A 115,343-nucleotide genomic window follows, 5' to 3' on the forward strand; every position below is an offset into this window, starting at 1 on the left:
ACGGTTCATGAAATGGCTGGTTCTGCAAGACATTTCTAATCCATTCATTTGGTGAAAGCTCTGGAGCCAGTTCTCCGTTTGCGAAATTAATGAACGGTTCCCCACTTTGAACGCCTTCTCTTATTTTTCTTAAAAAGGGGAGGCTAGGCAGAAGTGTCCCTCCCTCTACATAACGATTCCAATTCGGTGTTTGAAGCTGAGCCATCCCCATCCTTGATTTAGTGACGCGGGTACCGCTTCCTGTTGTGCTATCAATAATTCCAGAAGCACGAAGATTCTCATAAGCTTGTACAACTGTGCTTCGATTTACACCTAATTGTTCAGCAAGCTTACGTTCAGAAGGCAGCATACTTCCAGGTGGCATTTCACCTAATGTAATACGCTGCTCGATATACTCTGCGATTTGTTGGTACAATGCTGTTTTACTGGTTCGGTCTGGTTTCCACATCTTTATTACACCTTTCCAATGACACGATACCTGAATTGTCTTTTCCTTTAGTGTATCAACAAGATGAGGTTATTGTAGCAAAGCTTATTTCAATTTCGTGAAAACAGCCAAAGGAGCCTTGATATAACAAGGTTCTTTGGCTGTTCATTTAATATCGCCCAGCAGAAAGATTACCATTCAATAAAATAACAGGAACAAGCATGACGGTATGGTGAGTTCAATGACGAGCCTGTTCTGGAAAGAAGGGACTTTCTCCATCATTACTTCAAAAACAGCCTCCCACTGCCTGCCGCTGTTTGTACCTATATAGTCGCCTGTTGAACATGCTTGACTTGGAGTGAACTCCAGATGTAATAATATCTTTGATGTATGAACTTTTGGAGAGCGAGGCGTATCTAATGGAATATGTGAAGCTTGGCCATACAGGCTTGGATGTATCGAGGTTGTGTCTTGGATGTATGGGCTTTGGGAACGCAGAGCGTTCCTTTCACCAATGGGTTCTCAATGAAGAAGGCAGTCGTCCGGTTATAAAAAAAGCACTGGAGCTTGGAATCAATTTCTTTGATACGGCTAACGTCTATGCGGATGGAACAAGTGAGGAAATTGTTGGACTTGCACTCAAAGAATATGCCAATCGAGATGAGATCGTCCTCGCAACAAAGATTCATGGGCGCATGCATGAAGGTCCTAATGGCGCCGGACTTTCACGGAAAGCGATTATGAGCGAGATAGATAAGAGCTTGAAACGTCTAAAAACCGATTATGTAGATCTGTACCAGATTCATCGCTGGGATTACCATACGCCAATCGAAGAGACGATGGAAGCCTTGCATGATGTGGTGAAAGCCGGAAAGGCAAGATACATCGGTGCTTCCGCTATGTATGCGTGGCAGTTCCAGAAGGCCCTTCATGTTGCAGAGCGGAATGGATGGACTAGGTTCGTATCGATGCAAAATCACTTAAACCTCATCTACCGTGAAGAAGAACGAGAGATGCTGCCGCTCTGCCGGGAAGAAAAAATCGGCGTTATTCCGTACAGTCCGCTTGCTGGAGGACGATTAACAAGAGATCCGAAGGATACGACGCATCGTTCTGAAACAGATCAGATTGCGAAACAGAAATACGATGCAACAGCAGAGACTGATCGATTAATCATAGATCAAGTTGCAGCGATCGCGGAACAACGCGGCGTTTCCCGTGTTCAGATTGCACTTGCCTGGCTGCTGCAGAAAGAACCGGTGACTGCGCCTATTGTTGGTGCGACGAAACTCTCTCATCTTGAGGACGCAGCAGCAGCGCTGGATATTAAGTTAACACATGAGGAAATTACTTCACTTGAAGCACCATATGTCCCTCACAGAGTTGTCGGTCATCAATAAGATAGCGTTTTCCTCACTTCTTCTACTAAAAGGATTCTATTATAATAGAATAAATATGGTAAATAGAAGTGGGGGCAACATACAAATGGCAAGTGAGAAGGTCAGCTACTCAAATCCCTGGATTGTAAATCGCGCAGATCCCTATGTGCTTAAGCACACGGATGGATTCTACTATTTCACAGCTTCCGTACCTGAGTATGACCGAATTGTTTTGCGGAAGGCAGCTACGCTTGAAGGGCTTGTTGAGGCGGAGGAAGCAGTGATCTGGCGTAAGCATGAAGTCGGAGAGATGGGAAACCATATCTGGGCGCCGGAGATTCATCACATCGGTGGCAAATGGTATATCTATTTCGCGGCGGGGACGGCTGAGGATCAATGGGCGATTCGGCCTTATGTTCTGGAGTGTGCTGATGAAGATCCGATATCAGGCACGTGGGTTGAAAAAGGCAAAATCGCACTCGACTTCGAGAGCTTCTCGCTTGATGCTACGACTTTCAATCATCGTGGGGAGCAGTATCTGATCTGGGCACAATATAAAGAATCAGACAGCAATTTATACATAGCCAAACTGGTCAACCCATGGACGATTGCCGGTCCTCAAGTTCTGATAGCAACGCCTCAATATGATTGGGAGATTCAGGGTCATCGGGTAAATGAAGGGCCAGCTGTATTGATGCGTAATGGCCGGATTTTTGTTGCTTTTTCAGCAAGTGCGACCGATCACCGGTATTGTAAGGGTTTGCTGGAAGCTGCTGCTGATGCTGACTTGCTTGATCCGAATTCGTGGACAAAGCATCCTCAGCCTGTATTTGAGACTAATGAGGAGACCTCTAACTATGGTCCAGGACATAACTGCTTTACGGTGAGTGAAGATGGCTCTACCGACCTGATCGTCTATCACGCCCGTCCTTATAAAGAACTTATAGGAAGTGCTCTGTCGGATCCAAACCGTCATGCTCGTGTGCAAGCATTCACATGGAATGAAGATGGAACGCCTTATTTTGGGACTCCGGGAAAAGTATAATACTATTAAAAAGCGGACTATACTATCGTTGCAGCTAGTTAGTCCGCTGTTCTTTCTGATATTGCAGATAACTAAGATTGTCAAAAAGATAGCTTAGACGTATTATTTAAAATGGAGCTACGGATGAAACCTCCCATAGGAGATACCCTACTACCCCGGTACTCCCATCCGATGCTAATCACAAATTCCCCGATTAAAGGAGACCTCTCTATGTCCACACGTCTATTTCCTCATGTTTACCATGAAGCCATCTCGGCAACCCAGCATTTTGTTGAAGCCTCTAATGATTTTCTTCGCTATTGGATCCATGATTTTCGGTATGATATTACTTCTTTCTTCTCCCTTGCTTCAGCAATTCGAACCCTACCTTATATTATTAATAACAGCTTCTATGCTCAAATATCGGACGGAAAGAAGGAGGAGGTTGATTCTCATCAAGAGGAAGTTGAAAATGTTATGTTTGAGATTGAAGAGCAAATGGTGAGAGTCTCGTTCAGCCTCCCAATTGTTGACCGAAGATGGGAATATGAATTGGAACGAATGTGGCGTTTATTTGATCGCGTTTATAATGAGCTCCGCAATGTCCTTGGAGGGTTCCGTCGTTATCCGTTTGATCTTGACGAGAAATTAGTTTGGAGAGCTACCAGCGATTAAAATGAATAAATCCCCCTGCTGCAAGCACAGGGGGATTTATATGGTATTTAGCCTTTATAATCGATATTAATGTCGTATGTATTCATCTCTAAGGAGATCTCGTTTCTAGTCTCGAAGTTAATGCTTTTCAGCCATGTTGTATCGAATTTATCAATCGTCTCATTCCTAAGCGTTTCATACTTTTTCTTCGCTTTATCGATTTCCTTGGCCAGTACATACAAATAAACAAAGCTGACAATGAATACGGCGATCAGGAAGATGAGGAAGGAACTATTCATGATACCTTCAAACAGGCTGGCGAAGCTGCCGTTACTCGTGCCAATAAATTTATAGTAGGCAACGGCAAATAGTAAAAAACAAAATAAGCAAAGTAATGCACATGCAGCAGCTCTTGATTTGTTAGTATCGAGTTTTTTCTTACGATCAATTAACTTATCGAATGTTATCTTCGCATCGCTCGGAACCTGTTCACGCCAAGCCATGTCAGCCCTCTCCCTTCACTTACCTGTCCAATACATGTTATGCCTGTACGCATAAAGCAATGTCTATCCGCACACAACTAATAAGAAAAAGTTGGATGCTGGAAGGGGCAGTTCGTGATGATCGTACCAATCAAAGTAAAAGACGTGAAAGATATTGAACAAATCAACCATATCGTATCGAGATATGACTTTGATATTTGGATTCATGGCAAAAGCGGAATGGCTGATGCGAAGTCAATTCTCGGTTTGTTCGTGCTTAAGCTGAGTGAACCGTTGACACTTGTTGTGCCGGATGATGTGAACTACAAAAAGCTTTTCAAAGAATTGGAGCCATTTCTCGTAATTGGCTAATTTCTTGTACCCGAATACATTTTGGCAAAGCAGCATCTTTCCGCCAACAATTTAATACAACCCCATAAAGTTTTGTTTTACCCCCGTGCAATCCAAAATAGAGTCGTTTAGTATGGAGGTAGGCTAACATAACAAGACAGGTTATGATTTGTATAATGGGGATGGTGAGTGGATGCTGCGAGCTTTAATTGTGGATGATGAATTCGAGATCCGCGAAGGTTTACGTAACCGCTTTCCTTGGGCTTCTTTTGGCATTGATGAGGTACTGGTTGCTGATGACGGCGATACTGCACTTATGCTTGCGCAGGATGTACGTCCGGATTTAATTGTAACGGATATTAAGATGAACCGGATGTCCGGGCTTGAGTTTCTAAGTGCCTTGCAGCAGCTCATGGATTATCATCCGGAGGCGATTGTAGTAAGTGGATACGATGATTTCGAACTCGTGAAGCAGGCAATGAAGACCGGTGCCCTCGATTATATTCTTAAACCAATCAATATCAGTGAACTGGAGCAAATGATACGCAAAGCGCTTGATAATATTAAAAGGAAACAGCTTGAACAGCATAATGAGCAGATGCTGATGAATCAGGTCAAATTCGCAATTCCCAAGATGCGCGAAGAGCTGCTTCGGGAAATGGTAGAGCAGGAGCATGATCCCTATAAGGAAACAAGAAGGCGCCACCGGTTGACGACCTTGAATCTGGAGTGGATGATCAGTCAGCACATGACGCTGATGGTTATTGAAGCCGATGATTTGAAGGCAATTGAGAACCGCCGGGCTCAGGAAAAGGACCTCATTCTGTTTGGTATCGGCAATGTGGTGAACCAGACATTAGAGGAGGATTATCCTTATCCGTACGCTTTATATATGGATAGCGGGAACCGTTGGGTCATTCTACTCAGCTGCATGCGTTCGGATCAATTGGAGCTGACGAGCGGCATCGCGTATTTGTGCATTAAGCGCATCAATGATTTTGTCAAAGTGAAAGCGAGCGCGGGACTACGGACGAATCCAGGTACCTTCGAGCAATTGCATGATATGTATACCGAGGCGCTTGCTGTGCTGGAGCAAAAGGCGGTGTATGGCGGCAATCGGGTATTTACGCTGCAAGGAGGCTTTGAAGAGGGAGACAACGCTGATCTAACGCTTGCGGAGCCGGAAGAAGTACTGGATCTGGTCAAATTTGGTTCAGATGAAGATATTTCAGCGGCCTTGGACCGGTTCGAGTTAATGGTTCAGGCGTGGCAGCTCACACAGCTGCGGGATATTCAGCAGAACATCTTCGAGTGGCTGTTTGAGATTTTCAAGAAAGCATCCGCTGCTGGCGTTCCTAATAAAAAGTGGATCAGTAATCCAATCGCGTTATGGGAGCAGCTTGAACGATATGATACGCTTCAATCGCTTAGGGAGCAGGCAGAAAAATGCCTGAAGGATATTGCGGCTGATTTCCGCAGTCTCTCGTCTACACCAAGCCAGATTATATGCGAAGCCGAAAAAATTTTGCAGCGTGATTACGCGGAAAGCCTCACGCTGCAAAGTGTAGCAAATGCGGTTCATGTCACGCCAGTATGGCTAAGCAAACTGTTTAAGAAAGACAAAAGGCAGACCTTCCTCGAATATTTGACGGATATCCGGATCGAGAAAGCGAAAGAAATGCTTGGTGATATCCAGTTCAAGGTATATCAAATCTCATTCCAGGTCGGCTATAAGGACCCTGTCCATTTCTCAAAGCTGTTCAAGAAGCAGGTTGGCTGTACGCCAAAAGAATACCGTAGACAACGGGGCATTATGGAAGAGTAAGGTATAAAAGGGCAGTATCCAAGGTGAATAGCTTTACCTTTGGAACTGCCTTTTTTGTTGCTTATTATAAAGATTTGATACCAATCGTTACGATTTTGAAGCCATCTACTGGAAGACTGCTGCCCACAGTTTCATCACTAGCGTCTTCCAATATGGTGCTCTCATAACTCGCTGCTGCGGATTTTGGCTGAACAGTAAGCTGGGTTGATTCACCCGAAAGATTATACCAGCGTGCCATCAGATCACCGCGATTTTCATTGATTTTCAGACTGGAGAATGCAAGACCGTCACCGTTCCAAGCGAGGAAATGGTCGCTCAGCGGCAGCTCACCTTGTTGTAAATTCATACTTCTTGAAGTGATTGGCACCGGGAATCGGTAAGCTTCGCGGTAAGCGCTGAACCGTTCGTTCTCACCGCCATAAGGGATGATCATCCATTCGGCTTCATTGATGCCCAGACACTGCGCATCAGGTGTATGGAATACCCCCCAATCGCCAAGTTCGCCGACTGATCGAAGTAGTGTAAGAGCAATGGTATTTCTGCCATCAAGCATTACTTCGTATTCGTTAAGGCCTTTTCCGGCAACGGTCAAGCCTCTATTGGTATCGTGAACATCAATGAAGGTTTGCAAATGCTGGCAGTTACTAGGGTTCTCCCAAACGGGTGATGGAACAGTCTGGCGCTCAGCCACTTCAAAGATAGAGTCTGCAAAATGCGTGGAAGCATCAGCATCGGATGGCAGCCATACGCGAACGCGGTGATCCTTCGATTGATTGTCAATCTGTGCATGAACACCTACGCCTTTGCCATTATGCTCAAGGCTTAGCTTAGTGACAATAACCAGTGGAGCAAGCTCGTTTGATCGTCCAGCCTTCCGCTGGCGGAATTCGACCATCGTGTTAACCTCTCGGGCTAACCGCTCATCAGCGCTTGCTGGAATAGCAAAGGAATGAGTAATTTCAATCGCTGCTCGGTATGGCATGTCTTCTACGATTCGAATGGCCGCTTTGAGCCCTTTGGTTGTAATGGCCTTATCGCTTACAGGCTGTTTAAAAATATATTCATTACCAATATCGCCTACATTCTCGTAAATCCCAAGTCCGCTGTACGTTTGACCGCTTGCCTTATGATGGATGGAGTAGCTTCCATCGTCCTCAACGGTCAGCTTTAGATGGGCGTTCTCTAACGTCCGGCTGCTGCTGATTAGAGATAATTCTGCGGCTGGCTTATTGTTGTGAGCGCCTCCATCTGGAATCCAGGCAAAGGTCTGATAGCCGAGCTGAGGCAGGTTAGCTGCTTCGAAGGTTAGTCGTAGTGCACGCGCCATATAAGGCTGGCGGAACTTATCGCCTGGCAGCTCATAGCCGAAGCGTACACCCAAATCTTCTGCCGTATGAGCGATTTGGTTACCAGCGGCATTAACCAGATAGCCTTCAGCATCCGAACGTTCTTTTACGACGGCAGCAATGGCGACTGGATCCTCACTTTGGTCAAAGAAGCGATGGGAATATTCAATCTCTACTGTAATAACTGATGACCCTTCGTAACCGCTGGTGTTAAAGACAACGATCGGAACAGCCTCTTCACTTAGCGAAGCGAAGGAGGAAGTATCGATCTTAGAGCTGATGAATCTGACGCTTTCTTCAGTCAGCCGTTTCCCAACCTCCATGCTTTTGGCAAAACGTGTCTTCATCTCGTCATACACCTCGTCGACGCTGCAGCCGCAAATACTGTCATGTGGATGGTTCTGCATCAGTGTCTTCCAGGCGTATTGCAGCAGCCCATGTGGGTAAGGCTTACCAAGGCTATGTGCAGCAGCGGCGAGTGGTTCGGTCACTTTTTCCAGCAGCGTTTGGTTCTGCTGATTAAGCTGTTTAATATAGACACGTGCAGAAGCGGTGTTAACAAGTGAATACCAGCCATCGGTCTGCTGGCCTCGGAGTTCACCTCGCGTTACGCTAAGCGTATCCGGAAGCTCGGCTTCCACAGCACGGACATAATCATCGAAATTGGAATGGATAAACTCGTAATCCGGGAACAGCTCTCTTGCCGTGCGAAGCGCTTCGGACAGGTTGGTCTGGATAGGCTGATGGTCGCAGCCATTCATCAAGAGCAGATGCGGGGTGGAGGCAAACTGCTCTGCTCGTGCCAGACGATGCTCCCAGTAAGGCTTTGCTAGAGACGGATCAACGGGAATCTCCATACCATTGTTGTACCAGTTGGCAAACAGGATACCAAGCACACTAGAGCCATCCGGTGACTGCCAGATCAGCTCGGAGTAAGGTGATTCCAGTCCCGAGTCATCAACCCGATTGTTGAAGCCGGTCGCCTTGACTCCTCTTCCGAAGACGGCTGTATCAATGCCTGCCTGCTTCAGAAGCTGTGCCGCTTGTCCCATATTGCCAAACGAATCGGGGAAGTAGCCCAGCTTCGAAATTGGACCAAACTTGGCAGCATCTCGGTGTCCGATCAGTAAATTACGGACATTTGCTTCACTGCTCGTCAGGAATTCGTCCTGCAGGATATACCATGGACCAAGGGAGAGCTTGCCCTCGTCGCAGAGCTTCTGGATCTGTTCCCGTTTCTCCGGATACACCTGTAAATAATCGTCCAATACAATTGTTTGCCCGTCCAGATAGAAGCTGCGGAATTCAGGGTCCGCTTCGAAAGTATTCAGCAGCGTATCCATCGTTTCGATCAGTTTGACGTGATGGGCTTCATACGGCATATACCATTCCCGGTCCCAATGGGTATGAGAGATAACATGTACAATACGCTTAGATGATGGCATGATGGTTCCTCTTTTCATAGAAGGTTAGTCATTATGCAACAAGTGTAAAGAATAGGGCATTCACTTACAATGAGGCATAAGTAAACTTTAATGTTCATTTTTATCGCTTTTTCTTTACATGAAGGGCAGGTTTATTAGGTGAGAAAAATATCGCTCCGGCTGGCATCCTCCTTCCGCAATCGTATGATCTTTATATTTCTGCTCATCATCATTGTTCCATTCCTACTATTTGCCTACTATTCCCATATCAAATCAATTGAGGGGATATCCGATGCGAATGCGAAGATGACGATGAGTTATTTGCAGCAGGCTAAGAAGAACTTCGAAATTTATCTAAACAATCTCAATGAGCAGGTGAATGAGGTAATTGGCAATAAAAGCGTTCAAGATTTGCTGTACAAGGAACCGATTGATAACTCGGAGGAAGAATCGTTTGCGGTGAATATGCTGACGACGCTCATTCATACGACACCTGTCATCGATGCTTTCCGGGTGAAGGTGTATCCAATCAATCCAACGAAGTATCCCTCGTATATGAGATCGATTGATGAATCGGTCCGTATCGGCGATCAATATTGGTTTCAACGCTCGAGGGCAACAGTGGAGCCGATCTGGTATTTGACCATGCCAAAGCAAGGGAGATATGCGAAGCCGCTGCTTACTTATGTGAAACGGTTCTCTGGAATATATGATTCCAAGCTGCGGGGTCTTATTGCGACTGATTTGTCCGATGATTTTCTGGTGCGTTATTTCTCCCCTTCCGATCAGTTGAAGGATCAGAAGCTGCTGCTCGTGAATGAGAAGGGAATCGTCCATTACGATTCCGCTGTCAATGAATGGACAGGGCAGCCGTTTCCGTCCGATTCTTTTATTTCGTATATGAAAACAAGCGATGCCGGTTCCAAGTCGATCACCATTAGCGGACATACATATCTGGCTACTTATGTGACGATGGCTAATCATCCCTGGACAATCGTCAGCCTGACACCGCTTAAGGAACTGACGGGTACGATTGATGAGATTAATAAGGTTCTTATTATTTTTCTTATCGTTTATTTGATCTGCTGTATAAGTGTTGTGATCTATCTTACCGTTATTTACACGCAGCCTATTGCTCATTTGGTCCGGTTGATGCGCAGGCTCGAATCGGATAATCTTCAGTATTTATCGCCATGGTCATCCCGCAATGATGAAGTAGGCTGGCTGTACCGGGGTGTTGGAAGTATGGTGCAGCGAATTGATGGATTGATTAAAGATGCGGCACGTTCGGAACGGAACAAGAAGGCATTGGAATTCCAAGTGCTGAGCCATCAGATTAATCCACATTTTCTATACAATACATTGGAGTCAATCCGGTGGAAGGCTGAAAATCACGGCAGGAGCGATATAAGCGAGATGGTATCGGCGCTTGGCAATTTACTTCGCCTCAGTCTCAATCAAGGGAAAGAGATTACGACGCTTCGACGGGAGTTTGATCAGGTGAAAGCGTATGTAGCTATTGAACAGGCAAGGATGGGGGAAACGGTACGCATCCTGTACTCCTGCGATGATGCAACGCTTGATCTGCCGTTCCTGCGGCTTCTGCTGCAGCCTTTAGTAGAGAATGCGATTCAGCATAGTGTAAGAGATAATTTTGATAAAGGAAAAATTATGATTGCCGCAAGGCAAGAGGATGACGATATTGTGATTGATATTGCCGATAATGGAAAAGGAATTCCGCAGCATGTGCTCGATCAGCTCGAACTGGAGGAAGAGCAGGCCAGCGGCAAGTTCTCGCAGTCACGCAGAGGAGTAGGGCTGCGCAACGTGAACGACCGGCTGAAGCTATATTTTGGCGAGGCTTATAAGCTCAAGATTGTAACGGGTCCGGAGATTGGAACCAGAATTACGTTAAGGCATCCGGTTCTTAAGGAAGGGCAAGAGCTGGATTCCATCCAACAATGAGTTAAGAGTAATACCAAAGGAGACATGCTTTCGAAGTATGAATCACCACAAATGGTAGATGCCCTATCTCTTGTGTGGCAATTCATTTAAGGAGGAGTATCAAATGAAAAACAAACATAGGGTTGTTGGAATTTTACTCCTGACACTTGTTCTGGTTCTTGTCTCTTGCTCCAGCTATACGCCTAAACCGTCTGACAAAATCCAGGAACCTGCGCCTGTTAAGCTAAGACTGCTTACTTGGGCAGATGACCGTTATCAACAGCTCTATGATATGTTCCATGAGCGGTATCCCTGGATTACCATCGAACCGATTATGGTACAGGCGAATGATTCGAATATTATGGCCAAGATCGAGGAGCTGGAGAAAGCGGGAACACCTGCTGACTTGACCTGGATTGCCGGGGATCTGCTAGCCTATGAACAGAAAGGGATGCTGGCTAATTTAAAGCCATATATGGATAAAGATGAGTCCTTCCAGGACAAAGTGCTGCCGGACGGTTATTTTGATACGATGAATTTCCATGGCCGCAGACTCGCTGTCCCGTTCGTGGACGTGCCGATGTGGATCGTCGTTAATAAGGATCTGCTCGCGAAGCATGGCGTACAGATGCCGTCTAATACGTGGAGCTTTGATGATTTCCGTTATATAGCGAAGCAAGTAACCGATCCAGCGGCAGGCGAATATGGCCTTACTACCAGCAATGAGTTCGTGATGCGCCTCCTTCCGCTGAAAGCTGCTGCCGACGGACATGTTCCAAATCTGGCCTATATGAACGAAGCTATGACGAAGAGCCTGCTGGATACACCAGCTGTACTGGATGATGTGCGGTGGTTGACGGAGTTTGTCACGAAGGACGGCTCTATGCTTTCCTGGTACAGATCTGCTCAAGAAGGTGATCTCGTTAAAAATTTCATGAACGGAAAGACAGCCTTCGAGATAGGCGGAGACTGGCTGCTGCCCCGTCTGCAGCGGGAGGCGAAGTTCAATTGGGATATTCTGCCCTTCCCTCGGGGGCAGTTGAACCAGTATTCGTTCCATATTTATGGACCACTTGCTCTGCTCAGCGGCTCAGAGCATAAAGAGGAAGCGTACAAATGGATAAGCTTTCAATTTGAGCTTGAAGCGCAAAAATGGAAGATTGACGAAGGGGCCAACGCCTCCGTTATTGATCCTGAGCTGACTGACTATATCGATCAAGCACCGATCTGGCAGGGCCGAAACATTGAAGCCGTTAAAATGACCAAAGATAACGGACTCGTTCTGCCAGGCGCAACGATCCCCGGATTTTCCGATTATAATTGGGTGAATATGCTCAACGAGATCGTGTTTAATGGCTATGATGCGAAACATCTCATCCCGGAGACGGAAGCATGGAACAAGAAAACACAACAGCTTCGTGAACAGTGGCAAAAGGCCGCCCCTAAAGGATAGTTCAGTAAAAAATGATATAATAAAATCAAAATTTTAAGAAAATAACGAGGTGTAAACTATGGAGATTAGTGCTGATGTGTTATTAGTCATCGATTTACAAAATGGTGTATGTTATAGCGATTATAGCGATGAGCATTTGTTTGGATTAGAGGAATTGCTTACTAAAGTAAATGAAAGAATCTCCTTGTACAGAAAGTTGAATAAACAAATTATCTTTGTTCAACACTGCGATGAGGAGTTAGTGCCTGGAGAAGAACTTTGGGCTATTCATGCTAAACTTGATGTTCAAGCACAAGATATTTTGATAAATAAAACACATGCAAATTCGTTTTACAGAACGAACTTAAAAGAGATTTTAGATCAATTAAATGTGCATAGTATAGAATTTTGCGGTGCTCAAACCGAATATTGTATGGATGCTACCATTAAATTCGCTCATGGACTGGGCTACAAAAACTCTATGATAAAAAACGCGACCTCCACGTTAAATCATTCATTTATGTCTGCAGAAGAGACTATTAATTTTTATGAAAAAATGTGGAATCATAGGTATTTAGAGTTCATATAAGATGGGAATTGAAAGTTTGTTGACTACACTTTACTGAATTAGGATTGCCAGAGATAAAAATAGAGATTGAAGTTTGGGCTGCTAAAGTGTGAAATCAGGGGCACCTCATGTACGTGTGAACACATTAAAAGTCATTGGGAAATGATAGCTCAATAAGAATTTAAAGGCAGTCCTTAACGGGCTGTCTTTTTAGTTTGCCTGGAAAGCATACATCGTAGATAAGAGTGAGGAATTGATCACTCATATTATATTCCATGTGTGAGATATGCCGAATACATGTAAAGAAGTCGACCATCCCGTTGGTCGACTTCTAATTATACTATTGTGCAGTCAGGATCTGTGGACCTTCAGCGGTGATGGCGATTGTATGCTCGTATTGGGCAGCGAGCTTGCGGTCAAGCGTCCGCGCAGTCCAGTTATCTGCATCAATTGTCATGAAGTAGGTTCCTTCGGTGATCATAGGCTCGATCGTGAACACCATGCCCTCCTTGATTCGAAGGCCTTTGCCGGGCTTGCCGATATGTATATAGTTCGGATCCTCGTGCAGGTCACGTCCGATACCATGCGCGAGAAGGTCGCGCACAACGCCGAAGCCGTTTGATTCGGCATGCTGCTGGATCACGCTCGTCACGTCGCCAAGCCGATTGCCGGGCTGCGCCTGCGCAATGCTCAGGTCAAGGCATTCCTTCGTTACGCGCATCAGCTTCTCGGCCGTCGGCGAGATATTTCCAACCGCATAGCTCCAGGCCGAATCGCCGAGCCAGCCGTCGAGTTCTGCAACCGTATCGATCGTCACGATATCGCCTTCCTCAAGTGGCTTATTGCTAGGAAAACCGTGCGCGATCACATCGTTGACAGAGGCACAGGTTGCATATGGATAGCCCTTGTAGCCCTTTGTGTAGGGCTTGGCGCCGTGCTTCAAGATAATATCCTCGAAGAGGCGCTCAATCTCGTTCGTTGTGATGCCCGGTTGAATAAGCGGGGCGATCGTGCGATGGCATTCGGCTACCACCTGGCATGCTTTGCGAATGGCCTCGATTTCATGTTTGCTTTTTAAGATGATCATGTTCGTATCAGAGCTCCTTCGTAATGGCGTGCATCGCGAGCTGGGCGATTCGATCGACGTCCAGCTCGGAAGTACCTGCATAGTAGTGCAGCCCACAGCAGCCGACCAGCACTGCAAGCATATGGTCGACGCTGTCATCTTCGCGCTTGGCGATCGATTGGAGCGGAACGTACAGCCGTTCCATGAATCGTCTCTTGGTGGCTTGCCGTTCCTTCTCAGGCAAGCTTGCATAATGCTCCGACGCCATCTTGTAGACAAGATATGTACGAGCGTCCGATTGCCACAACTTAAGCAGCGCCGTGCAATACATCAATAGCTGCCTGTCAGGGCTGCCGTCATAGATGTTCACCCATTCTGCCAAGGTTTGCTGACATCGCTCGAAGCCGCTATCCAGCACATCTTCTATTAATAAATGTCGGTTGGGGTAGTAATGGTACACAGTGCCGTAACCGAGCTCGGCCTCGCGGGCGACATCGCGAATATCAAAGCTCCCGCCCGTGCGGAAGTAGGCGCGCGCGGTGGCGTCCAGGATCTGTTCTCTGCGCTGCATGCGAATGAACTCATTTTGTTCTTTGGTACGGGGGCACATAGGCGTGTGAGCTCCTTTTTTATAGACCTGCAAATTTGTCGATATAAAAATATTAACACGTAGGGCGGGGATATGCAAACCAGCGGTTAATTATGTTGGATTACATTTTCACTTGCAGTTTCTATATACAAAGTACATATTCTAATAATGCAGAAGAAGGCAAGCGAGAGATACATATCGAGACAAATGCAATGAAGAATAACAGACCACCTTACCTTTACTATTTGAACTGTAGTTTAATTAATAAAGCTGCATCTTAATTGGAGCATCTGTTGCAGCTTTTGTTGAAGTAAAGGGCGGCAGATTACTGTAATGACATTGTAGCAGAACACGTCAAAAGACCTTCATCACTTGATGAAGGCCATTTGCCGTTCATGATATTCATGCTCTAGCCGTTGCTTATTTGTATCTGGCCATATTACAAACCGATTTATGCGTTGCGCGAAACCTCCGGCTTCCCGGCATCCGTGCTTCCCCATAGTTGCCAACGCAGCACAATTCCGATGAAACCAATTATTCCAACCGCGAGCCCTGCGATCAAGAACGTGTGGCTCACCCCCATGAGACCGATCAGCGCACCGCCGCAGAGCGGAGCGATGACGAAGATAACGCTAGTCAAGGATTCAAATATGCCGCTGACGCGGCCTACGGCTTCGGGTGGCGTTTCCTTCTGCAAAATGTAATTCATGCCTGAGGAGGTAAAGCCGGTACCGATCCCTCCAATAAAAAATACCAGCAGCATGAGCCAAAGTGGACTGTCTTGCCGGAAAGCACCGGCTGCCGCGAACATCAGGCCGATCAGCGCTACGCCCCCTCCGAGCAGCAGTCCGTACGCCGTAAGCTCTTGGTACCGGCGAAGCCAAGTTACGCTCGCGAGTCCGCCAGCCCCGATCGCGGTCACAAGCCAACCCATCAACTCGGGTTGTTCCGGGGCAATCTCGCGAAAGAGGACGGCGAATTGGGCATCAATCATTTGGATGCCGGCTAGCCCGATCAAGCTGAAGAGAAGACTCATGCGCAAGATGCGGCTGTGCCAGAGAAGGCTCCATCCTTCACGCCATTCGCCCCGCAGCCCCCCATTCTCCTTGATTGCGGATGCAGCGGTCGGTACACGCCCATCGGCGGCGGGGACAAGCAGGAGCAAGAAGGCGGACACGACGTAGCAGCCTGCATTCACCGCCATACTGACGGAGGGGGTGAATGTAGACGCTACGGAGGCGCCAAGCAAAGGACCTAGTATTTTGGACAGCTGGAAGACGGCTCCGTTAAGAGAGGTCGCCTGCAAGAGCTGATCCTGCGCAACAACTGCCCGAGTCATCGATTGTTGTGCGGGATAGTGGAAGACGCGGGCGGTCGATCGGATTGCGATCAAGCCGAGCAGTAATCCCGCGTTAGGAGCGAAGATGAGCATGACGGTTAATCCCGAGCGCAGGAGATCGGTGGCGATCATCAGGTTCCGTTTGTTCCAGCGATCAGCCAAAATGCCTGCCAACTGGCTGAAAGCAATGCCGGGCACGGCAAAACAAAGAGGCAGCAGCGCGATCGTCATCGCATCGACCTTCCAGATGAAGCCGAGAAGAATCGTGACTGCCATAAAGTCGAAATAATCGCCGAAAGCCGAGAGGCCGTAGGCGGCGAACATTTTTGCGAACGAGCGGTTTTTTCTTAACATCGGAACGGCAAACCCCCTGATTGAAATCGTTATGATCCAATCGTAACAGGGGAATGTCAGAGAATGATCAGAGATGCTTTATAAGCAAATGCTCTGTTCGAGGCAGCAGCTCTTCAAAGCGGTAACGGACAGCAAGCTGGTCCCGCTGCCGTTGATAGGCTAACCGATAAGTTTCGTCGCACTCGTGGATGGAGAGAAATCGCAGCATTGTATTTAAGCTAAAAAGCAGATGGGGGAGGAATTCCGTATGGCGGAGCGTCTCCAACCCTTCATCCAATATAAGTCTCGCGGCGGGAATATCACCTTGCCGGTATAGGAGCATTGCCATGGCCACGAGATAAGCTCCCCGCTCGCGCTTGATCGGATGACTTATCAGGAGCTCGTCGCATTCGCGCAGCTTGGCGTCCGCAGTTTCTAGCTTCCCCGTCCATATTGCCAGATAAATCTCCTGCAGCAGAAAGACTGCCTTGAAGCTAGGGGAGTTGAACTCTTCAATCTCCTGCCGGATCGCTTCGAGAACATTACGTGCATGATCCGGCCTGCCGGCTTCCGTATAGAGGTGAACGAGGCTTAGCTGCAAGTCATATCGCCATTCCAGGGTGTCGGCCTTGGCAAGAAGCTTTACGAAGTAAGGGAGCGTAGCTGCGAGTTCCGGTTGAATGAGGGAGTGGATATATACGGCATACGTCAGCTTCTGCCAAAGGGAAATGTGGTCTATTGTTAGGAGCCATTCGAAATCACCGCGAATAAAACGGAGATAGGCGTCATTATAAGGGTCGCCCGGCAAGCTGAGAACCTCACGGTTCTCCGAAAGCAGCTGCATCGCTGCTCCCATGCCAAGGCCGTGATACCTGGAAAACAAACGCTTCACGTCAAACGCGAACTCTTCGTCGAAGTATAGCGGATTATCCTTCGACTCGGGAGCGCGGCGCACGAGCTTATAGCCCTGACCGCGGACGGTCTCCACGCGGAACAGATGGATCCATCCGGCCAATTTTCTCCGAATGCGGTAGATGTGGTCGTCCACGGTCCGGTCGGTCGGGGCTTCCATCGGCCATACGGCATCAAGCAAAGCCTCCCGGGTGAACGAGCGTCCCGCATGCTCGTATAGAAATTGGAAGAGCACGAACTCCTTGGGCAGGAGATGAACGCGTTCTCCCGCGTATACGACTTGATAAGTATCCGAATTGAAATGAATCATGTGAAACTCCCTGCCCTTTCATTACGCTTGCCAATTCTTCTTTTCTTGATGATGGCATGGTGGTTCGGAGAAATCAAGCGAACGTCCTCCCGAACGTCTGCCTTCCATTGCAGATGGTATGTTGCGGCAGCAACTGGCGCCGCTTCATTGAGCTAACGGTGAAGAGACCATAGCTCGTTGCTATGGTCTCTGGCCTCTTTCTATGAAGCGGTCAGTAAAATTACTAACCACGAAATTCCGCCTCACTCACTTCAACTGTCCGTCACTGCCTACCGCTGAAACGTTTGATCGCTTCCTCGGTCACCGGGGCGAAGAGGTTAACCAGGTTGCCGTCGGGATCGCGAAACAGCATAGCACGGTTCCCCCACGGCATCGTGGTTGGTTCCTTTACCCACTCGTCGACAAACGGCTTCAAGCGCTCATATTCGGCATCGACATCGTGGACGCGGAACTCGATGATGACAGTGTGATTGTCGGCCGCCACTGCGGAACCAGCGCCGAACAGCTGCACCGTCTGGGAGTGGCCGATCGCCAGGGTGCACGATGGCACAACGAGTTCGGCAAAGACGGGCGCGGGGCGCTCCGCCGGAACACCCAAGACTTTCTCATAGAACTTAACAAGACGATCCACGTCGTCAGTAATGATGCGTACAGAAGCAAAATTCACGAGATACCATCCTTCCTATAATCAATGATACAATACCGTATCCTATCATTTTGGGCCAAAAAACTTCGCATATATCTTCTACTCCTTTACGGTGATTTACTCTGATTATAAAAAAACACTACTGACAACAGTGTGTCAGTAGCGTTTAAAATTATTTTTGGCTTCCTCCCGAATTCAATTGGTAGAACCGAATGACAAGAACGCTGCAAAAGCGCCCTCTCCTGAGTGGGAGAGGGCGCTTTTATAAACTTAGATAAACTGCCTTACATCGTTGTTGCGGGTGAAGCGATAGATGGCAACCAATGTGAATACGGCCGCGAAGGCAACGAGAATGGCCATGTTGAGCCCGAGATTTCCGATTGCTTGACCGTCCTGCAGCTTTGTAATCGTGTCAAGTAGCCAGTGCTGCGGGAGGAAGCTTGCGATCTTCTGAACGGTATCCGGCATAATCTCGGCCGGGAAGAAGCAGCCGGCAAGCAGGCAGGTTGGTGTAATGATCAGCGTCTGCAGAGCGCCTGCGCTTCTGCTGTTCTTCGAGAACGCGGTGAGCAGCAGGGCAAGGCTGATGGCGACGAGCGAGAACAGGAGGAGCGCGCCGAGCATATCTACAAACGGAATGCCAGAGTCGATGCCGAAGGCGTACTTCAAGATTAAAAGTGTAATGACAATCTGCAGCACCTGGATGATGAAGGTAACCAGCACGTTCGCGAGCACGAATCCCCGGGCCGACAGCGGCGACGAGAGCAGACGGAGGAAGGTGCGGTCTTCTCTCTCTTTAAGAATAAGCCCGCTCATGTTGAACGCAGAGGAGAGAAGGAACAACAACAGAAAGCCAATCGATTGATACGTCATATCCTTAAACTTCGCCGTGTCTTTAAGGGACTCCGAGTCGAACTTAAAGCTGGACGTTTTGTAATCCGCGTAGATCGCGTCGAACGCATCCCCTTCGTCCTTCGTCGCTTGGCCAATAGCGGCGACATTACCGAGGTAACCGTCAAGAAGTGCCTTCACGTAAGAAGTCACTTCCGCGCCTTTGGCGGAAACGAGGCGCAGATGGGTCGGATGACCGTCCTGAACGCTGCCTGCGAATCCTTCCTCGAAGATAAGGCCGCTGTCCAGCTTGCCAGAAGCAATGTCCTTGTTCATGGATGCTTCATCCGTCATCGTGATTTTCACGTTGTTCAGCCCTTCGACAAAACGAATCGTATCTTGCGTCAATGTCTTGTCGCCGTCTTTGTTGAGGACGCCGACGTGAAGGCTGCCGCCGCTGGAGCTTCCGTAGATCAGCATGGAGAGCAGGATGGCGGCAATCGGCAATCCGAAGTATACGATCCAGCTCGATTTCTTGCGGAAGGTTGTGTGGAGCAGCCTGCGAGCAATCCAAAGAATGTTAGTCATGTCAGAATGCCTCCCTTTTGCGCATAGTAAAGGCGACGAATGCAAGGAACACTGCCGCTATAGCAGTATTAAGCCCGATGACCGGGAATACGGCATACAAGTCGTCGTTATAGATCAAGTTCATCAACGCTTCATTTGCCCAGCGAAGAGGCGAGATGAGCGCGATTCCGCCGAAGACACCGGAGGCCTCGTCGACAGGGAAGTAGGCGCCGCCGACCATGGATGCAAATTGAACGAAGATCATCATGACGGCGTTGACTGCATCGTCTTTAAATAGGAAGGCAATGCCAAGGCCAAAGCTGACCGCCAGCAGAACTACCGTAAATAGCAGGAGGAACACGGAGCCGAGGTGATGGCCCCAGTTAGCGTTGAACGCGTATTTGCTGAACAAAACAACCGCGAGAATGCAGAGGAAGTTGATGATGGTGCTAGCGATCACCTTACCTGCGAATATCTCCAGCTTCCCGATGGGGGCGGCGACCAGTCGGAGGGACGTCTTCCGTTTCACTTCGCCGCGAATGAGCCAGCTAGCCGACATGCAGGCATAGAAGGCAATCATTGTTGATTCCACGATCGCGTAATAATCGATGGAGCCCGGTTTACGATCTGGATCGAGCGAGGACTCCTGGACGAACGAACCGGTCGACATCGATCCCGCGATGATGATCTGTGCCGCTTCGGGATCGTTCTTTACGGCTGCCGCAGCCAAGCTGTACTTGTCGGCGAATGAGGTTAGCATGCCTTGGATGATATTGCTCGAGATTGTCTCACGGCTGCTTCCGTAGAAGTGAATGCCATTGTCGTCGATCTCCGCGTACGCTGTAAATTGATTATCCTGAACGGCTTTTTTGCCGTCGATGCCGCTTGCGGCAGGTGTTAACTCGATGCCTTCTTGGCCGATCGCTTGAGCGAAGCCGTTCCAATAGCTTTGCAACTGCTGATTCTGGGCGGTATTTTTAACAAGCAGCTTCATATCTCCGATTTCATTTACATTATGGAAGGCATTTGTTAGCGCTGTTCCGAGAATCAGAATAAGCACGATTGGAAAAGCAAGCATAAAGAGCAGGGTTCGTTTATCCCGCAAGCTCTTCTTGATTTCGAATAACGTAATGTTTAGTACGTTCACGTTCCTCGTCCTCCTTAGTCGCGCAGCTTCCGGCCGGTTAAGGTCAGGAACACCGTCTCCAGATTAGGCGCTTGCTCTTCGACCGAGCTGATCTCGACTTGATCGCGAATCAACTGTTGGATAACCCAATTGAGATTGTTGATTTCACCTCTCGACACGATCTTGACCATCTGTTCTTCTAACTGAACGGAATTGACGCCGGTGATTCCCTTCAGTGCATCCAGATCAAGACGCTCAGCGTTCTTCACGCCGATCCAAGTCTCCTTCGTATCGGTAATAATCGACTTGAGCTGATCCTTCGTGCCCTCCGCGATGATCTTGCCGTGGTCGACGATTGCGATTCGGGTGCAGATCTCTTCGACCTCTTCCATATAGTGACTCGTATAGATGACCGAGCAGCCCATCTGATTCAGCTTCTTGACTGAGTTCAGAATGTAGTTGCGTGACTGTGGATCGATACCTACAGTCGGTTCGTCCATGATTAACAGCTTCGGGTGGTGGGCGATGGCGCAGGCGATGTTGAGGCGCCGTTTCATGCCGCCGGAGAAACTCTTCGGCAGAGCTTTGTGCTTGTCGCCGAGACCAACGAACTCCAGCGCCTCCTCCGTGCGTTCCTTCAGCAGCGAGCCGCGGATACCGTACAATCCCGCGAAGAATCTCACATTCTCGTAGGCGGTCATCTCTTCGTAGATCGCGAGATCCTGCGGCACAATACCGATGTTTATCTTGGCGAATTTGTTCTCCTTCACGATGTCTCTGCCTAGAACCTGGATTTCCCCCTTCGTAATCCGCAGCAGCGAGGAGATCATGTTGATCGTCGTGCTTTTGCCCGCGCCATTCGCTCCGAGGAAACCGAAGATCTCTCCTTCGCTAATGCTAAGATTCATGTTGTCGACGGCAATGAAGTCGCCGAATTTTTTGGTCAAGTTGCGGATTTCTAATACGTTCATCCGTATCACTCCGTTTTCGTTAATGTTTATAGCTTTATTCTAATAAAAAAGGATGACCTCATGTCAGTGCATAAGTTCACCCTTTGCATATGAGAAATTTCATGTTCGAAGCATGAGTTCTTTCATCCGCCCTTCTGAAGGGGCAGAAGAGTGGTCACGCGGAAGCCCTTGGTACCATCGACGATGACGGTGCCTCCCGCGGATGCGGCTCTCTCCTCCATGCCGACGATACCCAGCCCTTTGACGATTTTGTCCACACCTCTGCCGTTATCGGCGACGACGGACTGAATCATGCGGTTCAGTACACGAATCTCGAACTCGATGGCGGTCGCCCCTCCGTACTTCAGCGAATTGGTGACCGCCTCCTTCGCGTTCTCATGGATGATCTTCCACTGAAGAGGCGTGATCATATCCAGATCTCCGGCATGCGTGACGGTCGAGTTCACCGAGTGATTGGCGGACAACTCGTCCGCGAACAGCCGAAGCCGGTGGATGCCAAGCTCCTCCGACCGGGGCTTCATATCTTTAAGAGTAAGGCGGATCTGCTCCAGCCCTTCCCTGGAGATCGCGATCGCGTTGCCGAGAAGCTCGGAGGCTTTATCCGGATTCGCGCCCAGCAGACGCCTGGACGCTTCCATCTGGATCAGCGCCCCGGCCATCGCGTGGCCGACTTCGTCGTGAATTTGCTGCGACAGCCGATTACGCTCCTCCAGCTTGATTGTGTACTTGGATTGGCGAATATACTCCTCGTTCATGCTAAGAGATTGCTTCAGACGCTGTAAATCGAGGCGTAACGCCTCCTTCTCCTCGCCGATCTTCTCGAGTTTCTCCGTATAAACCCGCATGCCATAGTAGAGAAGAAAGCTTAAAGAGGTTGCGAGAAGATAGACCAGAATCTCATCGTCCGGAATGAGGAACAGCGGCACAAGTCCAAGCAGCAGGGCGAAGCGGCTCCTTCCTCCCAACAGCAGCACAGTCTCGTAGAGATTGACGGATAGCAGAAGGATGAAAATCGTATTCAGACGAAAGGCGAACAGAGCGACCAGTATGGCCGAAGCGACCGATCCCAGCAACTGAAACCGTTTTTGCTTTCTCAGAATCGGAATGGATATGTTCACGCATAAATAGGACAAGTAGGCGAGTATCTCCCAGGGAGATACTCCGCGCACGACCGAATAAGAGAGAAAGATGACGTAGAAAAGCAATACAGCCTTATTGCCAATGATCCAAAATTCCATGTTGCGACTCCCTAATCTTCTGAATGCTTGACTTCACCTGTCAAGTAATAGATCGCGATCTGCGTCCTGTGTTCAAGTCCCGTCTTGTTCAGGATCGACGTGATATAATTGGCAGTCGTGCCTTCGGAGATGAACAACTTCTTCGAGATTTCCCTGTTAGAGAGCCCTTTAGCGATCTGCGCCATGATTTCGAGTTCCCGTTCTGTGAACAGGCTGCGGTCAATTCGATCCGAACCGGAGGACGAAGCGGGAGCGGATTGAACCGGATCAGAAGCGGCGAGATGACCGTTATGCTGCTCGCGACCGGTCTGAGGTTGCAATTGCGTACTATTCATCAGATTGGATTTGATTGTATTCAGGACGACGTCTTGGAGAACATGATGGTCGTTATATACGCTCTTTATGGCATCCCGGATTCTCTCAGGGTCGTTGTTCTTGAGGAGGTACCCTCTGGCGCCCGACCGCACCGCCTCAAGAATGTATTCGTCGTCGTCGAACGTGGTAAGGATCAGCGGCTTGGCCTTCGTCTGCTCTGTCAGGAGACGGGTTGCCTCTACGCCGTTCATGTTCGGCATTCGCACGTCGAGAAGGGCGACGTCCACTTCGTGCGAACGGCAATAATCAACCGCCTCCGCTCCATCGCTGACGGTGGCAACCACCTCGAACTCATCGAACGTGGTGAGGATGATCTTCATTCCTTCACGGATAAACGAATTATCGTCCGCGATCAGCACTTTTATTTTCAATTGTAGGGCCTCCTCATGAACTAGCTTGCGTATCGTATACATTAATACAAGAATATACCAATCGCGCTCGTCCGACAATCCGAGCAAGCGTTAGAGGATGAGCCCTTGCGACGGCTTGTATTAATAGAATAGGAGTCATCGGAGCTTTGAAAACCGAACGCAATAATAACAATTTAATTCAATGTTAGAGGAAAGAGGAGCAGAATAAAGAAGAAGTATTCGTTAAGGCTACCAAATATAAAGGATAAGGGGAGCTGATAATGGAGACAGTCATTATAAATCAAAGTAAAACGTTTACACTGTTCGGCGTTTCTAAACTTCATGATCAAAAAAAAGCGTATAGTGAAACGATTTTCGAATTGCTGGATCAGGTTTGGAAGGAAGTGAAAAACAAAGAACTCTCTCATACAGGAATAAATCATGTAGTTTATGATATTGATCACATTATATTTGCTGGGATCGAGCTGATCTCTCCGCCTAAAGGAGATTCATTATTGGTAATGAGGGATGTTATTTTTCAAAAATATGCGTATTGTAAGCACATCGGACCATATAGCGAATTAGACAAAACGTATAGGAGCATACAATCGACTGTTAACGCTCTTGGAGAACACCATGAGGCTCCGATATTGGAGATATACGGACATTGGAACGAGGATGAATCAAAGCTTGAAACGGAGATTCTCTATAATCTCAAGTAAGTTATTTTACATCCAATTTTAAAAACGTAATTATGAAGCACAAGGTTCCATTCCAACAAGTTAATTTATTTACAGATGTTCGAGTTAAGGGAAATAAATATAGAACTTTAGCTCAACAACAAAAACAGCTGCCGACAGCAATCGGTAGCTGTTTTTATTATTACGGGATCATTTTAGCCTGAAGGTTGTATTTAATCATCGCCCTGGTGGTTAATGAAATATTGTTGTTTCATCATGGCAATGTGTTGTTTCATCATGAACACGGCCTCATCCGGTTCTATAATCTTGGCATCATAACTAACTCCCCAAATCATGTCTACATAAAAAGCCAACTGCCGGACCGGGGACTTATCATTTTTATAATAGTTTTTAATAATTGGACAAAGAAATACCTTTAAAGTCTCGATTCAAGCTTTCACCTTAGCTTTCAGCGTCTACGGAGATAGGAATCTTGATGAAGTCTACTCCTACTGACCTCACACCATTATTCGGATCCGTATCGGAGCCTACAGCAACCGTAATGTTGAAGTTTTCCGATGGTAAGATTGTTTTTTGATCAGAAATCAAATCAATTATTATTGTTCCAGTTCCTCCTCCTGAGGGTTTACCTAAATAATCTACACCAATTACAACCTGATTCCTCCATTCCTTACCTAGGGACATATCTCCTTCAGAAGCATATGGCTGTAGAGATGTCTTTTGATTCTCAGGGTGACTGCTTAGAATATTGGAGATATACCATTTCTTTGGGATGTACACGGTTATTCCGCCGTAATCTTTTGGATCAATCTCATACGAAGCAACAATTCGCATCCGATCAGCCATTTGTTTTTCGCCCCACACAAAGATCGTTCCTGTTGCTGATGTATTTTGATTTGCAGTATGGGACTTGACGCTGAATTCCTTAGTAAGCACGATACCATCATTGACTACCGTGTAATCATTAAGCTTCTCTTGAAAAAAGATGTGTTGTACGATTAAGACAGTCACCACAACTAAAACAGCAGTAAAAGCAACGAAAATGTATTTAGCATACGTCTTCAGATTTTTCCCTCCAGTTAAAAATTTACATACTTACCAATTTCATTATATCTGAAATAAGTTTAATGAGAATAATAGCCAATATGACAATATGTCTGCTGGAATAAAGAACTCTACTAATGAGTAGGAAAGGATGTTTTATTAGTGAAGAAACCCGTGAGTTTGGATGAATTAGTTGGCGAGATTGAAATGGATTTAGAGGATACGTTTACTTATATAGATGTTACAACAGGTGAAGTGATTACATTAACTGGAGAAGAAATGCGAGCTGCTGAAGATGAACGGCCACTTGAAAATTTCCCCGAATGGCAAAGAGAGAACATTGAACAGGCAATTTGCATACTCGAGGATGAACAAGGCAAATATGCTGATTTCACGTTGAAAAACGACTACAACGAATATGAGATCATAGAAGAGTTTATAAACACCCTTGAAGATGAAAAGATTAAAGAAGCACTAAACGATGCAATTATTGGGAAAGGTGCATTTCGCAAATTTAAAGATAAAATTATAGAATTTGATATTGATAAGCAATGGTATACCTACAAGGAAAACAAGATAAAGGAATTGGTGATTGAGTGGTGTATCGAACATGATATTGAGTTCCAAAATTGAAATATACCAAAAATGAAAGCTGCCACCTTGGCAGCTTCGTTACTATTTGCTAGTATCCTGACTACAGCTTAATCGAGCGTGATTTTTGCTTACTGTTACTGTTCCGCAGCGCGTTATCAATAGAGGGCTTTGCTTGCCTACCTGCTAGTGTAGCATTGACCTCTCCGCCTAGAATGATAATATTGGAGCTGATGTACAGCCAGATCAATAGGATGATAATGCCGCCGATGCTTCCGTACGTTTTGGAATAGTTGCCAAAGTTGTTAATATAGAATTGGAACAGCAACGAGGATACAATCCAGCCAAAGGTCGCAAACATAGCACCTGGAATGGCTGTTTTAAAACGAATTTTGTGGTTGGGGACAATCCAGTAGAGCAGCGAGAAAACAACAATCATGAACGAAATGGGAAAGACGTATTTCAATGTACCCCAGATGAGTCCGAAGCCTACCGGGGAATCCAGCCAATTAAATAGAAATTCACCGATTACCTCTCCAAAAATAAGTAAACCAATCGCCAGCAAAATGGCAAGAGCTAACACAACCGTCGCCGCAAGCGAGATCGCTCTCACCTTCCAAAACGGGCGGTTTTCTTCGACATCATATGCTTTATTAACACCCTTAATGACGGCATTAACACCATTGGACGCTGACCAGAGTGTAGCGATCATACCGATCGATAACAGCGTACCTCTGCTGTTGTTGGTTACCTCCTGCAAAATATTTTGAATCGCTTCACCGGTTTGCTCCGGCAGCAGACGAATAAGCTCAGCGACGACACTGTCTCCAGACAACTGGACAAAACTCATCAAGCTCACAACAAAAATAAGAAACGGAAAAAATGACAAAATAAAATAATACGTAAGCTGCGCCCCTAGAGCAGGAACATCATCATCACGAAAACGGCAGTACAAATTTTTGGAAAATGGAATAATCTTTGAAACTCGGTTCATTGCCATCACTCCTCTTATAAGTAGGTAAACAAGAGAAGCCTAACTTTAAACAGGAGTTATCATCTAAAACTTGATTCGAAAATGTGCTGGAGTTTATTTATTCGGATATTGAAACTCAAGGTATAGACAACGTAAAATTACTAACAAATACGTTTAGTAATCGATGAGATGAAGAGGGGGAAAAGGAAATGAAGACGATCAAGTGCATGATGGAGCACCTGTACTGGGCGGACGGACGTATATTGGACGCGCTCGAGGAGAGTGGAACGAAGAACAAGGACCTTCTGAAGCTGGTTCGGCACGTCGCGGTCGCGGAACAAGTCTGGCTGTCCCGATTGCAAGGCAAGGGCAGTGCGCAATATTCGTTGTGGGAGGAAGCGGAAGACCTGATGGAGATCCGGACGATGTTCGAAGAAAACGCCAAGCAATATCGCGTTTATATCGAAGGACTGGAGGAATCCGAGTTGGACGAGATGATCGACTATGCGAACCAGAGCGGGGTTCCGTTCCAAACATCCGCCCGGGACATCCTGTTGCAGGTCCTCTTACATGGGCAATATCACCGGGGACAGATCAATCGGGCACTTCGGATCGAATCGGCACAACCAGTTCAAGTCGATTACATTACGTTCGCGAGGCTCTAACAATAAGCCTTTTTGGAGGTGGAGGAGTAGCACTCGTCACTCAATCACCGTGATTCGGCTCGGAAAATTGGCCAGATTCGTGCTCACGATCTCGACTCTATGGTCAACTCGGAGAGCCTCGAGCACCTCTGGCACGTTTATTTTGAAACGCTTTAGCTTACCGTCATCCCGCAGCACGTTAATGATACTGGCCTCCTTGTTTATGATGCGGCCCTGAATCGTTCGCCGCGCCTTCGTCAGCAGGTCGATTAGCATCACGACAAGGAGCCCCAGAAACACTAGACTAACGAGGAAATATGTAAAGCCAATAAATGCCGGTACCAGTTGATGGTCCGTATTGAATAAACGCACCACTGAGAACGCTAGCTGCAGTGTGCAGATTATTATGAAGGTCACAATGGTTTTGTGCGGTTTTAGTTGCATTGCTGTTCACTCCTGTCCGTTACTTCTACTTTCAAATCCCTTACTCCACCGACTTCCGCATCAAAAATAAAAGATTGAGCCGCTGCCGTCATTATAACGCGGAAAATCCTCATTAGGAATAAGCTTGAAACAAAAAAACAACCCATTTCGTCTGATAAAATTGGAGGGGTGGGAATGAGAATAGCAAAGTTTTTATTATGTTTGACTTTACTTTGTCTAATGTTAGTCACTGCTTGTACGAATTCGAAACCCACAAAAGATATGGGGGAACTGTACAGCTTAGCATTAGATGCGTACATGCCAATTGACGAAGGTCTAAATGGAAATATGAAATATATTGCAATTGACATGAGTACCTTTAAAGACCTTGATGATACAGACAAGAAACAAATCTTAATGTATTTTAATAAATACAATGTTGAAGTAATAGAAGCGACATATGACCAACTAAAGTCCGAGGGGCTATATAACCCTCAGACGATGGTTCTTGACGGTGTTTTGCTGCGAGTCGAAAAGACAGAGATTAAAAACAAGAAGTTTGTTGTTGAAGGCTCTAAAAATAGAGCTGGTGATGGAGCAATAGGAACAAAAGTTATTGTTGAATACAAAAACGGTAAATGGCAAGTAACAAAAGCGGATGGTACTTGGGAAAGTTGAATGACAGGGGGACTTTCTTGCTCAGCCCTTATGTGAAAGCAAGCTTTAAGAAGATTTTCGAACAAGAAACCAAAGGCTGGGGTAAGCGTCTCATTGAACAGACTATTTGGCTAATACAATGGCAACTGTCAAAAACCGCCCAATATTTTGGACGGTTTTTGTTCTTGTTAAATCAATCTCTGGTCGATACGCCGAGGATTAAAACATAGGCAGGAGGTATTTTGCGATGAAATACAGCACCCCGAAAGTAATGATCACATAAGCAAAGTATTTGATAAATGTGGATGCCACACGGCTCGGATCGTGCCTTTTCTCGATATGACGTTCTTCGTAATCGTGCTGTTGAACGGACATTCGGATCACCGTCCTCAATTTTTTTTACCTCACTTCACTTCTACTCTTCTTGTACCCGGAGCGGCTTTAAATAAAACAGCAGCAGCCAATTTTTAAGTCCATGGCTGCTGCTGTTTCGTTATTAAGGTTAGTGACCCTTGTATTTCAAATTTTTCGCAACAAGCCGCTCCATACAGCGGCGATCAAACTCCCGGCCCCCACCCCAACAAACAAAGCCGCCTTTGAGGGCGGTTTTGTCGCTTTGATTATGGAATAGATATTGCCCTGCTAGGAGCAGGGGTATGCCTCTGAGGAGCGAAGCGTCCGCCTTTGTCTGCGGGAAATATCCACTTTAGTGGATTTGTTCAGATTTCCTGCAGACAACCGCGGCCGAAGGGGCATACCCCTCTCCCCTGTATAGGGCATATCTTTTCTTTAATCACAACAAATCCACCCTCAGGACAGCTTTGTTTAATCCCAAACTATAAAGTATAAGATCCACTCATGGTTTTCAATTCCCCTCAAATCTACAATAAAACTATCACAAGAGAGAAGGGAAAACGCTATGAAAAATGGAGTCATTCGGGAATTGTTTAAAAATCGCACCTTGCTGCTTATGTTCCTCCCAGTAGCGGTACTCCTATTTCTATTCAACTACTTGCCGCTGGCCGGACTTGTAATCGCCTTCAAAGATTTCGATTTTACCAAGGGGATATTCGGCAGTAATTGGATGAATCCGCTATTTAATAACTTTGACTATTTGTTCTCCTCGGACACGGCGTTCCGGGCAGTGAGAAACACGATCCTGCTGAATGCGTTGTTCATCATCGTTGGCCTGATTTTCGAAGTTGGGTTCGCCTTGTTGCTCAACGAGATTAGGAACAAATATTTCAAACGAGTATCACAGTCCTTAACGTTCCTCCCGTTCTTTATTTCCTGGATTGTCGTTGGCGTATTCGCCTACAATCTGCTCGACTTCGAGAGTGGTGCGGTCAACCACTTCCTTACAACCATCGGCTTCCAGCCGATCGACTTCTATAGTGAAGCGGGACTCTGGCCAATCATTCTTACCATCGCAGTCAGATGGAAGGTGACGGGATACGGCACCATCATTTATCTGGCGGCGCTGACGTCCATCGATAATTCCTATTATGAAGCGGCTTCGATTGATGGAGCCACAAGATGGCAGCAAATCCGCTATATCAGCATTCCGATGCTGAGACCAACGATCATTATACTAACCCTACTGGCTGTGGGAAGAATTATGAATGCGGATTTCGGCATGTTTTACGCGATGGTTGGCGACGCTTCGCTGCTCTTCCCAACAACAGATGTAATCGACACCTTTGTCTACCGCAGCTTGCGTAAATCCGGCGACATCGGAATGGCTTCCGCGGCAGGCTTCCTGCAGTCGATGATTGCCTTCGTTCTGGTTATTGTCAGCAACTACGCAGCTCGCAAAATCGATAAAGATTCGGCTATCTTCTAGAACGGAGGAAACATAATATGCCTGTCAAAAAACTCTCAATCTCGCAGTCTCTCATCATTCTCTTCATTTCCTTGTTCAGCTTGTCCTGTTTATTCCCATTCATCATGGTTATATCAGGCTCGCTAAGCACAGAAAAGGACATTATGGATTACGGCTATACACTCTGGCCGCATCATATAACGTTTGACTCTTATCGGATTCTGTTTCTTGGCTCCAACCGGATCATTGATGCATACGGCATCAGTATTCTTGTAACGACAGCAGGGACGGTCCTGTCTGTGCTCGTCACCAGCATGGGGGCGTATGTAATGGCAAGACGCTCCTTCAAGTACCGTAATATTTTATCGGTCTACGTTATTATTACGATGCTGTTCAACGGCGGTCTGGTGCCATGGTATATCATCTGCGTTCATTATCTCGATCTGAAAGACTCGCTATGGGCACTGATTTTACCGATGCTCGCTAATGCGTTCAATATGTTCCTCATTCGTAACTTCATGCATTCGATTCCCGAGGAAATTAATGAGTCGGCGAAAATGGACGGAGCGGGAGAATTCAAAATTTTTTACCGCCTTGTGATGCCGCTCTCGCTGCCAGTGCTCGCAACCGTTGGTTTGTTCGTCGCATTAAGCTACTGGAATGATTGGTTCCTTGGCCTGATGTTCGTCGACAAGCAAGAGCTCCAGCCGCTGCAGCTCTTACTGCGGACGCTCGTCTCCAACGTCGATTTCCTGAAGAGTTCAAGCAACGCTTCTGCGATGCAGCGCATATCGGCGCAAATTCCGTCAGAATCGATCAAGATGGCACTTACTGTCGTCACGATCGGCCCAATTGTTTTCCTATATCCATTCTTGCAGCGTTATTTCGTCAAGGGTCTTATGGTAGGTGCGGTAAAGGGATGACTATATCGGCTAACGCCGTGTAGTATATAAATGACAAGCATAAGGGAGAGGTCAGGATGAAAAAGAAGATCCGCATTATGTCGTTAGCCCTCGCAGCTACGATGTCACTGAGCGTTATGCTCTCGGCATGCAGCTCCAATAATGGCAATGGCAACACGCCAAGCAACAGCGGTGGCAGCAACACTCCTAAGGAAAGCTCGCAGACAGAAGGAACAGAGCCGTCTAAAGAGCCGGAAAAAGAGGTAACCCTGAAGTTCTACTTCGGTGGTGACAAGAAAGCGGCTACGGACGAAGTATGGTCCAAGGTCAGCGATTATGTGAAAGAAAAAGGACTCAATATTAAATTCGATATTAACTTTATTCCGTTTGGCGATTTCAAAGATAAAATGCTCGTAATGGCTGCTTCCGGCGATAAGTGGGATATGAACTTTGACGGCGACTGGCTGTCGTATAAACAGATGGCTGCCAAAGGCTCGTATATGACGTTAAACGATCTGCTGCCTGAATATGCACCTAACCTGTATAAGAAATATGAGGAGCAAGGTACACTTGGCGCTGCAACGGTAAATGGCAACATTGTTGGCCTGCCGTGGACAATGAAGATGAATGAGCGTAAATTCATCGCTTGGCGCTCTGATCTGACAGAGAAAGCAGGACTGGATATTCCAGAAGGCTCTGTAAAAACGATTGAAGATATGGACAAATTGCTTCGTCAGATGAAAGAAGCTTACCCGAACGAAAGAATTTCTCGTACGACTCCGCTTTCGATCTACATGATTCGTGATGAGTGGGTAGACTTGAACTTCCATGGTCTTGGCTTCTACTTGAGCGATCCAGCTGTAAAAGTACAGCCAGTTGAGCAGCAGCCGTTCTACCTGGAAGCTTCTAAGCTTGCGAAAGTATGGTATGACGATAACCTCATCAACCGTGATGCGATGATCGACAAGACCGATGAAGCAGCTGAGTGGAGAAACGGTAAGAAGCTTGTTACGGTTACTTCTCATGAATGGGTAGAAGCAAACCCTGGCTTCGCCGATCCGACATACAAACTGGTCGCTTCTGAATTCTACCCTGACAAACGTTTCATTAACCGTACCGCACTTGCTAACGTGGTAGCCATTAACCGCAACTCGAAGAATGCTGATCGTGTTCTGCGCTTCCTCGATATGATGGAGACGGACAAAACCTTGTATGACCTTGTACAATACGGTATTGAAGGCAAAACGTATGTCCTGAACGGTGATACAGCGGAATATCCGGATGGCATGGAAACAACAACAAGTAACTACATGGAGTGGGGCGGCCAATGGGCGTTCTGGAAGCCGCAATTCATGCGTCCAACGATGACTTACGGAGCTGACTTCTGGGTGAATGAAGCGAAGTTCGCAAGTGAGCCTAATAATGTCAACTCGCCAATCGACGGTCTCTTCCTTGCTGAAGATACAATGAAGAACGAAGTGGCCAAACGTGATGCAGCAAGTGACGAGCTCAGCAGACCAATTGAGTTTGGTGTTGTGAAAGACGTAGAGAAATCGGTTAATGATTACATCGCAGCACAAAAGAAAAACGGTCTCGATACCATTATCACAGAGACTCAAAAACAAATTGATGCATTCCTTGCTAACAAGAAGTAATAACAACTAACATACTGCACAGACACATGAAGAGAAGCCGACCTGATGACACCTATAGGGGCTTCTCTTTTTTCATGACTATGTAAGCGGATACAGACCAAATACATCTGCAAAAATGGAGGTTTGATTGTGATAACGAACCAAAATTGGACAAAAGTACGTGCTCAAATGGCGAGACTACTCGTTATGCTGATGATTTTCTCTTCTGTTGGTTTCATTGGTTTGCCTAGTGTTCATGCGGCGGATGAAGCTGCTGATGATGTGAGTATTACCCTTGGGGAAACCCCGGTTGAGAATGGTCTATCCGGCAGAGCGGGCGATAATGGAGATGGACTTCTGACGGGGACGGAAGCGGATATCCCTTATTGGCAGACGAACAAGGCGGAAGGTACCACTTACTTCTATATGAACGTCAGCGATGATTATTTATTCGACAGCTCTGATTATAACGTTGATGTGACCCTTCGCTATTATGATGCGGGAAGCGGAAGTTTCCTGCTCCAATATGATGCGCAGTCGGCTGCCTTTAAGGATAGCGCCAAGTTTACTTATGGCGACACGAAGACGTGGAAGGACTATACCTTTAATCTGACGGATGCGAAGTTCGCCAACCGCACGAACGACACCGACTTTCGGATTGCGATTGAAGGTGGAGGTATTAACAGTGAGCTAAATCCGGATTTGAAGCTGGCAAGTGTTACCGTCAAGAAGACGCCTAAGCAACCGACGGTTCCTGAAGAGCCGGAAACATCGGATCCAGGAATCATTTTGGGTGAGACACCGGTATCTAATGGCATTACGGCAAAACCTGGCGATGGGGCAGCAGAGCATTTGCTGACAGGCGAAATCGCGGGAAAAACGTATTGGCAAACGAATCAAACGATTAGCCCAACGGTTCATGGCGATAATATTCTCTATTTTTACTTTAATGTAGATGATGCTTACTTGTATGACAATTCAGACCAGGATGTTTTTGTAACGGTCGAATATTATGACAGCGGCAGCGGCAGCATGAAGCTGCAGTACGACTCGCAATCTGCAGCGTTCAAGGATGCACCAGAGTTTACTTATACTAATACGAATACATGGAAAAAACATACCTTCAAGCTTGGCGATGCCAAGTTCGCTAACCGTGCAAACGAAGGAGATTTCCGCCTTCAAGTATCCGGGCCGGGAGCGCTTGGAAGCAGTCCCGATCTGCATATTGCATCGGTTACGGTGAAGAAGCAGCAACAGCTGAACTTTGATACAGCGACCAAAGTCTACGACACGGTCTATCCAACGGATGACGTTGTCATTGCCGATATGAGCGTGGAGGATTTTGGCGCAGTTGGCGACGGTATAACAGATGACACGAAAGCATTCGAGGATGCGCTGGCGGCAGCTGGCAACAAGGCGGGCGGAGTTGTTTTTGCGCCTGCTGGCACCTATAAGCTGACTAGACATCTGATCGTACCAACTGGCGTTACGCTGCGTGGTGACTGGAACAGTCCGGAGGCTTCAGGAGGCGAGGTTGAAGGAACGATCCTTGCTGTATATGCAGACAAAGGAAGTGATAATGGCCCAAGCTTCCTGCAGCTGGCACCGGTGAGCGGCGTGACGAACTTGTCCGTCTGGTATCCGGAGCAGTCGGTTAGCTCGCCAGTTGCTTATCCGTGGACATTCGAGCAGTTGTCGGGCGACAGCATGACGATCAAGAATGTGACGCTTGTCAATTCCTATAACGGGATCAAGATTGGTCCATCCTGGAATGAGCTTCACTATGTCCGTAATTTGTATGGTACAGCACTTAAAACAGGGATCTTCCTCGACTACACGACGGATATCGGAAGATTGGAGCATGTAAGACTGTCGTCTTCGTATTGGGCTGACTCGGGTCTTGCAGGTTCACCTCAAGAAGCAGATTTGAAGTCGTATATGACGACCAATTCGGAAGGTATTGTGATGGGCCGGTCGGATTGGGAGTATATGTCGGACATTCATATTGCCGATTTCAAGACGGGGATGCGTATTACAACAAGAACAGGCAGCCTGGAGACGGCAAATGCTCAGCTCTACAAAATTAATATTGAAGACTGTAATGTGGCTTTGAAAATCGAAGGCGTTAACGATTTTGGCCTGCTTGTCTCGGACAGCAGCTTCAAAGCAAATGTCGGCACCGAGCCTACAGCGGTATATGCTACAGAAGGCTTCCATTCGATTGCGCAGTTCAATACGGTGACGTTTGGCGGCAATCCACATCATGCTGTTGTGAATGAAGGCAGCGGGGTATTGTCCTTCGAGAACAGTACGTTTGAGAATTGGGATGCTCAAGGCGGCGGTTATGCTATTGAAGCAAAGGGAGGCTCACTCCTGTTAGGTCAGTCGAGCTTCGCTAAGGCTTCGAACCACGTGAAGCTGGAAGGCAGCGTTACTACTGTTAATTCAATCAATTCCGGGCTTAACGGCAGCTTGGCTGTTATGGATGAGAGCGAAGCAGCGGAGGTTAGTGTCCGTCAAGGTGCTCAGTATACACTTGAGCAGCTGCCTGAAGTAGCAGCACTTGATCTGGCAAATAGGCCAAAACCATCAAGTAACAGCCTGTTTGATATTACGGCAGCACCTTATGAGGCTGACAGCACTGGTGAATCAGATGTATCGGCAATTATCCAGCAGGCGCTTGATGATGCTGATGCAGCAGGAGGCGGTACGGTTTATTTACCGGCTGGTATATACCGTGCTAATGATCCATTAAACGTTCCAAGCGGTGTTGAGCTGCGTGGTTCATGGGATGTTCCGCATCATACGATTGGCGGCGGTACTGTTTTATTCACAAATCATGGTGAGAACGATCCGGATGGTGTTCCATTCCTGTCACTTGAGCAGGATGCCGGCTTAAGAGGCTTGTCGGTCTATTACGATGAGCAAAGCTGGACGAATGTGAAGCCTTATGCCTGGACGGTGCGGGGTCAAGGAACAGGAGTATATCTAATTGATACAACGCTAATCAACCCGTACAAAGGCGTGGACTTTGGTTCCCATGATACAAGTGGGCACTATATCGATTACGTTGCGGGTTCACCACTTATGGAAGGTATTTTCCTTGGCGGCGGTTCTGAAGACGGATTAATGCGTAACGTACAGTTCAACCCGCATTATTACGGGCGTAACAATTTCCCTAACCATCCTTCTACGGATCAGGATTTTGATGCGGTATGGAGCTACCAGAAGGAAAATCTGGATGCATTCCGGATTGGTGATGTGAAAGGCGAAACGATCTTTAATACATTTGTGTATGGTTCGAAATACGGTATTCATTTTGAGGAGCAGAATGGCGTTGGCCCTGAAGCCATTGTGATCGGCCATGGTACAGACGGCAGTAAGAAGGGCGCCGTTCTGGATGCTGCTGGCGAAGCGGGCCTTACGCTGATTAACACTGAGCTTGTCTCAATGAGTTCCTCCGACAAAGTGTATGTTGTAGTTGGAGAAGATTTTGACTCCAAGGCTGTCTTCTTTAACTCTTCGATGTGGGGAGATACAACTCGTTCCTTTGATATTTTCGGAGGAGACGTTCGTATCCAGCAAAGTAACTTTACGAGAGTAGGACAACGCGGCATCAATGCTGTTGGCGGCGATATTACGCTCTATGATTCCTACTTCCAGCAGCCAAATACGAATCATGTGTATGCTGGCCCAGACATTGAGAAGCTGGTTATCGCTAACAACCTGTTCAAAGGCGGCCTGCAGCTGGTAAATGAAGCAGGTACGAAAGTAACAGGAACGAATTTGGTTCCGGTATCGCTGGATCTGGTGAAGGGTGAGTTTGATGAAAGTCATCCGGCAAATGCGAATTTTGCGCTGAAGTTGACTAATATGACAGAATCGGCACCACTTGCTGGCAAGATTGAAGTCATTTCACCGGACAGCTACAAAGATCTATTCGTACCCGTTCGCTTCCAGAATATCGCGCTTGGAGAGAGTGTATTGATTAAGCTCCCTTATCTGTCGGGCGATACGCTGAAGTATAAAGTGACGCTGGATAATGGGTATTCCTATGTGACTCAGGTGAAAACGGCACAGTCGTTCGCGACCCGTCTCGATGAAGAGAGCGAGGTTCAGCCTGTCATTGATATTTCAAGTGCAGTTAATTACTCAAGCCTAGGCGGCAATTGGGGCGGCAAGGACGACCTGAGTGCACAATCAACTGTGCGTTGGGATGATGATAATTTGTACGTGACGGTTCGTGCCACGGATAATACGCATTACCAGACGTGGACAAACGGCGATATTTGGCAGGGCGACAGCTTGCAGCTTGGTATCGATTTATCGAGAAAAGATGGTTCTGCCAGCCAAAATGTTAACGAGCTTGGTTTTGCGCTGACGAATGGCGGTACGGTATCGAAATGGAGATGGCGTGCGCCTGCTGGCGTAGCAGCTGGAGCTTTTAACGCAGCGGATGCTGTTATTACAAGAGATGAAGCGACGCATGCGACGATCTATGAGATTACTCTTCCAATCTCTGCGCTTCATGGTGCGGGATATACCTTCTCACCGGAGGATCCGCTTGGTCTGACGATCCTTCTTAATGAACATGATGGCGCAGGCCGCGCTGGTTTTATCGAATATAACCAAGGGATTGGAACAAGCAAAGATGCAACACAATTTGGCGATCTGTATTTGCTTGGCTCCGATTATGGAAGCCTGCTCGCGCAATCGGCTGAAGCAGCGGTTGCTGCGGCTGAACAAGCGAAGGATGTTACAAGCATTGATGCGGCAGCGAACTTTGTCAGCTTGCTTCCGCAAGGAACAGTGAAGTCTGGACTAGCAGCGAGACTGACAGCAATTGGCGGGACAACAAATCCAGGGCCTGGTACAGGATCTGGCTCAGGCTCTGGTTCTGGTCAAGTTGATCAGCCGAAAGTAACAGTTAAGGCAGATGGAACGGTACAAGTGGAGGGCACTGCTGTTGTAGATGCAAGCTCAAAGAATGCGAAGCTTTCCTTAACGGCAACATTGCTTGATCAAGCGTTCTCCAAAGCAGCAGATCAAGACGGCAAGAAAAAGATTACGGTTGTGCTGTCTGCTGCTAGTGGAGCAACCGGTTATTCTTTGGAACTTCCGTCTGGTTATTTGACTCAGCAATCATCGAATCAGCAGATTGAGCTCGTAACACCATCTGGAACAATTCTACTATCTAGTGATATGCTGACGCCTGATGCGAGTAAGCTTGGCCAAACTGTCATCATCAGCATCGGAAATGCGGACAAAAGTGGTTGGAGTGAAGAACTGCAGAAGAAGATTGGAGATCGTCCAGTTGTTGATCTGACTGTACAATCTTCGGGTCACACCGTTGACTGGCATAACAGCCACTCACCGGTTACGGTATCACTTCCTTATGCCCCTTCGGTGACTGAGAAAGTGGATACAAATAAGCTGACCATCTGGTATATTGACGGAAGCGGCAAATCGTTCCCTGTACCAAACGCACGTTATGATGCAGCTGGCGGACAGATCGTATTCACTACAAAACATTTTAGCCAGTATGCGGTTGCATATGTGCAAAAATTGTTTGCAGATTTGAACGGATACGGATGGGCGAAAGAAGCGATTGAGGTGCTTGCGTCAAAAGGTATTATTAACGGTGTATCGGAAACGGCATTTAATCCGGGTGCATCTATCAAACGGGCGGACTTCGTGAAGCTGCTCGTAGATACACTTGGACTCACTTCGGATGCTCCAGGCAGCTTTGCAGATGTGCAGGCAAATCGTTATTATGCTGAAGCTGTTGGCATTGCGAAGTCTCTTGGTATTACTAATGGTGCCGGTGGTAATCGATTTAATCCGGAAGCACCAATCACGAGAGAAGAAGCGGCAACGTTTATCGAACGTGCTCTCGCAGCTGTGAAGGCCGGTCTACCGGTTGGCACAGAGGATGTGCTTGGGGCTTATAAGGATGCGAATCAAATATCGGCTTATGCGAAGGGAAGTATAAGCTCGCTGGTGAAGGCCGGACTCTTGCAGGGTCATGATGGAATGCTGGAGCCCAAAGGCCAATTAACACGAGCGGAAGCAGCGGTTCTATTCTACCGAATTTATAATCGTTAATAAGTGTGAAAGGAGCCAGATTCCATGCAGGAATCTGGCTCCTTTTTGGCGTATTATTAGCGTACTACACAAGCTTTTAGACAAATGAGAAAAACTCCTATCGGAGTACTTCGAAGATGAGCGACCGCGTTTAAGCGGAAGTTTTTATCGCCAATCGTAATGATTTTCTTTACGCTTTATCGCTTTAAAGAACTTAAACTTTCCGATGTGGTAAAAAAGACAAGTAAGCGCTTACTAGACTGCAGACACAGGCATGGCTATTAATGTTGGGAGGCTGTATGTGATGAGTACAATTCGGATTGGATTTATTGGCACGGGAGGTATTGCCGGCTGGCATGCGAAACAACTGCTGGAGCTCCCTGAGGTTCAAATTACGGCGCTTGCGGATACAAGCGAAAGCAATCGCCTTGCTTTTGTAGAGAAATTTGGTTTGCAGGATGCCAGGTTGTTTTCCGAATATGAGGATATGTTGGAAGAAGGGGAGCTTGACGCGGTTGTCATCTGTTCGCCGCATACGCTTCACTTCAGACAAGCCTATGATGTATTGGACCATAATCTGCATGTTCTGATTGAGAAACCGATGACCTGCTCATCGGAGGAAGCTGAGCAGCTGATTCAGAAGGCCAAGCAGACGGAGAAAGTGATGCAGGTATCGTACCAGCGGCATTTTCAGCCAGAGTTTTTGTACATCCGGGAAGCGATCCAAAGTGGAGTGATCGGGAAGGTTACTTCCGTAACGGCATCGCTTTTCCAAGAGTGGTACCAGCTTACAACCGATACTTGGCGGCAGATTCCATCGTTATCCGGAGGCGGGTTCCTAATGGATTCGGGAAGCCATATTATCGATGTGCTGCTATGGACAACCGGGCTGACTCCTGAGGACGTTCAATCGCGAATTAATAGCCATGGCGCACCAGTTGAGATTGATTCCTTTACTTCGATCAAGTTTGAGGAAGGTGCTATTGCTAGTTTGAACTTCGTTGGCTATGCACCTGGCTGGCATGAGACGTTTGCGTTCTGCGGGGAGGAAGGCGGGATCTTCTACGATAACGGTAAGATCACACTTCGTCGTATGGGCAAGGAAACCATCGTTCCAGAGCTGCCCGAACCCGTCACCAACCAAGATAAAAGCTTCATCGACGCCATCCTCGGCCGTCATGAAGTACTCGTCCCTGGAGAGTTCGCACTCAAAGTGGTGCGCCTCAGCGAAATGATCTATCAAGCAGCTGGCTACGAGCCGCTGAAGAGATAACAGAAAAGGGCTGGAGCAAAGGTCGTTAACAGACCTTTGCTCCAGCCTATTTTTCATGTTTGTCTGGACTCAGCCTCTGAGAGGCTGAAAACGGCCTAACAGCGAGGAAAACTGATGGACCCGAGTGCTGAAAGGCTTTCTAGCGCAACGATAAGCACGTAAACATAGCTGGAGCGAAAGAAGCCAATATTGCGACAGAAAGTTTAAAGATGTCTCATTTAGCATGCCTGTGAACAGGCTTAGAATGGTAGGAAGCACGACAAGAGGAGGGCAATAGGATGGCAAAAATTACAGGAATCAAATGTATTCGTACCCGCAAAAATGGGGCTTGGACCATCGTTAAAGTTATGACTGACCAGGATGGACTATATGGGCTTGGATCTGCATCGGATGTGTATAACCCCGAAGCGGTCGTGCAGATTATTGAGCAATTGCTTGCCCCTCTATTAATCGGCAAAGATGCCGCCAATATAGAGGATTTGTGGCAGACGATGTATATGAGTGGATATTGGAGAAACGGCGCTTTGCTTCATACGGCGATTGGCGGTATTGATATGGCGCTGTGGGATATAAAAGGAAAAGAAGCCGGCTTGCCGGTTTATCAGCTGCTTGGCGGTGCCTGCCGTGCAGCGATTCCATGCTATGGACATGCGGGCGGGAAGGATATTGGCGAGCTGAAGGAAGATGTACACAAGTTCATCGAAGAGGGGTACTCTGTGATCCGTGTTCAAATGGGCGGCTACGGAGGCGGTGGTTTTATCGATCGGGATAAGGCGAATCTTCCTCAGCAGGCATGGGGCAGCGGGCCGGTGTTTGATGAGCAGTCTTATTTGCATGCGATACCAAATATGTTCGAGCAGCTAAGGAATGAATTCGGGATGAACATTCAGTTTACCCATGATGTGCATGAGCATCTGTCACCGGTTAACGCCATACAGCTGGCCAAGCGGGTTGAGCCCTATAGTCTGTTCTTCCTTGAGGATGCGTTAGCACCAGAACAGATCGGATGGTATCGCCATTTGCGGCAGCAAAGTGCAACACCTCAAGCTGTCGGCGAGTTATTCGTAAATCCGCAGGAATGGACACAGCTGATCAAGGAGCAGTTGATTGATTTTATCCGCGTACGTGTCTCGAAGGCAGGAGGGATAAGTGCGTGTCGCAAAATTGCTGCGTTAGGAGAAGCGTTTGGCGTTCGGACTGCATGGCAGGAAGGCGGGGAAAATGACCCTGTCAACCAAGCGGCGGCAGTGCACCTCGATATGGCGATATGGAACTTTGGTATTCAGGAAGTGAACCATTTCCGGCCGGAGGAGCAGGATGTTTTTGCGGGGCACATTGAGCGGAAAGGCGGTTATTTGTATCCGTCACAAAAACCGGGACTTGGCATTGAACTAGATGAGCTGAAAGCGCAGCAGCTGCTTGGAGAAGGCTGGAGGCGATCGGTTTATTTTAATCCCTATCAGCTTGACCGCAAGGCAGATGGTACGTTGGTTCGCCCATAACAATATTGGACAATAGGAGTGTAATCACATGAAGACAATTGTAGTGACAGGCGGCAGCGGTAAGCTGGGCACGGCACTTATTAAGGAGCTCCTGCAAGAGGGTTATACGGTTACCTCGCTTGATACACAGCGTTCGAATGAATTAAAGTGCAGGCAGATCAAAGTGGATCTGAATGATTTCGGGCAAGTCGTATCTGCCCTTCACGGGGCTGACGCGGTTATCCATTTGGCAGCAATTCCAGCTCCACTAGGCCACACGTACCCGTATATTTTCGCTAATAATGTGGTGTCCAGCTATCATATTCTCGAAGCAGCATCGCTTCTTGGCATTCGTAAAGTAGTAGTTGGCTCCAGCGAGTCCTCCTATGGCTTTGCTTGGGCTCCAACACCTTTCTCGCCGGATTATCTGCCAGTCGATGAGGAGCATCCGCAGCAGCCGCAGGAGTGTTACGGGTTATCTAAGGTTGTAAATGAACTTACCGCTTCCATGTTCGATCGGCGCAATGGGATGCAGATTATCTCACTCCGTTTCTCCATGATTACAAAGCCGGAGGACTATAAGCATCTCTCCATCCGCAAACCAGAAGCTTTTAAAAATATTTTCTGGAGCTATATCGACATCCGGGATGCTGTCAGTGCATGCATTGCTTCGCTTAAGGTCGAGGATCGTGGGGCGATCTGCCTCAATATTACGAGCAGCGATACGCTTAGCGATCTCAGCACGGAGTTGCTCATTAAGCAATTCTACCCAGATGTAAAGGATTTGCGTGATGCTTTCCCGGAACGAACCGCTCTTGTGAGTAATATGGAGGCTCAACGGGTACTCGACTGGAAGCCACAGCATTCTTGGGCGGATACGATAAATTAAACATAAGCCAGGGCTTCTCAAGCAGAGGTCCTGGCTTCATTGTTATTATCTCTCATTTGTAAGGTTTTTCTAATTGGCGGATCCATTTATAATAGAATCATTAGCAACTTTCTCTTCGTACTTCATTGGATTGTGAGAGGAGTTTCGAGATGGAAAAAGTGTATAAAGATGCAAAAACGAGAGAAATCTCCTTCCCTCTTGGCGGAATTGGCAGCGGCAGCATCGGGCTTTCCGGCAATGGGAGGCTGATTGATTGGGAGATTTTTAATCGGCCAAATAAAAAGAGCTTTAATGGTTTTAGTCATTTTGCTATTAAAGCAGAGCAAGAAGGGCGTCTATTAGACGCCCGAATTCTGAATGGGGATTTGCAGGCACCATACATAGGAGAGCACATTCGGGGAGGCCCGTGGTACAGCGGATATGGCTTTGGACCAGAAAGCCAGACGATGGCTGGCATGCCGCATTTTAGAGAGACCGAGTTCAGGGGAGAATTTCCTTTGGCGGGAATGACGTTCGCAGACCCTTCGTTTCCCGGACGGGTGGAGCTGCTGGCCTTTAATCCCTTTATCCCTCTTAATGATCAGGATTCGAGTATTCCTGCTGCATTCTTCGAATGGGAGATCGAAAATAGCAGCGAGGAACCTATCACCTATACGATCGGTTTGTCGGTAGGGAACCCAATTCCTACGGAGAGGGTCATCCATCGATATCAAGAATTGGTGAGTGAGAAGGGCCACAAAATACATACGCTGGGACTTTCCTCCAAGCAATACGACGAGGATCATCCGCATTATGGCGATATATGTATCGCTACTGATGCGGCTGAAGTCAGTCATCAAGATTTCTGGTATCGCGGCGGATGGTGCGATGCGCTGGAGATGTATTGGCACGACTTTACGAAGCCCGGACCACTGAAGAATAGAATATATACCGAAGAAATGCCACCTAGCGAGAGGCATAAGGATACGGCTACACTTGCTGCACATTTCACCCTGAATCATGGCGAGAAGGGGAAGGTCAGATTTACGATCAGCTGGAGCTTCCCGAATATGATTAATTTTTGGAATCCGCAAGCGGTGGGCTCTAACAGCTGGAAACATTACTATGCTTCGTTATTCGAAAATGCTGAGGCAAGCGGAAAGTATGCGTTTGAGCACTGGGATCGCCTTCTTGAAGAAACATTAACCTTTAAAGAGGCACTGTTTTCTTCCACTATACCCGAGGTCGTTAAGGAAGCGGTGTCAGCCAATTTATCCGTGCTGAAGTCAGCAACCTGCTTGCGATTGACGGATGGCTCCTTCTATGGATTCGAGGGGGTGACTGAAGATACCGGTTCCTGTGAAGGCTCCTGTACACATGTGTGGAACTACGCCTATGCGCTGCCGTTTCTATTTCCAAAGCTGGAAAGAAGCATGCGTGATCTCGATTTTCGCTATAACAGCCGTCCAGATGGCCGTATGACATTTAGGCTCATGCTGCCCGTAGGCCGCGAACAACAGCACTATCATGCATGCGCGGATGGTCAATTCGGCGGCGTTATTAAAGCGTATCGGGATTGGAAAATATCCGGCGATACAGAGTGGTTAGTTTCGAATTGGCCTGCGATAAAGGGCTCCATTGAATATGCCTGGGCTGATACGAACGTCGATCAATGGGACCCTTTGAAAAAAGGGGTTTTGGAGGGGAGACAGCACCATACCCTCGACATGGAGCTTTATGGACCTAACTCCTGGTTGACTGGATTTTATCTCGCTGCACTGAAGGCAGGTTCCGAGATGGCTTCCTTCTTAGGAGAATTGGACACAGCCGAAACCTATCAAGGAATGTTTAATAAGGGAAAAGAATGGGTGGACCAGCATCTGTTTAACGGTTCGTATTATGCACAGCGCGTGGATTTGTCCGATCAAACGATCCTTACGCAATTCGGGAGCGACGCCGTACAAGGCTATTGGAATGAAGAGCTGGAGGAAATCAAATACCAGATTGCAGATGGCTGTGTGATCGATCAGGTTATTGCTCAGTGGCATGCCAATTTATGCGGATTGGGAGAGATTTTCGATAAAGCTCAAACCCGCACGGCACTGCAATCGTTATATCGGCATAATTTTAAATCAAGCATGAGAAATGAAGCTAACACCTGGCGTTTATATTCCCTAAATGATGAAGCAGGTCTCGTCATTTGTACATGGCCGGAGGGAACCAGCAAGCCTTCGATCCCGCTGACCTATAATTCGGAGACGATGACAGGCTTTGAATATCAAGCGGCTTCACACATGATTCAAGAGGGTCTTGTTGAGGAGGGTCTTTCCATTGTAGCAGCGATTCGAGATCGTTACGACGGGGAGAAACGTAATCCTTGGAATGAGATCGAATGCGGCAGCAACTATGCGCGGTCTATGGCGAGCTACTCGTTGCTCCATGCTTTTAGCGGATTTGAATTCGATATGGTCCAAGGGATGATCGGCTTTCAACCTATTCAAATGATGGAAGGAGAGTATCGGACCCTCTGGTCGCTTGACCAGGGCTGGGGCATATTTGAGATGTCAGCAGACAGCGTGAGCGTAAAGGTAATAGGCGGCAAGCTGAAACTGAAAATGCTTAAGCTAGCAGCGTCCGAAATAAACAAAATCAATCACATTCATATCGGCGATGAAGAGGTAGTCTTCAGTATCACTGGAAATACCGTATATTTTCAGACCGAAGTGACTCTGCAAGCGCAGCAGTCGGTCGTCCTGAATTTAGTTCGTTAATCGAGTAGAAGAGGTCGCCAAAAGAGTAATCGCTGGCAAAAGTAACAACTCGCATTTGCAATAAACTATGAAAGTATTAAAAAAATACCGAAGTAGGGGGCTATCCCTTCTCGTACTGCTTTCTTTTGCAAATTTTTGGTCAAGCGAAAGCCACTCTACCTAAAGGCAAACTTCGGCAACCCTAGAAGTAGGAATCTGCATATCCCGGTAGGTATAGTTGTCATCTTTTGATGTGTTTTTTATTGAACAGGTTAATGCAAGTGGAGCAATTCGAAAGATTCTGGAGAAGCGTTAAGCTTATGCTTACGAAGCAGCTTTCTTTCAGAAAGCTTTGAAGCGTTCGCTTTTGCTCGGGGATTCCTACCTTACCCAGTTGATTCAAAGGAATCCCCGAGCAATGGCGATCGGAAGAACTTTCGAATGCGTAGCTTGCTGTTTAACCCGAAAAATGGTATCCGTCTTTATCCTTTAATCGAACCAATCATAACCCCTTTAACAAAATGCCGCTGTACAAAAGGATACATGATCCAGACAGGCAGGCTGGAGACGATAATAATCGCATATTTGATGCTCTCGGCCAGCAGAATCTTATCTTCTAATCCGACAGTGCCGTCCGCAGCAGCAGATTGGCTGAACATCAATATTTCACGTAAAACAAGCTGAAGCGGGTAATGTGACTCGTCACGCATATAAATAAGCGCGTTAAAAAAGGAATTCCAATGAGCTACCGCATAGAACAAAATCATTACGGCCAATATCGGCTTCGACAACGGCAAAATAATATTCAGCAGCAGCCGCCAATTCGAGCAGCCATCTATATGGGCTGCCTCCTGAATCTCCCAAGGAATACTCGATTGAAAATAAGTTCTCATCACGATCAGATTATAGGTAGAGATCGCACCGGGAACGATAAGCGACCACATCGTATCGACCATCCCCAAATCTTTGACCAGCAGATAAGTTGGAATAAGGCCTCCGCTGAAAAACATCGTAAGCGTGATGAACAGCATCAATACTTTACGTCCGGGAAGATCGGGTCTCGACAGCGGATACGCCGCCAAGATGGTCATGATGATATTAATAACGGTGCCAACTACCGTATACACGATCGTATTCCGATATCCGAGCCACACTTCCTTGTTACGAAAAATTTCCCTATAAGCCTCAGCCGTAACGCTCTTTGGCAGAAGCCATACTTCGCCGCCGAGTACCTTCGCCGGATCACTGAATGAAGCGCTGACCACAAACAGCAGAGGATAAAGCACAATGCCGATAATAATTGCGGCTAATGCACAGATGACTACGTTAAATAACCGCTCCCCCCTTACCATAAGCTCGTCTCCGACAGCTTGCGAGCGAAACGATTAACTACCAGCAGCAGCACCAGATTAATGACCGAATTAAATAGTCCAATCGCGGCCGTATAGCTGTACTCCCCTTTGAGAATACCCGTCGTATAGACAAAGGTGGAGATGACATCGCTTTTTTCAATATTTAAGCTGTTTTGCATGAGCAGCACCTTCTCAAAGCCAATATTCATGAAATGGCCGATATCAAGAATAAGCAAAATCACAATGACCGGAACGATGCCAGGCAAGGAAATATGCCAAATGCGCCGCAGCCGGGAAGCACCGTCCATCTTCGCCGCCTCATACAGCTGAGGGTTGATGCCGATCAGGGCTGCAATATACATGATGGATTGCCAGCCCATGTTCTGCCAAATATTCGAGCTGATAAAGATGGGTTTGAACCATGAGGCTTCCTCAAGAAATCGGATTGGCGTGCCTCCAAAAGCCTCGATCAGCCCATTGACGGGACCACTCTTGGGAGACAGCAGCAATTGCAGCATGCCGACAATAACAACAACCGAAATAAAATGAGGAAGGTACGTAATATTTTGCAGCCATTTGCTGAAGCCTTTGCTTGGCAGCTCTTGAATGATGAGTGCCAGTAATATCGGAATCGGAAAGGCAATAAGCAGCGAAAATAGATTAATAGAAACGGTATTCCACAGCAGTCTCCAGAAATAATACGAATCAAAAAACCGCGTAAAATGCTCAAAACCTACCCAATCGCTGCCCGCAATTCCCTTTGCCGGGTTGAAGTCTTTAAAGGCGATTTGGAGCCCATATAATGGTCCATATTGAAAAATGAGATACCAGACGATAGGCAGAAGAAGCATCAAGTAAAGGTCATATCGTCTGGCAATCTGTTTAAACAGCCGGGAGCCGCGTATGACACGGCTGCGGGAAGAAACGATGGTTGGATTTTTAGTCTGCGCCGTATTCATAAGCGCCCTCCTCGGTCATTACTTAATTTTATCAAAAGCATCTTGGTACAGCTTCTCGAGTTCGTCGATTTTCAGCTTCTTCAAAGTAGCCTGGAAATCATCCCATTTATCAAAGCTGAGTGCACCAGTAATGAATTTGGAACTTTGCTCTTCGTAATACTTATCGATGTCGTTACGAAGTACATCCACTTTCTTAGCCGTTTCCTCGTCAAACATCGGAGATGCGTAGCGGACCTTTGGCATGTAAGGATCGAGCTTCGTTTGAGCCTCTTGTACTTGAGGCGGATTAATAAAGGAAGCTACCTTTTCACTAATTAAGTGAGGAGCTCCACCACCGGCATAAGGTGTAATTTTCCCCTGATTTCCTGTGTTCAAAAATTTCTCCGTATAATACGGAACGCCGTCCTTCAGTTCGTAATGTTCTCCTTCTCTTCCGAATCGGAGCAGAGTGGAACCTTCTTCTCCATAGAAGTAATCAATCCAGCGAATGGTAGCTTCCGGATACTTGTTGACCGATGTGATGGCAAATGATCCGAGATCCCGTGGAACAGACGCGCCTTGACTTTGCAGACGATCGCCATGTGGACCTTCAAGTGGAGCAATTCCTGTATATTGGTCCTGGATAGGCAGGAATGAATTATTCGTTTGATCAAAGAAGAATCCAAGGTTTCCAGACCCTTGCTTCGCAAGGTATTGTGCTTCCGTCTGCGAGAATACTTCAGGATCAAGCAGCTTCTCACTGTAAAGCTTGTTCAAATATTGGAGCAGTTCCTTGTTGCGATCATTGCCCATCCAGATGTCTACTTTGTCATTATCCAGATTAATGTTATAGCCCAGCTGAGAATCGAGGCCAAAGGAACCGCTCATCATAGGGAGAATAGGGAGCCCTAGACCAACGCCGCTGCTTGCGCGTGCAGTCATCGGAATTTCATCCTGCTTGCCATTGCCGTTTGGATCCTGATCTCGGAAGGCAACCAGCACTTTATACAGCTCTTCTGTTGTTTGCGGTTCTTGTAAATTCAGCTTTTTCAGCCATGCTTGATTAATCCATTTCTTGTCCGTCCGCGCAGCACTTAAGGTAACCACGGTTGGGAGTGCATAGATATGGCCTTCCGGCGTGGTAATAGCTGGTGCAATTTCAGGGTATTGCTCCATCAGCTTTTTGAAGTTTGGTGCATATTTGTCAATAAGGTTCTCGAGCGGGATTAATTGACCAGCCGATCCGTAACGGATCGTTTCGAGAGAGGTAAGAGCCGAGCGGAACAAGGCATCCGGAAGCTCGTTAGCTGCGAACAGCAAATTCTTTTTCTCCTGGAAGCCATCCGTAGGTACTTCGGTGAAATCTACCTGGATGTTGCTGAGTTTGGAGTAATCCTGAAACACAGGCATGTCTTTGAAAGGACCATTTACAGGAGCGATACGCGAAAACATCTTCAGCTTGATAGGTTCTTGTACAATCGGAAAACCACTTGCACTAACGGCATTCGTGGATGCCTCGTCAGCCTTGTTATTCGTATTCGTGTTACTACTGTCCTTACTAGAGCTGCATCCTGCAAGTGTCAGACTAAGTGCGATCATCGCGGACACTGTTAGTTTACTTCGATGGTTATTCATCATTACAACATTCTCCTTTAAAACAAAGTATTCAAAGCCATATAGTTGGTTTTATGGGCTGGATTTAGCATAAATTAAGCGGCAGCAAATAGAAATGACATTTCGTTGTCATCGATTTAACATTTTGTTAGGGGTGCTGCGGTAATGGGAAGGTGACATCCCATAGTAGGTGCAGAAAGCTCGGGAGAAGGTATACAGGTCCGAATATCCTAGCGACAGTGAAATTTCCGTAATGGATAACGTCCGGTTATGCAGCATTTCCTCAGCGCGCTCCATACGGAGCTTAATTAAATACTCGCGAGGACTCATTCCAAAGCTATGTTTAAATCTGCTGGACAGATGAGATCGGTGCATGCCGGTCAATTGAGCGATGTCGGTGACGGTGATGCCCTCAGCATAATGTGTCTCCATATATTGCAGGCAAGCTTTTAACCAATCCTTATCTTCCAGAACTTCTGGAAGCGGGCGCGACAGTAATTCAAACAACTGGTAAAGTTTCATCTGCAGCTGCAAATCTCCATCCTTATGCGGTGTTTTCATCCGTTCCATACAAGCCCTTAATTGATTGGTGAGCTCGGTCGTGAGCCGGTTACGCAAATACGGTCTATGCTCTGTTATTCCAAGTCTCTTCACTAACAACTCCGCTTGTGCGCCAGTAAAGGCTAACCAGTGCATCTGCAGCGGGGAATTGGGATCGTATTGCGTAATCCAGTAGCTATGCTTCACGTCGGGGAACAGACAAAACATACTTCCTTTCGTCAGCGTAATCGTCTCCCCCAAACTGGACAACGTGACCGTACCGTTAAGCACAAAATGAAAGGAAAAGCATTCGATAACCCTCGGCCCAACGCTGTAATTGGCCTTCGCGACATTATGCCCTGTGCGAAGCGGCCAAAGCCCGCCAAGCTTCTCAAATTCATTTGGTGTGTAATAAAAAATGTCTGCAAATTCATGGCCATAATCCTTCATATCTGTTTCACCCCACAAAAAAAGACATAGCAGTAGTAGCTGCTATGTCTCTAGTTTTCTAGTCGACTATCCCGTTTATTGTAGCATAGAATGCTATCATCTAGGACTAGTAGGGGTGATATTAATAGATCCGGTAGCTGCCGCTTAACGCCAGCAGGCTGAAGAAGTACAGGCAGTTATCGTAATAACGGCGCTCACCCGTGCGCAGCGGAGTATTCCAGAACAACTGAACGAAATGCTCCGCATCAGGTCCATCTGCTGCTAACGAGGCCATTGCATTCGTCGCTAACAATCCTATTGGATGAAGCGCTGGTTCCTCGAACGGCTTGCCGTCAATCGTATAGCGGCGATAATCGTTAACGTCAATGTTGCGGAAAAATTGTTGAATCCGGTTCGACTGCTCCACCTGCCAAGGATCTTCGCGGAACCATGCCCAGTCTAGGCCGATATTGGCTGCTGTGCGGTAAGCATCGCTGTAGAAATGACGGAAGTCGCCATGTCGCTGAACCTCTGCAGGCGTTCCATCATAATTCGCATACTCCGGTGAAAGTCCAGTCTCGGGATGACATGCAGTATGCAGGTAAGCCCGGCTTGCTTTAGCTGCGTCTTTCCAGAATGGCCTGTCCTCTTCATCTGCCCATAGAGCAAACAGATCGTAGAAGTGGGGAAGATGATAGGAAGGATCACTAAATAATGACTCCGGAACGAACTTAATCAGCTTTGTTGCTGGATCCCACATCGGATCTCCGCCGTTTCCGTCCTCACCTTGATGTACGCATGCCCGCAAGATTCGTCTTGCCTGCTCCGAATAATTGTATGGTTCGGGACCATCTCCCCAGCGGTTAGCTGCAAAGAAGAGGGCCAATGCGAAAAATTCTTCTCCATCTGGAGCCGGTCCTTGTGAAAGACGAGTACCGTCAGTCTTACAATGCCAAGCGAAATAATCCTTGTAGCGGCCTTCTGTGTGCTGCATATTGGTGACGGAGAAATTCCACAACCGGTCGAAAATCTCCTTATCATTCATTTGAACCGCCATCATCATCCCGTAGGACATACCCTCTGACCGCACATCTATGTTGCCGGTATCCAGCAAATAACCTTTATCATCGCCCATAGGATAATAGATTTGGACCTCTGAATCATCGCCAAGGATATCTGACCATGCCTGCTTCAGCTTCGCTTGTACAGCTTCTTCCGAATACCCAAGCTCCTCGAATAGATTCCGGTATTCCCCTGTATAAAAAGCCCCTTTATGTACATCTGTCTTCATAGAAAATCCCTCCATTCAGCTGTCTACAGGTCGATCTTAGCACATTCAAAGCCATATAAATTAAAGCGTTTTCATTAAAAAGTATAGATTTGTGTTATAACAACAAATCTCGGTATCCATTCTATCCGTTGTATGACGGATGGAAGAATACCGAGTTTTTTGCCGTTCTTATTCGAGGTTGGCGTGAATCTTAAACATAGCTGCACCTTGAAGCTCTTTTTTCTCCATCAGGTTCAGCACTACCGTATCCAGCAGCAGAAGCAGGCTTTGCTCGAACAAGCTGCCCATTGGCTGTTTGGAGCTGGCAGACTTGCTTTCTTTCGTAGCAGCTGGAATATGGACGACCGTAGAAGCTAAGGTGCCTAAAGTGGATTCCGGCACAATTGTGATGGCTGCTAGTGATGCGCCAATGCTGCTTGCTTTGGAAGCCATCGCCGTCAGGCTTTTTGTCTCGCCCGATCCCGATCCAACCAGAAGCAGATCTCCTACAGAAATACCTGGTGTTATGGTCTCGCCGACAACATACACACGGAATCCCATGTGCATCAGGCGCATCGCGAAAGCCCGCATCATCAGCCCCGACCGTCCTGCCCCAGCCACAAAAATGTTCTCCGCTACCGAGAGCTGCTCTGCAAGCTGTTCGATCTGATCTGGCTGAACATGCCGAAGCGTCCGCTCTAACTCCTCAATAATGGACGATGTTGAAATGAGCGTACTCATCGTATTACCCTTGTTTGATCAGCTGCTGCATTTGAGCGGCTACTGCTTGTTTGTCACCAGCACTTGTAATGCCGCCGCCAACAATAACAAGATCAGGTTGTGCGCTGATGACTTCAGGCAATGTCTGAAGCTTAATGCCACCTGCGATTGCTGTTTTTGCCTGTTTTACGACACGTTTGATCGTAGCCAGATCCTCGAACGAGTTTTTACCCTCTGCTTGATGGTCGTAGCCGGAATGTACACAGATATAATCAACGCCAAGGCTGTCGATTTCTACTGCACGTGCAGCAATATCTTTCACATTAATCATGTCGACCATGATTTTTCTGTTTTGCTTCCGTGCTTCTTCCACAGCACCTTTAATGGTGGAATCATCGGATACGCCAAGTACGGTAATAATATCAGCCCCGGCTTCAGAAGCTTTCATTACCTCATAACCGCCTGCATCCATAATTTTCAGATCTGCGAGTACTTTGAGGGAAGGAAATTCTTCCTTGATTTCTTTCACTGCGCGAAGCCCTTCGTTTATAACAACAGGGGTCCCGATTTCCACGATATCGATGAAAGGGGCCACCTCTTTAACTACTTGTATTGCCTCAGGGATGTTTACCAAGTCTAGTGCTAATTGAAGTTCCATATGATGAATCTCTCCTTTAATTTGAATGTTGTTGTTAGGGATGAGTTCATATTAGGACGATACCGAAAATTAAGGAAGTACGCACTTTCAAGTAAGTCGGTATCCTGTAGGAAACTGTAACGAGCAAAAAGGCAGACCCCATGCGGAGTCTGCCCAGTTTGTGAGACGAATATTTCATTTTATTTTTCTGCTGCTTGAAGGGGAATAGGTTCGGAATCAGAAGTTCTGCCGAGCACCTGCTCGCCATAATGCTTGCCCCAGTTGTACATCAGCTTCAGGATTGGGACTAGACTTTCTCCATATGGAGTCAGCTTATACTCTACCTTAGGGGGAACTACCGGATAAACAGTTCGTTCGACAAGCTGGTCCTCTTCCAGCTCACGAAGCTGGTTGGTTAATATTTTTTGCGTGATATGGGGAATGAGCTTCTGCAGCTCGCTGAATCTCTTCGTACCTTCTATACCCAGATGCCAGAGGATAATAAGCTTCCACTTGCCTCCGATTAACGCGAGGGTCAATTCTTTCTCACAGTTAATTTGATCAACTTCAATTCGGGAGCGTATATCTTTCGCCACAGTCGAACACCTCCATGTTGCTATAGTGTCACAATAGAGTACAGGATTATAGGGGCTATGTCCACTTTGTCCGCAAGTATGACGACGCCGGATAGACTTGGCGCTCAAATTGATATAAAAATGGATATAAATAACAAAATTTTGGTATTTCTATTAAGCCGGGTTTCCATTATATTTGAACTTGATATAGGCCTTTTCCGTCATGAACAAGATCGGAGAAGGCCTAATTTTTTGGCAAATGAACAGATGGGGATGATGTCTTGGCTGTTTTCATTTCGCTTATATTCATTATTGCAGGAGTATTAGGGTGGTTCTTCCCATCCTTAAGCTGGCACATGAAGCATGGCTGGGCTGTGGATGGCAAATCGGAGCCCAGTGACAATTATATTTTTCTAAGCAGATTTGGGGCAGTGTTCGTTCTTGGCTGGGGTTTCTACATTCTGATTACCGGTAATTTGGGCAAGCTGAATTAATAGAGGAGTGGTGATTAGGATGAGAAGATTGCCTATGGAACGGCCAACGGACCACTATGATGCACGCTTATTCAAGATTGATGAGCAGATTTGTGCTTTGCTGGAAGAACGAAGAGAAATTTCGAATCAAAATCCGGGGTATCCGCCCTTCAAAAGTATTGAGAGCTGGGCCGATCGTTATCATCTGTATGAGGATTACTTGAAATCGTTGTTTGGACTATTAATGAATGAGGAGCATTTTTTGCCAGTAGTTGAACCATCAGGCTTCCGCAAGTATTTGCCTGTTCTTCGACATGTGGAGAGAGAGGGTATTATCTATACGTTATCCGGCATTAGGCAATATGAGAACGCCAGCGTTATTTGCCTCAGTATCCATGGAGATGACCAAGAACAGAGTAAACATACCCATATCGAACTGGAGCTGGGAGAAGGCTATCACTGCCGGATCGATCAAGGAACAAGCTCAGGTGGTAATGTTGCTTACGGATTTGTTGTTTCACCCGCTCTTTCAGATGATCTTGGAGGAATTACTTTCGTGTTCAGCGAATATGAGAGGCCATTGAAAAAGAAGCCAACAGGCACGGAAATTGTTTTCCGGATGGAATAATAGACAAAAGCCAATCTGGGTAAGTTAACCAGGGAGGTTGTTAGGATGAAATGGATCTTAGTCGTTGTTATTTCTGTGATGCTCTTTGTACCTGCACAATTAACTCAGGCAATGCCCAGGGAAGATGTCACCGATAAGTTCACAAAAGCTTTATTGGCTCACAAATATGAATTGGCTCAAAGTTACCTTAATCATGACACGAAGATGCCCGAGATTCGTGAAGACAGTCCTATTCGAGGAGTAACAGGACTTTCAACTCCGATAAAAGGGGAACGTATCCTCATCGCTTATTTCTGGGACGACGAGGGGGTAAAAGGTGAGCGAATAGCGTTTATTTGGAAGCTCACTATTAAACGGGATCAGATTACACATATCGAGACGATTAGCGATGCGGCTAATCCTTTTATGAACGAAAACAAAACCGTAAATGATTATCGTACCCGATATAACCTGCATGTGATGGTGGGGAGAGTTTCCATTTGACGTAAATACGGTTCAAGGTAAGAAAATTAATGACAATATTAAATTGATGTACGAAGATGCAGCCGATGATAAATATGTTCTCATTCAAGCTGAGCCAATTGGAACAAAATCAATCATGATGAACCTGCCTAACCCGATAAAAGTAAAGTCCGGTTACGAGTCTCGATTCCTAAAAGACGGGTTGCACTACACGGTAACCCTAGGGCATAAGAGATGGCTTAGTCATATAAGTAAAAAGGATCTCACGAAAGTCGTTGAGAGTCTGAAATAAAAGAAGGCCTTCCCGGGTTCACTGACACTGGGGAAGGCCTTTCTATCTATTATTGCTTCTCCAACGCATCGATACCAAGCGCGATCGATCCGCATAAGCCGGCGTTGTCGCCAAGTCCTGGCGGAACAATGTAAGAGGCGATACCTTCACGGAGTGCTTCATGCGAAGCGTAGCCGTTCAGGTTCTTCTGTACTTCCGCGTGGATGAGCGGGAACAACTGCTCTTGGTGCATAACGCCTCCGCCAAGAATAACTTTTTTCGGGGATAGCAGCAGAATAGCGCTGGACAAAGCTTGGCCAAGATAGAAGGCCTCCATTTGCCATGCCGGATGATCCTTTGTCAGCTCATCACCTTTCACACCCCAGCGTTGTCCAAGTGCCGGACCTGCAGCCATTCCTTCCAGACAGTCGCCATGATAAGGGCAGCAGCCGGCGAATGTATCTTCCGGATGTCTGCGGGTGATGACATGACCGCCTTCTGGATGAAGCAGACCATGGACAAGCTTGCCTTCGGTGTACACGCCAACGCCAATTCCTGTGCCTACGGTGTAATAAAGGCAGCTGTTCAGCCCTTTAGCAGCTCCCCATTTGGCTTCGCCAAATGCTGCAGCATTCACATCTGTATCCCAACCATAAGGAACAGGCAGCTCACGCTTCATCGTCCCTAGAAAATCAAACCCGGACCAGCCTGGCTTTGGTGTTGTGGTGACAAATCCATAAGTTGGACTGGATGGATCAATATCGATAGGTCCAAAGGTGCCAATCCCGATGGCTTCAACATTTTTATCGCGGAAGTAGTTCAGTACCTCACGAATGGTTGACTCTGGATGTTCAGTAGGTAAGCTGATGCGTTCTTCAATCTCGCCATGTTCGTTGCCAATGCCGCATACAAATTTGGTTCCGCCTGCTTCAATTGCCCCAATACGCAAGTTTGTCGCCTCCTCTAATGATTGTTACTCATGTGAAATAATAAGTTCAAGCTTGCCGCGGAGCGTAAATTCCCCGAAGCCAAGTGGAAGGATGAAGTGGTCGCCTTTGACCAGAGGATAGCTGCCGGTTTCATTAGCCAATTCTCCATTGCCTTCGATCACACTGCAAATCGTGAATTTAACTGGAGCTGGGAAATTGGATTCTCCGTCTGCAGTCCATTTTTGAACGGTAAAGAAGTTGTTAGATACCAGAGTCGTTACTTCTGTGCCACCAACGGTTTCAATAGAAGAAGAGGCTTTGGCATCGACATGAGGTACCGTCGTTACTTCAATACCTTTGTCCAAATGAAGCTCACGTTTAGCTCCTTTATCGTCAGTCCGGTCATAATCGTAGATGCGGTAAGTCGTATCCGAGCTTTGCTGCGTCTCGAGTACTTGAATACCTTTGCCTAGTGCATGAAGCGTTCCGCTAGGAACATAGAAGAAATCGCCTTGCTTCACAGTTACACGAGTGAGCAGCTTATCCCATTCTCCTGCATCGACCATTTGCTTGAACTGTTCCTTGGAAGCCGCATGATGACCATAAATAATTTCAGCTCCTGGCTCACAGCCAAGAATGTACCAGCACTCGGTTTTGCCAAGCTCGCCGTTCTCGTTGACCAATGCATAAGCGTCATCGGGATGAACCTGTACGGACAGATCATCCGAGGCATCTAAAATTTTAGTTAACAATGGGAATTTAACTGCGCTCGAGCCAAACAGCTGCGGCTGCTGATCCCATAACTCTCCAAGCTTTAGTCCTTTATATGGTCCGTTATGAACAATGCTTTGCCCATTCGGATGAGCGGACACTGCCCAGCATTCTCCAGTACGGTCAGATGGAATATCGTAATTGAACTGTTCTCTTAGTTGCTTGCCGCCCCAAATGCGTTCTTGAAATACAGGTTCTAGGAAAATCGGTTGATTCGCCAATCTTAATCCCTCCAAGTTATCGAATACAACTTTACTAAACTTGACAAAATAAATATTTGTAAAGTAAATTGATTATAACATAGGAACAGGGGAAGTAGAAGAATGCCGCGACCAAAAAAAATTTCGATGCAGAACATTGCCGACAAGCTGGGCATTTCACGTAATGCCGTTTCATTAGCGCTGTCTAATAAGAAAGGTATTGGGGAGGAGCTGAGGCAGCTTGTCATCCAGACTGCACAGGAGGTTGGCTATTCTTTAGATGCAGGCCAATCATCCATAAGTGCTCCAATTCTTGTTCTCGTACCAGAGCGGGTGATGAGCCATGCGGATAACGAGCATTTTTTGTTTTATCATGATTTGATTTGGGGACTTGATGGTCGTCTGCAGGAGGAAGGCTATAGTGCGGTTATCGTACGGGTCAGCCATGCACAGGAACAAGACAGAATCCTTCCTGAGCTCGTGCAGCATATTGATTATCAGGGCATTATTGCCTTTGGCATATTAGAGAAGGAATATATCGAAAAAGTACAACAGACACTTACAAAGCCAATGCTGCTCTTTGATTCCTACTATAGGGGGATCGATACACCGGCTGTTACTTCGGCTAACATTGAAGGAGCTGTTGAAGCGGTCACTTCATTGATACTAGCCGGGCATAAGCGAATCGGCTGTATCGCACCAATTAATTTGACGACCAGTCATGAGGAGCGGTGGTTCGGGTATACGAAAGCGATGCTGCAGTATAAGCTTCAGCCTGATTTTGTTCTGTGCCTGCTCGAGTCGGAAGGCTTTAGCCGGACGCAGGAGGAATTATCGGCTTATTGCGATCGTTTCCAGGAAGAAGAATACCCAACGGCCGTCTTTTGCGGGAATGACAGGATTGCCTTGCTGCTGATGAAGGAGCTAGAGAAGAGGGGCGTAAATGTTCCTGGGGATGTTTCGGTTATTGGGTTCGACGGGCTTGCGATGTCGGCGGAGTCCAATCCACCACTTACGACGATGGCAGTAAATAAAAAAGCGTTGTGCACTGCAGCAGTTGAGATGCTTGGCCAAATGCTCCGGCATCCTGATTATCCTGCTATGCGCTGCAGTGCTGCGCCAGTCCTGCGTAAAGGTGGTTCTGTCAGGGTATTAGCCTAGTAACGAATTGTTAATCATCATGGTTATGGGGATTTTGCTGCACATCCGTTTGTTTGGACACAATGCTGGTGGAAGCCGAGTCTTTTATTGAACGTTTATATACAATTGTTCCAATGACGATGATGAACCCTACAGCAGCAATGACAGGGATAATGGTAATCATAAGATCAAAGCCGTTATTCATAGTAACTGTTCCTCCGGTGCTTCCATGAAATGAAATGTACGTTGATTGTACCATGGGTGAGGGGGAAAGTTGCACTTGATCTTCGGATCTTTGTTATGCTATAAATAAGTCATGACTAATTGACTGAAATTGATTTTTGGTCATTTTATTGAGAACTCATGATCAAGAACGAAAGGAGAGAAGAAGCATGTCCGTTGACCGCAAAGCGTTAATATTGAAAGCAGCGACGCAGTCCTTTGCACAATTTGGCTATAAGGCAACAACAATGGATTTGGTGTCTAAGATCGCAAGCGTTGGTAAAGGCACGATCTATACTTTTTTCAAGACGAAGGAAGAACTGTTCGAAGCGATTCTGAACAAAGCTGAGATCGAATTGAAGGAAGCTATGAACTGCGGATTTGCGAAAGACGACAGTCAGAGATCCTTTATTCATAGTGTGTTCAACCTGCTTGATTCTATCCTGGAGTTCCGTTCGGATCATGAACTGTTCGTGAAGCTGGCTCAAGAGGTTCGAGATATTGGCACTGTCCAGGCGCTGGAAGGAATTCGGCGGATGGAGGAGTTTGGACTTGAGTTTCTGAAGCAGAAGCTTGATTTGGCCATTAAGAAGGGCGAAGTACGGGAGTGTGATACGACAATCACTTCCTATATGATTTTCCGATTGTACCTTGGTCTGGCTACGGAATGGAATAAGTCACATAGTGAGCCGTTGACTAAGGAGCAAATTAAGGAGAACATCGCAATGCTCATCACGCAAGGGATTATGAAAGAAGCTAGATCCTTGTAAAATTCCAGCCTGAAAGGGCTGTTTTTTTGGTCTAAAATGACCGAAATACGAACTTAGTCAGTTATTCAATGGAAAGAAGGATGTGTGAAAATGAGACCGATTCAAGTTTTTTTTCGAGACATGAAAACTCTTATGACGAAAAGGATGCTGCTGCTTTCTTTTCTTGGCGTCGCTTTGCTCCCGATGCTGTACAGCAGTATTCTGATCGACGGTTCAATGGACCCTTATGGCCAGACGAGCAAGCTGCCCGTTGCCGTCGTTAACCTTGACCAAGGTGCCGATTACGAAGGGAAAACCATGAATGTCGGAAAAGATTTCGTCGAAGAACTGAAGAAAAGCGATAATTTCAAGTGGGATTTCGTGAATGAAGCACAGGCAAAGGATGGGATGGAGCATAACGATTATTATATGACCATTACCGTGCCAAGCAATTTCTCGGAAAATGCAGCGACTTTAACGCAGGAAAATCCTGTTCAAGCGGAACTCATCTTCGAGCCAAACAGCGAATATAACTTTGTTGCCGGACAGATTGGCAGCAGTGCGATGAAAGAGTTGAAGTCTAAGCTGAACGCACAAATTACGGAAGCTTATACGCGTAGTATGTTCGATCAGGTTGGAACGATCTCCGATGGTCTTAGCCAAGCGGGAGATGGTGCAACGGAATTGAAGGATGGCGCGGGCAAGCTGGAAGATGGCTTAACCACGCTAAAGGACAACTTGAACAAATTAGCAAGCGGCTCGTCTGAGTTAAGCGGTGGCGTATCCAAGCTGTATGACGGAGCGGCTAGCTTGAATCAAGGCACTAGTCAATTGTCATCTGGCGTTGCGGGGTTAGCTGATGGATTGAGTCAATTAACGGCAGCTGAGCAGCAGCTCGAAGACGGGGCTGCCGAATCCAAGATTGGAGCAGCTCAGTTAGCTCAAGGATTACAGTCTTCTAAGGATGGTGCAGCTGAGCTGAAGCAAGGATTGACGGCTTCTTCCGCAGCAAGCAGTCAAGTAGCAGCTGGTGCTGCTGAGGTGGCAAAAGGACTTGAGCAGCTGATGGAGGCAACACCAGAGCTGCAGGAGAATGAGTCGCTTAAACAGCTGCTTGCAGCGAGCAAGCAGGTCGCAGCAGGCAGTGCACAGCTTAAGGAAGGGCAGGATCAGCTTCTTGCCGGAAGCAACAAGCTGGCACAAGGCCAGGATCAGCTGTATGCTGGAGCAGCTCAATTGAGTGAAGGGCAAGATAAACTTGCTGCTGGAATGGTGACTTTTGGCGGAAAGCTGAAGGAAGCTGGAACTGGAGCAACCAAGCTAGCTGATGGTGCAAAAGCGGCTAACACCGGTGCTGCCCAGTTGAAAGATGGGCTTGGTCAGCTGTCTGGCGGTGTAGATGGAATTGCCGACGGTTCGAAGCAACTGAATCAGGGTGCAGGACAACTGAAAGACGGCTCAGAGCAGCTCGTGAATGGTTCAGGCGAGCTTGCGACAAAGCTTAATGATGCTGCAGCTGAGACGGGCAGTATTAAGGACGGCGACAACATCGTTAATATGTTTGCGGAGCCTGTCGTAGTGAAGGAAAATACGGACCATAAGCTTGATCATTATGGACTTGGAATTGCGCCGTACTTCTTGTCATTAGCGCTGTTTATGGGGGCCCTTGTTTACACAACCGTATTCTCGGTTCGGGAATCTTACACATTGGGAGCATCGCCTATGGGCCGCTTTTTAAGCCGTACATTGACTTATGTAACCATAAGCCTGTTACAGTCCTTAATCGCAGATGCTGTTCTGTTGTATGGACTGAAGATTGAAGTGACGAGTGTACCACTCTTTGTTCTATTTACCATCCTGACGAGTCTTGCTTATACCTTTATTATTCAAGCGCTTGTTACATGGCTCGATAATCCTGGCCGCTTCCTGGTCGTGCTGCTGATGATCTTCCAGCTGACCTCCAGTGCGGGTACATTCCCGCTTGAACTTTTGCCGGATTGGATGCAGAAGCTGAATCCATTCCTGCCGATGACCCATGCGATTACTGGCTTCAAGACGATTATTGCCAGCGGTGATTATGCACTCATGCGTGAACAGATGCTTGTCCTGGGATCGTTTGCTATCGTGTTCCTGGCACTGACTTTCTTGTACTTTATGCGTCAGTCGAAAAAACCTGCTGACAACATTCAGCCAGCAGCGTAAGCTGGTGTGTTAGCTATTAATTGACATGGAACATACATCCTCCTACCCTTTTCTCTTACTAGTAAATCGGTTAATATAAATAGAATAGTAGAGATGCATTGAAAGTGGCCGTCATTTGACGGCTTCTTTTTTTCTTAAACTATACGCAGCCGTTTACGCTTGAGGAGTGAGTACATTGTTATCGTTTTACAAAGATGATTACCGGCGTTCGCCGATGATATGGATTTTTGGACTTTTGCTGATCAAATCCGTCTTGTTCCGAGTCTTCTTGTTTGGGGAGCTGCAGTGGGACGGACTGCTGGCTGACGCAGCCGCTTGGCTTGGCCTATTGTTCATCGTGGAGCTTGTTACCGCTGCAAGATGGAGAGGAATCGCATACTGGGCAGTAAATTTGATTGTATCTGTGCTGCTGTTTGCATCAACCGTTTATTTCAGTTATTACGGCTCTGTGCCGACTTATACAGCGTTAAAAGCACTCGATCAGGTCAATCAAATTCAGGATAGTGTAGAGTCGCTTATTAAGAACGTCTATTATATTTATTTCCTCGATCTTGTGATTCTAGCAATCCTATATATCGTACGTATGGTGAGAGGAACACGTGTTTCAGGGCGGAAAAGAATTGGTCATGCGCGTATCGTGCTTGGTGGTCTGCTTGTCTGTATCGTTGTATCGGGAACGATTGTATATGCGGGAAATGATATTCCGAATGAGCTGGAGCAAGCCGAAGGGCTTGGCTTTATCGGTTATCAGGCTGCGGCCGCCTGGGAGAACCAATCCGAAAAGGCGATGGCGAGCAGCGGCAATATTGAGGAGACAAAAGCCGAGATTGAAGCTTTGATGGCTTCGTATTCCTATAAAGACCAGCCGGAGCGGCCGGCGATTCAATTCGGTAGTGCACAAGGGAAAAATGTGATTGTGGTTCAGATGGAAGCTTTTCAAAACTTTCCGCTTCATCTGTCCCTTGGGGGAACGGAACTGACGCCAGTGCTGAATAAGCTGGCTGATGAGAGTTATTACTTCCCTCACGTTTACCAGCAGATTGGCCAAGGCAACACCTCAGATGCTGAGTTTATGTCGAACACTTCGATCTACCCGACTGGAGAGATCGCGATGTCGACCGGATACGGCAACCGGGAGCTTCCAAGTATGCCGCGTATGTTGCAAAGCAGGGGTTATGAAGCAGACACTTTCCACGTGAATGATGTTGCCTTCTGGGATCGGAACAAGATGTACCCTGCCATTCATTTCGATCATTATTATGATAAGCCGTATTATACCAATGATCATTTCAACGAGTTTGGTGCATCGGATGAAGAACTATACCGAGTGGCTGTCGACAAGCTGCAAGCTTTGCATGAGCAGAACAAGCCGTTTTATGCGCAGATGGTTACGGTATCCAGCCATTTTCCATTTCAGGTGCCGCAGGACCGTGCTCCACTAACACTGCCTGCAGAGATGGAAGGGACTCAGCTTGGCAACTATTTGCAGGCGATCCATTACACGGACTATGCACTTGGCACACTGATTGATAAGCTGAAAGCAAACGGCATGTGGGATGATACGGTGCTTGTCGCATATGGCGATCACTTTGGCCTGCAGCCGGATAAAGCGAGTGCTGAGCAAATCAGTGAGCAGCTGGGCATTCATTATGATGACCGGCTCAGCCGTTTCAACATTCCATTGATCATCCACGTACCTGGCCAAAACGACGGCCAGGTCGTTGATCAGCCGGGTGGACAGCTCGATATTATGCCAACCTTGGCGAACCTGCTTGGCGTTAAGCCGGCAGATGAAGGCGTCGTGGCATTTGGACATGACCTTCTTAACATTGATCACAACGTATTCGGAATGCGGTACTATTTGCCGACAGGATCATTCTTTAATAACGATATCCTATTCGTCCCAGGCAAAGGCTTCGATGATGGCACAGCATATTCACTCAAGACGATGCAGCCAGTCAACGATTTCTCCAAGTACCGCACCGATTACGATTACATCATGAAGCTGATGAGTCTCTCGGACGAATACGTACAGCAGCTTCCAAAGCGCGCACCATAAGGGGAATATATGATTTAGAGATTGCAAATAACCTAAAATGAGGTTACGATTTGTATCAATGGAAGTTGACTAAGATACAATAAATCATTTGAGGTGGCGGCGTATGAATATTGTTGTTATGGGCGATTCCATTACGGAAGGCTTAGGAGTCAAACGATCTGGAAAAACGTATGCTAATTTGCTGCAGGATAAATTGTTGACAGTTTACTCGAAACCCTTTGAAATCATTAATTTAGGTTCTAGTGCAATGCAAATTGATGAATCTCGAATTCGATATGAAGAACAGATTTTGGGTCAGGTTAATGTTAAGGTTGTTATCATTGCTCATGGGATAACTGAAGCTATTGTGCGACCCAAAAAAGAGCAATTAAAATATTTACCAAGAAGATGGAGAAAACCAGGCTGGACTGATCCTCGTCCCTATTATTCTAGAAAATTTTTACGTAGAATGTTTGAGATGTTAGAGTCTGGCATAAGGTGGAGAACGAAAGCTTTTCTCATCCGATTGTTTGGCGGTGAAAAGTGGATGCCTATTGACCAATTTGCGAAACACTTGAGCGACTGCACAAGAATGCTATTAAATGATAATAGAGATTTACATGTCATTTATCTATCGCCTATTGATATCGAAGAGAAATACTTTCCTCATTCGAAAGAATCATTGAAACAATATAAGGAACAATTAAACGAAATCTGTGGTCGGCTGGGCAGTAGGGTACATTTATGTGACGCATCTCTTTCACTTCATAGGTGGAGTGATTATTTCGAGGATAGGTTTCACCCAAATGAACAGGGACATGAGAAAATTGCCGATGCATTGTTACGAACGATAATGGAAAATTCTATATATGTTGAATTAGACGAGATGACTGACAGATTTGCAGAGAGATTCTGAAATATCGTAGCTGTTGCCCTTGGCATAATCCGAACCACTGCTGGGAGAAAGGATCTGGTTAGATGAAATACCCGGAAAAGGGCAGCTCCAAATTACGGAGCTGCCCTTGGAGGAATAGAGGTATGCACCTCCTGAAATTGCGGAGCGTATGATTGTAAACAAAACCCCACGATCTCAACAGTGACTGAAAAGAGATATACTCCGTCATGACGGCCATCCGCAGTCCCATTATTCCGTCCTGATGCTCTACCCAATCTCCCGACTAAACCCTTCCTCTTCCATATACGCCTCTACCTCTTTATGCGTCTCAAACGCCATTTCAAGGTTTATACCGGCGTAGATGTACCACATATCATCTTCCCATTTCACGACAAGGCTTTGATTTTCCTCGTTGGTCCACAGTTGGTCTTTTTTCTTCCGGTTGCGCGACGGTTTTGGCGCAAGCTCTTCTTCACGGACCGACAATGAGTCGATCGATTGGCGAAGCAGCGTACGGAGCTGTATCTCGCTATAGTCGCGGATATTGATCATGCCTTTGTCATCCTGGTTAAAATTGCGAAGCAGTCCGGCATACACAAAACCGTTACCGTTCGGGTGCAAATGGTACACAACATTTTTTCGGTCATATAAGCTGTTCTCGAACTGGAAGTTCACACGTCCAAGCGATACATCTGACCGCTCCAGTTCCGGGAACGATTCAATAATCGCGATTTTTTCTTCAAAAGTTAACATAACATCCTCCATTAATCCCAAATGTGCTTCGGCTATTATAGCATAAGCGAAGCTTCTTACGAAGCAGATCCGGACTGTGCGCGGGAACTAAAGAAAAAACGACTCATTAGTCGCCGCTACAAAGTTTAAGGTAAGCTCGTTTACTCCTTCGATTAATGTCACTATGATAAGGGAAACGAGAGGAGCGAGAAGCGCATGAAACATGATCATACGTACTATTTGAAATATTGTATTGAGGTATCCCGCAAATCCAGAGAAAACGGAAATACGCCATTTGGCGCCATTCTTGTGAATGAGCAGGGTGAGATTGTTTTGGAGCAGGAGAACGTAGAGCTTACGGAAAAACGTTGTACCGGTCACGCCGAAACGGCTCTGATGGAAAAAGCGTCACATCAATTCTCGCATCATGATTTATGGAATTATACGCTATACACCACGTTTGAACCATGTGCGATGTGCTCAGGTGCCATCTACTGGGGGAATGTAGGTAAAGTGGTTTACGCAGCGACAGAAGAAGCACTTCTGAAGCTGACTGGAGATCATGAACAGAATCCAACGTTTAATCTGCCGTGCCGAGACATTTTTGACAAAGGGCAGAAGCCGATCGAAGTAATTGGACCATTCCCCGAGTTGGAGGAAGAGGTCGTTGAAGTTCATAGAGGATATTGGGAGTAACTGATCTTGGAATAACGGGAGGTCGTCTTTTTTGTCCGAGCTTCGCATAAGCATGTAGAGGTACAGGTCCTAGGCTAAGGACTATGCTTACGAAGCAAGAATTTCCACGAATGGTCAATGTCAGACCATTTGTGTGGCAATTCTTTGGACTATGCTTACGAAGCAAGAATTTCCACAGATGGTCAATGTCAGACCATTTGTGTGGCAATTCTTTGGACTATGCTTACGAAGCAAGAATTTCCACGAATGGTCAATGTCAGACCATTTGTGTGGCAATTCTTTGGATTATGCTTACGAAGCAAGAATTTCCACAAATGGTCAGTGTCTAACCATTTGAGTGGCAATTCTTTTTAGGAGGCGATGGAACGTGACGAAATGGGGAAGAAGGGGATGGCTGCTTCGATCGCTTGGCTTGAGCCGGGAGCAATTATGGTCTAATCGTCCATTTGCCAAGGTGAAGCGGGTCAGCTGGGGCAGTAAAATCTCCACCTCAAGCAGCAATCCGAAGCCGTGGGGACAACGCAAGAAGTGGCATTCAAGTAAACCGAAGCCTGCCGCATCTAACGCAGGCTGGGGTGGGATGTGGCAGCCTCGTAAACGTCCGGTAAGATCATCGGCAAAGGCGATAAAATCAATAAAGACGATGAACATCCGCTCCTCAGACAGTGGAGGTACAAGGCTGAAGTCACGAAAGCGGAATACGAAAATGTGGATCGTTTTTACCATCCTTATCCTTTTGTTCGGAACGATCCAATCCCTCGTGTACATTGAAAAACATTTACGCCCGCCTCTTATGAAGGTGGCTCAGCTACGTATTAAGCAGGTGGCCACGCAGGCTATTAATAAGGCTACTACGAATGAAGTCGTAAACAATGCAGACTTCGAGAAGCTGATTGATTGGAAAATGAACAGCAACGGAAAAGTATCCGGTTTTATGCTGAACTATGCGGAGCATACAAAGATCCGCTCGGAAACGATTAAAACCGTACAGGCTACTCTTGACGAGCTGAAGGAAATTCCTGAACATATTCCAGTCGGTAATGCACTTGGCAGTGCGCTGATCTCCACTTATGGACCGCGTATTCCCGTTAAGTTCGAACCGGTTGGTGCGGTAAAAGTTGATCTGAATACGCGTCAGACGAATGCAGGCATCAATATGATTTTGATTGAAGTCTACATTCATATCGTATCCGAGGTTGCTATTATCGTTCCGTTTGAGACCGACCCTCAGATTGTAGAAACTGAAATTCCGATCTCTTATTTGCTGGTTGTTGGTGATGTGCCGATGTATTACTACGATAATGAAGGCAAGGCTGTTGGAGAATCTGCACCAAATGCGCCAAATATATCTCTGCCGATGTCAAAAGGTGCAGGGGTTACCCAGCCTTCGGATGGAAGTATGCTCAAGGAACAGCTGGATTCGGCTAATTCGCCGCTTCCTTCCAGTGGAGATAGCGGTTCCGCCAATAACGCTGCAGGTAATGCTAATGCCGGCAATGCTGGCGGTGAGTGAAGCAAAAAAGGGGCGTCCCTCAAAGTCCAATCGGACTTTAGGGATCGCCCCTTTTAATGGTTTGATTTTAGCTTGCGCCGCTCATCCTGCTCCCACCGTCTTAGAAGCGGATAAGGATCAAATGCCCATTCGATAAGGCCGCGATCCCTGTAAACTCCATAATGCAGATGAGGAGGAAATTTGCCTTGCGTTCCCGGCTTCCCATAGCCTGAGCTGCCGACCCATCCGATCGTTTGGCCAGGTTTTACAATGGTACCGATTCCGACCGTCTTGTCAAAGCCAGACAGATGAGCGTAATAGTGATAATAATTGTTCAAATCCCGAATGCCGATTCGCCAGCCTCCATATGGATTCCAGCCCTTCACTTCTACTACGCCAAAGCAGGTGCTTCGAACAGGAATGCCGTAATTAGCGAAAATATCTGTTCCCTCATGGGTCCGCCTTCCTCCCCAGCCACGGGCATTACCCCATGTGCTTTTGTACGAATAATTGGTTCCAACCGGAACCGGGAAGGCATGGTCGTACAGATCCAGCCGGCCAAAAGCGGCATAAATACTTGAGAACTGCTGAATGCGCTGCACCGCTCTGCTATTATGGTAATATTCCCATAAGCCGATGGAAAAGTCATCCTCTGTTGATCCACCATACTGCAGAAATCGTGTCGCAACGGAATACAGCAGGTCCAGATCACTTGAACGGTCTGCGAAGCCGTCACCGTCGCCATCGCGGCCAACACCGTTGAACCATTGAATGGAAGCCGGTATGTTATCGGTTGGATCCGGATTCAATGCTCCAGCCCACAGCTCCTCATCGATAAAAACACCAACGACGCTGCCGAGCTGCGGACGGGCTTTCGGACGAGCCTTTGACAACGTTCGTTCGTATTGATCAACAGCAGCAAGGCGGTACCAAGGAATACCTGTCATGACACTTAGCCGATCGTACAGCTGCTGTCTGCTAACCATAGGATCAATGTCCACGTCGGAAGATTGCGGATTGGCTGGCTCAGCTTCAGCTTTGCTGACGTTCCGATCTGCGTAGCATAATTGCCCGGTCATAAGCATGGAAGCGACAACGGCAGCTGTAATAATAGAAATAGTTGGTTTCAATCGTTCCACCCTTTCACAAGCTCGAAGCAATATTCGTTATGTTTTGCAAATCATTGGATTTTATCCGAACTATGCTATAATAAACGGTGAGATTCAGCTGTCCAATTGAAAGTGAAAGCAGGGAATTCCAGATGAAATCAAATAAAGAAAAATTGAAAAAGCCGGACTGGCTTAAAATAAAACTAACAACTGAAGGCAACTACACAGAAATTAAAGATATGATGCGTACAAAAACGCTTCATACGGTCTGCGAGGAAGCACGCTGCCCGAATATTTATGAATGCTGGGCGAACCGAACAGCTACCTTCATGATTCTAGGCGATATTTGTACACGTGCATGCCGTTTCTGCGCGGTTAAGACAGGACTGCCAACGGAGCTTGATCTTCAGGAGCCGGAACGTGTAGCGGAAGCAGCGGAGCAAATGGGGCTTCGCCACTGCGTTGTTACATCAGTTGCAAGGGATGATCTTGCCGATGGTGGTGCAGCGATCTTCGCAGGTACAATCCGTGCGATTCGTGAACGGATGCCTTTCTGCCGGGTAGAAGTACTGATTCCTGACTTTATGGGGAATAGTGATGCCCTTCAGGTTGTCATGGATGCCAAACCAGACATTCTGAACCATAATATCGAGACGGTAGAGAGAATGTCCAATCGTGTACGGGCGAAGGCAAAATACAGACGATCGCTGGAGCTGCTTAGACGCGCGAAGGAAATGAATCCGAAAATCCCAACGAAATCAAGCATTATGCTTGGCGTTGGCGAAACATATGAAGAGGTGCTGCAAGCGATGGACGATCTTCGGGCTGTGGATTGTAATATTTTGACGTTAGGCCAATATTTGCAGCCGACGCCAAACCATATGCCGATTGAGCGTTATGTTCACCCGGATGAATTCAAAAGCTTGAAAGAAGAAGGATACAAGCGTGGATTCCGTCATGTCGAGTCGGGACCACTTGTAAGAAGCTCCTATCATGCGCATGAACAGACCGATTCCGCGGCGGCTGCGCAAGAACGCGAGCTTAGCAACGTATAGCTTCTATTGGGGAATTCGAAAGAGGGGAAACGGAATTGATCCAAGTTGGCGGCAAAATTTATGAACTTATTCATGAGAATCGCAATGGCTGGAATGTAGACGCGTTCAAGGATCGTTATAGTGATGTACTGGAACGTTACGATTTTATTATTGGTGATTGGGGTTACAGCCAGTTGCGCCTGAAGGGGTTCTTCCGGGATAACCATATGAAGGTGACCAAGGATAGCTCATTCTCGGGGATGTCTGACTATATTAATGAATATTGCAATTTCGGCTGTGCTTATTTTGTTTTGGAGAAGACAGGTACAGTGAAGAAATCAACTGATGAAGAAGAAGCCGAAGACCAGGAAGCTTCACTGAAGCAGGAGACGCTCACCTCGGACAGGCGTTACCCAGAGGAGGAGCTGGTGGATGCAGGAGCTTCCTCCTTGCTTGCTGATGCCATCTTGGCTGGTGCAGCCGCAGCAGCCCGTGAAAGCGCAGCAACGGGAAGAAGTCCACGCAGTGGTGAAGAATCGCAGCAGCCTGCCAGGCAGCAACAGCACAAGAGCGGTAAGGATCAACATCGGAAAAGCTATCGTCCAAACGGCAAGAAGCCAATTAGGCCGGCAGCAAACAAAGATGTAGCCGCAGCATCTGAGCAAGTGCCCGTTCAATCCCATGCACAATCGGGACAGAAGCCGAGAGACAGGGATAGAGGCAGAGAGCAAGGCAGGGAACATAGCAACAAAGAGCAAGGCAAGGAGCAAGGAAGCCGTCAATAAGAAGAAAAGGGGCTGTCCAAAGGTCGATTCGACCTTACGGACAGCCCCTCTTTTGTACCTACATATCGACAAACGCGTCGCGGACGCGGTTCCAGAACGGGAACGGGCGATAGCGGGCAAAGCTGACTTTCCTTGTGGATACACTGCAGCGAATGGAACGGATATCGGTCCGTTGGAAGCTGAGGTGATCAATAGTCAGCAGCAAGCGCTGATCCTTCTTGGAACTGATATCGCAGTGATGATGCTGCGGTAGCAGGAATGATGAGCCAAGTGTTCGATAAACGCGGTTATTAATCGATGCGATCTCTGCAATCTGCAGCGATTCAATCGAAGGATGGACGATGGCGCCTCCGACACTTTTGTTATAAGCGGTGCTTCCCGAAGGGGTAGAGATAACAATTCCATCCCCACGGAACATCTCAAAGGATTCGTCATTAACGCGTAGTTGTACGACCAGTGTCGCATCAACGCCTTTTAAAGTAAATTCGTTAAGGGCAAGGTAGTAATAGTTCTGTTCGACTGTTTCCACCGCGATCTCAGCTAATGGATAACGGACGATGTGGGGCGTTTCTTCCGCCATCATGGTGACAAGCTCCTCTAATTCATCTGCTTTCCAATCCGCATAAAAGCCAAGATGGCCGGTATGAATCCCAACAAAGGATACGTCGGTCACCCGGTCAACATATTTGTGGAAAGCTTGAAGCAGCGTTCCATCTCCGCCGATAGACACGATAATGTCTGGTGCGTCGTCATGACGCGTGAGCCCGCGCTCCGCCGCAAGCAGATGGAATTGCTCCGCTAATGATTTCGATAGTTGATCGCCACGATCAATGATTGCATATTTCAAGAAATTTAAACCCCTTCCGGACACATTGCATAGTACTATTGATGATATAGGAATATGGTTTCAAATTCAACGCTGAGCACAAAGTTTAAGGGGCCAGCCATCCCCATAACATATAGACTAGCACAACAGAGATGAAGCCATGCGCCAACCGGGCGAACATCAGCGGAAGATAACGAAGGTCCGTACGGCTTAACAGGCTGAGTACTTGGGCATGTACAGAAAGTCCTCCCCAAGAAAGAATCCAAACGGCAATGGCAGTCTGGTGCATAAGACCCGTACCGGCCTCACCTGCTGCCCTTGCCCCAAGAGTAACCTCGAATAAGCCGAAAATACTGGCATCGGCCAGTTTATCATGAAGTCCAATTGCTCCAAACAAAAGCCGCAGCCCCTCAGCTAATACTTCAACGACACCAGCACGTGTTAGAAGCTCCATCACAACAGAGAAAAAAACGACAAGCCCGCCAACAACGATCATAAGACGAAGCGCAGATTGGATACTGTCTTGCAGCAGCTTGCCGAGGGTTCTGCCGTCAAGGAGTCTTGCCCCGTGCATAGCTTTGGTCGCCTCGACCAGGCGGGAGGTACGCCGGTGATGGGCACGGCGATGAACAGGTGACTCCGTTATCGGCGCCTGCCGATCATGGAAGCGCATGAGAAGACCGATGATAAATGCTCCGCCATAGTGGGCAGCTGCAATCACAGGAGCTAAGGCCGCATTGTGGAAAAAGCCAACGGATACCGCTCCAATCAGAAAGATCGGATCCGATGTGGTGGTGAAAGCAACAAGGCGCTCCCCTTCCGCCCGATTCACGAGTCCTTGCTCCCATAACTGAGCAGTAAGCCTTGCCCCTACTGGATAACCGGATACATAGCCCATTGTAACTACAAAGCTGCCGATTCCCGGCAGCCGGAATAGCGGCCTCATAAGCGGATCAAGCAGCTTGCCGAAGAAATGGACGATTCCAAAGCCAAGCAGCAGCTCGGAGATGACGAAGAAAGGGAAAAGGGCAGGAAATAACACCTGCCACCATATCGATAATCCCCGAAGTGAGGATTCCAGCGTTTGAGCCGGGAAAACCGCCATTAGCAAGGCGATAAACAAGGCACAAAGGCCTGTTAGCGAGGCTGGACGGGTAAGCGTTCGGAGCAGCATGAATACGTCCTCCTTTGAATATACGGCAGGCATAATGTACAACCTCTACATGAGGTATATGAAGAAAGTTGGACATCCATCACTTTTGGACGATTTATTGTGCGAAAAAAAATTTTTCATAATTCTAAGAAAACGCTTGCAAAAAGGGCTGGACGGTCCGTTTTTTTATGTTACAATGAAGGTACCTTTGAAGGCTTGGAGTGATGAGAATGAGTATAATCGCTGGCATTCTGGTCTGTGCATTTGTTTATGTCATCCGAGAATCCTTAACAGCACCGGGAGAAGAGGACTACGAAGGTTAACACGAATCGTTTCGGCTTATTGATAACAATCCCGCATTGGAGACGATGCGGGATTTTTTTTTTATGATATAATACTAAATACCTACATTTTGGAGATGAAATTGACGATGAATAGGAATATAAGCCTTTATGAAGCAATTGGCGGAGCTGAGTCTTTAAGACGAATTGTTGAGTCTTTTTACCCTAAAGTACAGGAGCATGAGCTGCTCGGTCCACTTTTTCCGGATAATATCCTTCCCGTTATGGAGAAGCAGATTATGTTTTTGACGCAGTTCTTTGGAGGACCTATGTTGTTTTCCGATGAATATGGCCATCCGATGATGCGGGCAAGGCATATGCCTTTTCCGATTACGCCGAAACATGCTGAAGCTTGGCTCGATTGTATGAGAAGAGCATTACAAGAGGTTTCCGGCCTGGATGAAGAGCTGCAATCGTACATTATTGAAAGACTATCAGGTCCTGCCCACCATTTTGTGAACACACCCGAATAGGAGATGGGATTGGTATGGAGCCGCTCTATCAGACAAAGATGAATTGCATTTGTTGTGAAACCATCTTTACGACATCACGTGTTCGCCCGAGCTTTAAGAAGGCGATGTCTATGGATTCTGATTTTTGCGGGTTTTACCGGTCGGATGCGAATCCGGATTATTATGTTGTCCGAGTCTGTCCGACTTGCGGATTTGCAACAACAGAGAATGGAATACAGAGACTTACAGAGCGTCAGAAGAAAGATTACCATGCACAGATTGGTTCACGCTGGACGATGTGTGATTATGGTGGTGAACGAGACGCGGCTGGGGCGATGAAGGTGTACAAGCTTGCCCTATTATCGGCACAATCGATTGGGGAAAAACAGAGGGTTATCGCAGGCATTTTGCATCATATAGCGTGGTTATATCGTTATGAGAGCAATCAGCAGGAGGAACAGCGGTTTATGCGGTTCGCGCTGCAAGCGTATATTAAGGTATACGAGGAAGAAGGATCGGAGCTGAACAATGCGAAGCTCATGTATCTGATTGGGGAACTAAACAGGCGTACCGGCGAGCTCACTGAAGCGGTCAAATGGTTCTCCCGAATCGTTGGAGACAAACGAATTATGGATGCCGCTATGATTCGGAAAAGCCGCGAGCAATGGCAGCTGATCCGCGAACAGCTGAATAACGGACAGCCAGTATCATCAGGCGATAGCGACAGAGCAGGAGATTCTCCTGTGCAAACGACAGCTTAACTGGCTTGTCCAACATTAACGGGTCAGCCTGCGCAGCGGCTGATCCGTTAGCATATAGTCAGGATCCATATCAATGATCGTGACTTTGTTATGACAGCAGGGGAAGACGAGCAGTCTTTTTTTTCCGTGATGAATCTCTTCGATCTCACGGACACGCAGAGGTATCAATACGTTATCATTGCCGCAGAATGGGCAGCTTGGGACGTAAATATCCTTCATGATAATATCGTAAGGCCAAGTCTTCTCGAATGGAATCATGAGGATGATTCCTCAGAACCAGGAGCGGAATCGGACGGCTTATTAGCCTCTGCTTCCGCTTTTGCCAGCTCGGTAAGCTTTTGGAGCAAAATATGTTTAGGCATATGCATCAAATGTTCGATCGGCACGCCAAGCTGCTTGGACAGCTTGATGGCTGTGTCGGCCGAGATTTGCAATGGTTGAGTCATGGTGTTATTCCTCCTAAAAAGAATTGCGAAGTAATTCTTACTTCGTAAGCGTGGGCCTAAAAAGAATTGCGAAGTAATTCTTACTTCGTAAGCGTAAGCTTAAAAGAATTGCGATAATTCTTACTTCGTAAGTGTAATTTAGATATAATTAAGTTATACACCGCTGATAGAGATTGCGCAAATTTATTTCGTGATCTTTTGTGGCGGTGTTTTTGATGAAGGCCTATATAGCCTAAATGAGAATGAAGGAGAGAACGGCAGAATGACGACAGGTAATTACCCGATGAAATGGGATTTGGAGACGTTTTATGAAGGAGGCTCGAATTCAGCCGCTTTCGCCGGAGAGCTTAACGGTATGGATAAAGATGTCGCCGAGCTGGAAAGACTGCTGTCAGGCAGCAGTGCAGAACCAAAGAAGAAGATCGAGGAGACAACGGCCATTATTCAATCTGTGCTGATTCGTCTGCGCCAGTCGGAATCTTTTGTGGAATGCTTACAGGCGCAAAATATGAAGGACTCTGCAGCAAGCGGCTTGAGTGATCGGGTGAAGACGCTTAGTGCTAAGCTGCTGGGGGTATTAACCCGTTATGATAGTGAACTTCGTCAGATCGGTGATGAAGAATGGGCACAAATCATTAGTGACGGCCCACTGGCAGATGTGGCATTCAGCTTGTCTGAACGGCGTGAACTGGCGAAGGAAAAGCTGGCTCCTGAGCTTGAAGCATTAGCTGGCGATCTGGCGGTTGATGGCTATCATGGCTGGGGTGCACTCTACGACTTGATCGTATCGAGAGCGAAGTTTACAGATGTAGATGAAGACGGTAAGGAAAAAGTGTTGTCCGCAGGACAAATGTTCAATCGACTATCAGACGGTGACCGTTCGGTCCGTATCCGAGCGTTTGCTGAGTGGGAACGGGAGTGGGGCGATGCGGCAGAGCTGTGCGCAGACTCCCTTAACCGTCTTGCCGGCTTCCGTCTGAAGCTGTACGACAAGCGTGGCTGGGACTCGGTACTTAAGGAGCCGCTGCAAATTAATCGGATGAGCGAAGCGACCTTTAATGCGATGTGGTCTGCTATCAATGAGGGCAAACCAAAGCTGGTCCGTTATTTGGAGCGTAAGGCGAAGCTGCTTGGTCTAGAGAAGCTGGATTGGCATGATGTCAGTGCACCACTTGGTTCTTCTGCACGGACGGTCAGCTTCGACGAAGGCGCGAAGTTTATTGTGGAGCAGTTCCGCAAGTTCAGCCCCGACATGGCAGACTTCTCTGAGATGGCGTTCCGGGATGGCTGGATTGAAGCCGAGGATCGCGCAGGCAAACGGCCGGGCGGTTTCTGCACCTCTTTCCCAAAAAGCCGTCAGACTCGGATTTTCATGACATACTCGGGTACAGCGGATAATGTATCGACACTTGCGCATGAGCTTGGTCATGCTTACCATCAATACGTGATGGATGACTTGCCCGCGTTGTCGCAGGAATATGCGATGAATGTGGCAGAGACGGCATCTACCTTCGCAGAGCTGATCGTATCTGATTCAGCAATGAAAACGGCTGTCGACAAAGAAGAGAAACTAGGCCTCTTGGAAGACAAAATCCAGAACGCCGTAGCCTTTTTCATGAACATCCACGCACGTGTACTGTTTGAGACGCGGTTCTATGAGCAGCGTAAGCTTGGCATTGTGCCAGTAGAGAAGTTGAATAGTCTGATGGTGGAAGCACAACGTGAGGCGTACAACGGAGCGCTTGGCGAAGTGCACCCGCACTTCTGGGCATCCAAGCTGCATTTCTACATTACGAGTGTGCCGTTCTATAACTTCCCGTACACGTTTGGCTATTTGTTCAGCGCAGGCATCTATGCCCGTGCTCAGCAGGAAGGTCCGGCATTTGCCGACCGTTATGTGCAGCTGCTGCGGGATACGGGTCGTATGACTGTGGAAGAGCTCGCGCAGAAGCATCTTGGTGTTAAGCTGGATGAAGCAGATTTCTGGCGTGATGCGGTTGAGCTTACAACGAAGGATATCGACTTGTTCCTGGAGCTCACGGAATAAAAGGTTTGTAAGGTGAAGGAGGCGTGTCATCCTATGGATGATGCGCCTTTTTTGTGTTTGTTAAACAAGTTCGAGCTGGTCCGCTGGGTGAAAAGCAGGGTGATAGTAGTTTAAATAGAGCACATATGACGTGTGTATGAACATATATTGTGTATTAAATATATATGTGATATATTATTTCCGAATAATGATGGTTATATAGGTAAATGTGTGTAATAAAGAGAATGAAAGGGTGAACCATTATCCAGCTATCGAGTCGCCAGCTAGATTTACTAGAGCTAGTTAAGAAGCACGCGCCTATTACAGGGGAACAGCTTGCAGAATATATGGGCGTCAGCCGTCCAACGCTGCGTTCGGATTTGTCGCTGCTGGTTATGCTTGGCTTACTTGATGCTAAGCCGAAGGTTGGTTATTTTCTCGGCACGGCATACCGTTCAACGGACGATACGGCAACACGGCAGCGCTTCGACAATATTAAGGTTCGTGAAATTCAAGGGGTTCCGGTCAATATACCGGAGACGTTGTCCGTTCATGATGCGGTCATTACCTTGTTTACTGAAAATGCGAATACGCTGCTTATCGTAAACGAAGATAAGAAACTGGCAGGGATCGTTACACCAAAGGATCTGCTGAAAATGACGCTCGGAAACCCGGGAGCAGCGACTGTGCCAGTCAGTATGGTCATGACTCGTTATCCGAATATCGTCACATTAGTTCCGGAAGAATCCGTTTCGGATGCGGTTCGAAAGATGATGCTCCATCAAATTGACTGCCTGCCTGTCATTATACCTGGCGAAGGCGGGCCGGAGATTAGTGGATGGGTATCGAAATCGAACATTATCCGGCTGATGTCGGATATTGCAACAGCTGCGGAACTGGGGGATTAGGAGTATGTCAGAGCAGATCATCTACGTTTGTTCAGATGCGGTAGGGGAAACGGCAGAGGCAGTTGCGAAAGCAACCCTGCGTCAGTTCGCATCGGATCATGTGAAAATTAAACGATTCGGTCATATGAAGACCGAAGAAGAAGTGATCCAGATTGTCGCGGAAGCGGCGAGAACGGGCGGCTTCATCAGCTATACGCTTGTTCAACCTGAGCTGCGTGAGCTTATGAAGGAGGAATCTTTCCGCCGGGGTGTTAGAGCAGTCGATGTGATGGGCCCAATGATGCAGGCTTTTGTTGATACCTTTGGCAGTTCGCCAAAGCGCATGCCGGGACTACTACACTCCATTGACGATGAATATTACCGCCGTATGGATGCGATTGAATTCGCGGTCAAATATGATGACGGGAAGGACGCAAGAGGATTCATGCAAGCACAAGTTGTGCTGATTGGTGTGTCGCGTACGTCGAAAACACCACTTAGCATTTTCCTATCCCACAAAGGTATTAAAACAGCTAACTTACCACTTATGCCGGAAGTCAGACCACCTGCCGAACTAACACCAGCACCGGGCAGATTGATTGTTGGGCTGACGATGCAGCCGGAGCCTCTGCTTCACATTCGAAGCGAGAGACTGAAGACGTTAGGACTTCCAGGCTCTGCCCAGTATGCATCTATGGAGCGTATTTTGGAGGAGCTTGAGTATGCAACCCAAGTGATGGAAGCATTAGGCTGCCCGGTGATTGACGTCACCAATCGCGCGATTGAAGAGACCGCAGGACTCATTATTGAACGTTTATCTTAAATAAAAAAACGTTGCCAACGTATTTATCACATAAAAATGGCAATACGTTATGAGAGGATGCCCAATTATGTTAGAACGCGAATTGTCTTTAGAGCTTGTTCGAGTCACGGAGCTTGCGGCGCTTGCCGCCTCCCCTTGGATGGGCCGGGGAGACAAGAACAGTGCCGACGGTGCGGCGACTGAAGCGATGCGGAGTATGTTTGATACGGTATCGATCCGCGGAACGGTCGTCATTGGTGAAGGTGAGATGGATGAAGCGCCAATGCTCTATATCGGTGAACAAGTGGGCAGCATGTTAGGGCCGGAGGTAGATGTAGCCGTAGATCCTCTTGAAGGGACGGAGATCGTTGCCAGAGGTCTTAACAATGCAATGGCTGTTCTTGCTGTAGCAGGCAAAGGTCAGCTTCTCCATGCGCCCGACATGTATATGGAAAAGCTGGCAGTTGGTCCTGAGCTTGCAGGGAAATTGTCGCTGAAGGATCCAATCCGAACGACGCTGGAAAAGGCGGCACTAGCGCTTGATAAGCCAATTACGGACCTGACCGTTATGATACTGGACAGAGAACGTCATGCGGATATGACCCGTGAGCTGAGAGAAGCCGGCGTTCGTATCAAGTTTTTGTCGGATGGGGATGTAGCCGGGGCGCTTGCACCCTCCTTCCCGGAAGCGGGCATCGATTTGTATGTTGGATCCGGCGGTGCGCCGGAGGGCGTGCTGGCAGCAGCTGCGCTCAAATGTCTAGGCGGCGAGATTCAAGGCAGGCTCATGCCTGAAAGCGAAGAGCAATATGAGCGCTGCGTCTCCATGGGGCTGTCTGACCCTCGCAAAATATTAGCAATTGACGATATGGTAGGTAATGGAGATGTCATCTTCGCAGCGACCGGTGTGACGCCAGGGGAATTCCTTGGCGGCGTTCGTTATATGCCGGATCAGCGGGCAGAGACACATTCGATGGTGATGCGGGCGCAGACCCGTACCGTGCGTTATGTGAAGTCCCTGCATTACCTGCCGAACAAACCTCTTCTACGCAAATAAACTTGGAATGAAAGAAGGAATGGGAATGGAACGAACCTTTGTCATGGTGAAGCCCGATGGTGTGAAACGTGGATTAATCGGCAGCATAGTAGCAAGATTCGAGCACAAAGGCTTTAAGCTTATACAGGCGAAATTGATTGAAATCGATACGCCTTTGGCAGAGCGCCATTATAGTGAGCACGCGGCGAAGCCGTTCTTCGGCGAATTAGTCGAGTTCATTACTTCAGGTCCTTCTTTCGCTATGGTCTGGGAAGGCCCTGGTGCCGTAAAAAATGCCCGTACCTTGATTGGCCGGACGAATCCATCGGATGCAGATGCCGGTACCATTCGTGGTGATTTTGCGCTAAGTGTAGAAAGCAATATTGTTCATGGTTCTGATTCTGTCGAGAGTGCAGCACATGAGATTCAAATGTTTTTCGGAGATCAACTGTAACTCAAGAGGAACCATCTGCCCATGACGGAAGATAGGTACGAGAAACGTGCTTTATCGGAAAAAGGCATAAGTCCTTTCAACGGACGTCTCGACGATACTGGTGCTTATGGCATGGGACCTATTGAGGATCTCAAGACGATTAACCAGCACTATAACTTGTCTGCCGAGATCATTGCAGCGAGTATCTGCATATCGGTCATGTGGAGCAAGCTGCACTAGCTGGAGCCCATTTTGTAACGATATCGGAGGCACTCCTGTCTGCCTATTGGAAACCGATGATGGTATAGCGAAATTTCTAAGTGAGTGGGACAATTGAAAGCTAGACTCATAGAGTATTTTCAAGCATAAAAACTCATGTAACGGGTAACCGTTTACATGAGTTTTTATTGTTTTTACAGAAAATCACTATGCAACAAAATGTCGCAAGGTTATGAAAACAGCGGAGAAAACTATTGACAATGATACGTTTTGTATCTTAAAGTAAGTAGTACAAATAAGGATACGATTTGTATCGGAAGTCCTACTTAGGTTGCAGGAGGGAAGCGTGTGGAGCTAAAGCAGTACGTTCAGATCGTGATGAAGAAGTGGTGGTTAATCGCAGCCGTCGTTATAGTCGCAGTCGTTGCAACCGGCATTAAGAGTTATTTTTTCACAACCCCTGTCTACCAGGCTAAAGCAACTCTTATTGTCAATCAATCCCCACAGCAGGCTGGTGTAGAAACGCTTAATCTAGGAGTATTACAGTCCAATGTCATGTTGATCAACTCATACAAGAAAATTGTTGAATCAGCATTCATTATGGATAAGGTTGTAGAACAAAATCCTAACATTGGTGTTACCTCGGATCAATTATCCTCGAAGGTTACAGTCACCTCCGCAGATGAATCGCAAGTGATGGACATCATATACAGCGGTTCTTCTTATCAGCAGGCTGCTCAAATTGTAAATGCGGTATCTGAAATTTTCAAAGAGCAAATCCCGAATATCATGCAAGTGGATAACGTCACCCTTTTGGATAAGGCAGATGAGAAAGATTTGCCAAGTCCCATTAACAATAGCCCCATTCTTAACATGCTCATCAGCTTTATCGTATCGTTAATGCTGGCTGTCGGCATAATCTTCCTGCTCGATTATTTGGACGACACAATCAAGAGCGAGACCGAGATGCTGCAAACCTTGGATCTTCCTGTTCTTGCCCTAATCAATAAAATCAATAGACAGGATCTGGGGGGTTCCAAGAAGCCGCCGTCTATATCGTTGAAAAGTAAAGAAGCCTCATACGCCACACTTAATCAGTAAAGATTACTGCGGGTTTGGCAGCTCTGGACCTTTTCAGGGCTTTGTTTTATATAGAGATATACAAAAACGGATAGGTGAGGGTGAGAGTGTAATGAACAAGGTGAAAAAGGCAATTATACCTGCTGCGGGACTTGGAACCCGGTTCCTTCCGGCAACAAAGGCTATGCCGAAAGAAATGCTGCCGATCGTCGATAAGCCAACGATTCAGTACATTGTCGAAGAAGCAATTGCATCAGGGATTGAAGACATCATTATCGTAACGGGCAAAGGGAAAAGGGCGATCGAGGATCATTTCGACCATGCCTTCGAGCTGGAGCATAATTTGTTCAGCAAAGGCAAGTTTGAACTGCTGGATGAGGTTCGGCGTTCATCAAACGTCGCTATCCACTATATTCGGCAAAAAGAAGCAAAAGGACTTGGCCACGCGGTATGGTGTGCACGTAATTTTATCGGCAATGAGCCATTTGCTGTTCTGCTCGGTGATGACATTGTGCAGTCGCAAGTGCCGTGCGTAAAGCAATTGATTGAGCAATACGAACGGACAGACCGCTCTGTTATTGGTGTTCAGTCTGTCAAGGAAGATCAGACGGATCGATACGGGATCGTAGATCCAATCGAGAAGTTTGACCGGCTCTACCAGGTTAGGCGTTTTGTAGAAAAGCCAAATAAGGGACAGGCGCCTTCCAATCTTGCTATTATGGGACGTTATATTTTAACCCCTGAAATATTCGATTACTTGGAGAATCAAGAAGAAGGAGCCGGAGGTGAAATCCAGCTGACGGATGCCATTCAGAGGCTGAATGAAAGTCAGGGCGTATATGCTTATGATTTCGAGGGGATCCGGTACGATGTTGGGGAGAAGCTAGGTTTCATTACAACAACGCTTGATTTTGCTTTAAGAAATGAAGAGCTTAGAATTCCTCTTCTTGCTGCTATGGAAGAAATGATTGTAAGAGAGCAGTCTAATAAGATTAATTAGAGGTGAATGGTAATGGCTCCGACCCCTCAGCAAAATGATCTCGAAGCGGTCTTTGATGCCGCAACCCTGTATACGGCTTACGAGCGTCGGCCTTTACGGCTTTATTTAATGATTAAGCGAGGGTTTGATCTTATTGCTGCTTCAGCTGGAATGATTATGCTAGCTCCGATTTTTCTTCTCGTTGCCTTATGTATCAAGCTGGAGAGCCCAAAGGGCTCTGTTTTCTTCTATCAAACCCGGGTAGGGCGCAATGAGCAGGTATTCAAGATGTTTAAATTCCGTTCGATGGTTGCCAATGCTGAAGAACTGCTAGAAGGACTGCTTAGTCAGAATGAAATCGAAGGCGCCATGTTTAAGATGAAGGAAGATCCCCGGATTACGAAAGTGGGGAAATTCATCCGGAAAACAAGTATCGATGAGCTTCCACAGTTATGGAATGTGATTAAAGGCGATATGTCACTGGTTGGGCCACGTCCTGCTTTGCCGCGTGAGGTACAGAACTACAGCAGCTACGATAAACTTCGGCTTAAAGTGTTGCCTGGATGCACCGGGTTGTGGCAGGTTAGTGGACGTAACGAGCTCAGCTTTCAGGAAATGGTTGAGCTGGATCTGAAGTATATCGAAGAGCGGGGATTTCTGTTTGATCTGAAGCTGGTCCTGCTTACCGTCAGGGTCATGTTCGGCTCCAAGAACGCTTATTAGTGATAGAGCGAAACGGAGGAGTAGGAATGAAGCTAGTATTGTTGTCCGGAGGCTCGGGGAAAAGGCTGTGGCCACTTTCAAATGATGCCCGATCGAAGCAATTCCTAAAGGTGCTCGAGGATGAGCAGCATCAGCTAGTATCCATGGTCCAGCGAGTATGGGGACAAATTGCAGAAAAGGGACTCTCTGAAAATAGTTATATTGCAACAGGCAAATCGCAGGTTGAAATGATGCAAAGTCAGATTGGCCGGCATGTGCCATTAATCATTGAGCCAGAGCGCAGAGATACGTTCGCCGCTATCGCGTTAACTGCAGCTTATCTCTATTCGGAGCAAGAGGTCGGGCTGGATGAAGTAATTGCTATTCTGCCTGTAGATCCTTATGTAGAGAGCCGGTTTTTTGATGAAGTCAAGCAGCTCGAGAACGTCCTTCTTGCTACGGAGGCAAACCTTGCTTTAATTGGAGTAAAACCAACCTACCCTTCCTCGAAATACGGTTATATTATTCCTTCAGGAGATCAAAATAGTGTTGGATATTGTGATGTGAATCGGTTTGAGGAGAAGCCTTCTGAAGAACGTGCTGCTGAGCTTATTGAAGAACATCATGCCTTATGGAACTGCGGCGTATTTGCTTTTAAGCTTGGATTCCTTATTCAATTGCTTGAGCAGAAAGGGCTGCCTCTTCATTATAAAGAGCTATTGAAGCAGTATCATACACTTCCGAAAGTCAGCTTCGATTATGAAGTGGTCGAGCAGACTAGCCATATTGTCGTCCGGCCGTACGAGGGGTACTGGAAAGATCTTGGCACCTGGAATACGCTGACGGAGGAGATGGGCAATCATCTTATCGGCAAAGGCATGATTAGTGAAGACAGCATCAACACTCATCTCATTAATGAGATTGATATTCCGGTATCAATTCTTGGCTTATCGAATGTGGTCGTTGCTGTAAGCCCGGATGGTATTCTGGTGTCGGAGAAGACCGCAAGTCCACGAGTGAAAGACTTCATAAATTATAATCAAGGCCCGAAGTTCGAGGAGCGGAGCTGGGGCTGGGCTAGGATTCTCGACGATCAGCATTATGATGATGGACGCTCAGTCGTAACCAAGCGTGTAGGTATATTGCCAGGCCGGAATATTAGCTATCAGCTTCATATCAATCGGGAAGAAGTATGGACCATCGTGAAGGGTGAAGGTGAGTTCGTCCAGAACGGCAATTATATGAAGGTGAGAGCTGGCAATGTGCTGCATATTCCGATGAAGACTTTGCACAGCATCCGTGCGGTATCTGAGCTAGAGATCATTATTGTACAATCCGGCAACGGAGAAGAGGATAGCCGAATCGTCGAGTTATACAATACGTGGGAAGAAGTCGAGGAGCATTGTACAAATATGTAGGTGTGAACATGCATCAAAGGCGCATTCGTCTCCATGAGGAGACAATGCGCCTTTCTATTATTTTGAAATCTATACAAGAGAGGAGGGCTAGTCACAGTTGCATTTCATAGAGTTGTTTCATATATGGAAGGAGGAGATGAAAGGAGGATGGATGTATGGCGACAAGCAAAACAAAAAATATGGGCATGAACAGCTGGGGTTCAAATGAAACGGTAAAACAAACCGAGTTAAACGCAAACTTTGATGCTCTGGACAGCGAGCTTAGTGCACGAGGCTTTAACATTCGCTGGAAAGGAGCGGATGCCAGCGGAGCAGCGGGCAGCTACAATGCGTTGTTGGCAGCAGTTAATGATACGGCAACAACAGCGGTTTTTATTCCGCCAGGCGTGTATCTAATTGAGAAAAGTATCACGATTCCAAGCACGAAACGACTGGAATTCGCGCGGGGTGCTCGGCTGAAACCGGCAAAGGGGATTAGCATTACTGTAAACGGAACCATTGCGGCAAGCTTATGCGATTGGATCTTTGACATTACGGCAGGAGGATTTATTGCGGGAACGCCAAAGGTCGTGGATATTTATCCAACATGGTTTGGGGCGGCAGGTGATGGTTCAGCGGATGATACGGCAGCCTTCCGGGCTGCGATGGCCATTTGTGCCAAGAAGTACAGAATCTTTATTCCGGCTGGAACCTATCGTATTCGGCAGACGTTAACGAATAATTCGCGGGGAATGTATGGGGTCGCGGATTTCGTGGATGATGGTCAGATGGGCAGCCTGCTTATTTGGGATCCCATCGATAAAACAACGGATCTGCTTCCTTGTATACGAATTGAGAATGCGGGGATAGACGCGAATTTCGAGAACTTTGCCATTACGGGGACTGTCGGCTACAACTCGCGGAATCTATCGACATGGGTGAATAAAGCTTTGCTTGATCAGGATTCCTATTCGATGTTCTCGGCGGGAACGGTAGCTATTGAGGTGGCAGGCGGAGCGAAACCGATCTTCCGCAGCATAAGTACGAAGCAGGTTAAGGTGGGATTGCTGCTTAACAGCACGGATGGGCATGTGACCTCCAATGACTGCACATGGAATGGACTTATCGGTGTCTACTGTATGAAGAACAGCGAGGATTATTATTTTCAGGGCGGTGGTATAACCGGCGCCTTCACCGGCATTATGATAGGAATCAAAGAGCATGTGGGCCATTACGGCGGATTTGGCGTAACGATGAAGAGGGTGCATCTTGGCTACTCGCCATACGGCATTTATCAGGTTATCGATTCGGATACGTATAATAACGCAGCTGGCGTGGTTGGCGGGATCTATGGAATGCTGGAGTCGGTCCGTTTCGAGCAGATCGGTGAAGCGGCCATAAAGCTGTTGCCGAAATCCATGTCACAAGGTCTTTATATTTCGGGCATAGGAATGTCCTGGTCATCCGTTGATCCGACTTCGGTGGAGTATTACGCACTGCCGGATACGCTGAAGAATAAGGATGCGAAACAAAGCTACGCGGTGCATTTTGGCACTGTTTCGAGAGTTAATATTGAGAATATCGAAGGCAGTGCGATTAAATCGGATGCACCAGGGGCGCTTGGTACTGCTTATATCAACTTCCTGGAAAAAGATACACTTATTACGGGTCTGCAGCCCGCGCTTACAAAAATCGTTCAACGTAATGTATCCTCTACCTTGCTGTATACCACATCGCAATCGGTTGGTGAATCTATACATGCCAAAGCGAATAACCCTATTAGCCATGGCAATCTCCTCTTGAATCCAGAGCTGCTTAAAAACTGGAACATTGTAGCGGGTACTAATGTAGGGTTGTCGATGATTACGAATTCGGATACGCTCCCTGTGCCATTCAGCCCTGAGATGAAGTCATACGTGGATAAATCTATTACAGGTGTATTAATGATTACGCCAAATGGAGCGAGCAGTCCTTATGTTGGAGTGCCATTCAGTTCTTATCCGCTTATTGTAGACTCGAATCGTTACATGAGCTTTGAATACTTTATCCTCTCTCCACAAGCCAGATTCCGCAGCAGACTGGAATTCGGCAACCATACAACCCTTTATGACACTACCAATGAAGTAATTATCAATCAATGGACAAGAATCACTTGCAGAGAACAATATGTTCCAAATACAAACGCCTATTTAGCATCCTTCTTCGAGTTATCGGCTGTACAGCCAACGTATATTGCCGCAGTTATGGTTTCTTATGATTATAATGGAGCCTATTCTCCATATAATCATGCTTATGCTAAGCCGGCGATTGAAAGCGGAGATGCATTCATATTAACGGATAAAGCTACAGGTACAAGAGGAAGAATTGAACTTGTGAACGGAAAACTTCAAATAACGATGCTGACATAAGTATAATCAGCAAAGCCGGTATTTCCGCTAGAACGCATCCAGTTCTGGGGAAATAACCGGCTTCTTTCTTTTTGAGAAGATATGCCTTGACATGCTACTAATTGTATCATAAAGTTATGTATATACAAATTGTATCGGCGGAGGTGCAAGAAGTGGAGTTAAAACAATACTTCAGAGTTGTAATGAAAAAATGGTGGCTAGTGCTTGTACTGATTCTGCTTGCCTGTACCGCTTCTGGTATAAAAAGCTACTATTTTACAACTCCTATTTATGAAGCCAGTGCGAAACTTATTGTAAATCAATCCCCAAAGAGCGATGAACAAATCTATCCAAGTGTAGGCATATTAGAAACAAACTTAATGCTTATGAATTCCTATAAAGAGATTATTACCTCCTCCGCTATTCTGGATAAAGTCGTGGAGCAATACCCCGATCTGGAAGACTCCGTTAATGTTATGGCCAATACTCTTGCTGTAAGTTCTTTCAATGATTCACAGGTACTAAATCTTAGCTATTGGTCTACTTCCTATGAGAGTGCAGCCAAGACGGTTAATGCCATCTCACAAGTATTCAAAGAACAAATTCCACACATTATGAATATAGACAATATCACCATTTTAAATGAGGCAAAGCTGGATGATGACATCTCGCATGGACCTGTCAATATCAACGTAGTGATGAGTGTTGTGCTTGCTTTCGTCCTATCTTTTCTTATCTCAATCGGCTTAGTGCTCTGTCTGCATTTCCTTGATGATACCCTCAAGAATGAAGAAGAGCTCAAAGAATTGCTTGGTATTCCGCTTCTTGCGGCAATAGGCCGAATGAAGAAAGAAGATTACGCAAGAGGACAGCATGAGCACTTTAACATTTCGAAAGAGGCAGGTGAAGGGAAATATGTCTCGGTCAACCAATGAAAGCCGGTTAGTTGTATTATTTAATCCAAGCTCTACGGTGGCTGAAGCTTACCGTACCTTGCGCACGAATATTCAATATTCCTCTGTCGATAATCCGATCCAGATGCTCATGGTCGCTTCTGCACAGGCAGGAGAAGGCAAGTCTACTGTAATAAGCAATTTGGCAGTTGCTTATGCACAAGAGGGAAAGCGGGTTCTGCTCATCGATACCGACCTTAGAAAGCCTTCACTCCACCGTATTTTTGCTCATACGAATCGTCAAGGTCTGACGAATCTTCTAACTGGGCAAAGCATGCTTCAGGAAGTGCTGAAAGATAGTGGAATTGAGAATCTATCTTTAATTACATCAGGTCCAACACCGCCCAATCCTGCTGAGCTGCTCGGCTCAGCCCGAATGAAGAAGTTATTGGAAGAGCTGAAGGAACAGTTCGATCTTATTTTGTTTGATACTCCGCCGGTGCTTGCGGTTACCGATTCTCTAATTGTCAGTACATACTGTGATGGTGTCCTGCTCGTCATTCATGCTGGAAAAGTAAAGAAAACTTATGTGCGCAAGGCCAAGGAAAAGCTGGATTTCGTACAGTCTCGAATTATTGGGGCTGTATTCAATCAGTTGAAACGAGATGACATTACTTTTATGAAATATTATGGATCTGCTAAATAAAACAAAATAGCTTGACATCATCATAGGAGAAAGAACTGCAGCGAAATAGGTAATGTCTACTGAACCTTTATTACTGTAGGCACTCGGTCGCACCGTGGGCTATTGAAGCCTTAGACATGATTGTCGCTGGTGAGATGTGAGGACAGGTTAGATGCCTGCCATTTTTTAAACAAATAGCTATGTTTTCTTGCCGAGCAAGAGAACATAGCTATTTATTTAAAAACAATAAAGGATAGGTGAAAGTCCATGCGGATTAGCGTCATCATTCCGACCTACATGCGTCTAGACAGTTTAGTTGAAGGTTTGGGCGGGCTCTACAAACAGGAGAGATTGCCGGATGAGATTCTGGTCATTGCAAGAGATTCCGACAGGGAGACAATCGATTATTTGAATGCCAGACTAGATGGGCGACTGCGATATGGGATGGTATATACTCCTGGAACGGTAGAGGCGCTTAATACCGGACTCGCGCAAGCAACGGGTGATGTTATCGTTATTACTGACGATGATACAGTTCCATATCCCGACTGGCTGGCAAGAATAGAAAAGCATTACGAAGATGATGACAAGCTTGGAGGACTAGGGGGCAAGGACTGGGTGTATCATTCAGGCCGGCTGCTGTTCGGTCAGGCCAGGAATGTCGGCAAGTTGTATTGGTTCGGCAGAATGGCCGGTAATCATCATATTGGTGTAGGTGATGCCAGGGAAGTGGACATCCTAAAGGGGGCGAATATGAGCTTCCGCAAGAAAGCGCTCGAGAATCTATCCTTTGATAGAATGCTGAGAGGCAGCGGCGCTCAAGTTCATCTTGAGATCGGAATAAGTCTGCTTGTCAAGCAATCTGGCTGGAAGCTTCTATACGATCCAAGTGTATGTGTGAATCATTTTCCGGCTGAGAGATTTGATGAAGATAAACGGAATGCATTTAATGAGACTGCTTGCCGTAATATGGCCCATAATGAAACGTACACCATATTAAAGCATTCGGGCGCCATTAGAAGAGCTGTCTATTTGGTATGGATCGCTTTGGTCGGAAGTCCGCCCTCACCTGGATTCCTGCAGTTTATTCGAATGGTTCCTCGGGAAAAAGGAGCAGCTTATAGAAAGCTGCGATCCACATACAGAGGTAGATGGGATGGGTGGAAAACGTGGAGAACATGGATAAACTCATAGACACAGCCAAAGTTGCCTTGCTCAAAACAACTGGAACCATCGGAATGATGCTTATTATCCTGTTTATTGGCGTGACGACAACGAAGGTAGCCATGATGCAGGATCTTTGGCAGCTGTCCGTTGTCCTTGGTTTAACGATGGCTGCGGTTTTTCTTCAATGGGCAAATTCAATAGCCTATGTTCCCTACACAATAGCTGTCTGGGCGTTTTATCCGGAAATAAGACGTTTATTGGACTGGTCTTTTGGCACTTACAGTGATACCCCCATCTTGTCCCTTGCCCCACTGCTCGTAAGCTTAACGATGCTTATCCCTATTATGAAAAACTATAAGAAGCTGTCGCGAACAGTCACCCGGATCATGCTCATTGCTTCTTTGGTATTTGGCTACGGGTATCTTCTTGGTGTGCTTCAATTCGGCAGTTTTGCCGCAACGTATGATCTAATAAACTATTTATCTCCGCTATTGCTAATAGCCTATGTTAACACCTGTAATTTCAAAAATGAAGTCAGAGATTATTGGCTAAAGAGCTTTACGTTTATTACGGTGCTGGTCGCCGTCTATGGTATATACCAATATTTTCTTATTCCTCCATGGGATCAGTTCTGGATGATCCATTCCGAGATGACCTCGATTGGACAGCCTGAGCCGCTCAAGGTGAGGGTATTCTCAACCTTGAACTCGCCTGGCCCAACGGGTGCTTTCCTGGCCTATGCTTTATCCGTCATGATTATGAATAAAAAGTGGCGTGCCTTTGGTTTTGTCGGCCTTATTCTCGTCGCATTTGCCTTGATGCTTACATTGGTAAGAAGCAGCTGGATTGGTCTTGTTGCTATGCTTCTGGTGTACTTCATGCAGGCAAAGTCACAGAGCAAAATAAAGCTGGTTGCTGTTCTTGCTGTGCTGGTTATGTTCTATCAATTTGTACTCCCGAGCTTGCCAGGAGCGGATGCGATTACGACGCGCGTGCAAAGCTTCGGCAATCTAAGTGAGGATAACTCCTATAATGATAGACTTGCTTTTACTTCGTCCATCATGGTGGTCATCATGTCAAATCCGATTGGCAACGGGCTTGGCAGCACAGGGCTGAGTGCCAAGCTGAATACGAGTGCTCTGCAAACCTTCGATAATGGCTATTTGAATGTATTCTATACGTTTGGTATTCCAGGCGGGCTGTTATTTCTTGGATTGCTGGGGTATCTGGTTGTTCTTAGTCTGCGGAGCACTCTTTACTATCGGGAATATAGTCATCTTGCCTTCGCTACGATGGCGGCAGCGCTGTTCCTGCTGTTTGGAGCGAACACATTTCCAGGGGTTGGGGGCGTAAACATCTGGTTTCTCCTCTCCTTTATATTTTTTCCATTGAAAGAGGAGGATGCAGGTCATGAACATGTGCTTCGTTACCCATAAAGTAAGAAAAGGCGATGGACAGGGGAGGGTTAATTACGAGGTTATTTTGGAGGCGCTTCGGCAAGGTCATTATGTATATATTATTGCTTCTGAATTATCTGATGAATTGGCGCAGCATGAACGGGTCATATGGAAAAAGATCGCAGTGGAAGGCTGGCCGACCGAGCTGCTGCGGAATCAGATATTCGCTATTCGAGCATCGCTCTGGCTTACCATATTGAGGAACCGAATCGATCTGACGATTGTAAACGGCTTTACAGCGTATGTCCGCTCGGATATCAACTGTATCCATTTCGTCCATAGTGCCTGGCTTCGTTCCAAGTATCATCCTATTGTGGAACGTAAGAGCTTAAGCTCGTTCTATCAATACATCTATACCCGGCTCAACCGTTCTCTGGAACGAATGGCGATGAAGCGTACCAGAACCATTGTGGCTGTATCGGAGCAGGTGAAGCATGAACTTAAGGGGGATGCCCATATAGAAGGTAATCGAATAGCTGTCATTCGAAACGGAGTTGATCTGGAGGAGTTTTATCCGCGTCATGTGGACCGGAGAGAGCTTCATTTATCTGAGCAACAGCTATATGCCATGTTCGCCGGAGATCTTCGATCCTCGCGAAAAAATCTCGACACTGTATTAAAAGCATTAGTTTCTGTTCCGGAAATTCATCTCCTTGTACTTGGCAATACGAAAGGAAGCCTCTATCCGCAGATGGCAGCGGACTTAGGTTTGGGTGAACGGGTACAATTTCTAGGCTACCGTACGGACATGGCGACGTGGATGTCTGCCGCAGACTTATTCGTATTCCCTTCACGTTATGAACCTTTTGCGCTTGTTTTGCTTGAAGCGATGGCCGTAGGTCTTCCCGTTGTAGCCAGTAGCAATTGCGGAGCAGTGGAGCTGCTCACGAATAAGGCTGCCATTATTATTAATGACCCGGATGATTCAGATGCTCTTGCTGATGCACTTCTGAGATGTGCGGCCGATCGCAGGCAGCTGAAGCAAATGGGGGAGGAAGCTAGAAGGCTTGCCTGCCAGCATTCTTGGTCAGCCATGGCCGCACAATATTTGCAGTTAATTCAAGAAACAGCCCTTCATAAGGCTGTTCCTCTGCCAGAGTCTTGAAAGGAATAGGTACAGGCTATGTTAAATGTATTAAGACGCAAAGATAGCTTTGGTTATATCGCGCAAATGTTCGCTTCCAACTTATTTATTCTATTTCTTAATACATTAACGGGCATTATTATTGCAAGATATCTGGGACCAATTGGACGCGGCGAGCAGGCGGCGATGATTATGTGGCCGCAGCTGCTTTCCTATATGGTTACGCTTGGTTTGCCCTCTTCTATTATTTATTACATGAAACAAAAGGGAAGCCAGCAAGGTTCGCTTTATATAGCTTCTCTATGGATGTGTCTGCTGCTTGGAATGATATCCATACTTGGCGGATTGCTATTTTTGCCGGGGTGGATGGATGGTTATTCCCATAATAAAATCGCCTTCTCCTGCTGGGCACTTATCCTGATTCCTTTTGGATTGATTGGCGTTATTAATAACGCTGTATTGCAGGCGAGAGATGAATACCTGCTGTTCAACCGCATCCGGTATTTACCTAATATCATTACACTGGTGCTGTTGGGTGCATTGGTGGTCACGGGGAACGTAAATCCCTTTTATACATCAATTGCCTATTTGGCGCCGATCATTCCTATTTCGGTATGGACGATGATGCGGCTATTATCGATTTATAAGTTCAAGCATTCGGACCTTATTCAGTCGTCCAGACAGTTAGTCCAATATGGCATTCGTTCGTACGGCACTGATTTGGCAGGCACGCTTTCCTTTTATATCGATCAGGTGCTTGTCGTAGGGCTGTTGTCACCTGCCAGTTTGGGTATCTATTTGGTTGCTTTGAGCTTGGCCAAAATGCTTGATATTATCCAATCCTCCATCGTATCCGTCTTGTTCCCTCAAGCATCAGGATTGCAGCCAAACGAGGCCATCCAACTCACACTCAAGATGTACCGCATCAGTGCGGTTCTTACGTTTGGACTTGTTATCCTGCTCGTTACTTTTGCTCCATATGTCATGCTGCTGTTGTATGGTGCTTCATACAAGGAAGCGATACCGATCTTTCGTGTACTGATTGTTCAAGCTGCAATAGCGAGTGCGACCTGGACGCTGGCTCAAGGATTTATGGCAACGAATAGACCAGGAAGAGTGACGATGTTGAAAGTATTGTCGCTGCTTATGAACGCTGCACTGATTAATGTACTGACTCCGCATATGGGGATTATAGGCGCTGCATACTCTTTACTCATTTCCGCAGTAGTCAATTTCCTGCTCATTATATGGCTCTATTATTTCGAGATGCGGATAAGCTGGTCGTCCATTCTATTCCAGGCAGATGATTGGTCTTGGGTAAAGAGACAACTGCTTGGTAAAAAGAATCTTACGGAAACGGAGAGAGTGATTCCATGAACATCTTATTATCTATTCACCATGAGATGAACATTAATGCGGGTGCTCCCGGAGTTACCTATCAGCTGTCCCGGCAATATGAACGATTAGGTCATCAAGTATCCTTGTTCTCCTACAATGATCTGCCCTCTTATATTCCAGCCAAGCTGAAAGGGCTTGTGTTTCCCTACTATCTGATGCGAAGAATTAAAAAGTCTGATCCATTCGATATAGTGGATGCTTCAAGTGGGGATGCATGGTTATGGAGTTTGTTTAGACGCAAAGACCGGGAGGAGCCTGCTCTGGTCACAAGAAGCCACGGGTTAGAGCATACGATGCACATAGGCTTGCTGGAGGAGCAGAAGCGGGGCAATGTGAAACTATCGTGGAAATATCCGCTTTATCATGGAGGCCTTCGGCTGTGGGAGGTTGCGGTATCTTTCCGTAAAGCGGACGGGTCGCTGTTCCTTAATCAGCAGGATTACGAATATGCCATCCACAAGCTTAGGGTCAAACAAGCATCGTCGAGACTTGTTAGAAACGGACTACCGGATTATTTTCTAAACCTGTCTATTGACAATGTACCGGTCATAGCTGGAGCACCGATTCGGATTGCCCAAGTAGGGAGCTATATATTGCGGAAAGGAATTGCCTACACCGCAGAAGCAATGAATGTCATCTTGAAGGAATATCCTAATGCAGAAATGTCATTTATCGGAACAGGCTGTTCACGAGAAACGGTGCTGGCTGACTACGATGCTGCTGTCCACTCCCGTATTCATGTCATTCCGGCATATCGTCATGAAGAATTGCCTTCCATTCTTATGGGGCATCAGATCAAGCTTTTTCCGACTTTGTCAGAAGGATATCCGTTATCTTTACTGGAAGCGATGGCCTGTGGTCTTGTTCCGATCTCTTCCTTCACGACGAGTTCATTCCTTCAAGATGGAAAGGATGCGCTTCTTATTCCGATGAGGGAATCATCTGCCATTAAGAGCAAGCTGCGGCAATTGCTTGATGTGCCATCGCAGCTGCAAAGTATGCAAAGAAATGCGTATGAAACCGCCCAAACACATGATTGGAGCCAAATTGCAAGTGAGACCATTCAGTTTTATAAGGAATTATGCGGGGTGACAACCGGATGAAGATCGTACATATCGCGAATCATGCACATGAAATAGGGAACGGCATTGTTAATGTGATGATCGATCTGGCTTGCGAACAAGCTAGACGAGGGCATGAAGTCACTGTGGCTTCCGGTGGAGGAAGCTATATCGACTTGTTGCAACGGCATAGCGTATCACATTATAGGCTTGATCAAACGAGAAGGCCTGCCTCTATGCTGCGGGCTTTTTTTCATTATCGCTCCCTGATCAGACAGACCAAGCCGGATATCATCCATGCTCATATGATGACAGGCGCTCTTTTATCCCGTTATTTGAAAGGGATGAGCAGCTATAAGATTATTACGCATGTTCATAATGAATTCCAGAAGCATGCTGATCTGATGAAGGTTGGCGATGCGGTTATTGCAGTAAGCGATGCTGTTGCGAGATCCATGGCCGCAAGGGGGATTAAACCTAATAAATTAAAGGTAGTGTTGAACGGAACCGTAGGAAGCCCGAGAAAGATAAATGAATCGCTTATGCTAGACCTGAAAGGGCCTAATATTGTAACTGTAGCAGGATTATATACACGTAAAGGAATTGGCGATTTGATTGAGGCCTTTAACCAGATTGCAGCCAGCGTTGAAGGTGTGAATCTATTTATTGTTGGAGACGGGCCCGAACGTGCGTTGTTCGAGAAAATGGCGGGATTATCTATTTATCGGGAACAGATTAAGTTTGAAGGGTTTCAAGTGAACCCTGAAGCTTATATGCGGGCAGCTGATGTCTTTGTTCTTGCTTCGCACAAAGAGCCGTTTGGGCTCGTGCTCATTGAGGCAAGAGAAGCAGGCTGCGCCATTGTAGCTACGGATGTAGATGGAATACCAGAAGCGCTTGATCAAGGAGATTCGGGGATGCTGGTTCCTCCTAGACAGCCTGCTGCTCTGGCGGAAGCGATTATTGAGCTTCTTAGCGATGAAGGTAAACGTGAATCTTATAGGGAACGTGCGAGGCAAGGCCTTGAATATTATCAAGTTTCTCGGGTGACGGAGCAAACGCTTCAAATCTATGAGGAAGTATTAAAGAGTTAAGTTGATAGTCGGATGATAGGAAGTGGTAACGGTGATGAGAGTATTGACGACCGGATTAGGGTGGAACGAGCTGCAGCCTGGCGGGCTGAATCGCTATTATGTCGATTATAATCAAGCTCTGAAGCAATATGGACATTCAGAATTTGGGCTTGTTGTTGCCGAGCAGAACGCGGAGCTTCAAACCAGCTTGAATATTACGAATGCAGCGGGAAGTGGAATATGGTCCAGAATCCGGGCGGTTAGGCATCATACTGTGAAAGCAGTGGAGTCTTTCCGCCCGGATGTATTTAATCCGCATTTTGCGCTATATGCCTCCATGGTGTCCAGAAACAGCTTGCCGAGTCATATCCCTATTGTGACGCATTTCCATGGGCCTTGGGCACTTGAGTCCAAGATGGAGGAAGGCGGCAAGCCCCGAATTGTGCGGGAAGCTAGATACCTAATCAAAAAGCAGGTCGAGCAGGTAACCTACCGCCGCTCCGACCGCTTTATTGTACTCAGCGAATATTTCAGGGATATCTTATCGAATAACTATGGTATTGACCACAGTAAAATTCACATTATTCCTGGCGCTGTTGAGCATGAACGATTCACACCTCACCCGGATCGGCCAGCACTGCGGGCAAAGCTGGGTATTGCACCTGGTCAAAAACTTTTGTTCTGTGCACGGCGCATTGTTCGCCGGATGGGAATTGACCGGCTGATTGATGCGATGCAGACGGTTGTCCGGGAACATCCGGGGTCCAGACTATATATTGCAGGAGACGGTCCGATGCGCAGTGAATACGAACAGCAGATTGTTCGGCTGGGCCTATCTGCGAATGTAAGGATGCTGGGCAGGGTGTCTAACGAAGAATTGGTGGAATGGTATCAAGCGGCTGATTACAGCATTGTCCCAACCATTACGCTCGAAGGCTTTGGTTTAGTTACGATTGAGTCCATGGCCTGCGGAACCCCAGTGTTTGGGACACCTTATGGCGGTACTAATGAAATCTTACGCCAAGTCTCCTCGGATTTGCTGTTCGAGGACGGGACAGCGGAGGCGATGAGCGGTAAATTGATCAGTGCTTTGAACGGCCGGCTAACGCTTCCGACCAGAGAAGCTTGCAGAGAGCATGTACTTCAGCGGTATACATGGAGCAGTGTAGCCGGGGCTGTAACCGATGTGTTCCGTGAGGCACAGGAGATTCGGAGAAAAGGAGTGGCCAGCCGATGAGAGTCGCCTATTATAACCACACCAGCGCAGTGAGCGGAGCGGAGATCAATCTCATGGTGACAGCGAAGCATTATACGAAGGTGCATCCCATTATCTTTGCACCGGAAGGCGAACTCCTTGATCGGGCCAGAAAGGATTGGCTGGAGGTTGTACCTCTGCCAAGCTTTAACGCGAGGCTGAGCCGCAATCCACTCCGGCTGGCCGCTGGAGCGGCCGGCATGATTAAGGCTGGACGCCAGCTGTCGGAAGCAGTGAGAGCGTACGGGATAGATGTGATCCATGCCAACTCGCTTCGGGCAGGAATGATGGCATCGCTGTTCTACTGGCATCACCGCATTCCTGTTATATGGCATCTGCATGATATTCCGCCCAAGGGGCTGATTGGCAAAGTCATACGGATGTATGCTTTATGGGCGGCACAGTCGGTTATTGCCATATCAGAATCTGTGATGAAGGACTATCAAAAGCTGGGGGAGCGTATTCATCTGGTCCATAACGGAGCTGTCCTTAGCGAATTTTCGGGACAGGAGAAAGCCTACAGCCGTGAAAAAATTCGGTCAGAGCTCCATACACCGCAAGATGGCCGTGTCATGACCATTATTGGTCAGATCGCGCCCTGGAAAAGACAAGCGGATGCTATTCGGGCTTTACATGCCTTACTTCAACATGGAGAGGAGAATTATTTATGGATTGTCGGAGAGCCAAAGTTCCGCCAGGAGAACGAGCAATATTTGGAGGAGCTTCACCGGCTGGCCGACCAATTAAAGGTAACGAAATATATCCGCTTTACAGGCTTTCGTGAGGATGTGGACGAAATATGCTGCGCATCTGACCTGTTGCTGCTCTGTTCGGAGAATGAGCCGTTTGGGCGGGTCATCATTGAAGCAATGGCGCAGGGGACACCAGTCATTGCAACAAACGGCGGCGGGGTGGCGGAGATTATTAAGCACGGCCGAAGTGGACTGTTGTATACGACCGGAAATATAATGCAGCTTGTACAATGTATCCAGGATCTTCAAAGGATGGAGCCGCTTCGCAGGCTAATCAGCGATAACGCAATTGAACGGATAAAGGAGCATTTTTCAATCGGGCAGGCTGCGGCGAAGACGGAGATGATCTATATGCAGGCAATGAATGGAGGAACGGGTATCAACCGCGGTCTCCGGCAAACTAAGGGGGTGGCAAAATGAATTATCGGATAGCAATTGTCCATGATTATTTGAATCAAATGGGCGGAGCGGAAAGAGTTGTTGGCGTTATGCATAAGTTGTTTCCGGAAGCACCAATCTATACGACCATTGTCGACAGAGAGAAGTTATTACCTGAATTACGCGACGCTAATGTTGTAACGACCTGGATGCAGCATATTCCGAACATTTTACGAGATTTCAAGCTTTACTTCTGGCTATATCCGTTTGCAGTCCGGTCGATGAAGCTGCAGGAGTACGATATTATCATCAGCTCCAGCAGTGCTTATGCTAAAGGGATCCGGAAGCCTGGGCATGCGGTTCATTTGTGCTACTGTCATTCCCCAATGCGGTTTGCCTGGAACTTTGACGGCTATATCGAGAATGTAAAGGTGTCACGGATGAGAAAAATAGCTGCCAAATGGCTGACATTCCCTTTAAGGATTTGGGATAAATCAAATTCAAAGCAGGTCGACCGTCTTATAGCCAACTCCAGTGTGGTGAAAGAAAGAATAAACAAGTTTTATGGACTCGAGTCTTCTGTCATTTATCCTCCTGTTGAAGTAGAACGTTTCTCGGTCAGTAGTGAGGCGCCGGAAGATTATTTTCTCATTGTCTCACGTCTTGTTTCCTATAAGAAGATCGATATCGCCATCGAAGCCTGCTCTCGTCTTGGAAGGAAGCTGCTCATTGTTGGGGACGGGGATGACCGGGAACGTCTCGAAGCTATGGCAGGACCAAACGTTCAATTTCTAGGCCGCAGAAGTGACGAAGAGGTAGTCCGCTATATGCAGAGATGTCAGGCATTGCTGTTTCCTGGATTGGAGGATTTTGGGATAACTCCACTAGAGGCCAATGCCTGCGGCAGACCTGTGATTGCCTTCCAAGCAGGCGGAGCGCTTGACACCATCAAATCGGGATTGAACGGCTTGTTTTTCAAGGTGCAGAATGCTGAGTCTCTAATAGAAGCTCTGCAGGCTTTTGATAGACAGCAGTGGGATCCGCAGCTCATTAGGGATCATGCTGAGACGTTTAATGAACGTTTCTTCATTGAGAGGTTATTGTCCAGTTTGCAAAGTGCAATTGATCCGCTTGGAAGCAACTTGAAACACTACGGGGTGGAGGCAGGGATCCATTTTGGGAGATAGTTTCGTCTCTTGTGATACATTTTGTTGATAAATTTGAGCCATTTTGCTACAATTAGTATCATAAATAAGAAGAGGTGAGATCAATTAGTGAGAATGTACGTGTAGATAAAAAGAATTATTCCGCCTATGGACTACGGTTGATTAGTGAAGTGGAAATGCCGGAATTATGGTCTGAAGAAGATAGCCATATCGAACCTGACGTTAGCATTGAATATGCAGATTTAAGAGGCTTTATTCAATCTTGGGAGCCAGGGCAGAAACGCCACATTGATCTCACTCGAAATGAAATCGTGCTTCATATTCCGGAAGCGGCCTATTACCGGATTGTAGGAAGCTCTCTTATTCAAGTGATGCCTGAAAAAGGGTCGGATCCTAGAGAAGTCCGTATTTTTCTCCTGGGAGTATGCCTTTCAATTGTCATGATACATCGAGGTATTGTGCCGATGCATGCCAGCGGTGTCATGATTGATGGGAAGGCCTACATTATCGTTGGCGATTGCGGGGCCGGTAAGTCAACGCTTGGAGCTGCGTTCAGGCAGGCGGGTTATAAGCTGATCAGTGATGATATTGTAGGGTTGTCAATCGATGAGAGTAACATACTTACGGCATATCCCGGTTATCCGCAACAGAAGCTTTGGCAGCAAAGCTTGGATTATTTGAATATGGAATCGGCGAACTATGATCAAATACTGGATAATTACAACAAGTTTGCAGTTCCATTTGGAGACCAGTTCATTAAGGATCCTCTGCCGCTGGCAGGCATATTCGAACTAGAGAAGGCAGATATTCCTCAGATTGCCATGAGACCGCTTAAATCGCTCGAACGGGTGCAGCTTATCCGCTATCATTTATTCCTCGGCAAAGTACTGAATGAATTGAGCAAGGAGCAATGGCTGCTTAACTTTGCAGCGAAAGCGGCGCTTGCTATTCCGTTCTATCAATTGAAACGCCCGCTAAACGGGTTCACGGCACCAGATCTGGTTAATCAAATTTTAAACAAAGTGAGAGAAGGGGAGGTCGTACATTTATGAGCAATCAAGGTGTATTGGCAGGTGGACGTATCGTTCAAGCAGAAGGGTATCTGGTGAGCGACATGGGCGGAGATAAAGTCATGATGAGCATACAAAGCGGTAAGTATTATAATCTTGGTCAATCTGGCGGCGCGATTTGGGAGCATCTCGCTGTTCCAACAACATTGAAAGAAATTGTATATAAACTTTGTGAGGAGTATGAAATCGATAGAGAAGTTTGCACAAGCCAAGTGGAGGCATTCCTGCAAAAATTGGCCGAGCAAGGCCTTATTGTCAGCGCCGAGGTTTAAAAGGATGAGCCGGTTTCGTAAGTTTCTAGCTTCCGACAGAGCCTTTAAGCTGATGCTGCTGGAAGCATTCTTCTACCTTGGCTGGGCGAGAATCCTGAAGGCGATTCCATTCGCGAAGGTAGCTCCCAGTCTGGGTAGTTCGATGAAAGAAACATCTTTCACGACAGCACCGGAAGATGAGGAAATCATACATAAAATCGGGCGTTCGATCCGGATCATGAGCCGCTATACGCTTTGGGAAAGCAAATGTCTTGTAATGGCTATCGCCTGTATGAAAATGCTGGAAAAGCGTCGAGTCGAGAGCACATTATATCTTGGTACGATGAAAAATGATAATGGGAAATTAAGTGCCCATGCCTGGCTGCGAACAGGGCCTTATTATGTAACGGGTGCAGAGATCATGAATCGTTATACAGTTGTTGGTGTTTTCGGAAAAGTGCCCGGACGTTAAGAGAGTAAGGGGAGAATGAAATGAGTAGTCCTTTGGATCTGAGCTCGTTTTCGAAAGAATTGAAGTTTATGCTGAATTTGCTTCGTTCCGACCGCAAAATAGAAGTGGAAGAGGCGATACGGCAATCGAGAGATCTGGATTGGCAGTCATTTTTGAAGTTTGCCACTTATCATGATACTTTCCCTATTCTATACCCTTTGTTAGCCCAATTAAATGAAGAGCAGCAATGGACACCAAATTTCGTAATGAATAAGCTGAAGGCTGTTTATACAAGAAACACATTCGAAATGCTGCATTTACGCGGCGAGATGGAACGGATGAATGAACGATTTGCTGGGCAAGGAATCCGCTCACTTTTTTTGAAGGGTCCGGTGCTTGCTGCAATGCTTTACGGTGATATATCGGGGCGTACGTCAGGCGATCTTGATATTTTCGTCTCGAAGCAGGATTGGGACAAATGTGTAAAGGTGTTGTTGGAGGAAGGATATGCCCTGGGCGAGCAATATGATTCTGCGGCAGTCTTAAATAATACTGAACGTAAGACCCATCATATCTCCTATATACATCCGCAGAAGAGAATCGAGATTGAGCTTCATTGGCGCTTAAACCCCGATTCGGTCATTGAACCGTCGTTTGAGGAACTTTGGAGCCGAAGACAGGCTAGCTCACTTAATAAATCGGTCTATACGCTTGGCAGCGAGGATCTGTTTGTTTATTTGGTACTGCATGGAACAAGACATGCCTGGACCAGCCTGCGATGGTTGATGGATATTGACCGTATGCTAAGCGGGTTCTTAAATTGGAACCGTGTGAATCAATTGTTTGCGGCAAGCCGAAGCGCCAGCCTCGGCGGTAAGGCGATTCTCTTATCGACCGATCTGCTCGGTAGCCTGCTGCCGGAAGAGGCTTACGCGATGACATTAAATCCAAAAGCACACCGGTTGGCGCAGCTTGCGCTTATCTTTATCCGGCAGAAGGTTGTCTTGTTTCCAGAGCCGGAGAGCAAAGAGATTGCCTTTGTCTATAACCGTTATTTGCTCGCTGCGATGACATTTAGACAAAGGCAGCTCTACATCTGGAATAAGCTGTATCCAAGCTCGAAGGATGTAACACTGCTTCCTCTGCCTAAATCCATGCATTTTCTTTATTTCCCTCTCCGCCCATTCCTTTGGTTCTGGCGGCAAGTGAAACGGCAGACAACCTAAGGAGGAGCTCCGCATGAAGGAGATTATTATTTTTCTTAAAAAGTTGTATGCCTCGTCGGGCTTCCTACTTTATGTTCATTTGCTGTTAATGCTAATCGTGAGTGGTTTGGAAGGTATTGGTATATTTCTGATTATTCCACTATTAAGTATTATCGGTGCCTTTGATTTGAATGTCGACACTATTCCTTTTGTTTCGAGTGCAATGGATAGGATGCAAGAATCGAATATCCCGTTAAATCTTCCGATTGTATTGCTAATTTATGTGCTTCTAGTCGGCGGGCAAGCACTGCTGCAGCGCAATCAGACGAATCTCTCTTCCAGGATAGAGCAGCGTTATATCAAGGAATTACGGCAGGAAACGCATCAGTCGTTGTTAAAAGCCAGGTGGGAATATTTCCTCCGTAAAAGAAATTCGGATTTTAACCAGATGCTGACTACAGAGCTCAACCGGGTCAGCAATGGCATCGGGCTGCTGCTGACGTTTATTTCCGCGGCGGTCTTTACATTAATCCAAATAGGCTTTGCAATGTGGCTGTCGGTTGAGCTGACCTCTATCATTATTCTAAGTGGGTTGCTGCTATCTCTTATATCCCGCAAGTTTGTAAGGAAATCGGCAAAACTGGGTAAAGAAACGAGTAAGCTGTTCCAAAGCTATTTTGCAGGACTTAGCGATAATTTTAACGGAATTAAGGATATTAAAAGCAATATGCTGGAGCGCTCGCATATTCGCAAGTTTGCTGAACTTTGCCAACACATTGAGAGCAATTATATGAAAGCTGCGAGAGTATACGCCAATTCACAGTTTCTATATCGGGCATCCTCTGTCGTATTAATCGCCGTGTTTGTGTATGTTTCCCTAACCATATTGCATGTTGCTGCTGAACAGTTGCTATTAATTGTGCTGATCTTCACACGTTTGTGGCCGAGGTTCATTACCATTCAATCCTGTCTCGAACGAATTATGACGCAACTGCCAGCTATGCAGGCATTAACGGTGCTGCAGCAGGAAAGTGGAGAGGCGCGGGAAGCGCTCTTATTGCAGGATGAGCAGTTGGCGTTGTCTATTCCATTAAAGGAGAGCATTGAATGCCAAAAGGTAAGTTACCGCTATGATAAGAGCGGAAAACGGCTGGCTTTAAAGCATATTGACCTGCTTATTCCGGTTAACCGAATGACTGCTGTTGTCGGCAAATCAGGAGCAGGTAAAAGCACACTCGTTGATCTCTTGATGGGGCTTATTCAGCCAGATGAAGGGAAAGTGCTTATTGATGGCCGGGAACTGACAGAAGAGCTGCTGTATTCTTACCGAAATAGGATCGGTTATGTTTCACAGGACCCTTTTCTGTTTCATGGCAGTTTGAGGGAGAATTTGCAGCTTGTTGTTCCAGATGCGACAGAGGCAGAGATATGGGAGGCTCTGCGTTTCTCAGCTTCGGATGAATTTGTCCGTAAACTGCCAAATAGCCTGGATACGGTGATTGGAGACCGTGGGGTAAGACTTTCTGGCGGGGAGCGTCAGCGAATTGTACTCGCACGGGCAATTCTAAAGAAACCGTCCATACTTGTGCTGGATGAAGCGACGAGCGCCCTCGACAGTGAAAATGAGGTGCAGATCAAAGAAGCGTTAGACCTGCTGCGTGGTACAATGACGATTATCGTTATTGCCCATCGTTTATCTACAATACGGCATGCCGATCAAGTTATTGTCCTAGAGAATGGCGAGATCGTACAGCAGGGCAGCTATATTCAGCTGTCGCAGGAATCTCGTGGGACATTCAGAAAGCTGCTTAGTTATCAAACCGAGGCCAACGTGTAGGTGTTGGCCTTTTTTTGCGTTTTTTAAATACAAAAAGGGGGTGTCCCATAATTCATGAAAATGACGATGGGACACCTCCTATTTTATCCGGGCTAAGCAGCAGCATGCGCATTTAAATGTTCTTCCGATCGCCATTGCTCTGGAATTCCTTTGAATCAATGAGGCAAGGTTCGAATTCCTCAAAAAAGCGAACACTAACGCTTCTCCAGAATCATATAAAAATGCTAAGTCTGTCCTTGACTTGTTCAGGAAATGCTCAAACAAAAAGAAGCCAATATATTTGTTAGAATAGAAGTACCACCAACCATTCTAAGTAAAAAGAGGCTCTTATGTACAAAGAATATACCATGGATCAGCTGTTCTTACCGATGGACTTGCAGGAAGATATCTCCTAAAACCATCTCTTTCGCGTCATTAACGACGTGGTCAATCGTTTAGATATGAATCTCTTCACCAAAGCTTATCCCGGAGGTTGCCGGCTCGACCACTACTTTGTGGATGGAACGAAGATCGAAGCGAACGCAAATCGTTACACGTTTGTTGGGTAAGGTTGTCGTTAAACAGAAGCTGAAACTGCAAGAAAAAGTACAGACCTTGTTCGCTGCCATTGAAGAGGCAGAAAAGCAGGAAGACCATGCTTTAAATAACATGGACCTTCCTGTACTTGGGGAAGCCTCAGGCATCACGAGTGAAAAACTTGGAGCAGGCTGTTCAGCAACTAGAAAACAAGCTTAAAGAAAAACCAAAGGACAAACCGCTAAAGAAAGCTATTCATGTTGTTCGGAAAGATCTTCTTCCTCGCCTGCAAAAATATGAAATTCGGCAAGAAACACTCGGAAAACACAGTAGTTTTAGCAAAACAGACAACGATGCCACGTTTATGTGCATGAAGGAAGACCACACACGTAATGGTCAGTGAAACCTGGTTACAACGTGCAGATCGGCACCGAAGATCAGTTCATCATTAGCCTTGGACTTGCGCAGCAGGTTAGAAACTTCTATTCAGTTATGAGAGCAGAAGTAACATGGAGAGCAGATATGAAATCGTTACTCACCTGTATCGTAGTATTTCTTGCGAGGGCTGTCCCCTAAAGGATCGTTGTACAAAAGCGCAAGGAGATCGAGAAATAAAGGTCAGCATGGAATAGCTTCGACTCAAACAACAAGCGAGAGAGCAATTAAAGAGCGAAGATGGACATGCCTTATCCTTTAGACATATGCACGAACCGGAGAGTGTGTTTGGCCAAATCAAGAATAATCGGGGATTTCGCAGTTTCCTACTTCGAGGCCTACCGATAGTTAGCCTCGAGGATCGGATTTCGCTTACCCACAATTTGCTGAAGAAAGCAGCAAGCGATCTAAACACCAAAATAGCGTTACAGGGATAGCCCTCTGCAACGCTACTTTTTTGAATTCATCTTTTCATTTACTTATGCGAGCTGTCTCCAAAGTGAGCGTTCCCCTTGTGAGACGGCCCCTTTTTTGTTAAAGATTAATTAGCTGTAATGATGACTGCCTTTTCCAGGTCTGCCGAATGTTTCTGCTTCAACATCACCGTCGAAAGTCATTTTTACATCCAGCACTTCCAAAGTTGGTGCTTCCCATACTTTTTTCATACCTTCACCTCCTATCGTTAGTTGAAGTATCTCCCTATGTACGAGATACGCTACGTTTCTGATTATAGCATATAATGATACAAAATGTATCTATTTATTAAAAAAGTTTTTGATTCTTTTTAGGTTATATGGTTGACGGGCATTTGGATGGAATGGTAAGATTTGTACATTACAAATTGAATCGGCAATTTTACGGAAGCACCGTAGAAGATCGCAGGTAACTGCGTCTTTTACGGTGCTTTTTTGTGTTTTTGTCGGAAATAGAAAGGCAGGAGCAGGCAGGTGAGGCAGCAATTAGCGATAGCAGTCAAAGAGCAGGATTATGTAAAGAGACTAGCTGATTATATGCGGGATAGTCCGTTCAGTGAACAATGGCAGCTAACGGCTTTCACGCATGTAGAAGCCTTTGTTCAATTTTTAAAGTCGGGTTTCCCGATTCATGGGATTGCTGCGCAGCCCGAGATGCTGAAAGCGGCTGCTGATGTTGATGTGTTGCCAGAATGTGTACCGGTTGCAGCACTGGTAACGGCAATAGGTCAGTGTCCTGATTATCATGAGCTGCTACAATTTCAAGCGCTGCCCGGGCTGCTGCAGGGAATAGCTGCTTTTATGGCAAATGCCCCTCATCTTGCGGTAAGAGAACATGAGGTAAATATCACGACCGTCTATTCAGCCTCCGGCGGCGTAGGGAAGACAACGCTAGCCAGACAGCTGGTTCATACGGCGGCAAGTAATGGCCATCGTGTTTTCTATTTGAATCTGGAGCGTTGGAGTGCTGCCGGTGCTTGGCTTGGAGAAGTAGGAATAGGAGCAGGTGAGGAAGGATTATCCCAACTGCTCTATACGCTGCAATCCCATCCGGACAAAGTTGAAGAGTGGCTGACCAGACATAGTAAGCGGTATGCTTCGTTCAAAGGTGATTATATCCTGCCTTGTACGAATCCAGAGGATCGTATGACGCTTCAAGCCGCTGATGCTGCTGCGATTATTCAGGCAATAGTCTCTACAGGCCAATATGATCAAATCGTCATTGAACTGGATGATGGACAAGATGAGCTGCATCTGGCTGTTTTGGAGCTTAGTCATCAGATCTTATGGCTCATTACAGAAGATTTGACTGTTCAGCGAAAAAGCCAGCTGGTGTATCAGTATGCTATGCAGCGGTGGGGAGATCGATTTCGTACGATTGAGCGGCGTATTCTTCCAGTTATTAATCGAAGTGACGGTCAGTCTCACGCGTTACATTTATTCAAGTCTGCAGCTGCAGCATTACCGGACATACGGCTAGGTTCTTCCACCTCTGTCTTGGCTTCGCCTCTATATAAGGCTGCTGTTGAACGGTTGTTTAAGGAGCTTGTAAGGGAGGAAGGAGGTGCGTTTATTGCTGACCGATGAATCCGTACTGGAGCTCAAGAATCGAATCAAGGAAAGGCTGGATTACAGTGGGGCCGTATCTGATGAGCAGTTAACCGCAATCGTAGAACAGACGGTATTCGCTTGGAGCAGCAGTCATCCGCTTACTGCATCTGAACTGGCATCACTCGTACGAAGGCTGTTTCATTCTTTTCGTGGGCTCGATATTTTACAGCCTCTTATGGATGATCCCACTGTAACGGAGATCATGATCAATCACCATGCAGAGATCTTTATTGAACGCAGTGGAAAGCTTAGTCTGCTACCTGTAGCTTTCGAGAGCAGAGAGCGCTTGGAAGATTTGATCCAATCGATTGTGGCAAGTGTGAACCGGGTCGTTAATGAATCTTCTCCTATCGTAGATGCGCGGCTAAAGGACGGATCTCGTGTTCATATCGTACTTCCACCTATCGCGCTGCGGGGGCCTGCTATGACCATCCGCAAATTCCCAGAACGGCCGTTATCTATGAACGAGCTCGTACAGAACGGGGCGTTAACGCAGGAGGCTGCTGCTTTCCTTCAGTTGCTAACGAAAGCGCAGTATAACATTTTTATTAGCGGAGGAACTGGAACGGGGAAAACAACCTTCCTTAATGCCCTCTCCCAGTACATTCCAAGCGATGAACGGCTGGTTACGATTGAAGATTCTGCGGAGCTGCAAATTCGAAGTGTTCCTAACCTTGTATCGCTGGAGACACGCAATGCGAATACCGAAGGCAAAGGCGAGATCCCCATTCGTGAATTGATTCGAGCCTCGCTGCGGATGAGGCCAAACCGGATCATCGTCGGGGAAGTGCGCGGCGGTGAAGCACTCGATATGCTGGCAGCTATGAATACAGGGCATGCGGGAAGTATGTCCACTGGGCATAGCAACGGCCCGAGGGATATGATGTCACGTCTCGAGACGATGGTAATGAGCGCAGCGGATATGCCGGTGCAAGCTATACGAAAACAGATCGCTTCCGCTCTTGACATTGTCATTCATCTCTCTAGATTCAGAGACCGTTCTCGCCGCGTCACGGAAATTTGTGAAGTTGTTGGGCTTGAAGAAGGGGAGATTGCTACCCGGCCACTTTTCCAATTTGAAGAAGCAGGTGAGGAAGAGGGAAAGGTCATCGGATCGCTTAAGCGGACAGCAAATAAGCTTCAGCATACAGAGAAGCTTACGATGGCCGGATTATCTATGGAGCGTGGTTGGGAGGAAGCCGTATGCCTTTAGCCAGGACGGCGGGCAAACCATCTCCATCCGATCGTTTGCGTTTATTGCTGGAATGGTGCGGATGGGAGAGATCATCTTGGGGGAAATCATCCCAAATTAAGCCGGTGAAGCTTCAGAGCTATGATTATTACCAATTATCGATTGGGCAGTTTATCGGATCAGCTGCTATAGGATATGCTGCTGTTTTTACAGCAATTTATCTTATCTATCACTCATTTGTTATATCCAGTTTGCTTGCGTTTAGCGGCATTATTGCACCAAGACTGTACAGGTCATCCCTTCTGATCCGCAGGAAGGAGCGGCTGCAGCTGCAATTTAAAGAGGCGCTTTATTCTCTTGTTTCGTCGCTGGCAGCGGGCAGGTCGGTCGAAAATGCGTTTCTTGCAACGATAGATGATTTAAAGCTGCTGTATCCAGATCCTCATACGGAGCTGATTGTAGAGTTTCAAATCATCAAGCATCGACTGGATAATGCCGAACCATTGGAGCAGGCGCTGCGCAGCCTGGCAATACGGGCCAATTTGGACGATATAACCCAATTTGCAGATGTATTTGCAGTATGTAAACGATCGGGCGGCGATTTGGTCGAAGTAATGAAGCGTACTTCGCAGGCAATTGGTGAGAAGCTGGAAGTCAAACAGGAGATTGCTGTTCTGCTTGCGCAAAAGCGGTTTGAAGCCCGCATTATGATGGCCGTTCCCTTTGCTTTTCTTGGTTTTCTTAATGCGTTTGCTCCCGACTATATGAAGCCATTGTATGGAGGAGCCGGGTATGTACTCCTTACACTCGGCCTTGGGGTTCTAGTATTATGCTTTTGGCTGATCCATAGGATTATGCAAATTCGGGTATAGGAGGCGGGAGATGGCTTTTATTGTACTGCTGCTGGCTTTCCTATGGCTTTTGCTTATCGGGAAGACAGCGCTGTCCAGTCTGTTGAAGAGAAATAAGCCGGCGTGGAAGGAGCTTCTGATCGCCATCCCTTTTGCCCGAATGCTGGAACGGAGCAAGTTTTACGAACATCTTCAGCTCCCAATTAGCAGCTATCACTCGAAGCAGATTTTGCTCAAGGGGACAGACTGGCAGTTGACACAAACGAAGCAGCAGATAGCGGAGACGGTTGGCTTTGGATATGTGGTCTTAATGGGATGCTCTTTGCTTGCTTTACTGGCTAAGGAACCACTTCTCTTAGGAATGGGAATACTGCTTGGTTTGCTTTTGCCGCTTCGTCCCTTTATGGAGGCAGGTCGAATCGTTGAACGTAGAAAACAAGCCATTGTTGCTGAACTGCCGGAGACATTAAGCAAGCTGATGCTGCTTGTTGGTGCAGGAGAGCCGGTGCTGCAGGCTTTCGTCCGCTGCCTCGAAGGCAAGGAGACAACGACTCATCCACTATATAAGGAATGGAGTAAAGTCGCAGTTGCTTTGAGCAACGGTGAATCCTTCAGTTCTGCGATTGAACGTTTTAACCGGGGTTGTGCTGTGCAAGAGGTATCTATTTTTACAACAGTTCTATTACTAAATTACCGCAGAGGCGGCGATCAATTTGTACTTGCATTGCGGGAGATTTCCTACACCTTATGGGAGAAACGCAAAGCCGTTGCCCGTTCCCGAGGGGAAGAGGCTTCATCCAAACTCGTATTTCCGCTTGTTGGAATATTGTTGGTTTTAATGGTTTTTGTTGCGGCACCAGCCATGCTGCTAATGTCGTAATCCAATACTTGAATGATTAGAGGGGATGTTTATTATGTTGAAAAAAATAGGGAAAGCAGCTCGTTCATTCTGGCGCTCAGAAAGTGGTCTAGGCACGCTTGAAGTGATACTGATTATTGCAGTGGTTATTATTATTGCACTGCTGTTCAAAGACTGGATTATCGAGCTGATAGAGAAATTAATGGGCAAAGCCGATGATGAAGCGGATAAAATTTTCTCGTAATCGCGTACGCAGATGGCTCCGCTGGCTTCAGAATTCAGAAGGCAGCTTTACGTTGGAGTCAACGTTGGTATTTCCGATCATCTTTTTTCTTATCCTGTTATTCCTGCTCTTTAGTATGTATATCTACCAAAAAGTTGTTCTCTACTATTCGGCCTCGGAAACAGCAGAACGAGCTTCATTCAGCTGGGATAACAGTCATCGGAATGCCCGTAACGGCATGCTTGTCACCCATGAATATGACAGCTTGTACTGGCGTATTGGCGAGGATTATATGCTGGGTTCACTCTTTGGTATGAGTACTGGTGAGACCGATCTTTCTCTGGAACTGCCTCTGATGCAGGATGTGAGTTCACTAAAGCTGTCTGGAGCAAAACTGAATAAAGCATCTGTCTGGTTGACAGGTGAAGCTGGGCTGCCCTTTCAAGGGGCTGTAGGTTATTCAAACAGCATATGGAATCGGAAAGTAGCTGTTAAGCTGATGCAGCCGATGTCGCTTGTACCGCTTGAACGTACGCTTGGGCTGTCGGAGCCAAAGACGGTTGCATCGGCTAGTATAGTAGACCCCGTTCAATTTATCAGGGATGTGGATCTGGTCCGATATTACACAGCTAAATTCAATAATGGAACGTCGAAGCAAAAAGCTGGAAAAGCGCTTCAGGCATACAGCGGTGGCGAGAAAGCGGGAACTTCGTGAACAAAGTTAAAAGTGATGCCTCACAAGGCTCTATAACGATTTTCTCGGCGGTTGTATTGTCAGGTCTGCTGTTGTTCTCGGCGGTGCTGATTGATTATGCACGAATCGTTGTCCTTCATAAACTGACCGAGGATGCTGCACGGTCTGGCGTCCGGTCTGTTCTTTCTGCTTATGATGAGAGGTTATATGAACGCTACGGGTTATTCGGTCGAGGCGGAACTGATGGTGATGAGATATTCGAACAAACGGTGCAGGCCAACTTCGGAAGGGATGCGGATGCGGCCTCTATTCAAGGAGAGGATTCATTCAAGCTCGTACAGGCGGAGCTTGAGTCGGCTCATACAGATCCTGCAGAAGTACTTGGCGAACATGACGTTTTTGTCCATCAAGTGCTGGAAGAGAGCAAATACAAAGCCCCCATTGATTTTACATTAGAGCTGGCAGCAAAGTTTGCTCCACTCTCCGGAACGATGAAGGAAGCCACTGTTACCATCGATATACTTGAAGAATTGAGAAAGCTGTATGACAAACGGGAGGAGAAGCTTTCCACCGTTCTGCAACTGCAGCGGGATGCGGCGGAGACAGTAACTAATGTTGCTGGACTTATTCCAACAAAAGCATTGGCACTAGCAACAGGTACCCAGCATGCGGCCAGATTGGCTGGAGATTATGCACAGTATGCAAGCTGGGTGCTAACGGACAGACAACTGGCGGAACAAGGGAAGAAAGTAAGATATTCGGAACAAATCGCAGATTTTGAACAAAAGGCAAGAGCCTGGATGGACGAAATGGCCCGCGAGTTGGCTTTGGCAAAGAAACAGCATGATAAGCTGCAGGGAGAAGCTGTTCAAGCACTTCAATCAGCCAAACAGTTTAACGAAGAGATGCAGCGGATTAAGCAGGAAGCTGCTAATGCTCCTTCCAATAATGGATATGACCGTGTTACAGGAAAAAAACTCGCAGGTGAAGATGCTGAGGCTGAGGTAGTAGGGGCTGATCCGGCAAACGATATGAAGGAGATTCAGAATACTGCAGATGAGCTTGTATTGCCTGACAGCTGGTTTACCGATTATAGTCAGGAAATTTCGGATCAGGCATCTGTCTTTGCATCCTTGCAGATGGAAGCGGGAGGTTTCATATCTAATTTGGCAGCGGGTATAGCAACCCCAAGTATGAACAATGAGCAAATAAAAGAAGGCGCAGTAAATCTGCGCATCGCTTATGAACAATACGAGGGGGCTTATTTGCGCACAGGCTCAAGAATAGATGAGCGTGAGCAGAAGCTGACAGACAAAGAAGTTAAGAAGGAACGGCAGGCTCAAGAGGCAAAAGCCGGTCAATTATGGTCGAAGGCAAGGAATCTGCTGCATGGCATGACTTCAGTTCCTCAATCGGAAGAGCATCTTAAGGTTATTCAAGAGATCGAGAAAAGGTACAAAGATAATCTCTTATTCAATCAGAAGGCAGACGATGCGGAAGCAGCAGGTCTTGAGGTAGCCGGGGATGCACATGAGGAAGCAGAGAATGCGTCCTCTTTAATCGGCGGATTGTTCGGAGGTATCGCAGATATGCTCGAGCAAACGAGGGATTCGGTGTATATGTCGGAGTATGTGCTTCAGCACTATGCTTCATTTGCTCCACAAAATCTTCGAGCACTCTTAATGAACGGTGATCAGGCAGAGCTTGCTCATGCTGTCGCGTTTAACAATCAAGAAGCGGAATATGTCATTTACGGGTTTCATAGTACAACAGCTAATTTGGCCGCTGCTTATGGGGAATTGATTGGCGTTCGGATGGCGATAAGAACGATGGAGGGCTTGTCAGCCTGCAAGGCATCCGCACATCCATTACTAATATTATCCTGCTCTATTGTGTACGGACTAGAGAAAACGATGGAAGATATGGTCGCTTTTACAGAACGCGGGGCAGCACCATTATCTAAATATATAAATGTGGATGTTGCGTATACCGATTATTTGCGGTTGTTTATGCTGGTACATGGCGGATCGGACCGTCCATCTTCGCTTGCCAGGATGATTGCGGTCATTGAGCATAATGATGGAGTGACTTTATCCCAAGTGCCCACAGCCATTACAGGTGAGGTACAAGCTACCGCAAAGCTGTGGTTTTTACCTGGCATAATGGACATGATTCAGGGTTTTGGATCTCTGCAGGGAAAGGTTGTCGACGGAAAGTATGAAACAACGCAAACGATCGGATGGTCTTATTAGGAGACTGAGCCAGGCGAGGAAGAGGGAAGATGGCAGTATCGTGCTTGAGGCTGCTCTTGTTATGCCTCTGTTACTTATTATCCTGCTCCTATTTATTGTGTTGATCCGACTCTGTGCAGTACAGATGGCACTTCAATCAACCGCTTCGCAGACTGTCAGGCAAATTGCGACTCATATACGTCCGGCCGATCTTGCATTCCAGAAAGCTTCCTCGTCCATCCCGAATTTGGGGTCAATCAGCTTGCCGCTGCCGGACTGGGGCGGAACGATTGCGGCCGAGGCTGCGGAGTGGCTGCCAGCTCCGGCAGATGTATTAGCATCAGCAGTTCTAGAAGGCAACTGGCAGCCGGTAGAAGATGCGGCAGCAACTGAGATAGGACGTACGGCAGTTGAACCGCTGCTCCTTCAGTTTGCTGATGAAGCAGTCTTGGAGAAAGAGCGTTTGAAGCTGTCACGGTTATCGCTTCCTGATTTGAAAGAGAAGGAAAAACCATATTTGACGATTGAAGCAGAATATACCTTCCCTGTGTCCTTGCCTTTTATAAATAAAAAAATCGTATTACGGGAGCATGCTTCCGAGCGTGTATGGGTAAATGATTCCTTACCAGCAAAAGAGCAAATAGCTTCAGCCGACATTATACCGATTCAGATTGTTTCTATTCAGCCAGTTCCGTTACGCCCCGGCAATAGAGCAACGGTAATCGCATTAACCTCACCTGGTGCTTCTGCTTCACTTGAAGTGAAGTACAAGAGCGGCACAAGTGAAGCGAAGCATCTTGGAAGCACCACGGCTGATGCCAATGGATATGTACAATGGACCTGGCTCGTTTCCGGCAATACAACACCAGGCACCTGGGAGTTAACAGCAACCTCGGCATCGGGCAAAATCGTTTCCATGCATTTTAATGTCGTCAAGAAGGAGGAGGCCGCGTCATGACTATACCTTTTGGAGCAGTTGCGATTCTATTATTAGCAGCCTTTTATACGGATCTGAAATCAATGACTATACCTAATCTCCTTACCGTTTCATTTTTAGCAGGAGGCTGCTTTTTTGCTTTGTTATCAGATGGATGGCATGGCCTGCTCCTTTCTATTGGTGGTGCGGCTGCAGGGTTTATTCCATTACTTGTTCTGCATTTGGCAAAAGGAATAGGTGCCGGAGATGTGAAGTTATTCGCTGCTATCGGTGCGTGGATTGGAACAATGGCTGTACTTCAATTAATGATGTATGCCATTTTGTATGCGGGTTTAGTAGGGCTGCTTCTACTTGTATTTAATAGACCATTTGCAAGACGAATGACAGCAGGCCTCTCCATACTGACGTCCTTGCCATTAGGCAGCCGTTTGGGTGTTACGTCTTGGTTTACTTGGGCCAAATCCGGCAGGACCTTTCCATTTATGCTGGCGGTAGCACCTGGTGCAATAACGATGTGGATGATAACGATCTGATTGAAAGGGGGAGAAGTATGAGACAGCCTTTTATGATTGATTTTTCGATAAATCGTGGACATGAGATGATTATTGACCGGAAGAACGGGATTCGTAGAGAAGAGCTGGATGGGCTTGAGTTACAGATGCTTCAATCCAGCAAAATCCCTCATCTTTTGCCGATCGAATGGCTGGAGATTGATGGGCGTGTTACGTTCCGGTATGGATTGGCGGGTAGAAAAATGCTGCTTCATCGGCTGCAGGTTCAGCATCTGACTATGGAGCAGTTTTATACCTTATTGCTTGGCATTGTAGAAGCGTTTGAAGAATGTAAGCATCATATGCTGCGGCCTGAAGGCTGCCTGCTGGATGACCAATATTTATTTGTAGGCGAGCAATTAAATGATATAGCTGTTGCTTATGTGCCTTTGAAGGAAGGGCAGCTTGACGGAGTTCCTGGTTCAGGTGACTTGCTTTCGCTGGTCGTTCGCTGGACGGCTTACATTCAAGAAATTGACGGAGCTGGTTTGCAGCGAGTGCTTCAGCCTCTTAACGGGAGCAAATGGCCGTTAAGCGAGCTTCGGTCTATTTTACTTGGACTGATCGGGGATGCTTTTATTCAATCTGGGCCACGTCCAATCCAGCCCATTGTACCTTCTTTTGTTCCGGCTGCAAGGCAGTCTGAAGCTATTGATCCTTTACGTCTTCAACCTGAAGCGCCAATACCGCAAGTAAAGCTTCGCGCAGCTGACAATCAGCCTATCCAGCTGGTAGAAGTGGAAGAGGAGCCTGATTCCGATGTAACGAAAAAGAAGCTATGGATTACAGCTGCTGTCGTTGCGATAGCTGTCGCTTGTGTATGGAAATATATTTACATACCTTCTCATTCAAGAAGCAGCTTATATATTTGTTTGGGCTTGAGCTTTATGGGGATTGCTGCTTTATATATGGTATGGATGCGGAGGCTGCCAGCAGGGTTATTGACAAAGGACGAGGAGTTGGAAGAGTTTATTCCAGAATCACAGCCGCTTGGGATGTGGCCGCGTTATGAAGAGGAAGAGCATCTTTTGAACAAGACCGAGTTCAAAACTCCAGCTAAGCCAATTGTTGATTTAGAAGCTGGATCATACGCCTACGTAGGAAATACTGCCGACCTCCGGAGCAAACAGAATGCTGCTGAAGCAACAGTGCTGCTGATGGAGCGGGAAGGTGAACAGGGATTAGAACCCTCATTATACCGGGAATGGGCAGGCGGCGGTGCATGGATAAATTGGCGGGAAGAACGGTTTACAATCGGTCGATTAGGCGAGCAGGTCAGCTATGAGGAAGAAGCGCATGGGATTTCACGGCTTCATCTGGAGCTGGAGAGGGAAGCGGGGGCTTTTCGGGCAAAAGATTTGGGATCCCGGAACGGCAGTACGCTGAACGGACAAACGATGA

Annotated in this window: 106 protein-coding genes and 1 pseudogene (2 of these 107 cut by a window edge); 73 read left to right on the top strand and 34 right to left on the bottom strand. The window is 46.9% G+C overall.

The features are described from left to right. On the bottom strand, nt 1-448 hold the 5' end (the start) of the coding sequence (gene pdxR, locus FHS17_RS26590; RefSeq protein ID WP_167281828.1) for a MocR-like pyridoxine biosynthesis transcription factor PdxR. The gene continues 992 nt to the left of window position 1, outside the view; 448 of the gene's 1,440 nt are visible here — the first part of the coding sequence; the start codon lies at nt 446-448; its stop codon lies off the left edge, out of view. A 398-nt stretch (nt 449-846) separates the two neighbouring features. Here pdxR and FHS17_RS26595 point away from each other — a divergent pair, with 398 nt between their 5' ends. The 3 genes from FHS17_RS26595 (at nt 847) to FHS17_RS26605 (ending at nt 3,505) form a co-directional block, all read left to right on the top strand. Continuing rightward, a complete protein-coding gene (locus tag FHS17_RS26595) occupies nt 847-1,827 on the top strand; it encodes an aldo/keto reductase (protein ID WP_167281831.1) in 981 nt (326 codons plus the stop codon). An 85-nt stretch (nt 1,828-1,912) separates the two neighbouring features. Then, the gene (locus tag FHS17_RS26600; protein ID WP_167281833.1) at nt 1,913-2,851 is read left to right on the top strand and encodes a glycoside hydrolase family 43 protein; all 939 of its coding nucleotides are present in this window, start codon (nt 1,913-1,915) and stop codon (nt 2,849-2,851) included. Nucleotides 2,852-3,061: 210 nt separating this feature from the next. Beyond that, nucleotides 3,062-3,505, top strand: coding sequence for a hypothetical protein (locus tag FHS17_RS26605; protein WP_167281835.1), 444 nt, complete (start codon nt 3,062-3,064; stop codon nt 3,503-3,505). A 47-nt stretch (nt 3,506-3,552) separates the two neighbouring features. Here FHS17_RS26605 and FHS17_RS26610 read toward each other — a convergent pair whose 3' ends face one another. Beyond that, nucleotides 3,553-3,987, bottom strand: coding sequence for a DUF2663 family protein (locus FHS17_RS26610; RefSeq protein ID WP_167281837.1), 435 nt, complete (start codon nt 3,985-3,987; stop codon nt 3,553-3,555). A gap of 117 nt (nt 3,988-4,104) precedes the next feature. Between FHS17_RS26610 and FHS17_RS26615 the strand changes: the two genes are divergently transcribed. After that, nucleotides 4,105-4,338 (top strand): HPr family phosphocarrier protein, encoded by a 234-nt coding sequence (locus FHS17_RS26615; RefSeq protein WP_167281840.1) that lies wholly within the window; start codon nt 4,105-4,107, stop codon nt 4,336-4,338. Nucleotides 4,339-4,510: 172 nt separating this feature from the next. Continuing rightward, entirely contained in the window at nt 4,511-6,142 is a 1,632-nt protein-coding gene (locus FHS17_RS26620) for a response regulator transcription factor (protein WP_167281842.1), read from the top strand. A gap of 64 nt (nt 6,143-6,206) precedes the next feature. Here the strand turns inward: FHS17_RS26620 and FHS17_RS26625 are convergent, their stop codons facing one another. Further along, a complete protein-coding gene (locus FHS17_RS26625) occupies nt 6,207-8,933 on the bottom strand; it encodes an alpha-mannosidase (protein WP_167281844.1) in 2,727 nt (908 codons plus the stop codon). A gap of 138 nt (nt 8,934-9,071) precedes the next feature. Here FHS17_RS26625 and FHS17_RS26630 point away from each other — a divergent pair, with 138 nt between their 5' ends. The 3 genes from FHS17_RS26630 to FHS17_RS26640 all read left to right on the top strand — a co-directional run bounded on the left by FHS17_RS26630 (nt 9,072) and on the right by FHS17_RS26640 (nt 12,877). Then, nucleotides 9,072-10,877, top strand: coding sequence for a histidine kinase (locus FHS17_RS26630; RefSeq protein ID WP_167281846.1), 1,806 nt, complete (start codon nt 9,072-9,074; stop codon nt 10,875-10,877). A 103-nt stretch (nt 10,878-10,980) separates the two neighbouring features. After that, nucleotides 10,981-12,309 carry an ABC transporter substrate-binding protein gene (locus FHS17_RS26635; RefSeq protein ID WP_167281848.1) on the top strand — a complete coding sequence of 443 codons (1,329 nt, stop codon included), beginning with the start codon at nt 10,981-10,983 and terminating at the stop codon, nt 12,307-12,309. A 58-nt stretch (nt 12,310-12,367) separates the two neighbouring features. Further along, on the top strand, nt 12,368-12,877 hold the full coding sequence (locus FHS17_RS26640; RefSeq protein ID WP_167281851.1) for a cysteine hydrolase family protein: 510 nt from the start codon (nt 12,368-12,370) through the stop codon (nt 12,875-12,877). 319 nt (nt 12,878-13,196) lie between these two features. Here the strand turns inward: FHS17_RS26640 and map are convergent, their stop codons facing one another. After that, nucleotides 13,197-13,943, bottom strand: coding sequence for a type I methionyl aminopeptidase (gene map, locus FHS17_RS26645; RefSeq protein WP_167281853.1), 747 nt, complete (start codon nt 13,941-13,943; stop codon nt 13,197-13,199). A 7-nt stretch (nt 13,944-13,950) separates the two neighbouring features. Beyond that, nucleotides 13,951-14,340, bottom strand: a complete 390-nt coding sequence (locus tag FHS17_RS26650; protein ID WP_341805925.1) for a hypothetical protein — start codon at nt 14,338-14,340, stop codon at nt 13,951-13,953. Between the two features lie 33 nt (nt 14,341-14,373). On the opposite strand from FHS17_RS26650, the gene FHS17_RS30735 reads away from it, so the two are divergent. Further along, a complete protein-coding gene (locus FHS17_RS30735; protein ID WP_243865567.1) occupies nt 14,374-14,595 on the top strand; it encodes a hypothetical protein in 222 nt (73 codons plus the stop codon). Between the two features lie 367 nt (nt 14,596-14,962). Here the strand turns inward: FHS17_RS30735 and FHS17_RS26655 are convergent, their stop codons facing one another. The 8 genes from FHS17_RS26655 to FHS17_RS26690 all read right to left on the bottom strand — a co-directional run bounded on the left by FHS17_RS26655 (nt 14,963) and on the right by FHS17_RS26690 (nt 23,530). Continuing rightward, entirely contained in the window at nt 14,963-16,204 is a 1,242-nt protein-coding gene (locus tag FHS17_RS26655; protein ID WP_167281857.1) for an MFS transporter, read from the bottom strand. 67 nt (nt 16,205-16,271) lie between these two features. Continuing rightward, nucleotides 16,272-17,405: a winged helix-turn-helix domain-containing protein gene (locus FHS17_RS26660; protein WP_167281859.1), complete on the bottom strand. Its 1,134-nt coding sequence runs from the start codon at nt 17,403-17,405 to the stop codon at nt 16,272-16,274. A gap of 262 nt (nt 17,406-17,667) precedes the next feature. Next, entirely contained in the window at nt 17,668-18,072 is a 405-nt protein-coding gene (locus tag FHS17_RS26665; RefSeq protein WP_167281861.1) for a VOC family protein, read from the bottom strand. A 249-nt stretch (nt 18,073-18,321) separates the two neighbouring features. Beyond that, nucleotides 18,322-19,470, bottom strand: a complete 1,149-nt coding sequence (locus tag FHS17_RS26670; protein WP_167281863.1) for an ABC transporter permease — start codon at nt 19,468-19,470, stop codon at nt 18,322-18,324. Nucleotide 19,471: 1 nt separating this feature from the next. Beyond that, the gene (locus FHS17_RS26675; protein WP_167281865.1) at nt 19,472-20,596 is read right to left on the bottom strand and encodes an ABC transporter permease; all 1,125 of its coding nucleotides are present in this window, start codon (nt 20,594-20,596) and stop codon (nt 19,472-19,474) included. A gap of 14 nt (nt 20,597-20,610) precedes the next feature. Beyond that, complete coding sequence (locus tag FHS17_RS26680; RefSeq protein ID WP_167281868.1) at nt 20,611-21,546, bottom strand: ABC transporter ATP-binding protein; 936 nt, start codon at nt 21,544-21,546, stop codon at nt 20,611-20,613. A gap of 122 nt (nt 21,547-21,668) precedes the next feature. After that, entirely contained in the window at nt 21,669-22,784 is a 1,116-nt protein-coding gene (locus tag FHS17_RS26685) for a sensor histidine kinase (RefSeq protein ID WP_167281870.1), read from the bottom strand. 11 nt (nt 22,785-22,795) lie between these two features. Then, entirely contained in the window at nt 22,796-23,530 is a 735-nt protein-coding gene (locus FHS17_RS26690) for a response regulator transcription factor (RefSeq protein WP_167281871.1), read from the bottom strand. A gap of 260 nt (nt 23,531-23,790) precedes the next feature. Here FHS17_RS26690 and FHS17_RS26695 point away from each other — a divergent pair, with 260 nt between their 5' ends. Beyond that, a complete protein-coding gene (locus FHS17_RS26695; RefSeq protein WP_167281874.1) occupies nt 23,791-24,231 on the top strand; it encodes a GyrI-like domain-containing protein in 441 nt (146 codons plus the stop codon). Nucleotides 24,232-24,651: 420 nt separating this feature from the next. Here the strand turns inward: FHS17_RS26695 and FHS17_RS26700 are convergent, their stop codons facing one another. Next, complete coding sequence (locus tag FHS17_RS26700) at nt 24,652-25,056, bottom strand: hypothetical protein (RefSeq protein ID WP_167281876.1); 405 nt, start codon at nt 25,054-25,056, stop codon at nt 24,652-24,654. Between the two features lie 360 nt (nt 25,057-25,416). On the opposite strand from FHS17_RS26700, the gene FHS17_RS26705 reads away from it, so the two are divergent. Beyond that, on the top strand, nt 25,417-25,887 hold the full coding sequence (locus FHS17_RS26705; RefSeq protein WP_341805926.1) for a UPF0158 family protein: 471 nt from the start codon (nt 25,417-25,419) through the stop codon (nt 25,885-25,887). A gap of 61 nt (nt 25,888-25,948) precedes the next feature. Here FHS17_RS26705 and FHS17_RS26710 read toward each other — a convergent pair whose 3' ends face one another. Further along, nucleotides 25,949-26,839, bottom strand: coding sequence for a YihY/virulence factor BrkB family protein (locus FHS17_RS26710; protein WP_167281878.1), 891 nt, complete (start codon nt 26,837-26,839; stop codon nt 25,949-25,951). A 188-nt stretch (nt 26,840-27,027) separates the two neighbouring features. On the opposite strand from FHS17_RS26710, the gene FHS17_RS26715 reads away from it, so the two are divergent. After that, entirely contained in the window at nt 27,028-27,483 is a 456-nt protein-coding gene (locus FHS17_RS26715) for a DinB family protein (protein WP_167281880.1), read from the top strand. Between the two features lie 36 nt (nt 27,484-27,519). On the opposite strand, the gene FHS17_RS26720 is transcribed toward FHS17_RS26715, so the two are convergent. Next, nucleotides 27,520-27,741, bottom strand: a complete 222-nt coding sequence (locus tag FHS17_RS26720) for a hypothetical protein (protein WP_167281882.1) — start codon at nt 27,739-27,741, stop codon at nt 27,520-27,522. A gap of 339 nt (nt 27,742-28,080) precedes the next feature. Between FHS17_RS26720 and FHS17_RS26725 the strand changes: the two genes are divergently transcribed. The 9 genes from FHS17_RS26725 (at nt 28,081) to FHS17_RS26765 (ending at nt 45,377) form a co-directional block, all read left to right on the top strand. Then, nucleotides 28,081-28,563, top strand: a complete 483-nt coding sequence (locus FHS17_RS26725) for a peptide ABC transporter substrate-binding protein (protein WP_167281884.1) — start codon at nt 28,081-28,083, stop codon at nt 28,561-28,563. An 898-nt stretch (nt 28,564-29,461) separates the two neighbouring features. Continuing rightward, the gene (locus FHS17_RS26730; protein ID WP_167281886.1) at nt 29,462-30,385 is read left to right on the top strand and encodes an ABC transporter permease; all 924 of its coding nucleotides are present in this window, start codon (nt 29,462-29,464) and stop codon (nt 30,383-30,385) included. Between the two features lie 17 nt (nt 30,386-30,402). Then, a complete protein-coding gene (locus FHS17_RS26735; RefSeq protein ID WP_167281889.1) occupies nt 30,403-31,287 on the top strand; it encodes a carbohydrate ABC transporter permease in 885 nt (294 codons plus the stop codon). Nucleotides 31,288-31,343: 56 nt separating this feature from the next. Then, nucleotides 31,344-32,921, top strand: coding sequence for an extracellular solute-binding protein (locus FHS17_RS26740; protein WP_167281891.1), 1,578 nt, complete (start codon nt 31,344-31,346; stop codon nt 32,919-32,921). A gap of 129 nt (nt 32,922-33,050) precedes the next feature. Then, complete coding sequence (locus FHS17_RS26745; RefSeq protein WP_167281893.1) at nt 33,051-39,005, top strand: S-layer homology domain-containing protein; 5,955 nt, start codon at nt 33,051-33,053, stop codon at nt 39,003-39,005. Between the two features lie 283 nt (nt 39,006-39,288). Continuing rightward, the gene (locus FHS17_RS26750) at nt 39,289-40,257 is read left to right on the top strand and encodes a Gfo/Idh/MocA family protein (RefSeq protein ID WP_167281896.1); all 969 of its coding nucleotides are present in this window, start codon (nt 39,289-39,291) and stop codon (nt 40,255-40,257) included. 278 nt (nt 40,258-40,535) lie between these two features. Further along, entirely contained in the window at nt 40,536-41,759 is a 1,224-nt protein-coding gene (locus FHS17_RS26755) for an enolase C-terminal domain-like protein (RefSeq protein ID WP_167281898.1), read from the top strand. Between the two features lie 28 nt (nt 41,760-41,787). Beyond that, a complete protein-coding gene (locus FHS17_RS26760) occupies nt 41,788-42,627 on the top strand; it encodes an NAD-dependent epimerase/dehydratase family protein (protein ID WP_167281900.1) in 840 nt (279 codons plus the stop codon). A 149-nt stretch (nt 42,628-42,776) separates the two neighbouring features. Continuing rightward, entirely contained in the window at nt 42,777-45,377 is a 2,601-nt protein-coding gene (locus FHS17_RS26765) for a GH116 family glycosyl-hydrolase (RefSeq protein ID WP_167281902.1), read from the top strand. Nucleotides 45,378-45,838: 461 nt separating this feature from the next. On the opposite strand, the gene FHS17_RS26770 is transcribed toward FHS17_RS26765, so the two are convergent. From FHS17_RS26770 to FHS17_RS26805, 8 genes are all read right to left on the bottom strand, one after another. Continuing rightward, nucleotides 45,839-46,708, bottom strand: a complete 870-nt coding sequence (locus tag FHS17_RS26770) for a carbohydrate ABC transporter permease (RefSeq protein ID WP_167281905.1) — start codon at nt 46,706-46,708, stop codon at nt 45,839-45,841. After that, entirely contained in the window at nt 46,702-47,667 is a 966-nt protein-coding gene (locus FHS17_RS26775; RefSeq protein WP_167281908.1) for an ABC transporter permease, read from the bottom strand. The genes FHS17_RS26770 and FHS17_RS26775 overlap by 7 nt, the downstream gene beginning before the upstream one ends. 18 nt (nt 47,668-47,685) lie before the next feature. Further along, nucleotides 47,686-49,281: an extracellular solute-binding protein gene (locus FHS17_RS26780; RefSeq protein ID WP_167282084.1), complete on the bottom strand. Its 1,596-nt coding sequence runs from the start codon at nt 49,279-49,281 to the stop codon at nt 47,686-47,688. A 108-nt stretch (nt 49,282-49,389) separates the two neighbouring features. Next, nucleotides 49,390-50,250 carry an AraC family transcriptional regulator gene (locus FHS17_RS26785; RefSeq protein WP_167281911.1) on the bottom strand — a complete coding sequence of 287 codons (861 nt, stop codon included), beginning with the start codon at nt 50,248-50,250 and terminating at the stop codon, nt 49,390-49,392. Nucleotides 50,251-50,371: 121 nt separating this feature from the next. Further along, complete coding sequence (locus tag FHS17_RS26790; RefSeq protein ID WP_167281914.1) at nt 50,372-51,520, bottom strand: family 8 glycosyl hydrolase; 1,149 nt, start codon at nt 51,518-51,520, stop codon at nt 50,372-50,374. Nucleotides 51,521-51,688: 168 nt separating this feature from the next. Beyond that, nucleotides 51,689-52,240, bottom strand: coding sequence for a 6-phospho-3-hexuloisomerase (hxlB, locus tag FHS17_RS26795; RefSeq protein WP_167281917.1), 552 nt, complete (start codon nt 52,238-52,240; stop codon nt 51,689-51,691). Nucleotides 52,241-52,244: 4 nt separating this feature from the next. Next, nucleotides 52,245-52,877 carry a 3-hexulose-6-phosphate synthase gene (gene hxlA / locus FHS17_RS26800; protein WP_167281919.1) on the bottom strand — a complete coding sequence of 211 codons (633 nt, stop codon included), beginning with the start codon at nt 52,875-52,877 and terminating at the stop codon, nt 52,245-52,247. 179 nt (nt 52,878-53,056) lie between these two features. After that, nucleotides 53,057-53,452: a winged helix-turn-helix transcriptional regulator gene (locus FHS17_RS26805; protein ID WP_167281921.1), complete on the bottom strand. Its 396-nt coding sequence runs from the start codon at nt 53,450-53,452 to the stop codon at nt 53,057-53,059. Between the two features lie 260 nt (nt 53,453-53,712). Between FHS17_RS26805 and FHS17_RS26810 the strand changes: the two genes are divergently transcribed. The 3 genes from FHS17_RS26810 to FHS17_RS26820 are packed head-to-tail and all read left to right on the top strand — an operon-like array spanning nt 53,713 to nt 55,015. Continuing rightward, nucleotides 53,713-53,925, top strand: a complete 213-nt coding sequence (locus tag FHS17_RS26810; protein ID WP_208420586.1) for a DUF6199 family natural product biosynthesis protein — start codon at nt 53,713-53,715, stop codon at nt 53,923-53,925. A gap of 19 nt (nt 53,926-53,944) precedes the next feature. Further along, nucleotides 53,945-54,532: a hypothetical protein gene (locus tag FHS17_RS26815; RefSeq protein ID WP_167281924.1), complete on the top strand. Its 588-nt coding sequence runs from the start codon at nt 53,945-53,947 to the stop codon at nt 54,530-54,532. Between the two features lie 45 nt (nt 54,533-54,577). Further along, nucleotides 54,578-55,015, top strand: coding sequence for a hypothetical protein (locus FHS17_RS26820; RefSeq protein ID WP_167281926.1), 438 nt, complete (start codon nt 54,578-54,580; stop codon nt 55,013-55,015). Between the two features lie 320 nt (nt 55,016-55,335). Here FHS17_RS26820 and FHS17_RS26825 read toward each other — a convergent pair whose 3' ends face one another. Then, on the bottom strand, nt 55,336-56,214 hold the full coding sequence (locus FHS17_RS26825; RefSeq protein ID WP_167281928.1) for an ROK family protein: 879 nt from the start codon (nt 56,212-56,214) through the stop codon (nt 55,336-55,338). A gap of 24 nt (nt 56,215-56,238) precedes the next feature. Then, nucleotides 56,239-57,186: a mannose-6-phosphate isomerase, class I gene (gene manA / locus FHS17_RS26830; RefSeq protein WP_167281930.1), complete on the bottom strand. Its 948-nt coding sequence runs from the start codon at nt 57,184-57,186 to the stop codon at nt 56,239-56,241. Nucleotides 57,187-57,288: 102 nt separating this feature from the next. Here manA and FHS17_RS26835 point away from each other — a divergent pair, with 102 nt between their 5' ends. Beyond that, complete coding sequence (locus tag FHS17_RS26835; protein WP_167281932.1) at nt 57,289-58,326, top strand: substrate-binding domain-containing protein; 1,038 nt, start codon at nt 57,289-57,291, stop codon at nt 58,324-58,326. A 10-nt stretch (nt 58,327-58,336) separates the two neighbouring features. Here the strand turns inward: FHS17_RS26835 and FHS17_RS26840 are convergent, their stop codons facing one another. After that, nucleotides 58,337-58,510, bottom strand: coding sequence for a DUF2500 domain-containing protein (locus tag FHS17_RS26840; protein ID WP_167281934.1), 174 nt, complete (start codon nt 58,508-58,510; stop codon nt 58,337-58,339). A 187-nt stretch (nt 58,511-58,697) separates the two neighbouring features. Between FHS17_RS26840 and FHS17_RS26845 the strand changes: the two genes are divergently transcribed. From FHS17_RS26845 to FHS17_RS26860, 4 genes are all read left to right on the top strand, one after another. Further along, nucleotides 58,698-59,297, top strand: coding sequence for a TetR/AcrR family transcriptional regulator (locus FHS17_RS26845; protein ID WP_167281936.1), 600 nt, complete (start codon nt 58,698-58,700; stop codon nt 59,295-59,297). 90 nt (nt 59,298-59,387) lie between these two features. Next, entirely contained in the window at nt 59,388-61,478 is a 2,091-nt protein-coding gene (locus tag FHS17_RS26850; protein WP_167281938.1) for a YhgE/Pip domain-containing protein, read from the top strand. Between the two features lie 214 nt (nt 61,479-61,692). Beyond that, nucleotides 61,693-63,537, top strand: a complete 1,845-nt coding sequence (locus FHS17_RS26855; RefSeq protein WP_167282088.1) for an LTA synthase family protein — start codon at nt 61,693-61,695, stop codon at nt 63,535-63,537. 103 nt (nt 63,538-63,640) lie between these two features. Continuing rightward, nucleotides 63,641-64,432, top strand: a complete 792-nt coding sequence (locus FHS17_RS26860) for an SGNH/GDSL hydrolase family protein (protein WP_167281940.1) — start codon at nt 63,641-63,643, stop codon at nt 64,430-64,432. 246 nt (nt 64,433-64,678) lie between these two features. On the opposite strand, the gene FHS17_RS26865 is transcribed toward FHS17_RS26860, so the two are convergent. Further along, complete coding sequence (locus FHS17_RS26865) at nt 64,679-65,164, bottom strand: hypothetical protein (protein ID WP_167281942.1); 486 nt, start codon at nt 65,162-65,164, stop codon at nt 64,679-64,681. A gap of 195 nt (nt 65,165-65,359) precedes the next feature. Here FHS17_RS26865 and FHS17_RS26870 point away from each other — a divergent pair, with 195 nt between their 5' ends. Together FHS17_RS26870 and yunB are read left to right on the top strand one after the other, a co-directional pair. Beyond that, nucleotides 65,360-65,839 (top strand): nucleoside deaminase, encoded by a 480-nt coding sequence (locus FHS17_RS26870; protein WP_167281944.1) that lies wholly within the window; start codon nt 65,360-65,362, stop codon nt 65,837-65,839. Between the two features lie 367 nt (nt 65,840-66,206). Further along, nucleotides 66,207-67,352 (top strand): sporulation protein YunB, encoded by a 1,146-nt coding sequence (gene yunB, locus FHS17_RS26875; protein ID WP_341805927.1) that lies wholly within the window; start codon nt 66,207-66,209, stop codon nt 67,350-67,352. A gap of 53 nt (nt 67,353-67,405) precedes the next feature. On the opposite strand, the gene FHS17_RS26880 is transcribed toward yunB, so the two are convergent. Continuing rightward, nucleotides 67,406-68,461: a M23 family metallopeptidase gene (locus tag FHS17_RS26880; protein ID WP_243865555.1), complete on the bottom strand. Its 1,056-nt coding sequence runs from the start codon at nt 68,459-68,461 to the stop codon at nt 67,406-67,408. A 131-nt stretch (nt 68,462-68,592) separates the two neighbouring features. Between FHS17_RS26880 and lipA the strand changes: the two genes are divergently transcribed. Both lipA and FHS17_RS26890 read left to right on the top strand, forming a co-directional pair. Then, entirely contained in the window at nt 68,593-69,495 is a 903-nt protein-coding gene (gene lipA, locus FHS17_RS26885) for a lipoyl synthase (RefSeq protein ID WP_167281946.1), read from the top strand. Between the two features lie 35 nt (nt 69,496-69,530). Further along, nucleotides 69,531-70,259, top strand: coding sequence for a YutD family protein (locus tag FHS17_RS26890; protein ID WP_167281948.1), 729 nt, complete (start codon nt 69,531-69,533; stop codon nt 70,257-70,259). A 58-nt stretch (nt 70,260-70,317) separates the two neighbouring features. Here the strand turns inward: FHS17_RS26890 and FHS17_RS26895 are convergent, their stop codons facing one another. Together FHS17_RS26895 and ylbJ are read right to left on the bottom strand one after the other, a co-directional pair. Beyond that, nucleotides 70,318-71,106 carry an NAD kinase gene (locus tag FHS17_RS26895; RefSeq protein ID WP_167281950.1) on the bottom strand — a complete coding sequence of 263 codons (789 nt, stop codon included), beginning with the start codon at nt 71,104-71,106 and terminating at the stop codon, nt 70,318-70,320. Nucleotides 71,107-71,191: 85 nt separating this feature from the next. Next, the gene (gene ylbJ / locus FHS17_RS26900) at nt 71,192-72,259 is read right to left on the bottom strand and encodes a sporulation integral membrane protein YlbJ (protein ID WP_243865556.1); all 1,068 of its coding nucleotides are present in this window, start codon (nt 72,257-72,259) and stop codon (nt 71,192-71,194) included. 409 nt (nt 72,260-72,668) lie between these two features. Between ylbJ and FHS17_RS26905 the strand changes: the two genes are divergently transcribed. Together FHS17_RS26905 and FHS17_RS26910 are read left to right on the top strand one after the other, a co-directional pair. After that, nucleotides 72,669-73,052: a globin domain-containing protein gene (locus tag FHS17_RS26905; protein WP_167281951.1), complete on the top strand. Its 384-nt coding sequence runs from the start codon at nt 72,669-72,671 to the stop codon at nt 73,050-73,052. 14 nt (nt 73,053-73,066) lie between these two features. Then, complete coding sequence (locus tag FHS17_RS26910; RefSeq protein ID WP_167281953.1) at nt 73,067-73,792, top strand: DUF2225 domain-containing protein; 726 nt, start codon at nt 73,067-73,069, stop codon at nt 73,790-73,792. A 15-nt stretch (nt 73,793-73,807) separates the two neighbouring features. On the opposite strand, the gene FHS17_RS26915 is transcribed toward FHS17_RS26910, so the two are convergent. Further along, nucleotides 73,808-74,050 carry a hypothetical protein gene (locus FHS17_RS26915; RefSeq protein WP_167281955.1) on the bottom strand — a complete coding sequence of 81 codons (243 nt, stop codon included), beginning with the start codon at nt 74,048-74,050 and terminating at the stop codon, nt 73,808-73,810. Beyond that, nucleotides 74,047-74,238 (bottom strand): YycC family protein, encoded by a 192-nt coding sequence (locus FHS17_RS26920; protein WP_167281957.1) that lies wholly within the window; start codon nt 74,236-74,238, stop codon nt 74,047-74,049. The genes FHS17_RS26915 and FHS17_RS26920 overlap by 4 nt, the downstream gene beginning before the upstream one ends. Nucleotides 74,239-74,500: 262 nt before the next feature. Here FHS17_RS26920 and FHS17_RS26925 point away from each other — a divergent pair, with 262 nt between their 5' ends. The 28 genes and pseudogenes from FHS17_RS26925 (at nt 74,501) to FHS17_RS31285 (ending at nt 104,757) form a co-directional block, all read left to right on the top strand. After that, the gene (locus FHS17_RS26925) at nt 74,501-76,285 is read left to right on the top strand and encodes a M3 family oligoendopeptidase (protein WP_167281960.1); all 1,785 of its coding nucleotides are present in this window, start codon (nt 74,501-74,503) and stop codon (nt 76,283-76,285) included. 239 nt (nt 76,286-76,524) lie between these two features. Continuing rightward, nucleotides 76,525-77,172 carry a CBS domain-containing protein gene (locus FHS17_RS26930; RefSeq protein WP_167282097.1) on the top strand — a complete coding sequence of 216 codons (648 nt, stop codon included), beginning with the start codon at nt 76,525-76,527 and terminating at the stop codon, nt 77,170-77,172. Between the two features lie 4 nt (nt 77,173-77,176). Next, a complete protein-coding gene (locus FHS17_RS26935; RefSeq protein ID WP_167281962.1) occupies nt 77,177-77,974 on the top strand; it encodes a pyruvate, water dikinase regulatory protein in 798 nt (265 codons plus the stop codon). 67 nt (nt 77,975-78,041) lie between these two features. Further along, a complete protein-coding gene (gene glpX / locus FHS17_RS26940; RefSeq protein ID WP_167281964.1) occupies nt 78,042-79,010 on the top strand; it encodes a class II fructose-bisphosphatase in 969 nt (322 codons plus the stop codon). 25 nt (nt 79,011-79,035) lie between these two features. Then, nucleotides 79,036-79,443 (top strand): nucleoside-diphosphate kinase, encoded by a 408-nt coding sequence (gene ndk / locus FHS17_RS26945; protein ID WP_167281966.1) that lies wholly within the window; start codon nt 79,036-79,038, stop codon nt 79,441-79,443. Nucleotides 79,444-79,464: 21 nt separating this feature from the next. Next, nucleotides 79,465-79,662, top strand: coding sequence for a hypothetical protein (locus FHS17_RS26950; RefSeq protein WP_208420587.1), 198 nt, complete (start codon nt 79,465-79,467; stop codon nt 79,660-79,662). Between the two features lie 327 nt (nt 79,663-79,989). Beyond that, the gene (locus FHS17_RS26955) at nt 79,990-80,742 is read left to right on the top strand and encodes a Wzz/FepE/Etk N-terminal domain-containing protein (RefSeq protein ID WP_167281968.1); all 753 of its coding nucleotides are present in this window, start codon (nt 79,990-79,992) and stop codon (nt 80,740-80,742) included. Nucleotides 80,743-80,833: 91 nt separating this feature from the next. Further along, nucleotides 80,834-81,721, top strand: coding sequence for a UTP--glucose-1-phosphate uridylyltransferase GalU (galU, locus tag FHS17_RS26960; protein ID WP_167281971.1), 888 nt, complete (start codon nt 80,834-80,836; stop codon nt 81,719-81,721). A 12-nt stretch (nt 81,722-81,733) separates the two neighbouring features. Then, complete coding sequence (locus FHS17_RS26965; protein WP_167281972.1) at nt 81,734-82,423, top strand: sugar transferase; 690 nt, start codon at nt 81,734-81,736, stop codon at nt 82,421-82,423. A gap of 26 nt (nt 82,424-82,449) precedes the next feature. Then, nucleotides 82,450-83,820 (top strand): sugar phosphate nucleotidyltransferase, encoded by a 1,371-nt coding sequence (locus FHS17_RS26970; protein ID WP_167281974.1) that lies wholly within the window; start codon nt 82,450-82,452, stop codon nt 83,818-83,820. Nucleotides 83,821-83,975: 155 nt separating this feature from the next. Continuing rightward, nucleotides 83,976-86,207: a glycosyl hydrolase family 28-related protein gene (locus FHS17_RS26975; protein ID WP_167281975.1), complete on the top strand. Its 2,232-nt coding sequence runs from the start codon at nt 83,976-83,978 to the stop codon at nt 86,205-86,207. Nucleotides 86,208-86,359: 152 nt separating this feature from the next. Further along, nucleotides 86,360-87,121 (top strand): Wzz/FepE/Etk N-terminal domain-containing protein, encoded by a 762-nt coding sequence (locus FHS17_RS26980; protein ID WP_167281976.1) that lies wholly within the window; start codon nt 86,360-86,362, stop codon nt 87,119-87,121. Further along, entirely contained in the window at nt 87,102-87,785 is a 684-nt protein-coding gene (locus FHS17_RS26985; RefSeq protein ID WP_167281977.1) for a CpsD/CapB family tyrosine-protein kinase, read from the top strand. The genes FHS17_RS26980 and FHS17_RS26985 overlap by 20 nt, the downstream gene beginning before the upstream one ends. A 246-nt stretch (nt 87,786-88,031) precedes the next feature. After that, complete coding sequence (locus tag FHS17_RS26990) at nt 88,032-88,958, top strand: glycosyltransferase family 2 protein (protein ID WP_167281978.1); 927 nt, start codon at nt 88,032-88,034, stop codon at nt 88,956-88,958. Beyond that, nucleotides 88,943-90,367, top strand: coding sequence for an O-antigen ligase family protein (locus FHS17_RS26995; protein ID WP_167281979.1), 1,425 nt, complete (start codon nt 88,943-88,945; stop codon nt 90,365-90,367). The genes FHS17_RS26990 and FHS17_RS26995 overlap by 16 nt, the downstream gene beginning before the upstream one ends. Then, on the top strand, nt 90,342-91,493 hold the full coding sequence (locus tag FHS17_RS27000; RefSeq protein ID WP_167281980.1) for a glycosyltransferase family 4 protein: 1,152 nt from the start codon (nt 90,342-90,344) through the stop codon (nt 91,491-91,493). The genes FHS17_RS26995 and FHS17_RS27000 overlap by 26 nt, the downstream gene beginning before the upstream one ends. An 18-nt stretch (nt 91,494-91,511) precedes the next feature. After that, a complete protein-coding gene (locus FHS17_RS27005) occupies nt 91,512-92,849 on the top strand; it encodes an oligosaccharide flippase family protein (protein ID WP_167281981.1) in 1,338 nt (445 codons plus the stop codon). Beyond that, nucleotides 92,846-93,973: a glycosyltransferase family 4 protein gene (locus tag FHS17_RS27010; RefSeq protein ID WP_167281982.1), complete on the top strand. Its 1,128-nt coding sequence runs from the start codon at nt 92,846-92,848 to the stop codon at nt 93,971-93,973. Before FHS17_RS27005 ends, FHS17_RS27010 begins: the two co-directional genes overlap by 4 nt. Further along, nucleotides 93,970-95,025, top strand: a complete 1,056-nt coding sequence (locus FHS17_RS27015; RefSeq protein WP_167281984.1) for a glycosyltransferase family 4 protein — start codon at nt 93,970-93,972, stop codon at nt 95,023-95,025. The genes FHS17_RS27010 and FHS17_RS27015 overlap by 4 nt, the downstream gene beginning before the upstream one ends. A 34-nt stretch (nt 95,026-95,059) precedes the next feature. Continuing rightward, complete coding sequence (locus FHS17_RS27020) at nt 95,060-96,241, top strand: glycosyltransferase family 4 protein (protein WP_167282099.1); 1,182 nt, start codon at nt 95,060-95,062, stop codon at nt 96,239-96,241. Further along, entirely contained in the window at nt 96,238-97,431 is a 1,194-nt protein-coding gene (locus FHS17_RS27025; RefSeq protein ID WP_167281986.1) for a glycosyltransferase family 4 protein, read from the top strand. The genes FHS17_RS27020 and FHS17_RS27025 overlap by 4 nt, the downstream gene beginning before the upstream one ends. Then, nucleotides 97,428-98,576, top strand: coding sequence for a glycosyltransferase (locus FHS17_RS27030; RefSeq protein ID WP_167281988.1), 1,149 nt, complete (start codon nt 97,428-97,430; stop codon nt 98,574-98,576). The genes FHS17_RS27025 and FHS17_RS27030 overlap by 4 nt, the downstream gene beginning before the upstream one ends. Nucleotides 98,577-98,650: 74 nt before the next feature. Next, nucleotides 98,651-99,607, top strand: coding sequence for an aldolase (locus FHS17_RS27035; RefSeq protein ID WP_167281990.1), 957 nt, complete (start codon nt 98,651-98,653; stop codon nt 99,605-99,607). After that, nucleotides 99,604-99,897 carry a lasso peptide biosynthesis PqqD family chaperone gene (locus FHS17_RS27040; protein WP_167281992.1) on the top strand — a complete coding sequence of 98 codons (294 nt, stop codon included), beginning with the start codon at nt 99,604-99,606 and terminating at the stop codon, nt 99,895-99,897. The genes FHS17_RS27035 and FHS17_RS27040 overlap by 4 nt, the downstream gene beginning before the upstream one ends. Before the next feature lie 4 nt (nt 99,898-99,901). Beyond that, nucleotides 99,902-100,348 (top strand): lasso peptide biosynthesis B2 protein, encoded by a 447-nt coding sequence (locus FHS17_RS27045; protein ID WP_167281994.1) that lies wholly within the window; start codon nt 99,902-99,904, stop codon nt 100,346-100,348. A gap of 20 nt (nt 100,349-100,368) precedes the next feature. Next, on the top strand, nt 100,369-101,553 hold the full coding sequence (locus tag FHS17_RS27050; RefSeq protein ID WP_167281996.1) for a nucleotidyltransferase domain-containing protein: 1,185 nt from the start codon (nt 100,369-100,371) through the stop codon (nt 101,551-101,553). A gap of 13 nt (nt 101,554-101,566) precedes the next feature. After that, entirely contained in the window at nt 101,567-103,369 is a 1,803-nt protein-coding gene (locus FHS17_RS27055) for an ABC transporter ATP-binding protein (RefSeq protein WP_167281997.1), read from the top strand. Between the two features lie 329 nt (nt 103,370-103,698). Beyond that, nucleotides 103,699-104,757: pseudogene (locus tag FHS17_RS31285) on the top strand (transposase). 108 nt (nt 104,758-104,865) lie between these two features. Here FHS17_RS31285 and FHS17_RS27065 read toward each other — a convergent pair. Then, entirely contained in the window at nt 104,866-104,985 is a 120-nt protein-coding gene (locus FHS17_RS27065; RefSeq protein WP_167281999.1) for a paeninodin family lasso peptide, read from the bottom strand. Between the two features lie 282 nt (nt 104,986-105,267). Here FHS17_RS27065 and FHS17_RS27070 point away from each other — a divergent pair, with 282 nt between their 5' ends. The 10 genes in view from FHS17_RS27070 to FHS17_RS27115 are tightly spaced (at most 52 nt apart) and all read left to right on the top strand, a layout consistent with a single transcriptional unit that may run on beyond the window. After that, on the top strand, nt 105,268-106,380 hold the full coding sequence (locus tag FHS17_RS27070) for a P-loop NTPase family protein (RefSeq protein WP_167282001.1): 1,113 nt from the start codon (nt 105,268-105,270) through the stop codon (nt 106,378-106,380). Continuing rightward, nucleotides 106,358-107,617, top strand: coding sequence for an ATPase, T2SS/T4P/T4SS family (locus FHS17_RS27075; RefSeq protein WP_167282003.1), 1,260 nt, complete (start codon nt 106,358-106,360; stop codon nt 107,615-107,617). The genes FHS17_RS27070 and FHS17_RS27075 overlap by 23 nt, the downstream gene beginning before the upstream one ends. Continuing rightward, entirely contained in the window at nt 107,608-108,468 is an 861-nt protein-coding gene (locus tag FHS17_RS27080; RefSeq protein WP_167282005.1) for a type II secretion system F family protein, read from the top strand. The genes FHS17_RS27075 and FHS17_RS27080 overlap by 10 nt, the downstream gene beginning before the upstream one ends. A gap of 10 nt (nt 108,469-108,478) precedes the next feature. Further along, nucleotides 108,479-109,327, top strand: a complete 849-nt coding sequence (locus FHS17_RS27085; RefSeq protein ID WP_167282007.1) for a type II secretion system F family protein — start codon at nt 108,479-108,481, stop codon at nt 109,325-109,327. 34 nt (nt 109,328-109,361) lie between these two features. Next, the gene (locus tag FHS17_RS27090) at nt 109,362-109,550 is read left to right on the top strand and encodes a Flp1 family type IVb pilin (RefSeq protein WP_167282008.1); all 189 of its coding nucleotides are present in this window, start codon (nt 109,362-109,364) and stop codon (nt 109,548-109,550) included. A gap of 52 nt (nt 109,551-109,602) precedes the next feature. Further along, the gene (locus FHS17_RS27095; protein ID WP_167282010.1) at nt 109,603-110,244 is read left to right on the top strand and encodes a hypothetical protein; all 642 of its coding nucleotides are present in this window, start codon (nt 109,603-109,605) and stop codon (nt 110,242-110,244) included. Then, nucleotides 110,241-112,475: a hypothetical protein gene (locus tag FHS17_RS27100; RefSeq protein ID WP_167282012.1), complete on the top strand. Its 2,235-nt coding sequence runs from the start codon at nt 110,241-110,243 to the stop codon at nt 112,473-112,475. The genes FHS17_RS27095 and FHS17_RS27100 overlap by 4 nt, the downstream gene beginning before the upstream one ends. Beyond that, complete coding sequence (locus FHS17_RS27105; RefSeq protein WP_167282014.1) at nt 112,441-113,412, top strand: TadE/TadG family type IV pilus assembly protein; 972 nt, start codon at nt 112,441-112,443, stop codon at nt 113,410-113,412. Before FHS17_RS27100 ends, FHS17_RS27105 begins: the two co-directional genes overlap by 35 nt. After that, nucleotides 113,409-113,924 (top strand): A24 family peptidase, encoded by a 516-nt coding sequence (locus FHS17_RS27110; RefSeq protein WP_167282016.1) that lies wholly within the window; start codon nt 113,409-113,411, stop codon nt 113,922-113,924. The genes FHS17_RS27105 and FHS17_RS27110 overlap by 4 nt, the downstream gene beginning before the upstream one ends. A 17-nt stretch (nt 113,925-113,941) precedes the next feature. Further along, nucleotides 113,942-115,343, top strand: the 5' portion of a protein-coding gene (locus FHS17_RS27115) for a DUF6382 domain-containing protein (RefSeq protein WP_167282018.1). Its footprint extends 92 nt past the window's final position; the window shows 1,402 of its 1,494 coding nt (coding positions 1-1,402); it begins with the start codon at nt 113,942-113,944; the stop codon falls past the right edge of the window.

This window comes from Paenibacillus lupini (assembly GCF_011761355.1).
Classification (GTDB): Bacteria; Bacillota; Bacilli; order Paenibacillales; family Paenibacillaceae; genus Pristimantibacillus; species Pristimantibacillus lupini.

What these genes read in the sequence shown, in the direction of transcription:
- FHS17_RS26595 (WP_167281831.1), top strand. Translation starts at nt 847, where the DNA reads ATGGAATATGTGAAGCTTGGCCATACAGGCTTGGATGTATCGAGGTTG.
- FHS17_RS26600 (WP_167281833.1), top strand. Translation starts at nt 1,913, where the DNA reads ATGGCAAGTGAGAAGGTCAGCTACTCAAATCCCTGGATTGTAAATCGC.
- FHS17_RS26605 (WP_167281835.1), top strand. Translation starts at nt 3,062, where the DNA reads ATGTCCACACGTCTATTTCCTCATGTTTACCATGAAGCCATCTCGGCA.
- FHS17_RS26610 (WP_167281837.1), bottom strand. Translation starts at nt 3,987, where the DNA reads ATGGCTTGGCGTGAACAGGTTCCGAGCGATGCGAAGATAACATTCGAT.
- FHS17_RS26615 (WP_167281840.1), top strand. Translation starts at nt 4,105, where the DNA reads ATGATCGTACCAATCAAAGTAAAAGACGTGAAAGATATTGAACAAATC.
- FHS17_RS26620 (WP_167281842.1), top strand. Translation starts at nt 4,511, where the DNA reads ATGCTGCGAGCTTTAATTGTGGATGATGAATTCGAGATCCGCGAAGGT.
- FHS17_RS26625 (WP_167281844.1), bottom strand. Translation starts at nt 8,933, where the DNA reads ATGCCATCATCTAAGCGTATTGTACATGTTATCTCTCATACCCATTGG.
- FHS17_RS26635 (WP_167281848.1), top strand. Translation starts at nt 10,981, where the DNA reads ATGAAAAACAAACATAGGGTTGTTGGAATTTTACTCCTGACACTTGTT.
- FHS17_RS26640 (WP_167281851.1), top strand. Translation starts at nt 12,368, where the DNA reads ATGGAGATTAGTGCTGATGTGTTATTAGTCATCGATTTACAAAATGGT.
- map (WP_167281853.1), bottom strand. Translation starts at nt 13,943, where the DNA reads ATGATCATCTTAAAAAGCAAACATGAAATCGAGGCCATTCGCAAAGCA.
- FHS17_RS30735 (WP_243865567.1), top strand. Translation starts at nt 14,374, where the DNA reads ATGGTACACAGTGCCGTAACCGAGCTCGGCCTCGCGGGCGACATCGCG.
- FHS17_RS26655 (WP_167281857.1), bottom strand. Translation starts at nt 16,204, where the DNA reads ATGTTAAGAAAAAACCGCTCGTTCGCAAAAATGTTCGCCGCCTACGGC.
- FHS17_RS26660 (WP_167281859.1), bottom strand. Translation starts at nt 17,405, where the DNA reads ATGATTCATTTCAATTCGGATACTTATCAAGTCGTATACGCGGGAGAA.
- FHS17_RS26670 (WP_167281863.1), bottom strand. Translation starts at nt 19,470, where the DNA reads ATGACTAACATTCTTTGGATTGCTCGCAGGCTGCTCCACACAACCTTC.
- FHS17_RS26680 (WP_167281868.1), bottom strand. Translation starts at nt 21,546, where the DNA reads ATGAACGTATTAGAAATCCGCAACTTGACCAAAAAATTCGGCGACTTC.
- FHS17_RS26685 (WP_167281870.1), bottom strand. Translation starts at nt 22,784, where the DNA reads ATGGAATTTTGGATCATTGGCAATAAGGCTGTATTGCTTTTCTACGTC.
- FHS17_RS26695 (WP_167281874.1), top strand. Translation starts at nt 23,791, where the DNA reads ATGGAGACAGTCATTATAAATCAAAGTAAAACGTTTACACTGTTCGGC.
- FHS17_RS26700 (WP_167281876.1), bottom strand. Translation starts at nt 25,056, where the DNA reads ATGGCTGATCGGATGCGAATTGTTGCTTCGTATGAGATTGATCCAAAA.
- FHS17_RS26710 (WP_167281878.1), bottom strand. Translation starts at nt 26,839, where the DNA reads ATGAACCGAGTTTCAAAGATTATTCCATTTTCCAAAAATTTGTACTGC.
- FHS17_RS26715 (WP_167281880.1), top strand. Translation starts at nt 27,028, where the DNA reads ATGAAGACGATCAAGTGCATGATGGAGCACCTGTACTGGGCGGACGGA.
- FHS17_RS26725 (WP_167281884.1), top strand. Translation starts at nt 28,081, where the DNA reads ATGAGAATAGCAAAGTTTTTATTATGTTTGACTTTACTTTGTCTAATG.
- FHS17_RS26730 (WP_167281886.1), top strand. Translation starts at nt 29,462, where the DNA reads ATGAAAAATGGAGTCATTCGGGAATTGTTTAAAAATCGCACCTTGCTG.
- FHS17_RS26735 (WP_167281889.1), top strand. Translation starts at nt 30,403, where the DNA reads ATGCCTGTCAAAAAACTCTCAATCTCGCAGTCTCTCATCATTCTCTTC.
- FHS17_RS26740 (WP_167281891.1), top strand. Translation starts at nt 31,344, where the DNA reads ATGAAAAAGAAGATCCGCATTATGTCGTTAGCCCTCGCAGCTACGATG.
- FHS17_RS26750 (WP_167281896.1), top strand. Translation starts at nt 39,289, where the DNA reads ATGAGTACAATTCGGATTGGATTTATTGGCACGGGAGGTATTGCCGGC.
- FHS17_RS26755 (WP_167281898.1), top strand. Translation starts at nt 40,536, where the DNA reads ATGGCAAAAATTACAGGAATCAAATGTATTCGTACCCGCAAAAATGGG.
- FHS17_RS26760 (WP_167281900.1), top strand. Translation starts at nt 41,788, where the DNA reads ATGAAGACAATTGTAGTGACAGGCGGCAGCGGTAAGCTGGGCACGGCA.
- FHS17_RS26765 (WP_167281902.1), top strand. Translation starts at nt 42,777, where the DNA reads ATGGAAAAAGTGTATAAAGATGCAAAAACGAGAGAAATCTCCTTCCCT.
- FHS17_RS26770 (WP_167281905.1), bottom strand. Translation starts at nt 46,708, where the DNA reads ATGGTAAGGGGGGAGCGGTTATTTAACGTAGTCATCTGTGCATTAGCC.
- FHS17_RS26775 (WP_167281908.1), bottom strand. Translation starts at nt 47,667, where the DNA reads ATGAATACGGCGCAGACTAAAAATCCAACCATCGTTTCTTCCCGCAGC.
- FHS17_RS26780 (WP_167282084.1), bottom strand. Translation starts at nt 49,281, where the DNA reads ATGAATAACCATCGAAGTAAACTAACAGTGTCCGCGATGATCGCACTT.
- FHS17_RS26785 (WP_167281911.1), bottom strand. Translation starts at nt 50,250, where the DNA reads ATGAAGGATTATGGCCATGAATTTGCAGACATTTTTTATTACACACCA.
- FHS17_RS26790 (WP_167281914.1), bottom strand. Translation starts at nt 51,520, where the DNA reads ATGAAGACAGATGTACATAAAGGGGCTTTTTATACAGGGGAATACCGG.
- hxlB (WP_167281917.1), bottom strand. Translation starts at nt 52,240, where the DNA reads ATGAGTACGCTCATTTCAACATCGTCCATTATTGAGGAGTTAGAGCGG.
- hxlA (WP_167281919.1), bottom strand. Translation starts at nt 52,877, where the DNA reads ATGGAACTTCAATTAGCACTAGACTTGGTAAACATCCCTGAGGCAATA.
- FHS17_RS26815 (WP_167281924.1), top strand. Translation starts at nt 53,945, where the DNA reads ATGAGAAGATTGCCTATGGAACGGCCAACGGACCACTATGATGCACGC.
- FHS17_RS26820 (WP_167281926.1), top strand. Translation starts at nt 54,578, where the DNA reads ATGAAATGGATCTTAGTCGTTGTTATTTCTGTGATGCTCTTTGTACCT.
- FHS17_RS26835 (WP_167281932.1), top strand. Translation starts at nt 57,289, where the DNA reads ATGCCGCGACCAAAAAAAATTTCGATGCAGAACATTGCCGACAAGCTG.
- FHS17_RS26840 (WP_167281934.1), bottom strand. Translation starts at nt 58,510, where the DNA reads ATGAATAACGGCTTTGATCTTATGATTACCATTATCCCTGTCATTGCT.
- FHS17_RS26845 (WP_167281936.1), top strand. Translation starts at nt 58,698, where the DNA reads ATGTCCGTTGACCGCAAAGCGTTAATATTGAAAGCAGCGACGCAGTCC.
- FHS17_RS26850 (WP_167281938.1), top strand. Translation starts at nt 59,388, where the DNA reads ATGAGACCGATTCAAGTTTTTTTTCGAGACATGAAAACTCTTATGACG.
- FHS17_RS26855 (WP_167282088.1), top strand. Translation starts at nt 61,693, where the DNA reads ATGATATGGATTTTTGGACTTTTGCTGATCAAATCCGTCTTGTTCCGA.
- FHS17_RS26860 (WP_167281940.1), top strand. Translation starts at nt 63,641, where the DNA reads ATGAATATTGTTGTTATGGGCGATTCCATTACGGAAGGCTTAGGAGTC.
- FHS17_RS26865 (WP_167281942.1), bottom strand. Translation starts at nt 65,164, where the DNA reads ATGTTAACTTTTGAAGAAAAAATCGCGATTATTGAATCGTTCCCGGAA.
- FHS17_RS26870 (WP_167281944.1), top strand. Translation starts at nt 65,360, where the DNA reads ATGAAACATGATCATACGTACTATTTGAAATATTGTATTGAGGTATCC.
- lipA (WP_167281946.1), top strand. Translation starts at nt 68,593, where the DNA reads ATGAAATCAAATAAAGAAAAATTGAAAAAGCCGGACTGGCTTAAAATA.
- ylbJ (WP_243865556.1), bottom strand. Translation starts at nt 72,259, where the DNA reads ATGCTGCTCCGAACGCTTACCCGTCCAGCCTCGCTAACAGGCCTTTGT.
- FHS17_RS26905 (WP_167281951.1), top strand. Translation starts at nt 72,669, where the DNA reads ATGAATAGGAATATAAGCCTTTATGAAGCAATTGGCGGAGCTGAGTCT.
- FHS17_RS26910 (WP_167281953.1), top strand. Translation starts at nt 73,067, where the DNA reads ATGGAGCCGCTCTATCAGACAAAGATGAATTGCATTTGTTGTGAAACC.
- FHS17_RS26915 (WP_167281955.1), bottom strand. Translation starts at nt 74,050, where the DNA reads ATGATTCCATTCGAGAAGACTTGGCCTTACGATATTATCATGAAGGAT.
- FHS17_RS26920 (WP_167281957.1), bottom strand. Translation starts at nt 74,238, where the DNA reads ATGACTCAACCATTGCAAATCTCGGCCGACACAGCCATCAAGCTGTCC.
- FHS17_RS26925 (WP_167281960.1), top strand. Translation starts at nt 74,501, where the DNA reads ATGACGACAGGTAATTACCCGATGAAATGGGATTTGGAGACGTTTTAT.
- FHS17_RS26935 (WP_167281962.1), top strand. Translation starts at nt 77,177, where the DNA reads ATGTCAGAGCAGATCATCTACGTTTGTTCAGATGCGGTAGGGGAAACG.
- glpX (WP_167281964.1), top strand. Translation starts at nt 78,042, where the DNA reads ATGTTAGAACGCGAATTGTCTTTAGAGCTTGTTCGAGTCACGGAGCTT.
- ndk (WP_167281966.1), top strand. Translation starts at nt 79,036, where the DNA reads ATGGAACGAACCTTTGTCATGGTGAAGCCCGATGGTGTGAAACGTGGA.
- FHS17_RS26950 (WP_208420587.1), top strand. Translation starts at nt 79,465, where the DNA reads ATGACGGAAGATAGGTACGAGAAACGTGCTTTATCGGAAAAAGGCATA.
- galU (WP_167281971.1), top strand. Translation starts at nt 80,834, where the DNA reads ATGAACAAGGTGAAAAAGGCAATTATACCTGCTGCGGGACTTGGAACC.
- FHS17_RS26965 (WP_167281972.1), top strand. Translation starts at nt 81,734, where the DNA reads ATGGCTCCGACCCCTCAGCAAAATGATCTCGAAGCGGTCTTTGATGCC.
- FHS17_RS26970 (WP_167281974.1), top strand. Translation starts at nt 82,450, where the DNA reads ATGAAGCTAGTATTGTTGTCCGGAGGCTCGGGGAAAAGGCTGTGGCCA.
- FHS17_RS26975 (WP_167281975.1), top strand. Translation starts at nt 83,976, where the DNA reads ATGGCGACAAGCAAAACAAAAAATATGGGCATGAACAGCTGGGGTTCA.
- FHS17_RS26985 (WP_167281977.1), top strand. Translation starts at nt 87,102, where the DNA reads ATGTCTCGGTCAACCAATGAAAGCCGGTTAGTTGTATTATTTAATCCA.
- FHS17_RS26990 (WP_167281978.1), top strand. Translation starts at nt 88,032, where the DNA reads ATGCGGATTAGCGTCATCATTCCGACCTACATGCGTCTAGACAGTTTA.
- FHS17_RS26995 (WP_167281979.1), top strand. Translation starts at nt 88,943, where the DNA reads ATGGATAAACTCATAGACACAGCCAAAGTTGCCTTGCTCAAAACAACT.
- FHS17_RS27000 (WP_167281980.1), top strand. Translation starts at nt 90,342, where the DNA reads ATGAACATGTGCTTCGTTACCCATAAAGTAAGAAAAGGCGATGGACAG.
- FHS17_RS27005 (WP_167281981.1), top strand. Translation starts at nt 91,512, where the DNA reads ATGTTAAATGTATTAAGACGCAAAGATAGCTTTGGTTATATCGCGCAA.
- FHS17_RS27010 (WP_167281982.1), top strand. Translation starts at nt 92,846, where the DNA reads ATGAACATCTTATTATCTATTCACCATGAGATGAACATTAATGCGGGT.
- FHS17_RS27015 (WP_167281984.1), top strand. Translation starts at nt 93,970, where the DNA reads ATGAAGATCGTACATATCGCGAATCATGCACATGAAATAGGGAACGGC.
- FHS17_RS27020 (WP_167282099.1), top strand. Translation starts at nt 95,060, where the DNA reads ATGAGAGTATTGACGACCGGATTAGGGTGGAACGAGCTGCAGCCTGGC.
- FHS17_RS27025 (WP_167281986.1), top strand. Translation starts at nt 96,238, where the DNA reads ATGAGAGTCGCCTATTATAACCACACCAGCGCAGTGAGCGGAGCGGAG.
- FHS17_RS27030 (WP_167281988.1), top strand. Translation starts at nt 97,428, where the DNA reads ATGAATTATCGGATAGCAATTGTCCATGATTATTTGAATCAAATGGGC.
- FHS17_RS27040 (WP_167281992.1), top strand. Translation starts at nt 99,604, where the DNA reads ATGAGCAATCAAGGTGTATTGGCAGGTGGACGTATCGTTCAAGCAGAA.
- FHS17_RS27045 (WP_167281994.1), top strand. Translation starts at nt 99,902, where the DNA reads ATGAGCCGGTTTCGTAAGTTTCTAGCTTCCGACAGAGCCTTTAAGCTG.
- FHS17_RS27050 (WP_167281996.1), top strand. Translation starts at nt 100,369, where the DNA reads ATGAGTAGTCCTTTGGATCTGAGCTCGTTTTCGAAAGAATTGAAGTTT.
- FHS17_RS27055 (WP_167281997.1), top strand. Translation starts at nt 101,567, where the DNA reads ATGAAGGAGATTATTATTTTTCTTAAAAAGTTGTATGCCTCGTCGGGC.
- FHS17_RS27065 (WP_167281999.1), bottom strand. Translation starts at nt 104,985, where the DNA reads ATGAAAAAAGTATGGGAAGCACCAACTTTGGAAGTGCTGGATGTAAAA.
- FHS17_RS27080 (WP_167282005.1), top strand. Translation starts at nt 107,608, where the DNA reads ATGCCTTTAGCCAGGACGGCGGGCAAACCATCTCCATCCGATCGTTTG.
- FHS17_RS27085 (WP_167282007.1), top strand. Translation starts at nt 108,479, where the DNA reads ATGGCTTTTATTGTACTGCTGCTGGCTTTCCTATGGCTTTTGCTTATC.
- FHS17_RS27090 (WP_167282008.1), top strand. Translation starts at nt 109,362, where the DNA reads ATGTTGAAAAAAATAGGGAAAGCAGCTCGTTCATTCTGGCGCTCAGAA.
- FHS17_RS27105 (WP_167282014.1), top strand. Translation starts at nt 112,441, where the DNA reads ATGAAACAACGCAAACGATCGGATGGTCTTATTAGGAGACTGAGCCAG.
- FHS17_RS27110 (WP_167282016.1), top strand. Translation starts at nt 113,409, where the DNA reads ATGACTATACCTTTTGGAGCAGTTGCGATTCTATTATTAGCAGCCTTT.